Here is a 115343-nt window from a genome sequence, read left to right on the forward strand (position 1 = left end):
CTCGGATGGTATCCCTCCTTATGGAAGGGCTGATCCCTATCTCTGAAGGCGCAAGAGATTACATTAATAAAAAATTTCCTGGAAAAAACGTATATATTGGATTAGATGCTGCTATTGTAATTGGTAATCCAGCAAATATGGCTGTTGCTTTAATTATGGTTCCTATAACGATTCTTTTGGCCGTGATTCTTCCATACAATCAAATGTTACCATTTACAGATTTAGCGGTTCTGCCTTTTACCGTCATTTGGGCTGTAGCAGCAGCTAGAGGAAATATTGTTAGGGGATTAATTAATGCTATCATTACGATCATGATTGTTCTTTTTATAGCAACGAACTTAGCGGAATTGGCAACAACAATGGGAAGAGCAGTAGGTTTTGATTTTCCTGAGGGAGCTTCGTTGATTTCTGGTATTGATTTAGGATCTCATGTTATTCCTTGGATCATCGTTCGTTTACTGGACCCAACAAATCCTTATTTTATTGCTGCAATTATATGCGCAGTACTATATGGGTTGATTTGGTATTGGGTGAGAAATGATATCAAAAAGCAATTCGCAAAGGAAATGGGAATCTTGGAAGAGAATAATAAAAATATAGAATAGCAAAAAATATGAGGGAGGAATAAATTTGGCACAGAAAAAAATTTTAGTATGTTGCGGAACAGCTGTTGCCACTTCTACTGTAGTAGCCAAAAAGATTGAGGAAGTTTTAAAAAATAAAGGATTCAATGTAGCTGTTGAACAATGCAAGGCTGCAGAAGTGCCTGTAAAAGCTGAAAATGCTGATGTAATCGTTACGACAACACCAGTAAGTAATGTTGGGGATGTGCCAGTTATTCAGACTGTCTCTTTTTTAACGGGTGTTGGGATTGATGATGATATTAACAAAATTATTGAATATTTAAACAAGTAACATGTATCTGGAAAAAGAGTTAGATTTCAAATTCCTTAAAAAAGAAATCTAACTCTTCTTTCAATTCGGAGGTTGTTATGAAAAAGTATAGGTATAGTAAATGGATGGTTTGCAGTAAAAATTTTGTTCCTTTGATTTTAATGGTTGGTTTGTTTGGTTATGGGATATATGGCTATCTTATTGATGAACATAATGAATTATATAAACTATTAATCATTGTTATGCCTTTTTTAATATTATCCTCCGTTATTGGTTTACAATTTCCTTCTTCTATCACGGTAACGAAAGAAGGAATTTTATTTGAAGGATTTGGCAGACAGCATAAATATGATTGGAGTGAAGTTAAAAATGAAATGAAAATAAAAAAATATGATTTTGCTGGCCAAATATACATTCGCATAGGTAACCCGCGAATATTTGGCGGAAGATATTGGATTTCATATAAAATGGACGGTTACTCTGAATTATTAAGTGAATTAATAAATAGAGGTGCTCGCGTACTTTAGTGGAGGAGATCAATATGAAAGCTGCTGTCTTTTATGATAGGGAGGATATAAGGTATGAAGAAAGACCAATTCCTCAAATAGGTGAAAATGAAGTTCTATTAAAAATGAAGGTATGTGGTGTATGTGGAACTGATATTCATAAAGTAGTCGATAGAACTGTACCGCCTAATACAGTATTAGGGCATGAAGTATCAGGGGAAATTGTACAAGTTGGTAAAAATGTTACACAATTTGAAGAAGGAGATCGTGTTTTTGTTGCCCATCATGTACCATGCTTCACCTGTCATTATTGTAATAGAGGAAATTACAGTTTATGTACTCAGTTTAAAGCAACAAATCTAGATCCTGGTGGTTTTTCAGAATATATTCGAGTCTCTGCTGTTCATGTAAAACATACAATGGGAAAATTGCCATCTGATATGAGCTTTGAAACAGGAGCTTTTGTAGAACCAGTTGCTTGTTGTTTGCATGGATTTGAGTCCATTGCATTAAATCCTGGAGATACAGTTTTTATAATGGGGGCAGGTCAAATAGGGTGCATTCAAATTCAGTTGGCAAAATATTTCTTAGCTGACAGAGTAATCGTAAGTGATATTAACCCATTTCGGTTAAACAAATCATTAGAATTTGGTGCGGACTATATCATAAATAGCAAGAATGAACATGTGAGGGACAGAATAATGGAAATAACAGATGGTCAAGGGGCAGATGTAGTTATTATTTCAGCTGGTGTTAATCATCTGTTGACGGAAGCAATGGAATGTGTAGGCAAAGGTGGGACAATATTAGTATTTGCTCCGTTTAAGAGGGACCTTGTCCCATTACGGGCGGATAGGTTTTTTCAAGACGAAATTAAACTTGTTGGCTCCTATTCATCCAATCCATATAATTACGATAAAGCATTACAACTACTTAAGATGGGTGTTGTAGAAGCGGATAAGATGATCACACATCGTTTCCATTTATCACAGCTGAATGAAGCCATTCAATGTGCACACAGTACTAAAGAGAATGTCCTAAAAGTATTGATTAAATCGTAATAAATGGTGGTGAAAAATCCTTTGGAAATAAAGTTAAAAAATAAAGTTGCGATCGTGGTTGGAAGTAATTTTATTTTTGGGAAAGAGATATGTTTAGCACTTGCTTTATCTGGCGCTGAGGTATGGATTCATCATTTTAACGAGGAGGACAAAATTGAGCAAATTTCTAAAGAAATCTCCTCGCTCGGCGGAACAGCAAAGGTCATAACCGATGATTTAAGAAACCCGAAAGAGGTTCAAAATGTTATTTTAGAAATTGCAAAGAGTAGCGGCAAGATTGATATTTTGGTCAATAATATGCACGTTTTATCCAAGAAAACCATTGTGGATTTAGAACCACAGGATTGGATTGAAACATTGGAGTTCAACCTTGATATTCCGTTCTTATGCAGCAAGGAAGTGATTCCACACATGCTAAGAATTGGGGAGGGAAACATTATTAACATTTCAGCAACTGCGGCAGTCACCGGTGAAATCGGCCCCCATTATGCAGCGTCGAAAAGCGCATTAAATTCAATGACTAAAGGATTGTCTAGGGAATTCCGTGAATTTGGAATACGTGTAAATAGCATTTCTCCTGATATCGTTCAAACATCAACATCATTGTCTTCTCTCAGTAAAGCAGTTGCAAACACAGTTTTGTTTTTATGCTCTCCATATGCGACACATTTAAAAGGCGAAATAATTTTCCTTGGAGAGGAGGAAAATATTCATTGAATAGAGAGAATGTATTGGTAATTGGAGGAGCGGCGGGCATTGGAAAACAGATTGTTTTAGACTTTGCCGGAAGGGGAAAAAAAGTAGCAGTAGCTGATATTAATAAAAAAGCACTTGATCAACTAATCAATGAAAGCGGAAGACCAAATGACATTTTTAGTTTTGAAGTAGATGTATCGAACTGGGAAAGCGTTCAAAATATGATGACAAAAGTTAAAGAAACTTTAAATTCGATTGATATTTTTGTTTATTCTGCAGGGATTACGAAACAAGTTTCTTTTTTGAATATTGATTGGGCATCGTGGAAAAAAACAATAGCTGTAAATTTACATGGACTTTTTTTCAGTACAAAAGCAGTGTTGCCATTAATGAAAAATAAAAATGGGGGTAGTATTATAATCATTGGATCTGGTTCTGCCATAACCGGTTCAGGCGGAGGTATCCATTATGCTGCTTCAAAAGGTGGTGCTTTTGGATTTATGAGATCTTTAGTAGGAGAGCTAGGTAAAGAAGGAATTAACATAAATGTGATTGCTCCTCGTGTAATTGAATCGGACATGCTTGACCGCTTATATCCTTCAGAGGGATCCAAAAATACTCTAAAAAAAGAAATTCCGATAGGCCGACTAGGTAAACCTTCTGATATTTCAAATCTCACTAATTTTTTGTCTAATGAAGAATCAGCATATATTCATGGGCAAATCATTATTGCAGATGGCGGGAGAACATTTAAACCAAAAAGCGGTTAAGTTCACTTGATTAGTTTTGAACTTGATCATCTATTTCTTGAGCTTTACAAGAACCGTTTTTTCATCTTAAAAATAATGGTCAATATTGTATTGGGGCAACTTTATGTTCAAAAAACAATAGCTATATGTGTTTTTCGTTCATAATTGTTTTTGCTCACATAAAATTGAGCCACTTCGCTCATGAAAACGTGCACCACTCCATTTCCATCGAAAAACACCATCTTGATATGGAGTGAGAGGCATGATAGGCTTGTTGCCTATCGAAACACTTTGATGTGTCGCCTTTCGAGTGAAATCATGCCTCTGGAGGCTCCATGTCAAGACACTCCAGATTTACCATTTGCCAATTTCGAAGTGACTCACAAGGATGTAATCGGAGTGGCTCAAAATTCAATTATCAAATCAATAATAAAAAAGATTAATAAGAATTTATATGGAAACAAGGGGAATGATAGTCAAATAGTCTAGATGGTCCCAGTTCACCTTCGTTAAATTGTTGTTAAAACATGGCGGATTCTTTTTTGTGTTTGACCTTTTGATTAAAGAAATTGAATAAAGGAAAAGTCCTTTGTTTATTTCAATATAAAAGTGTGGAGAGGAATAAAGTGCTTATGCAGTGATATACACTGGGCTTTACATGGAGGAAGGCAATAAAAGTTTAACTGTTTTAACTGGTGATTGTTGGAAGAATTAAGCTGCAGCGGCTCCATGTCAAGCCTTTTATAACTGAATCGTTGAGTTATATTATTGCAAATTTTTAATGTTGACTCCACACTCTGCTTTTTTTCTTGCAGAAATAGTCCTTCTCAGCTCTGGCAACAACTTTCACCATTCCCCATTTTAGATCTTTCGTATGCTTTTCATTTAGGCTATCTAACTCAAGTGTAGAAACTTAAGGCCGTTAGTTTCTTGACGTGTTTGATGAATCAAATTGAACAACTCAGAAAATTCTTGCTTATTCATTTTACTTATTAGTTCATTTGTTGTGTTTTTTGTGTTATCCTTATCCATGGGAATTATCCTTATAATTAGAAATTCTAATTATAAGGATTTTTTATACTGATTAAAGACCATGTATTTTCCATATATTAAAAAATATTACAAAATTTTTTGAATATAACAACTTGAGGAATAAGATTAATTTAAGTCAAAGGTTAGTTAATATAAGTTATTTTTAACAATGCTGATGGTTAAATAAAGAGGTGAAGAAATGTTAACGTGGGAAGAAAGGAGACAACTTGTCAAGATAGCGACTTTATATTACACAGAAGGATGGACACAAGAGCAAATTGCCAAAAAGATTGGCGTGTCTAGACCGATTGTTTCGAAAATGATACAAAAGGCAAAAGAAGCAGGAATTATTGAAATATATATAAAAGATGAGAGTATCCATACAGTTGAATTGGAACAGAAGCTGGAAAAATATTTTAATTTAAAGGATGCAGTTGTTGTTCCTTCTGTAGGTTTAACTCCTGATTTGGTAAAGAGTGCAGTAGGACGAGCAGGTGCTTATTATCTTTCTAAAAATTTAAAAAACGTAAAACGTCTCGGAATTTCCTGGGGAACTACACTTGCCGAACTTGTAAAGGAATTTCCATATGTACGTAATGAAGATATACATATAGTTCCGCTCGAAGGTGGTATGGGAAGAAAATACGTTGAAATTCATGCAAATCAACTGGCATATGAACTGGCAAAAAAGTTAAATTGTACATGCTCTTATTTATACGCTCCTGCGATTGTAGAGACAGAAGAATTAAAAGAAAGATTATTAGCAATGCAGGATATAGAAGCAGTGCTTGAAGAAGGACGAAATGTCGATATAGCAGTCATCGGAATTGGTAACCCGCATAGGTCATCTACATTGCGGAAGTTAGGTTATTTGAGTGATGAAGATTTAAATTATTTACGCAAGCTCGGTGTAGTCGGAGATATCGGATTTCGTTTTTTTGATGATTTTGGAAATGTTATTATCGACTCTTTTACGAACAAAGTAATTGGCGTTACTTTAACAGAACTGAAAAAAATTAATCAAGTAATTGCTGTTGTTGAAGGGATACACAAACTTGAAAGTATAAAAGCTGCATTAAACGGTGGATTTATAAATGTTTTAATTATCGATGAACAGACTGCTGCAGCAATTGTTGAAAACTGGTAATACCCTGTTAATTCAATCCCATGGGCCGATTTATAGAAAAATTAAATAAAAATACTATGCTCCAACTCTCAAATCATTAAGTTTTGAAGTTGGAGTTTTTTTGATTTTGCTGAAATATTTTGCCGATTTAAAACGTCGACGCTTACTTAAAAAAATCACGCGTCTTTGTTTAGCATGGGGCATTTTGTAACGGATCATTACAAGGCAGTTATTCCACTAAAAAAGTGGGGTAAAAAATTTAAAAGCAAAGTTGAAAATGGTAATGGCGAAGGAACAGATAAAGAGCGGACAATAGGTTGAAGGAAAGCAAGGGAGGAGGGAAAAAGTTGAAAATTCAACGCATTGAAAGGCAAAGTCGGCGAAAAATTCTGAACTCGTTTTTAGAATAATCGTTGTTTATTGAGAACTCATAATGTAGGTTCGAAAGCCTTTCTATGTCCCGATTAAAAAAGAAAATGTCCGTAAGAGAAAATTGACACCATTAGTATTCAACGTGCGATGACTGTTCCCCTGATAAAGCCAACATAGCATTTATTTGTCCTAGCAATTTAAAAATGAGAAAAGTGGTCCAGCTCAATGATTTTTTCGTTTGTTTTTCGCCTCTAGCCAAGCTTAATCAGAATGAAACATATATCGATTGACAGGTCTTCCGATGCTGCCATACTGAACATGGATTGAGACTTTTTTGATTTTCGCCAGGTAGTCTAAATATCTTCGTGCAGTAACGCGTGCAATACCGATTCCTTCCGCAACTTCTTCAGCGGAAATCGGTTCTTTTTGATTTTGAAGGAAACGGATGATCTTATCAAGTGTTACTTGGTTCAACCCTTTAGGCAGGTCTGGATCCTCTGGCTTGTTCTTGAATTTATTGTTTAACAACATAGTGTCTACATCTTTTTGCGTTAATTTTTCTTTTTCCTTCAGCTGGCTATGATAAAGCAAATAGTTTTTTAATGATTGTTGAAGCCGTTCAAATTTAAACGGTTTCATAATGTAGTCAAAAGCGCCGTTTTGCAGGACACGGCGAACAGTTTCCATATCTCTCGCAGCGGTAATCGCAATGACATCTACGGAATGACCCTCTGACCGGATTTGCTTAAGCGTTTCTAATCCATCCTGATTAGGCATGTAAATATCTATAATAACTAGTTCAGGTTTCAATTCCCGAACAAGCTCTATGCCTTCTTTTCCGTTCCCTGCGATTCCAATCACAGTAAAGCCGTCGACTTTTTGGATAAATTGTTTATTCACCTCTTGAACCATGGGATCATCTTCAATCAACAATACACTAATTTTTTTGTTCAAATTTTTTGCCCCCTTTGTTTTTTACATATCAAATGTGATGATAAATGTAGTTCCCATACCTTTTTGCGACTCAACCTGAATGTGACCGTTTGCTTGATCAACAATTTGTTTGACCAGATATAAGCCTATTCCATGATTTTGCTTGTTTTTTGTGGAAAAACCCTTTTCAAAAATGTTCGGTAATACAGAATCGTCTATGCCAGGACCGTTATCTTCAACTAATATCGTGCAAATTTCTTTATTTTGATCGATGCTGACGAATATTTCTTTGTCAGGATCAGTCGACTCTTGAAAGGCATCAAAAGCATTTTCAATTAAATTCCCAATGATGATCACCAAGTCGTTATGATCGATATTTTTTGGAAATCGCTCCAAATGGCTGTTTCTGTCAATGACTACTTTAATTCCGAGCTCTTTGCCCCGGCTGATTTTGCTGAGTAAAAGGCCCGATATGCTTTCATCTTTAATATGTTCAGTTAAAAAGTTTGTCAGCTCTTCTTGCTCTTCCGTTATTTTGAATACATATTCTAACGCTTTTTCTTTATGTCCAAGCTGAATGAGACCTGCTATCGTGTGCAATTTGTTCATATGTTCATGATTTTGAACACGAAGCGCGTGGACAAAAGCTTTCACTCCGGTTAATTCTTCCGCAAGCTTTTTGATTTCAGTTCGATCCTGGAAAATGGCGACAGCTCCGACCGTTTCGTTATTCACTCTGATCGGGATGCGATTGCTTAAAATGCTTAGATTCCTTACCTGCAATTCTTTGTTATAAATAGGACGGTCAATTACTAATATTTCCGGGAGTCGGGTGTCGGAAATAACGTCGCGAATCGGCTTTCCGATCACATCTCCTTCAATGCCCATCATTTGTTTGGCACGGTCATTAAAAATAGTTATACGTTCATTTTTATCAATGGCAATGACTCCTTCGTGCATAGCTTTAAATGTTTCAGTCCGTTCAACTAGCATTTTAGCTATTTCAAAAGGCTCCAAGTGAAACATCTGCTTTTTTATATGTCTTGCCAGGAGCCAGGCCCCCAAACCGCCTAATAGTAAGACAAGAAAAGAAATCGAAAAAATTTGCGATTTTAAATTTGCAAGCAGCTCATATAAGCTTGGAAGCTTATAGGCTGCGATGACGACTCCAACTTGTTTATGTTCTTTATTCATGACAGGTACAAAGGCGCGGATAACAGTGCCGGTTTCTCCATTTGCTTTTGACGTATATGTGTGTTCGGCAAAGGCAGGACCTTCATCTTCTCCTTCCGATTTTGTTCCGATTAAAGATTTGACCGGATGGGAAAGGCGGGTACGATCCATATCGAGCACAACAATATATTCTGTTCCGTTAATGATTTGAAGACGTTCAATCATCGAAGGAATCAGCTGGCGATCTTTCAAGCTTCCATTGAGCCCGTTTCTGACTTCAGGCAGCGCCGCAACCGTCCTCGCAGCTAATATAGATTGCTGTTTAAGCTCTTCTTCTTTTTGGTTTAAATATTCGTTTACAATAAATAATCCTCCGAAAAAAAGCGATAAAAAGACAATAATAAAAATTAAACCTGTTATTTTCCATATAATTGGTAATCGCTTCATAAGGCAACCTCTTTTAGCTAAACGTTCATACTTGCTTTATTTTATCACAGATTTGCTTTCCTTTACTTTAGAGAAAGAGCATGCTTGGTATAATTTATGTTAAAATGATCAAAAACAAATGGTGTGATGAATCATGAAGAAAAAAATCGTGAGGTATTTGGCTATAGTATGTGCCGGGTTAGCCTTTGCGTTATTTTCCTATAATATCATTATACAATCTCAAAATGATCCACCGGTTTACGATGATGAGCAAGAGGGGCTAAAAGAGCAAATTAAAATCTATTTCAGCCATGTAGTGGCGGAGGATACGCCAAAAGGCTTGGCTGCACAAAGGTTTGCAGATTTGGTCGAGGAAAAGACGAAGGGCCGAGTAAAAGTGATTGTGTTTCCAAACGGTTCATTATATTCAGATAAAGATGAAATAGAAGCTTTAAGAAAAGGCAAAGTGCAAATGATTGCTCCTTCCTATTCAAACGTGGCAAAATTGGTTCCGGAATGGGAAGTGTTAGATTTACCGTTTATTTTTCAAAACGATGATAATGTTGAAAGGGTTTTAACAGGAAAAATTGGCGAAGAGCTGCTCAGTATGTTAGAACCGAAAGGATTTAAAGGACTGGCTTTTTGGGGAAATGGATTCAAACAAATGGTAAATAGTCAAATGTTTATGAAAAATCCGGATGATTTCAAAGACCAAAGATTTCGGATCATGCCTAATAAAGTCATAAAAAAACAATTTAACATGTTAGGAGCGGAACCGATTGCCCTCTCATTTGATCAAGTTTATGAATCATTAGAAGAGGAAGCATTTGACGGACAAGAAAACACAATTTCGAATATTTATTCAAAAAGATTTTATCAATTTCATCCGTATGTAACAATTAGCAATCACGGTTATTTAGGATATGTCGTAATGGTCAATGAAACATTTTGGAATCAGCTACCTAAAGACGTTCAAAAACAAATTATGAAAGCAATAGAAGAAACGACAGCTTGGAATATGAAGCAATCGAAACAGCAAAATATAAGACAGCTTGAAGAAATGAGGCAAAATCCAAATATACATATTCATACGTTAACGGAAAAAGAGCGAAAGAAATGGCAGGAACGATTTGTGCCGCTTTACCAAGAATATGAAGCGAAATATGGAAAGCTATTAAAAGAAATAAGAAATGCAGCAAGCTGAACTAGCCATTGTTTCAGCAAAAAATGGACTGTCCGCGAGGCGGCAGTCTTTTTTTATGGAATTTGAGAGAAAAAAAAGAGGTGTTATATTCGCCGCTCTCATCCATTTTTACGCATGATACACCACAAGAAATAGTCCAACGAGCATTCGGTGGAAAGATGTAAGATAAAGTACATGGACATCACAGCGGCTGAACTTTCTTTACAGGAATGGCTGAAATAAAACCTTTCAGCTTATCGGCAGTAACTATTTGAAACGAATGAATGATTCTAAGAAACTCGATCTCATGGTTTATCGCCCGTTGTGTTTTGATTTTTTTTTGGGTTACAAATGGACAATCGGTTATGAAAATGGTCATCGTTGGAGTTACGACTGAAGCATGAGAGTCGTTGGGCAGTAGTTAACCAGCTCTGTTAAGGAAGGAGAACAAGCCGTTTACGTTTCTTTGGAGTGACAAGCTCGTTAGACTTTAAGCGGGAGTAGTTGAAAAGCAAAAATGAATCTATTAAGAGTTTCTGCTTCTGTTTCCCAGAATGACTAGGGAGGTGCTGATCCTTTCTCATTTTTGGCCATTCAAATTAATTTTGAGACCAAAAAGAACAAAAAGATTAATAAAACCATAATATTAAAACTTTTTGAACATTCTATTAACATAAATGTACGGACGTTTGAAAACGTTATCAAAGGGGAAAGGAGAGAGATAGATGCGAATAAACTTTAAAAACCTGACTGTACAAGTTATTATCGGTATCATTTTAGGGATTACAGTTGGATTTTTATTCCCTGAGTTCGGGGCGAAATTAAAGATTTTGGCAGATATTTTTATTAAACTAGTGAAAATGGTGATTGCACCAATTGTATTTTTCACCGTTGTCATCGGCATCGGATCGATGGGTGATCTGAAAAAAGTAGGCAGGATCGGCGGGAAAGCTCTGATCTATTTTGAAATTGTTACGACGATTGCTCTTGCTATCGGGATCTTTGTTGTAAACATTATGAAGCCAGGTGAGGGCTTTAACACCGATAGTGTGCAAGGAAGCGATATTTCTCAATATACGAAACAAGCAGAGGAAACAAGTCACGGTGCTTTAGACTTTATCATGAGCATTGTGCCAGAAAATGCAGTGGGAGCGCTCGCAAACGGAGAACTCTTGCCGATTTTATTCTTCGCAGTCCTTTTCGGATTAGCAGCGGCAAGACTAGGGGAAAAAGCAAAACCTGTTATGAATTTGTTTGAACAATTGACAAATATCTTTTTTGGCATCGTAAATATGGTTATGAAAATTTCACCGATTGCAGCTTTTGGTGCAATGGCCTATACAATCGGAAATTTCGGTCTGGGATCGCTTGTGTCTTTAGGAAAATTAATGGCCTCTGTCTACATGACGATGTTCTTATTTATCGTGATCGTGTTGGGACTGATCACAAAATTTTACGGGTTCAGCATTTTAAAATTTATCGCATATATAAAGGAAGAAATATTGCTTGTGTTAGGAACTTCCTCCTCTGAATCCGCATTGCCAAAATTGATGGAAAAGCTTGAGAAGTACGGATGTTCTAAGTCTGTTGTTGGTCTTGTTGTTCCGACTGGGTATTCTTTTAACCTAGATGGAACGTCGATTTATTTGTCAATGGCGGCTATCTTTATTGCACAGGCATATGGGATCGATTTAACCATTTGGCAAGAACTGACTCTACTTGGAATTTTAATGCTGACTTCAAAGGGCGCTGCAGGTGTGACTGGTTCCGGATTTATTACATTAGCCGCTACTTTGGCTGCATTTCCAATGGTTCCGGTTGAAGGAATTGCACTTCTCATCGGTGTTGACCGATTTATGTCAGAAGCCCGTGCGATTACGAATTTAATTGGAAACGGTGTCGCAACAGTTGTTGTGTCAAAAATGGAAGGAGAGTTTCATCCGGAAAAAGCTTCTCAAGAAGAGCAGGTTTCCAGTCAGGCGACTGGCACTGTATATGCTAACGAACAGTGATTCGAAAATTTGATAACAAATCAAAAAGAAAAGGATGTTGATAGAATTCGGCATCCTTTTCTGTTTTGATATTGAAGGTTTCTCTTCAGCGAGCTCTGTATAAAAAATGAAAAAAGGTGAAAAAATTTCAAGAACTGCTTAATATAAATAATGGGGAAATTATTGCAGAAAGGGAGTGGAACAAGGTGGTGCAGTCTCCAATTTTTTTAAAGCCTGTTTTTAAAGATCGAATTTGGGGTGGAACAAACCTTCGCACTCATTTTCATTACAAAATTCCAACGGAGACAACAGGAGAATGCTGGGCGATTTCTGCCCATCCGCATGGTCAAAGCATTGTAGCAGAAGGAAAGTTTAAAGGAAAAACATTGGGTGAATTATGGGACAACCATCGAGAATTGTTCGGCGGAATAAAAGGGGATCGATTTCCTCTCTTAACGAAAATTCTTGATGCAAACAACGATTTGTCCGTGCAAGTGCATCCAGATGATGAATATGCAAAAAAGCACGAAAATGGTGAATTAGGAAAAACGGAGTGCTGGTATATCATTGACTGCTCAGAAAATGCGGAAATCATTTACGGTCATCATGCCAAAACGAAAGAAGAGCTCGTATCCATGATTCAAAGCGGAAAATGGGATCAATTGCTGAGAAGAGTAAAAATAAAACCGGGCGACTTCTTTTATGTTCCGAGCGGCACCATCCACGCCATCTGCAAAGGAACGCTCATCCTTGAAACGCAGCAAAGTTCTGATACGACTTACAGAGTGTATGATTACGACCGTGTAGATGCAAACGGAAATAAAAGAGAATTGCATTTGAAACAAGCGATAGAGGTGGCGACTGTTCCTCATAAAGATTACACGATTGAACGTTCTGTGGAAGTAAAGGAAGGAGCAACGATTACCACATTTATCAAAAACGAATTTTTTTCAGTTTACAAATGGGAGATTGACGGCGAAGGGAAGTTTGTTCAAAATCATCCGTTCCTTCTTGCAAGCGTGATTGAGGGAGACGGGGAGCTTACTCATGATGGCCGTTCATACACATTAAAAAAAGGGGCTCATTTTATTTTGCCGAACCAAACAGGCGATTTCGCAATAAAAGGAAAATGTGTTCTCATTGTATCTCATGTATAAAACATTTATCCCGACTCTTCTTCCTCCTTTTAAAGGGGAAAGAAGAGTCGGGGTTTTTTATTTGAAAAAGGTCATTCGGTTGAAGAAATACTTTCCCCAACTCAATTGTACCCCCATAGAAATTCGCCGATATACTTGTCCACTTTCGGATGCTCATGAAGACCGCTGTGTGTGGCAAGTTTATCTTTAACAATGATTTCATGATAATTTTCTAACGGAACAATATTTCTAGCGCTGAGAGCGCTCTGGATGGAGACAACTCCATCACTGTCTTTATACTCGGGATTGATCCCTGCGATATTGAGAACTTTCGTTTTTTTAGAAAATTGATCCCGGTTGTTCAATATTTCTAGTAAAGCATGAGAATCTGGTTTTAAATCAATGATTGCTTTACCTGTATTTAGCTTATGGTAAGATTCCTGTTCTATTCCTTGAAACGGGCTGCCTATGACCACCATTTTGCGGACAATCGGGTAATCCTTCAAGTTGTTCGTGTCCTCGACATATTTTGTCGAAACGAGTCCTCCCATCGAATGAGCCACAATGTATAGCTCGTCTACCGAATAGTTTTCTTTTAATAAGCGCATTGCCTTTTTCAGAGAATTTGCCGTTTCCTCAATACTTGTGCGGTTTTCCTCAAAAACAATTTGTATAAAAGGATTTTTTAAGTTTTGTGGGATTGTTCCGGAAATATGGACAATGCCCATGCGATCAACTCGAATGACCATTGATTTTGTTCCCCAGCGGTAATCATATTCAAAACGATGCAGCATATGTTGGAACGAGCGCATTGTTCCTTTATAGCCATGGACAAAGATGGTCGGAATTTGAGGTTCAATGCTTGCAAAAGAGTCGTTTGAATCGACATGCTTCGAGCGCCACGTAATAAAAAAAACGCTTAAAAGAAAAAATGTAAATAAAAAAATTGATGCCATTCGCCCCATCATCGATTTTTTTCTCACGATAAGTTCACCTCGTAATGATAATATTATACTAATTTTTTGGTTTTATCATGGAATTTTTTTCTTTTTTTACAAAAAAAGTTTAGAAATTTACCAAATTTTCTTGAAATTCGTGTATAATATACATCGAAAGAACTAGTAAAAAAGTCTAATGTCATGCAAGGATTGTCAAATAGTGAAGAAAAAGGGGTGAAAGAGTGGAGCAGGTCAAAAATTATATTTTAACTTGTGACACGCTAGCATTGCTTCCTTATTTTAATACGTATGGAGAATGTTGGACAATTGTTATTGAGAAGTATGAAAAGTATCTTGTGAAAGAGAGGCCGAAAGACCTTTTGGCAGAGAGCTGCAACTATTATGGTGTGTCTCTTAAAGGCATCATAGACGCAGCTAAGAAAATCCTGCCGCGCCAGCGCATGCTTCCTGTATGCATTCCTGCCCTTGATCTTTGTTTTTTCCCTACTAAATCAATGGAGCATTTAGACTGCCAATGGATTGCGCATTCGGCTATTCGACATGTCGTTTCAAAAGGAAAGCATTCAACAATCGTTTTAATCAATCATGAGAAAGTCGTTGTGGAGAAGCATATGAGTATCATTTACAACAAAATGAAAAGTGCGTCTCATATCAATGATACATATAAGAGAAGGATCAATGAGGGGAAGGAATACCATTCCTTTATTTTATATGAGAAGCCATCTTGTTATGATTGTAAACGAAAATCATAATGCTGCTGAATGATTCTCGGTTTGCGGGGATTTTTATTATAAGTGCGGCAGTTCTTATAAAAATGCGGTCGAATGGTGAACTGCCGCACTATTTTTTATTTTTCAGCGGTTTCCTTTTTTAATTCCAAATGTTTTTTCAGCTCGTTGGAAAGGGAAAGACGTTCATCTTCAGGCACAATATAGTAGTAAATGCCGTTAATTTTTTTTCCGCTCCCTTTTATTTGATGCTGAATGACATTTTTTCGGGCATCTTTGTAATTTTCTTGAATTGCCCACATTTCATCAAATGTAAGATTTGTTTTTACATTGTTTTCAATGACTTTAAACATTTCTCCAAATTTTGTAATGGATGTAATGCTTGCTCCCTTTTCAATAACCGCCTCAATAATTTGCCGCTGCCTTTCCTGGCGTCCGAAATCGCCCCTTGGATCATCATATCGCATTCTTGAATACGCAAGAGCTTTTTTGCCATCCAAGTGAATGGTTCCTTTTTCAAAATGGTAGCCCTCGTAAGTGAAATCTAAATCATTTTCAACCGTCACACCGCCGACTGCATCGACAATATCGCGAAAGCTTTCCATATTCACTTTGACAAAATAATCAACCGGCACATCTAAGAAATTTTCAACCGTTTTAATAGCCATTTCTGTTCCGCCGAAAGCGTAGGCGTGGTTAATTTTGTCTTGAATGCCTTTTCCGACAATTTCTGTTCTTGTATCGCGGGGAATGCTGACCATTTCCATTGACTGTTCTTTTGGATTGACTGTCATCAAAATGAGCGAATCAGACCGTCCTCGGTCTCCTTTTCTTTCATCAACACCCATCAGCAATATGGAAATAGGATCGCGATTTTTAAAGTTGACTTGCTGATCGCGTTTGTCTGATTTATCCCGCCCGATGTTTTCTTGAATGTTGGCAATGGTCGATTGTGCTTTGTTCCAAATGTAAAAGGCATAGGATCCCGTGGCAATAATGAAAACTCCAATGACTGATAACAAAATCCAGAGCCATTTTTTTCTCTTTTTTCTCTGTCTATCTGATCTCATAATTTCATCCCTCATTACTAATATTATCTAATCTGATTATAAGTTTCCAATTCTATTAAGACAATATATTTGTGAGGAAAATATTTTCGTATACACTTGTCAACACCGCTTGAAAAAATGAATTGACAGCATGGAACGGCAGGTCATTTTCCGCTATAATAAAGTGAGAAATTTGTCGTTTGGAGGATTATCTGTGAAAAAAAGGATTATTGTTAGTAATGTTGTCGTTTTATGTATAGCATCAATTATTGTCGGCCATTTTTACTGGAAACAAAAAATTTCAAAACCGACAGCTGCTTCTGTGGAATCGTCTGCAGAAAATATAAAGGAAGACAATAGTAAACAAAATGATACGCGAGAGGACTACGTCAAAAATTTACCGGAGGATGTTCAGGAAAAAATCAAAACAGCTTTAAAAGAAGAGAAACAATTGAACTTTGTAATTTGGGGATCTGAATCAGTTCCTTCCGATCAAAATGGGTGGCCGGAAAAACTGAAAAAGGAGCTTCTTTCTGCATATGGAGATGAGCTCTTTAACATCTCGATTGTTTCCGATGCCGAGGAGACAACGCATAGTGTATTGAATAAAAAATTATATAAAAAAATTGCAGACAAAAAGCCTGACATCCTCCTTTTCGAGCCGTTTATTTTGAATGATAACGGCGTTGTCGGCATTGACAATACTCTAAGCAACATTACGGACATCTTGCGGAAAATTCAAGAAGCAAATCCTGACGTATCGATTATGCTGCAGCCTGCACACCCGCTCTTTGGTGCAAAATTTTATCCTAAGGAAGTAGATGCGCTCAAACAATATGCCGAAGAAAACCATTTTGCATATTTAAACCATTGGGAAAATTGGCCGGATAAGGAAGACGAGCAATTGAAGCAATACGTTACAGAAGACCGATCCAAACCGAGCGAAAAAGGAAATCAGGTATGGGGAGAGTATTTAATCAACTATTTTGTTGCCGCGGATGAATGATAAATTTTTTTGGAAGGAAGTATATAATATAACATATTCCGGGAAATAGTGATTTTGTCGATTTTTTTGTTGAGAATGGTAGCTTAGACAAAGATCAACGTCAAGGCAAAATGTTGTCATTTTTTGGCTATTGTTTCCATAGTGTTGCTAGCTGTCGGTTCATAATATATGAAACAATAGTGAGGATTGTGCTAAATAAAAAAAGCTTCATCCCTGTCTACTGTCGATTTAGGCACATTTTTTTTGCGGCAACTAAGACATAGTCAAAAGAAATACTGCCAATTGCGATTGTTGAAAAGCATTCCATAGAAGCTGGCTGCCTTTGAATTCTTATCGCCATATGCAGAGAAAAACGAGAGGTTGGAGAACGTTTTTAAATTTGTATAGAAAAATATAGGATTTGCTCCAAATTGTGCGACAGATCCTAAGCTTCGCCAATGAGTCGAAAGGGTCGACTTTATGAATCAAATTTATGAATCAAAACATTTATCGGCAGCGAGATGTTCGCTATTCTGCTAGAGCATCACCGACTAACTTGGTTACCCTGAGGCAATTGTATCCTTTATTCTAAGCCGAGATGAACTAAAGGAGGACTTTTTGGAATATTCGATTAGAAAACGGAAATATTAGGTAAAAAATAAGGGGAATCTCAAGAAATTTACAAATCAGTTTTATTAAAAATGTTAAGATATATTATGTTCGAAAAAAATTTGTGAAGGTGATGTTCTTGAAAAAAATTAAAGTAATGACGATTTTTGGAACTAGACCTGAAGCAATAAAAATGTCTCCGTTAGTGCTGGAACTCAAAAAACATACAGACAAAATCGAGTCATTTGTAACCGTTACGGCACAACATCGCCAAATGCTTGATCAAGTATTGGATGTTTTCGGTATCGTTCCGGATTATGATTTGAATATTATGAGGGATCGGCAAACGTTAGTTGATATTACGACAAGAGGATTAGAAGGCTTAGATGGCATAATGAAAAAAGTAAAGCCTGACATTGTTCTTGTTCATGGAGATACCACGACAACATTTATTGCTAGTTTAGCTGCGTTTTATAACCAGATTGCCGTTGGCCATGTGGAGGCGGGGCTTCGCACTAATAATAAATTTTCTCCATTTCCAGAGGAAATGAACCGCCAATTAACAGGAATTTTGGCGGATTTGCATTTTGCTCCCACTAAGAAAGCATTTGAAAATTTAATAAAAGAGAATAAGCCGAAAGATTCGATTTTTATAACAGGCAATACGGCAATAGATGCTTTAAAAACAACAGTAACAGATGATTATCACCACGAAATTTTTGATAAAATTGGAAATGACCGAATGATACTGCTTACTGCACACCGACGCGAAAATTTAGGGCATCCGATGAGAAGTATGTTCCGGGCCATTAAAAGATTAGTAAAAGAATTTGCTGATATCCAGGTTGTTTACCCTGTTCACCTTAATCCGGCTGTTCGCGAGGTAGCAGATGAAATTCTCGGAAATGACAGCAGGATTCATTTAATTGAACCACTGGGAGTTTTGGACTTTCACAATTTTGCCGCCCGTTCTCACATTATCTTGACAGATTCCGGTGGCGTACAAGAAGAAGCTCCTTCTTTAGGCGTGCCTGTTTTGGTTCTCCGCGATACGACTGAACGACCTGAAGGAATTGAAGCAGGCACATTGAAACTAGCAGGCACTGATGAAGAGCAAATCTATCAATTAGCCAAACAGCTCCTAACAGACGAGAAGGTATACCGACAAATGTCACAAGCATCCAATCCTTACGGAGACGGCAAAGCATCAGAACGGATTGTGCAGGGGATTTTGTATCATTTTGGGGTAAGTTCAGTAAAACCAGTGTTGTTTAACCATAATACTTGAGCTGTTGAATTTTGACAGCTCTTGTTGACTTTTAATGGCTTTTGTCATATAAAAAGGTTGTATTTTTTAAAATCCTTTTACAAAAAAAATTTAGCCTATCTTCTTTAAGCAATATTCGATATAATAACTGATAGTGTGAATTCTGTCTGATTACAAAGGAGTTTTTAAGATTATGGAGAAAAAAATATGCGTTATTGGATTGGGTTATATTGGATTACCAACAGCTGTTATGTTTGCCAACCATGGATTAAGGGTTCATGGGGTGGATATAAATGAACATGCTGTCAAATCAATAAAAAATAAACAACTTCATATAGAAGAAAATGGATTACAGGAACGTCTAAACAAAGCAATCGATGATGGCAATTTTACAGTATCTACAAAACCTGAACAAGCTGACATTTTTATTATTGCTGTCCCTTCTCCGATCAACCAAGATAAGACTGCGAATCTTTCTTACGTCAGCCAAGCAACAGATTCAATCGTTCCGTACTTACAAAAAGGAAATTTAGTTATTTTAGAATCCACTGTTCCACCAAGGACTGTTGAAGACGTTATGTTGCCGATATTGCAAAAAAGCGGCTTGAAAATTGGTGAAGAATTATTTGTATCTCACTCTCCGGAACGTGTCATACCAGGTAAAGTATTCGAGGAATTAGTTCAAAATGATCGTATTGTAGGAGGAATTAATGAAAAATCTAGTCAATTGACAAAGGAATTATATCAAGTTTTTGTAAAAGGAACGATTCATACGACAGATGCAACAACTGCCGAAATGGTAAAAGTGATTGAAAATACGTATCGAGATGTAAATATTGCTTTTGCAAACGAATTGGCTAAAATTAGTGAAAATATTGGAGTCAATGTATGGGAGGCAATTAAGTTAGCAAATTTCCATCCTCGAGTCAATATTCATTTTCCTGGTCCCGGTGTTGGGGGACATTGTATAGCAGTTGATCCATGGTTTCTTGTTGAACTTCAGCCTGATGTTGCGAAAATGATTCATCTTGCTAGAACGATCAACGATGGTATGCCAGCATATACGGCAAATAAAGTTAAGAGATTATTCGAAGAAAAAGGAATTTCTCATGGTCGTGTTGCAGTGCTAGGTCTTGCGTTTAAAGGAAATATAGATGATATGAGAGAAAGTCCTTCTATTGAAGTGATCAATCACTTAGAAAAACTAAGTATTGATTACACAGCATATGACCCGCATATTAAAGAAAACAAGATTGAACGTCAAACACAAAGTCTATCTGAAGCTTTGGATCATTCCGATCTCATTTTGATTTTGACTGATCATAATGAATTCAAAGAATTAGATCCAAATAATATTGAGAGAATCCGATCTAAAATCATTTTCGATACAAAAAACTGCATAAATCGTTTAACATGGGAAAAGGCCGGTTTTACAGTGGTAACATTAGGGGATTCTAAAAACTTTCCTCGTATTTAAAGGTGATATTATGAAGGAAAAGATACTCGGGATTGATGTTTCTTCGTTAAATTATGAAGAATTAACATCATCATTAATACGAGATATCGAGGAAAAAAGAAAAGCTTTTATTGTTGCGATTAATCCAGAGAAAATTATGAAAGCACAAGTTGACGACCAATTAAAAGAATTGTTGAATAAGGCGACATACCAAATCCCCGATGGAATAGGTGTGATTATAGCGTCTAAAATAAGGGGAGGAAACATTCGCTCTCGTGTTACTGGGATTGATTTAATGTTAAAGATTTGTGAGGCAGCGGCAAAGCATAATAAAAAAATCTTTCTATATGGAGCAAAACCAGGAATTGCTGAAAAAGCAAAAGAAGAGCTTATCAAACAATTTCCAGGGTTGAACATTGTTGGTGTACTGCATGGCTATGAAAAAGATACCGACATTATTCGCAGGACAATTAACGAAGCTAAACCAGATATAATATTTGTCGCTTTAGGAAGCCCACGGCAGGAATATTGGATCATTGAAAATATGAACTCCCTTCACCCTTTTGTTTTTCAAGGAGTTGGAGGTTCTTTTGATGTCATTTCCGGAAATCTTAAAAGAGCTCCAGAAATTTTTCAAAAATTAGGGTTGGAATGGTTTTACAGATTAATAAAAGAACCTTGGAGATGGAAAAGGCAATTAATATTACCGAAGTTTTTGATTAAAGCACTAAAAAAATAACTGTTGTTTTATTTCAGTTTTTAGCAGATGCCTTTTCTCCAACAAAATATATTATTGTTGGGAAAAGGCATTTCTCATGAACTTATTCCATTTCAGTTAATTAAGATAGAAATAACTTTTGAACGGATCAAGCAACAGGAGGATGTGTAGTGAATAAGCGTTTATATTCATTTTCGTCAAAGTTTGAGTGGTTTTTGATATTTTTTATAATTTTACAGCCAGTTATCGATTTAATGACATCTTTTTCAATATTTATTTTTCATATCGATTTAACTTTCGGGGTATTCATTCGTTTTGGTGTGATGTTTCTCATTTTGTTATATATCTTGTGGGTTCCCCTGGATAAATCTAAGAAAAAAATATTATTTTATTTATTTCTGTTCGGGTTTGTTTTAATAATTGGTTTAATAAATAATATGTTGGTTAAAGACCCTTTTCATTTGTTCTCAGAGTTAAGAAATATTGCAAAAATTGCATATGTTCCCATTATTTTATTTGGTTACTTAATTGTTATAAAAAAGTTAAAAGAGCAAGAGAATATTCAAAAAACAATTCAAAGGAATATTTTTATTTCCATGAATATTGTATCTTTGGTAATGATAATAGCATCCATTACAAGTACTGGTATAAAAAGTTATGAGAGCGAAAAACTTGGACACCAAGGATGGTTTTTTGCAGGCAACGAAATTGGTGCTATTATGGCGATATGCTTTGCAGTGGTGGTGTATTACGCTGTTCAAAACACAAAATCGTGGAAAACTATTTATTACTGGATTCCTGTATGTATGTTGATATTTTCTCAGTTAGCAGTCGGAACAAAAGTTGGGTATGGTTCCGTCTTCATCATTTTAGTGATTGCATTTTTCATTTATTTGATTGAACGGATTAGATTTAGACATGATTCGGTTTTGGCAAAAAAATTTAGTGTAAATTTAGTGGTGAATTCTGTAGTATTAGTGTTATTTCTACTATTGACCCCATACACACCTGTTGCACATAATATGAATATCCACTTATCATGGGTTGGATTGGATCAACAACAAGCTGATTTTAATAATGATAATAAAACAGAAGAATCCAAAAACGAAATAGAAAAAGAAAGGGAAAAAGCAGTAGAAAATGTTTTATTAAGCGGGAGAGAGCACTTTTTAGCACAACATAAAAAATATTTTGCTGAAGCTCCATTATCTCAAAAGCTTTTCGGAATGGGATATGGTGGGAATTATCAAAAAGAAGGAAAAACAGTTGAAATGGACTTTTTTGATATATTTTTTTCTATAGGAATTATTGGATTTGCTTTGTACATTGCTCCATTTTTATATCTTGCTTATAAAATCGTTACATACTTTTTTAAAAATGTTAAAGAAAACTTTAATCATGAAGTGGTTTTATTTGGTTCTGCCGTTATTTTAGGTCTTGGCATCGCCTATACTGCGGGTCATGTTTTAACAGCACCGGCGGTGAGTATTTATTTAGGTGTGCTTATTGTATACTTATATTGTACTTTAGTTTTTAAAACTACATAATTACAGTTAACGGCCTCTTAAAAATTTTTACCTATCCCAAGTGGATAGGTTTTTTAAAAGAAGTATGAAATATTTTAGAATACATTGGAGAGGGTATTAAAAATAAGATATAATATCTTGGAATAATAGGTATTTGTTTTATCCTATTTATTTTGAAAGGAGTTTATTAAAATGAGCAAAGTCCTCATAATTATTCCTGCATATAATGAGGAAGACTCAATATATAATACAGTAAAAAAACTGGTTGAAACTTGTAAGTATGATTATGTGGTAATAAATGATGGATCAACTGATGGAACAAGGAGAATTTTAGAGGAAAATAATTTAAATTATATTGATTTGCCGATTAATCTTGGAATTGGTGGAGCGATGCAAACGGGTTATAAATATGCTCTTAAACACGGTTATGAATATGCAATCCAATTAGATGCAGATGGACAACATGATCCTGACGATCTTGAAAAATTAGTAGCGGAGATAGAACGATCGCAATATGATATGGTAATTGGTTCAAGATTTATTGAGAAAACTAACTATAAAGGATCTTTAATGAGAAGAATAGGGATATTGTATTTTTATTACTTATTACTTTTTATATCAAGAATAAAAATTACAGATCCAACATCAGGGTATAGAATTGTAAATAGGAAGATTATAAAAGAATTTTCAAAATATTATCCTGTTGACTATCCTGAAGTAGAGGTACTTGTAAAGTTGGCACAAAAAAAATATCGAATAAAAGAAATAAAAGTAGAAATGAAAAACCGCCAAGGAGGAAGATCATCGATCACACCCTTAAAATCATTATATTACATGACAAAAGTTACGTTTATTTCATTAATTCGTTCAGTTTTTTAGGGAGGGTAGTCATGGATATTGTCCAAGTTATAGCATTAATATTTGCTTTGCTTTTTTTTATGCAAGTTATATTCTTTACTAGCAGAAATAAACTTCAAGATAAACAAGCATTTTTGTGGATCGTTTTTGGTATTATTTCATTATTGATTGCGTTATTCCTTCCAAGTATTAATAAGTTTGCCCATTATATTGGAATATCTTATATGCCAGCATTGATTTTTATGGTTGCTTTTTTAGTAATTTTAAATTTACTTATTTATCAGACGACTGTCATTTCAAGTCAACAAGAAAAGTTAAAAAATGTTATTCAAGAACTAGCTTTTCTTAAAAAGCAAATAAAAGATTATATTAAAGATAAGGAAGATAAGAAATGACTTTGGTAAACTTCATATTGATATTAGGAAATACATTGATTTTAGTTACTGGTCAATTTTTATGGAAATACGGCATGGAAAATCAAACACTTAGCTTTTCTCTACTTTCCATTTTAAAGGTAATATTTTCCCCTTTTGTATTTTCTGGACTTGCAATGTATGGTATTGCAACAATATTATGGCTATATATATTATCGAAAGTTCCGCTCAGCGTTGCATATCCCTTTCAAAGTATCGCATATATACTTGCTGTTTTTGGTGCCCACTTTGTTTTTAATGAAACAATCACCTTCCAAAAAGTTTTAGGTTGTTTGTTAATTATGGCGGGAGTTTCGATAATAGGTTTGTCTCCCAACAGTAATACTTAAAATTAGGAGGATATTCTCTTGAGTATAAATAATCAATTACTTCAATTAGTTAGGAAACATTATTCAATAATTATTATATTGCTTTTGGCCTTAGTTTTAAGATTGTTTGCTCTTTATGAATATGGATTGAATCTAACATTAAATAGCGATGATGTAGGGTATACAAAAAGTGCAAGAGTTCTTATACAGACAGGGATGCTAACATACCATCAAATTGGAGAACCCACTGTTCATATTATGCCTGGTCAATCTTTTTTATTAGCATTAGTATTTTTAATTTTTGGATTTGAAGAGGTAGGTTTATATGCAGCGAGGGTTGTAATATCTTTGTTCGGCATAACCAGTATTTTATTTGTATATCTAATTGGTAAATATGTTTTTAATAAATGTACAGGACTTATAGCCGCTTTTTTACTTGCGATATTCGTTCCTCAAATTTTGACAGATAACCTTTTGTTAACCGAATCACCTTTTATGGCAGGAATGTATGTTTTATTATATTGTTCTCTTAAACTGGCTAATGAACGCAAATGGTCTTACTTCTTTGGAGTTATCTTTTCTTATTTATTTTGTCTCATGTTTAGACCAACAATTGCACTGTATCCCTTAGTTTTATTAATATACCTATTATTAAAAAAATACCCTTTAAAAATGATGTTAAAACAATTTCTTATTGCTTTAGTTTTGCTTCTCATTGTATTAGGACCTTGGTGGATTAGAAATTATATTCATTACCATGAATTTATACCACTTAGTGGTGGAACAGGAAATCCTCTCTTACTGGGAACTTATCAAGGGTCGGGATATAGATATGGCGAACCCTATGATGACGTAATTAAAAAAATTAACAAAGAACACCCAAACATTTCTGCATATGAAAACATGAACTTACAAAAAGAAGCAGCCATTGATAGAATTAAATTATGGTGGAAAAGTGATCCAAAATCATTTCTTAGAAGCTATACAATTGATAAAACAATTAAACAATGGAATACATCATTTTATTGGAAAGAAATTTTTGGGGTTAAAATTGAGTTAATGCAGAAAATTCATAAACTAACGATGGTACTTGCAACAATATCTATGACTTTATCCATATTTTTATACAAAAGATCTCTATCAGAAAATGTTCTTCTATTTGGAATACTCGCTTATTTTACTGTTCTTAATAATATATTTTTTGCATTTGATCGGTATAACCAACCGTTAATGTCAATCTGGTTTTTATTTATTGGATCTATTATCTCCTATTTTTCACAAAAAACTAAAAGTATATTCAGGCTTAGAAGTTAAAATAAAATATAGATATTCTATTAGCAGTTTACTAGCTAGGTATATTATTTTTGTAGTAAATAATTTAGTTGAAGGAGGAACAAATATATGTATAAAAGGTTAGGAGCACTTTTCTGCAGTTTAATAATCCTTCTTAGCGTTTTGCCAATAAATATCGGAAAAGCTGTAACGAAAGAATTTTATAGAGTAAGTATAACATCTGAAAAAGCCCCAGTATATTCATTAGATGATGAAAAAATTGTAGGATACTTATATGGAGGTTTTGAATTTTACTCAAATAAAATTGTGGACGATAAAATTATATTCAATATGAATAATAAACAGTTTTATATTAAATTAGAATCTGTAAATTATCAATTGGAAGAAAATGAAAATGTGTCAACGGTACCAGAAAATTTGGATTTACCTCAATACAAAGTACTAACTGATCAAACACCTGTTTTCTTAACAGAATCCTCTGGCAAACAAGTTGGTATTTTATCTAATGGTTTTATCATTCAACCCATTCAAGAAAATGATACACAAGTTATTTTTTCTATAGGAAATCAATTGGTACAGATTTCTAAAAATAATCTAGAGATTTTAGCAAATAATGTGGAGAGTCCACAAATAAACGAAAAAGAAAATTTAAACTCTGGTGAAAGTAGTGATATTCAAAAGGAAATAACCTCAGATGTTCAGATTAATTCTGAAAACAATCAACAAACCGCAATACAAAATTCTAACGAAAATTTACAAGTTGAAAATAACCCAATAATGGAAAAAAAATTATTAATGAATAGCAACTCACATAAATTTTTTAAAGTAAAATATGATAACACACCTGTTTATCAAAATAATAAAATAATTACATATTTAAAGAAAGATCAAGAATATCAAAGAGTGGCTGATTCGGGTAATTGGTACAAAGTAAAAATAGGATCAGGTTATGGATATGTTTGGAAAGAAGCTACTTTGCCAAGTACGGGGTCAACAATACAAAATCTTAATAAGTTGAAAATATCAAACAATTATATTATCACTTTAGATAATACAATTGTTTATGACACTTCTAGTGGAAAAAGGGTTCCTTTTGCTGAAATTTCTGCGAACACAAAATATCCGATAATAGGAGGGTATAATAAATATGCAAATTGGTATGAGGTAGACATACTCGGTAGAATTGGGTATATTATGAAGACCTCTGCTCGAGTAGATTTCTCTAATGATATGGAATATTTTAGAGTTAAATATGGGGGCACACCTATTTTTGTGAATCACGAAAATGGTTCTCAGGAAGTTGTACATTTGTATCAAGGTCAAGTTTTCAAAAGAGTCTCAGACTATGGAAATTGGCATATGGTAAAAGTGGCAGATGGATATGGATATGTTTGGGAGGCAGCAACTGAACCTGCGGACGACAGTTCCATTAAAAATAAAAATAATGGGTTAAAAATAAGTGAGAATAAATTTAAAGCTCTTGATGATTTAGTTGTTTACGATACATCTTCAGGAAAAAGAGTACCGTTTGCTACAATTAAGAAGGGTGCTATATATCCGATATTGGGTGACTATAAAAAATATGCCAATTGGTATCAAGTAGATATAGATGGAAGAATTGGCTTTGTTAATAAATCAAATACTGAACTTCAATTTAGTAATTCAACAAAATATTTTGAGGTCATTGCAGATAATTTGCCTGTATATGCACCGGGAACATCTAATGTGTTTGTTTATCTAAAAAAAGGTGAAAAATTTGAACGAGTTCAGGACTCTGGTAATTGGCATTTAGTCAAAGTAGGGGATAAATATGGTTATGTGTGGAAGCAATCCACAAAACCAACGACATCAACAAATATTACAAATTTGAATAATGGGCAAGTTTCAAACAGTAGAGCTTTTAAGGCGTTACAAGATGTTAAAGTTATAGATACCTCTACGAGCTCTCGGAAGACTTTTGCTGTCTTAAACAAAGGCGTAGTATATCCGGTTATACAAGAGTATGAAAATTGGTATAAAGTCGATGTTATGGGTAGAATAGGGTATGTAAATAAGAGTGGTACGCAAAGAACCTTTGCTAACTCAGACCGTTATTTTCAGGTAATAAGAGATAATGTTTATGCAGTAAGTTCAAATGGCACGGAAATTATTAAGCTCTCAAAAAATGAAATTTACCCACGAGTAAAAGATGATGGTAATTGGCACAAGGTAAAGATTAATAATGAGTATGCCTATGTTTGGAAAGATAGCACACAATCAATAATGAATCCAAATGTAAAAGATTTAAATAGTGTTTATAAAATTCCAAATAGAAAGTTTACTACAAATAATACTACACAAATCTTTGATAGCAACCGAAATGTAATTGGTGAACTAAAGGGCAATCAGGCGTACAATTTTATTGATATTGTTGGAAGATGGTTTAAGGTAGATGTTTTAGGTCGAATAGGTTATGTCTATATGCCAGCAACATCAAGCATTCTGTCGTACTATGACATGAGTTTAGATGAGATGTTGAATATACAAATGAGAGTTAGCCCGCAAACTCAAATTGTAAATCATGGATATGTACATGAAAATTATATTCATTTAATGAATAATGGAAATACAGGAATCGTAATCGCAAATGCATTGAATGTTCGAACAACACCATCCATCAATGGACAAAGCAATAGTTGCGGGCAACTGCAAAAAGGTGACACAATTGAAATCATTGGTAAAGTTGGGGAATGGTACAAAATTAAATATTCAAAATCCTGTGGAGGATGGAAAGATGCAGACAGAGAAGATGTATTGTATTTCTTAAATCCTGATAACTTTTTAAACTATAATGGATCCGAAATATTTCAGTTTTTAAAATTATCTCAATACACTGGGCTTACAGCTGATGAAATCAATAACAAAATTTTAAAAGGTAAAGGAATTTTAGAAGGTAAAGGACAGGCATTTGTTACTGCTGCACAAAAATACAATATAAATGAAATTTATTTAGTTGCTCATGCTTTACATGAGACTGGAAATGGAACATCCAGATTGGCAAATGGAGTACAAATTAATGGAAAAACAGTTTATAACATGTATGGAATAGGAGCAAAGGATTCCTGTCCAATAACGTGTGGTGCTGAATATGCTTTTCAAAAAGGTTGGACAGATCCTGAGAAAGCTATTATTGGTGGTGCTGCTTTTATTGGGGAAGGTTATATTCATAATGGCCAAGATACGTTATATAAAATGAGATGGAATCCAGACAATCCTGGAACTCATCAATATGCAACAGATATCCGTTGGGCTATATTGCAAGCAAATAGTTATATAGGAAAATATTATAGTTTACTTGACAAGTATATCTTGTATTTAGATATTCCAGTATTCAAATGAGTTTTAGATTAACCACCCTCCTTTTAAATAGAATAATACTTTACTTTTTATTGAAGTTTATTAGGATTTAGCGTTTGTGTTTGTAAATGTAATTGCTATAATTCTTTTAAAAAATGTCAGGTTAATATTATAAAATATTTGGATATGGTTGATATATTTATAAGCTTACAACAATTAAAATAATATTTTCATGGAAATCTCTTGACTTAAAATTGCGTAAAGAGTAATTTTAATCAAGAGATTTTTTCTTTTTTAAAAAAAGAACAGTCAAAAAGAAGATAATGTAGGCTGTCTGAATTGATAGGAGCCACTAGAAATAAATTTGAATTTATATTTGACGTGTTACAAATAGTTATACACAATGTCATGATTTATTTTTATTCTTTTTAGCGAAATATATCTGGAAGTTTAAGATCCTTTTGGGACAAAACCTTTAAGGATAATTTACTGATGAATAACTAAAGGAAGTGAAATAATGTCTAAATTTAAACTTGCTAGCATATTATTTTTTATTTCTACACTTTTTCTTAAATTTTCAAGTATGTTTCGCGATATCGTCATTGCCCATCAATTTGGGGCAGGCGATATTGTTGGAGCTTATAATGCAGCTATGACCATTCCTAATACATTTATTTTATTTATGCTATCTGGCATGAAGGATGCGTTTGTCCCTTCGTATTTGAAATATGATAAGCAAAATCAGGGGTTTTCACATTTAACGAATATCGTAAAAGGGACATTTTATATAGGATTATTGATTTCACTTGCAGGTGCGGCATTTTCGCCGTGGCTTATCCATTTATTGTTTCCCACATTTAGAGATGATATTGAACAATTGGCTATTTGGACATCCATTATGTATTTTTTTTCTATTTTTTTAGTTGGAATTAATGCAGTTTTTGAAGGATATTTTGATGCAAAGGGGAAATACTCGTTTTCAACTTTTTCGCAGACTGTCGTTGTTTTAAGCACCATTGGAAGTACGCTTTTTTTAAGCAAACTGATAGGCGGCTATTCGATTGCTTTAGGGTATTTAGTCGGTACAATTATTTCGTTTTTAATTAAGTTTTTTTACTTTGGTCCGCGAAAATTTATAAATTGGCGTCAAAAATTGAATATAAAAGAAGTGAACACTTTTTATCTTATCTTCATCCCAGTAGGAATAACAATAATGGTTGGACAAATAAATTTAAATATTAGCAACTTTTATGCAGGAATGTTTGGGGCGGATGCTATTTCATATTTAAATTATGCTTTTCGTTTAGTAAGTATTCCTCAAGCAATTTTTGGAGTAACGGTAGCGACGATTATTTATCCAATTATTGCAAAGGCACGCACGAATAATGATATGGAATTATTTAAGACTGGAATGGAAAAAGGCTTGTCTATCATGTTCCTTTTTTTGGCTCCTACTGTTTCGGGAATGATGTTAATGATGGAAGAGATCATACAGATTGTTTATCAACGAGGGGCATTTGATGGTGCAGCAACGGTAGCAACATCAGAGGTTGCTTACTATTATGTGGGTTCGGTTCTTTTTTACAGCATTCAGGTTATTATTGCAAAGGGGTTTTATACCCTTGATAAAGGGAATTTAATAATGAGGATTGGAATTTTGTCTATTTTGCTAAATATAGTGTTTAATTTTGTTTTTTCAAGTTGGATAGGCTATAAAGGATTAGCATTATCAACTTCAGTCGTTGGCTTTATTTATACCTTTATTGCATTTTTTATTTTAAATAAACACATTGGTTGGCTTTCCGTTAGAAAAATTGGTAAGGAATACGTTAAAATCATTTTTTCCTGCATTGTCATGATAGTTGTTTTATGGATAATTAAACATCTTTTTGAACAATTTCATGTATTTTTATATGTAACGACTTTAACAATTATTGGAGCGGGCATTTATTTTATTATGCTATGGGCATTAAAAACAACATCCTTATATGATATCGTTGCAATGAGGTCAAGTAATAAAAAACAATAATCTATAAAATGAAAATCAAAAGAATACTTTTCTTTTTATCAATAAAACGATATAATGATAAGGGTTTAAAAATTTCATACAGTTAGGAAATAGCTAATGTACTTTATTATTTCCCTTGTGAGGTGTAACTTGATGTCTCCTTACATGACAACATTCTTAATAACATTTATAGTTAGTACGATTTCGGTACCGTTTGTAATTAAATTTGCACGTAATATTGGAGCTGTAGATATACCTGATAATAGAAAAGTCCATAAGAAAGCTGTCCCAAGAATTGGCGGGATTTCAATTTATATTGCTTTTTTAACAGGTTTTATCTATATTTCGACTTTAATAGATTTGAACATTAGTATTATCGTTGCCGCAACAATAATCATGATAACTGGGTTTATTGATGATAAATTACAAATAAAACCTTGGCAAAAATTGGTTGGCCAAACATTGGCAGCAGTAATTGTTTTAGCAGACGGCCTTTCTATAAAATATCTAACTGTTCCTTTTTTAGATCAGAGTATACCAGTTAATATATGGGTAGCTCTAATTGTATCATTTATTTGGATGATTGGTGTTACAAATGCGGTTAACCTGATTGATGGTTTAGATGGTTTGGCTTCAGGTGTTTCAATTATTGCAGCTAGTGCCATTTTCGTTATGGCATTAATTATGAATGAAACAAATGTTGCTTTCTTATCAATTGCTCTAATCGGGTCAACCTTAGGATTCTTAATATTTAATTTTCATCCAGCCAAAATTTTTATGGGAGACACAGGGTCATTATTACTCGGTTTTTTATTATCGGTTCTTTCTATTATTGGGTTTAAGCAAGTGACGTTTGTTACTTTCATTATTCCGATGGTAATACTTGCTGTTCCTTTAACAGATACAACAATAGCCATAATTCGTAGGAAACTTCAAAATAAAAAAATTATGGATGCCGACAAAAATCATTTGCACCATCGATTGTTAGATGCTGGTTTTACTCATCGAAAGGCTGTTCTTTTTATATACTCTATTTCACTTTTTTTCGGAGTTTCAGCAATTCTTTTATATAAGGCAAATTTATTTGCTTCCATTATTATTTTTATTTTAATATTACTTATTATTGAATTATTAATTGAAGGTTTTGAATTAATAAGTAAAAATTATAAACCTTTACTAAGTTTATATAAAAAGTTAAATAGTAAGAAAATAGGCATTGAAAATGACAAAAACGCTTGATGAGAATTAAGCGTTTTTGTTTTATAACTCTATTATAAGTTTGTGAGGTCTGTTTTATGAGAATACATTTAATTGCCAATATGTATCCTAGTAAAATTGCTCCAAATTACGGTGTGTTTGTAAAAAATACTGAGGAAATTTTGGTGGGAGCAGGTTTTAATGTTGACAAAACAGTTTTATTAAAAGAAAAAAATAGACTAATAAAGCTAGTTAAGTATTTTTTTTATTTTTCAAAAATTATTTTAAAAGGTTTAACAAAAAAGTATGATATTACATATGTGCATTATGCTTCACATAATGCACTTCCAATTTTATTTCTAAAGCTATTTAAAAAAGACCTTGTTATTTTCACAAATGTTCATGGCAGTGACGTAGTACCTGAAGTGCCGTCTCAAAAAAAATACCAACCTTATGTAGATAAGCTGTTGAATATATCTAATATAGTGATAACACCAAGTAAGTACTATCAGGATTTAGTGAGAAGCAAATATAACTTGCGGAACCGGATTGAAGTGTTTCCCTCCGGAGGGGTGAACAGTAAAACTTTTTATAAGCGAGAGGATAAACAAACAGCACTAAAAGAACTTATGCTGGATATAGACACTCATTATATTGGATATGTTAGCAGATTAGATGTGGGAAAAGGTTGGGACATTTTATTAACATCGTTAAAGAAATTGAAAGATGAAAATTTTTTGTTAAAAAATAAAATTAAGGTCATTATGGTGGGGGATGGGAAGGATAAGGAACGGTTTGTAAAGATGGTGTCTGATTATGAATTAAATGATGTCATTATCCATTACCCTTTACTGCCTCAAGAGAAACTAAATGCAATATATAATGCGATAGATGTTTTCTGTTTTCCGACTACAAGAAAAGGAGAAAGCTTGGGACTTGTCGGTTTGGAAGCAATGGCTTGCGGAGCTCCTGTCATTGGTAGTGCCATTGGAGGATTGTTGGATTATATTATAGACGGTGAAAACGGCCTACTGTTTCAAGCTGGTTCGTCTGAAGATCTATATAAAAAGATTAAATTTTTTTATTCAATGCCAGAAAATGAAAGAAGAACGATGAGTTATAAAGCCATATTTAAAGCGAATGAATATAAGGTAGAAAATATTAAACATAAATTAATTAATATTTTTCTTTCTTTTAGAGGAGGCACCTTATATGAAGAAGGTTAAGAAAGCTGTAATCCCAGCAGCAGGTTTTGGTACGCGTTTTTTACCAGCTACAAAAGCCCAGCCAAAAGAAATGCTGCCAATTGTAGATAAACCGACTATTCAATATATAATTGAGGAAGCGATTGAGTCTGGAATTGAAGACATCATTATTGTTACAGGAAGAAATAAAAGGGCAATTGAAGACCACTTTGACTATTCAATTGAACTTGAAATGGAGCTGAAAGAAAAAGGAAAATTTGAACTATTAGAACAAGTGCAGAAGATTTCCAATATGGTTAACATTCATTATATTAGACAAAAGAAACCGTTAGGATTAGGTCATGCAGTAAATTGCGCAAGAAGTTTTATTGTAAATGAACCTTTTGCAGTCCTTCTAGGGGATGACATTGTTAAGAATGGAGTCCCTTGTTTGAAGCAGCTTTTAGATGTATATAATGAATTCCAATGTTCAGTCATTGGTACAAAAAAAGTGCCTGAGGAAGATTTGCACAAATACGGAGTAATTAAACCTAAAGATGTATATATAAGCGAAACCTTAGTGGAAGTGGAAGATATGGTAGAAAAACCAAGGGAAAATGCACCTTCTAATATTGCTGTAATGGGGAGATATGTATTTGAACCTGAGATTTTTGATTATCTTGAAAATTTAGATATTGGCTACGGAGGGGAAATTCAACTTACAGACGCGATAAAGAAATTGGCTCAGGAGAAAAAAGTTTTGGCATATGCATTTGAGGGAAAAAGATATGATGTTGGCGATAAATTTGGTTTTATAAAAGCCACAATAGATTTTGCACTTGAAAGAGAAGATTTAAGTGAACAGCTAAAACAATATTTAAGAATGCTTTACAACGAAGGAAAGTTGAACTAACGCGAAAGGAGCTGTCCCAAAGTCAGGAGAACTGACTTATGAGGCAGCTCTTTTTTTATAGTAATTATTTAATGAAATGGTCGACATGTTCTTTGAATGGCAAGTATTACTTTTGGAAAAAATAAAAACAAACTAATATTAGAGGTATTCACAATGGTATTGCTAATGAAGTTAATCTTAATATTTTTAATTTCAGTAATTTTGACTCCCTTTGTCATAAAATTTGCTTTTGCTATTGGGGCTGTGGACATTCCTAAATCAAGAAAAGTACATTCAAAAATTATGCCTCGATTGGGTGGATTGTCGATCGCTATTTCGGTTTATATCGGGATTTTTCTATTTACACCTGAAAGTGTTTATCTAAAGGGATTTTTAATTGGCTCTTTTTTTATAATGATTACAGGTGTTTTTGATGATCTTTTTGAATTAAATTGGAAGTGGAAGCTTTCAGGTCAAGTGGTGGCTGCATTATGTGTGGTCTTGAGCGGACTGCATTTAAAATTTATTCACATACCTTTTATTGGACAAGTAAATATAGGTTGGTGGGGGATTCCAATTTCTTTTTTGTGGATTTTAATTGTTACGAACTCAATAAATCTGATAGACGGATTGGACGGTTTAGCTGCGGGAGTTTCAATAATTGTATTATCAACAATTGTTTATTTAAGCATGCCCGGATTATCTTTTGTTGTTCAAATTGCTTTAATAACCATTTTTGCTACTTTAGGTTTTCTTGTTTTCAATTTTTATCCAGCGAAAATATTCATGGGAGATACTGGAGCTCTTTTTCTTGGTTTTGTGATTTCTTTATTGTCATTATTGGAATTTAAAAACGTCACTGTTTTTTCATTGCTAATTCCCGCCTTAATCCTTGGGGTGCCGTTATCTGACACTTTTTTCGCCATTGTGAGAAGAATAATGAACAAAAAATCAATTTCTATGGCAGATAAATCCCATTTGCATCATAGTATTTTAAAGTTTGGTTTCTCGCATCTTCAGACTGTTCTAATAATTTACTTAATCAGTTTCCTGTTTAGTCTGGCAGCAATAGTTTTTTCTAGAAGTGCCATGTGGCTGTCAATTTTTATTATTTTTCTTATGTTGTTTTTTATTGAAATTCTCGGAGAAATACTTGAACTACATGGAAGAAATTTTAAACCGCTAACAAATTTAATGAAAAAGATCACATATGCATTTAAACAGAAATAACCAGACTATATAGCTCATTAAAATGAGGATTATTGTGTAAAGCCTATTAGAGCCATGTAGTTTTCAAATTTTAAATGTTTTTCATTCGGTCATAAAGAAAACCCATGGCTCGTTTTTAGAAACTAACGCAATTTACTGCTGTTAATGGAAAAATCTCTTTTATATTCCAAATGATTTCTCAACTCCGTTGAAACTTCTTCCAAAGAATCCTCTTCCAGTTGGTAATAGTAAGTCCCATTGATTGGATTGTCATACCCGTCAATCGTTAAGGATTCAATGCTGCTGATGGAACCGGCGTATTTTTGCAACGCCAAGATATTGCCAATGCTGAAATTGGTTGTTAAGTTTTTCCCTAAAGAATCGATGATGTCGTCATATTTCGTTATGGCTGATAAAGAGGAGCTCTTTTCAATGATTGCTTTTATTACCTCTTGCTGCCGCTTGCCTCTTCCGATATCGCCTAATGGATCTTTTTTGCGCATTCGGACATATGCTAAAGCTTCTTCGCCATTTAACGTTTGTACACCTTTCTTAATATGAATGGCGTTCTTTCGCCCTTTGCTATCTTGCTCAGTAAATTCTCTGTCGCTGTTCACTTCAACTCCGCCAAGAGCATCTACAATATCAATAAAAGCGTTAAAATTTAATTCAACATAATAATCGACGGGAATATCAAGCAAATTTTCCACAGTCTCAACAGTTAAGTCTTTTCCGCCGAAGGCATGTGCATGTGTGATTTTGTCTCGGTTGTGACCGGGAATTTTCACTCTTGAATCTCTAGGGATGCTGACCATTTTGATTGATTTTTCATCTTTATTAAATGATGCCAGGATCAAGGCGTCAGAGCGGCTTTTCTTTTCCCCGGGACGCGCATCGACTCCGATGAACAATACCGAAAAATTATCTTTTTTCGGATCAACTGGTTGTTCTCTTAATTCAGATTTTCTTCCTCTCTCTAGATCTTCCTGTGCTAGAAAAGAAACATTAGCTAATTTGATCGATAGATAAACGGCGTAACCGCCAGCAATTAAAAACAGGATTAAAAATAAACAGCCAAAGGCTCTTAATTTTTTTTTCTTTTTCTTTTTTCTCGTTCTTCTATTCATGTCTAACTCCTTATTTTTTAAATTTAGTTTTGAACCTTCTCCTCCAAATATACTAAGTCGCCTTCTTTGATCACACATTTCCCATTGGTGAGATCGGTCATCCAGTCTTTGAAGCTTTGAACCTGGCCTTCTTCAACATATGTTTCAACTTCCACATGATCGGAATAATAGATGTCCTTCAGCTTATAGACAGACGAGCGCAATTCGTTTTCGATTTTGCCGAGAAAGCTGTAATCAAACGTAGTGCGAATAATTTTCATTAGCTTGCGTTCGATGATGCCAACGTGGTCAATGGCTTCTGAAACAGCTTTTCCGTATGCACGGATCAGCCCGCCGGCGCCGAGTTTAATCCCGCCGAAGTAACGGGTGACAACAACGACAGTGTCTTTTAGTTGTTTCTTTTTCAACACTTCAAGCATCGGCACTCCTGCTGTTCCGCTTGGCTCTCCGTCGTCGTTCGCTTTTTGAATTTGGTCATGCTCTCCAATTAAATATGCGGAGCAGTTATGTGTGGCATCCCAATGTTTTTTTTTGATTGTATCAATAAACTCTTGAGCTTCTTTCTCAGTTTTGGCACGATTAATATAGCAGATAAAACGTGATTTTTGAATCACGATTTCATGCTCTCCAAAGCCAGCTACGGTATAATAGGAGGAAAGCAATTGTGTATCACCTCCGAAGAAACAAAACGGCATAACTTTTTTTGACAAAAATCGACTTTTTTTATAAAAAAACACTCACATTAGAATATTATAAAACGACAAAATTTTTACTTCAATTATGAACTGATAAAGTTTTTGTAACAACTTTTTTATAATGGAGGAAAAGGCTGTGAACTCCAAAAAAATAGATTCTGCTGTAATAGACGATATTTTAAATAAAATGATCGAAACCGTCCAAGCAAGCAAAGATCAAATCTTTGAAATCGGTGAAAAATCCCGCACAGAGTATGAGAAAATAGTAGAAGAATTGGAAGAAGTGAAAGAGCAAGTAAGTGAGGTGATAGAGCAAACCGATAAGCTGACGATTCAATCGAAAATCGCACGGCAGCGCCTCGTGGAAGTCAGCCGCAACTTCAACAAGTTTTCAGAACAAGATATTTTGAATGCCTATGAAAAAGCGCAAAATATTCAAATTGAACTGGCCATGCTCCAAGAAAAAGAAAAACAATTAAGAAAACGGCGGGATGAATTGGATCGCCGGCTTTTATCATTAAAAGAAATGATCGAACGAGCAGAGGTCATAGTAGGTCAAATTACTGTTGTACTGCAATATTTAAACCAAGATTTGCGGCAGGTTGGCGATTTGTTGGAAGATGCAAAGAAAAAACAAGCCTTTGGCTTAAGAATTATAGAAGCGCAGGAAGAAGAACGGAAACGGGTGTCACGTGAAATACATGACGGACCAGCTCAAATGCTTGCAAATGTTTTGATGCGCTCTGATCTGATTGAACGAGTTTTTCGGGAAAAAGGGACTGCAGAAGGGTTTCAGGAAGTTCAAAATTTGAAAATAATGGTGAGAAATGCGTTATCTGAGGTTCGGCGCATTATATACGACTTAAGACCTATGGCTTTGGATGATTTAGGTCTCATTCCAACACTTAGAAAGTACCTTTCTACTATTCAAGAATATGAAAAAGACATAAAAATCAATTTTCAAAACATCAGTGATGTGGAAGAAAAACGGCTTCCGGCGAAATTTGAAGTGGCCTTGTTCCGGTTAGTTCAAGAATCTGTAACGAACGCTTTGAAGCATGCGGAAGCAAAGCAAATTGACGTTAAATTTGAAGTCCGTCCAAACCAAGTAAATGTTGCAATAAAAGACGACGGCAAAGGCTTTGATGTAAAGAAAGTGTTTAAAGAAAAAAAGGAGTCATTCGGTTTAATGGGAATGAAAGAACGAGTGGAGCTGTTGAATGGGAAAATGGCAGTCCATTCTGCACCCGGAAAAGGAACGTTCATTATTATTCAATTGCCTACTAATCTATGAAATAGAGAAATGGTCTGATTGACTTCATGCATACATCACTGAAAAAATAATAATGGGGAGGATTGTAAATGAATAATCAAGTTAAAATTGTCATAATAGATGACCATGCGCTGTTTCGAGAAGGTATAAAACGTATTCTTGATTTTGAGCCTAATTTTGAAGTGGTTGCGGAAGCTTATGACGGCAGTGAAGCTTTAACTGTTGTTGAAAGCTATATGCCGGATGTTGTCATTATGGATATTAATATGCCTGGTGTAAATGGCGTTGAAGCTACTAAGCAGCTGGTTAATTCATATCCAGATACGAAGGTTATTATATTATCGATCCACGATGATGAAAATTATGTGATACATGCTTTGAAGACCGGAGCGAGAGGATATTTATTGAAGGAAATGGATGCTGACACTTTAGTAGAAGCAGTTAAAATCGTGGCAGAGGGAGGAAGCTATTTACATCCAAAAGTAACTCACAATCTAGTCAATGAGTTCCGCCGTCTGTCATCAGCCAATAATGGACAAATTCCAGCTACAGTCCGGCGCCCTCTTCATATTTTAACACGACGTGAGTGTGAAGTTTTGCAAATGCTTGCTGATGGAAAAAGCAATAGAAGAATCGGTGAAACGCTGTTCATTAGCGAAAAAACGGTGAAAAACCATGTCAGCAACATTTTGCAAAAATTAAATTGCAACGATCGAACACAAGCAGTAGTTCTTGCCATTAAAAACGGCTGGGTGGAAGTTAAGTAAAGTTACATATTTTCCATGGCGATTAATTTTGAACGATTTGAATCGTCAAACCGTGAAAGTGAGATTGATTTCTAAATACCAATTTTGCTCGGTGTATCTATATTGTTTTTTCCGACTTGGCTGATTGTCCAGCGATGATAAATGAATTCAATTGCATTTCTTCATTACGGCTGGAAACATAATATCATTTGGCAACTTGTCAATCTATTCGGATCCTGACCAGAGAAATGTTTTGATCAGAAGCTACGAGAATGAATCATAGGAAGCATTACATTCAACGTTCCGGTTTTGTAGAATCAACTTAGGTGAAAATGTATCAACAGGAAGCATAACGGCCTCTTCAAATAACTACAGGCGCTGGGAAGAGGCCGGTTTGCTCAGAAACAAGAAAAAATGCAGCAAAATTGGTAACCGCAATTGGAATCCACATAAAAGCTCCGTTTAAGCTGCTCAAAAATCCTTTAAAAAGGTGTAGACCTCATAAGAATAACCTCAACGAAAATCGTAATGAGCCGATCGACAAAACGAAATCCGCATAAATGGCAGTATAAAGACTTTGAAACAGCTAAAAAATATTTTTCATCCTCTTGCAGTTTCATGGAAATCCGGCAAAGTTAATGATAAAAGCTTGCTTTTTTTATAAAATAGTTTTATAAAGGAGAGAATGAAATTATTAAAAGGAAAGGAAAAACATGATGCAAATTGCGATTGTAACAGATAGTACTGCTTACATTCCTGAAGAAGTTCGAAAGAGGCATGGCATACATATGATTCCTCTTAGCGTTATTTTTGGAGACGAGTCTTATCGTGAAGAGATAGATATGACAGCAGAGAGTTTTTGGGAAGAAATAAAGCGCCAGAAAGAGCTGCCTACGACTTCTCAGCCGCCAGTTGGTGAATTTGTCGAGTTGTTTGAAAGCTTATCGAAAGAATATGATGCAGTCATCAGCATTCATCTTTCAAGCGGTATCAGCGGCACTTACAATGGTGCTGTCACAGCAGGTCAAATGGTAGACGGCATTAAGGTATATCCTTACGATTCGGAAATAAGCTGTATGGCTCAGGGATTCTATGCAATTGAAGCAGCGAAAATGGCAAAGGAAGGGAAAAAACCGGAAGAGATCATCGCTCGCCTTGATGAAATTAAAAAATCAATGGATGCTTATTTTATGGTGGACGATCTTTCTCATCTTCAGCGCGGCGGACGATTAACCGGAGCTCAAGCTTTAATAGGGAACCTGCTGCAACTGAAGCCTCTTCTTCATTTTGTTGATAAAGTGATCGTGCCGTATGAAAAAATTCGTACGCGCAAAAAAGCAATCCAACGTATCTATCAATTATTTGACGAAGCTGCAAGCAAACATCCGGTGCGGGCGGCTGTCATTCATGCCAACAGGCCGGAGGATGCCAAAAAAATGAAAGAGGAGCTCGAAAGTAAATATCCAAATTCTGAATTTATTATCAGCTATTTTGGCGCTGTCATTGGAACTCATCTAGGAGAGGGAGCTATGGGTCTCTGCTGGTATAAAAAGTAATTGCAAGAAAACGTTAAACCCATTGTGAAAAATGGCTGTATCCATCCTCTTAAAAGAACTTCCCCTTCAAAACGAGAAAAGGTGCGATTCACCAAAAAATGGAACGGTGTCTGACCATCTGAAGGTGCAAAAAGCACCTTTTATTTTTTACAGAAATGAAGGATATAAATGATTCATCTAGCATCTTTCATTTGGACGAAAAGCAATAAGATCAATTGATTAAATATATTGATTTTCCAGAAATTATAAGGTAAAAATAATAGTAAGAAACAATATGGTATGTACAAGCGGAGGTTTTATATGCATGATCATGATCTCCAAAAACATCTTCTCGGAAGACATCTCCTTTCAAATGAGCTCCCGTTTTCAATGGATGCCGTTCAAAATGCCCCCTTCGTTGAAATAGAACAAGGTGTTGTGAAAAAATCCGGTATTTTTTATTGCAATCGATGTGGAAATGATCAACCCTTTTTATTTGCAGGCTTTGACTGTGCAAGGTGCAAAAAGTTTTGTCATTATTGCCGGAACTGTATCATGATGGGGCGAGTAAGTGAATGCTCAAAGCTTGTTAGTTTTCCAAGACGAGAGAAGGAGGAAAAACATTCGATCCAATCGGATCAAACAAACTTTTTGCAATGGGATGGTGAACTGTCTCCGGCGCAAAAAAGAGCATCTGACCGGATTGCGGAGTCCGTTTTGCAGCGTACAGACTGTCTCATTTGGGCAGTTTGCGGAGCAGGAAAAACAGAGGTGCTGTTTGCCGGCATAAACACAGCTTTGCAGAAAGGGCTATTTGTTTGCATTGCTGCACCGCGTACGGATGTTGTTTTGGAGCTTGGACCGCGTTTGAAAAACGTTTTTCCGAGCATCGATGTGGCAGTGCTTTACGGAGGAAGCGAAGATCGTTTGAAGCTGAGCCCAATTACCATTTCAACGACTCATCAGCTTCTTCGGTATAAAGAAGCCTTTGACGTGGTGATACTTGACGAAGTGGATGCTTTTCCATATTCTGTAGATCCTGCTTTGCAATTTGCGGTTGAAAAAGCACGCAAACGAAACAGTTCCCTTATTTATTTAACTGCGACTCCCTCCTCAGCAATTAAGCGGCATTTTAAGCCTTCCGAAATTGTGAAAATCCCTGCTCGATACCATGGTTATCCCCTACCTGTTCCTGAATTCAAATGGTGCGGCAATTGGAAAAAAAGATTGGAGAAAGGAAAGCTGCCGAAAAATATCATCACATGGGCAGCCGAACATTTGCAAAAGGAAAGACAAGCTTTTCTATTTGTACCGGAAATCAAAGTGCTTCATGATGTCGTTCCATTACTAAAAAAATTGAATTCAGCGGTTGAAGGAGTACATGCCGAAGATCCCCAAAGGAAAGAAAAGGTTCTGGCATTTCGAAATGGCCGGATTCCGATCATTGTCACAACTACCATTTTGGAAAGGGGTGTAACAGTTCCTGGAACTGATGCAGCTGTTTTAGGAGCAGAAGAAACCATTTTTACAGAAAGTGCCCTTGTTCAAATATCCGGCCGTGTTGGACGGAGCATGAACAATCCAACAGGCTCCATTATCTTTTTCCATTATGGCAAAACAAATGAAATGATTGCAGCGAAACACCATATTCTTGCTATGAATCGGGAAGCGGCAAAGGAAGATTTGTTAAAGTGTTAGTATTTAGAAAATAAAGGAAACGATACAGAATGTGTAAAGTTGGAAAGATCTTTTCAATTTTGGATGAAAAAAGAAATTTCTTTTTCCAGTATGATCCAATATAATACAGATTAGAGATCATATATTTGGGGTGAGGACATGATAGTAAACGCTCTGGAAAAAATTATGGAAGAATTGCTAGATGAATATATTGACCAATTTCATATGGAATGCACGTGCCCAACTTGCCGCAATGATGTTTTAGCTCTAGTGTTAAATAGAGTTCAGCCCCGTTATGTAACGAGTGAAGATAAAATTACATATGTAAGAGCGGAATTTTTTGATCGGTAGCAAATGACATCTCTTCTTGTCAGCCTGGCAGAATGCGCAAGAATTGTTTCAGAAAACCCACGATGTGATAATAGGAAGGCTTGATGCGAAATATGGGAAGATGTCTTTATTGTTTTAAAAGTATAGATGTCCGCTTGACTTGGAGACGGCTTTTTTTCCTCGAAAAAGATCCTGTTTTATGCGAAGAATGCTCCAGCAAGCTAAACGTTATATCAGGCCCCATTTGTCCAATGTGCGGGAGGCAAAGCGAAAAAGCCGAGTATTGTACTGATTGCGCGGCTTGGGAAAAACATCCTGACTATCATGGAGTGATAAAGAAAAACCGCTCTGTTTTTCAATATAATGAATTTATGAAAGAAGTGCTTGCTAGGTTTAAATTCCGCGGGGATGCGATATTGGTGCAGATGTTTTCCGAACCTTTTGTGAAAGCATTTCGCCATCACTTCGACAAATCGATGATTCTCGTTCCCATCCCATTAGGTGAAGAAAGGCTTTTGGAACGCGGGTTTAATCAAGCAAAATTATTGGCCCAGCTCCTTCAGCTTCCGATTATTGAGCCTTTGCGCAAAACAGATAAAGCAAAACAATCAAAAAAATCACGGATCGACCGAATGAAGACGAAAAATATGTTTACTGTAACAGATCCAAAACAAGTACATGGTCAACATATTGTTATCATCGATGACATTTACACAACAGGCGCAACGGTACGCCAAGCTGCAAAGCAGCTGATGAACGCTGGTGCGAAAAGTGTCGAATCATTTACGCTTGTCCGCAGCTAAATGACAAATCCGTTTTTCCGATATAAAATAATAATAATAGGAAGATTTTTGAAAGGTGGATTTTTATGGGGGAATTAGCAAACTGCCCAAAATGTGGTTCCTTGTTTGTCAAAACGCGGCTTCGTTCAATATGTGATGCTTGCTACCAAGAGGAAGAAAAGGCATTTGAAACAGTATATAACTTTTTGAGAAAAAAGGAAAACCGCAGATCGACCATTACTGAAGTTGTGGAAAAAACAGGAGTGGAAGAGGACTTAATACTGAAGTTTATTCATCAAGGACGCATTCAACTGGCGAACTTCCCGAACCTTGGTTATCCTTGTTCACGGTGCGGCACACTTATTCGCGAGGGAAAACTTTGTGTTTCTTGCAAAAAGGAAATACAGTCTCAAATTGAGCAAATGGAAAGAGAAGAGCAGTTTCAGGAGGAGAAAGAGAAGATGCAAACATACTACGCTATCCAACCGAAAAATAATGAAAAACGTTAACAAATCCCTCTATCGATCCGATAATGAATATAGAGATAGATTTCCAGCTGAAACAATCGTTCCATTAGAGCAGGAAAGGAGGCGGTGTCCATGAAGATTCACAGCTATCGGTCATCAAACGTTAATCCTTATCAAAAGCAAATGGATGCCAGCAAGCAGATGAAAGTGGAAGTCCAAAAAGATAGAGTGGAAATATCCAAGCAGGCAAAACAGCTTCAGCAGACGAGCGGTTTTGATCTTCAGCGCCAAGAAAAAGTGCAGGCGATAAAAAAAGAAATTGAAAGCGGGACTTACAAAATCGCCCCAGACCTGATCGCGAAAAGCATGATCCAATTTTATAAGAAAAAAAATGAAGAATAAATTGTGTCAATCCGTTTCGGTTTTTGATTTGGTTGCGTACGAAGCAGCCTGTTTCGATTTTTGATTTGGAACAGAATGAAAATGTGCTGGACAACTATATTGTACATTTCTGCATTTTTAGCATCTTCATCTTTACAACAATAAATTATTTTTCATGTCCGGCTTTGGATCACCTTGTCAATGTTCGGAACGAAGCACCGGTAAATATGATTGTATTGAATTTTGCGGGGAGGACGTTTTCGTGTCTCTTGCCAATTTAATTAACGTTTTAGAAAAGCAGTTAATCATTCATGAACAATTGTATAATTTGGCAGTAAAAAAAACGGATTTGCTGAAAAAAGATGATGTTAATCAATTAATGCAGCTTTTAAAGGAAGAGCAGAAATATGTGATGCAGCTTGAAAATGCTGAAAAGGAACGGATCAAAGCAGCGGCTTGCTTTTTAGAAAGAGAAGACGATTTAACGATTTCCGCCTGTATTGAAAAAGCAGAAAATGAGGATAAAGAACGGTTGAAAAATCTAAAAGAAAAATTGACAAACGTATTGGCTAATTTGAAAAACGCGAATTTTGTCAATCAACAACTGGCATTGCAAGCATTGCAGGTTGTGAATTTAACGCTTGATCTTTTCATGCCGGAGGAAGCATCGCCGAATTACACGAATCCGAATCAAGAATCGAAGCAATCGAAACGGCGTTCATGGTTTGATTCAAAAATTTAACGGGGGAATTCGCAATGGTATCAACATTTTTTGGACTGGAAGCGGCTAGAAGCGGATTGTATGCCGCACAAAGCGCTTTATATACAATTGGACATAATGTGGCAAATGCCGAGACACCTGGATATTCGCGGCAGAGGGTAAACCTTGTGCAAAAGCAAGCGTATCCGACACCAGGTCGTTTTCGAGCTGATATCCCTGGGCAGTTTGGAACAGGGGTGGATACACAAACAGTGCAGCGGATCCGCGACCGCTATCTTGATGTACAATATCGCGGCGAAAATTCTAAGCTTGGCTACTGGAGCTCTAGATTCAACGCATTATCGAGAATGGAAGATGTGATGAACGAGCTGAACGAGACAGGCTTGAACGAAACGATGGATAGCTTTTGGCAATCGCTGCAAGATTTGGCGGCCAACCCTTCCAACCTGGGTGCCCGCTCTGTTGTCCTTGAGCGCGGAAGAGCTGTTACAGAAACGTTCAATTATTTGGCGGAATCATTAAAGCATAATCAGAAAGATTTACGCAACGAACTCGATGTCGCAACAACGAAGATCAACTCTTTGCTTGAGCAAATCAACCAAATTAACAAACAAATCGGCGAAGTAGAACCGAATGGTTATTTGCCAAACGATTTGTATGATGAGCGCGATCGATTATTGGATGAGCTTTCTTCTTATATTGATATTAAAGTGACGCCGGTTGAAAGCGGAGGCAACGCTTTGAAAGTAGCCGAAGGAAAAGTAACTGTCGAGCTTGCTGGCTTCGAACCGCCAATCACCCTTGTCGACGGAAATAGATACAAAGTAAGACAATTTAGCCTCAATGAATCCAAGACGAACGGTCTTATCGAATCTATTTCTGTTGGTGGAAGAACGATAGGGGCAGACGATTTTGTTGAAAATTTAAACATCAATGGAAGTTTAAAAGGCTTAATCGAGGCGCACGGCTATACGAACATAGGCAGCACGATTGAACGCGGCATCTATCCTAGCATGATGTCAGATTTAGATCAAATGGCATATGATTTTGCGAACGCATTTAACACTGTCCACAGAAACGGATGGAGCCTTGAGGACATAAACAACGGCGTTCAAACACAGCGCGATTTCTTTGATCTCGGAGGTTTAAGCTCTCCTAAAGGCGCTGCGGCTGCCATTAAAGTATCGGATGATATGAATCGCGATCGAATTGCAGCTTCTGCTACAGGAGAAATCGGCGACGGCCAAAATGCGCTGAAGCTTGCTGAAGTAAAAAATACTTCATTTCAAAGTTATTTTGAAGCTGTTATCGGCGAAATGGCTGTTATGACACAAGAAGCGGAGCGGATGAAGGAAAATTCAGAAACCTTAGTTTCATCTGTTGAACAACGCCGCAAATCCGTCAGCTCCGTTTCATTAGACGAAGAAATGACAAACATGATCCAATTCCAGCATATGTACAACGCCGCAGCAAGAATGATCACTTTGCAGGATGAAATTTTAGACCGAATTATAAACGGCATGGGACTGGTCGGGAGATAAAGTAAAATTGACTGTTGAATAACCATAGTGGAAAATGAAAGCAAAAATTGTCGGGTTCAGAATGTATGAAATGAAATAAGGCGATGAAGTGCAAATCATATAAGAAATGTACTATTTGCACGTTATGAATTCATACAAAAAATTTATTTAATGAAAGAGAGGTGCAGCATATGCGTGTCACTCAATCGATGCTTGCGCAAAACTCACTCCGCCATTTAAGTAAAAGCTATGAGCTGCTGGGAAAATATCAAGATCAGATGTTGACAAGAAAAAAAATCACCCGCCCGTCCCAAGATCCCGTTGTAGCAATGAAAGGATTGTACTATCGGACAAACTTAAAGGAAGTTGAACAATATAAACGAAATTTATCAGAGGCTTACCTTTGGATCGAAAATTCTGAAGCGGGATTAGAACAGGCCAACCAAGGGCTGCAACGAATACGCGAGCTTTTGATTCGCGCAAAAAACGGTACAAATTCAGAAGACGAACGTGATGCGGTTGCCCGCGAATTGAAACAAATTAAAGACGACCTTGTTGCTGTCGCCAACACACAAGTGGCCGGCCGCTATATTTTTAATGGAACGAAAACAGACTCAGCGCCTGTCAGCGGCGACCCGCCTGTCGTTAATAACAACAATGAACCGTTTAAAATCGAGCTTTCAAAAAACATTCAAATCCAAGTGAATATAACGCCTGACAATGTCTTTAACCAAGCATTGTTTGATACAATTCAAGACATTCAAAATGCTTTGGAAAACAACGACACAACGAACTTGGACAGCCTGCTCGGCCAGCTTGATGGCCATATTGATGCTCTTAACGCTGAATGGGCTGAGCTTGGCGCTCGTTACAATCGGATCGAGCAGATGGAAAACCGCATCGGTCAACAGGAAGTAATCTCTACTAAAATTTTGTCGGATAATGAAGATGCCGACATCGAACGGGTCATTATCGACTTGAAAGAGCAAGAAAGCGCGCACAGAGCAGCGCTTGCTGTCAGCGCCCGCATCATTCAGCCGAACTTAGTTGATTTTTTGCGATAATGTGAGAGAAAGGACCTGCATAAAGGTCCTTTTTGTTCATCGTTATGACTTTGTTTTTGCCCCATGTTTTCCTGCTTCTAAAGGGTTCACAGTTTTTATCGAAGAAATTTCAATTCCCGGCTAATTAGATTTTGCATTGTTCTTAGTATATAGTTTGTTCCTATCATTGAGGAATTTTAATTGTATCGTAATAGTTGAAACCCAATAAAAATTGTTTGTTGGTTTGCACCAACGGAGTTAAGATGAGAATTTCTTTTCTGTTTAAAACTTATGTTGTCAGTCGAGGTGAGAGGAATGCTTCTGCCGCAAATTAGAATGGAAAGCCAAATGGCGAAAATTGCGATCAACACTACTCCTGGAAATCAGTCAATCAAACAGCCGAAAGCGGATATCGATTTACAGCCGGCGAAAGTAGCGATGGAAATCAACCGCACTCCTGGAAAATTGACAATCGATCAAACGAAAGCGTGGGAAGATCGAAATTTAGCTGACACGTTCCGTTTCATTGAAAAAATAGCTGAGGAAGGCTATCAAGCTTGGCTTGAAGGTATTGCCCGCCTCGCCGAGCAAGGAGATGAACTGATGAAAATTGAAAACGGCGGCAGCCCGCTGGCTGATCAAGCGAAAGAAAACAGCGAATCCCCGATGTATGAAGTGAATGTCGGCTGCATTCCATCATTGTTCAGTGTGAAATTTGATTACGAACCAAGCAAGCTTGATATTAATTGGCATTTGAAAAAAGCTGAATTTCGTGCCATTCCCAATAAGCCGATCATTCATTACGACCGTGGCAGAGTCGATATAAAAATCGCCCAATACCAAAAGTTAAAAATCGACTTTGCCAACCTCACCTTTAAAGGACCAAACTTTGAAATGAACATATAAAGGTTGTGAGAACATGAGACTTAAGACAAAATATCATGGTGAAATAGAAGCCGCAAGCGACAGCATCATCCAATTTCCATCGGGCATTCCGGGGTTTTTAGATGAAAAGGAATTTGTGCTTTTGCCATTTGGCGCCGAATCGCCATTTTTTATTTTGCAATCGGTCAACACAAAGGAACTTGCTTTTGTCATGACTATTCCTTTTTTATTTTTCAAAGACTATGCTATTGACTTAGACGATGCCACGATTGAGCAGCTGGAAATCGAGTCGGAACAAGATGTCGCTGTCTATGTAATTTTAACGTTAGAAGACCCGTTCGAAAACACAACCGCCAATCTGCTTGCACCAATCATCATCAACCAGAAAAACAAACGGGCCAAGCAAGTGATTTTAACAGGCACTACTTATAAAACGAAGCATCCACTTATGGAACAGAAGGAGGTGTGAAGCCGTGCTCATTTTAACAAGAAAGCTGAACGAATCCATCATTATCGGCGACAACATCGAAATAACCATCACCGCCATCGAAGGCGATCAAGTCAAACTCGGCATTAAAGCTCCAAAACAAATCGACATCCACCGAAAGGAAATATACGACACCATTCAAACAGAAAACAGCGCGGCTTCCCGCACCGACCTTGACCTGTTAAAACATTTTCAAGAAAAGCTCAACAAAAATAAACCTGAGGTTTGAGCTGGAAAACCGTAACCAAACAAGGATGTTCAACCATTTTATTTTTCTATTAAAAAAGTCCCGTTTTTTCTTTAAACCCTATTAAACATCAAAAAAACAATCCGATATAAAACATGAAAAGAGCAGCGGCGGCCGACGCGGCTCTTTTCATACCACATGGACGTGGAAAAATAACAATTCAAGGAGGAAAAAATCATGAGAATTAACCACAACATCTCGGCGTTAAACACTTACCGCCAACTTTCATTTAACAACACACAAACTGCGAAAAACCTTGAAAAGCTTTCTTCCGGCTACCGCATCAACCGCGCTGGCGACGATGCAGCAGGTCTTGCGATCTCTGAAAAAATGCGCGGCCAAATCCGCGGACTGGAAATGGCATCTAAAAACGCACAAGACGGTATTTCTTTAATTCAAACGGCTGAAGGAGCTTTAAACGAAACTCATTCCATCCTTCAACGTATGCGTGAATTAGCTGTGCAATCAGCAAACGATACAAATACAGATACAGACCGTGCCGAACTTCAAAAAGAAGTAGATCAATTAATTGAAGAAATTGATCGCATTGCTAAAACAACTCAATTCAACACTAAAAATTTGTTGGATGGTTCATTGTCAAATGCAGGTAGTGGACTGATTTTCCATATTGGTGCAAATTCTGGGCAAAATGTAGAACTAACAATTGCTAACATGAAAGCTAGTGGAATAGGGGTTAGCGGTTTAAAAATTAATACTCAATCTGGTGCAGATGCTGCAATCACCATTATTGATAATGCAATTAATACAGTTTCTTCAGAACGTGCAAAACTTGGTGCAATGCAAAACCGCTTAGAGCATACTATCAACAACTTAGGCGCTTCTGCTGAAAACTTAACTGCTGCTGAATCTCGTATTCGCGACGTAGATTATGCCTTAGCTGCCTAAGCAGTGACAGGCACAGTCGTCCTAGCTGGAAACGGCTAGGAGTATCACCGGGTGAATTGCTGGAAACCCCTTAGAGCCTTTGGCGCCACAACGTAGCTGGAAACGGCATGCGTGATGGCTTGAAAAGTCAAAGGATTGGGCAACCGAGCAGCCAAGCTCCTGTCTCGAAAGAGTGGAGAAGGTTCAACGACTAGGACATACCGCCTAAGGCGAATGCTATGGCGATGAAGTCCGTAGGATGTACAGGATTCTTCCATCGTCCTGTATCAATCCGAAGTGCCCGGCCCCTAACTAGCGTTAAGCTAGCGGGTGAAGAGATAGTCTAGTCATTTGTGAAAGCAAATGTTCGCACGATGGCGAAAGAAATGATGGAATTCACGAAGAACAACATCCTTTCTCAAGCAGCGCAAGCGATGCTGGCTCAAGCAAATCAACTTCCACAAGGCGTATTACAATTGCTTCGTTAATTTTCTATTACTTAAGAGAGGCTCTAGTTTTCTAGAGTCTCTTTTATATTCAGCGTACTCAGCTAAGCTGTTATCTGCTAGTTGGTGCAAGTCCAACCCGAATTCCAACGGTAAAAGACCGAGTTGTACAGATGGCAACGAAAATGGTCATGGAACCCATCTTTGAAGCAGACTTCCAAGACTGTTCATATGGGTTTAGACCGAAAAGAAATGCTCATCAAGCCATCGCAAGGATTCGAAAACTGTGTAGGAAGCAATACTGGGTAGTAGATGTGGATATTAAAAGGGTAATTTGACAACATCAATCAAGAAAAACTGATGAAGTTAGTGGAAATGAGAATCAGTGACCGCCGAGTGTTGAAACTGATTCGGAAATGGCTGAAAGCGGGGGTAATGGAAGATGGACAGTTTCATAACACCGAAAAGGGTACCCCGCAGGGCGGAGTCATTTCGCCTCTTTTAGCGAGCAGCTACCTGCATTATATGGACACGATATGAAAGAAGAAGTTCCTACACTTAGGAGAACTGGTGCGATACGCAGATGATTTCGTGATCATGTGTCGTACGAAAAACGAGGCGCTGGAGAGCATTCAAGTACTAAAAGCCATCATGAAGAAATTCGACCTTGAAATCAACACAGAGATCCAAACTGGTCAACCTATGGGACGACACAAACGGATTTGACTTTCTAGATCTACACCATCGGAAATTTCCTGTGATGAACAAGGGTGGCTCGAAAGTTTATGTCATGCCTCACATTCCAAGTAAGAAAGCCAAGAAGATGAAAATGAAGATTAAGGAATATACGAGTCCAAGGAACAAGCGATTTATGGACATCAAAGAACTGGTGAAAGGGCTCAATCGAATTTTACAAGGATTTAAGAATTACTACAGTATTTCGGCCATCGCCAAGAAGTGGCTAAATAAAGTGGACTGGAATGTATTAGAAAGACTTACTCTGTACTGGAATAAGAAGAAGACCCAAAGGAAGAAACATGCGAGAATGAAAGAAGTTATAAAATTAACGCAAGGCTTATTAGTGAAATTAGCAAGTTAGACAAGAACGAAAGCCAAAGGAAGAAGAACGTCGGAAAACCGTATGAGGGAAAACCTCACGTACGGTTTGATGAGGGGAAGCTGAGAGCAAAAGAGACAGCATAGGCTGTCCCTTTGAAAACAGTTTTCTATTCTACTTGTTGAATAAAGAAAACTGTGATTTAACATTTTCGGGAGTGGTTATGTGCTAGTCTATTGTGAATCTAAAAATGACAATGGGTTAGTAATCTTTGACGTATATTCATTGGATGATTTAAGGGAATGGTGGGAATCTCGTGGTTTTTCCGTTCCGTGGAATGAAGAAGATAGTCGAAGTTTAATAGAATTGGAAAATGTGAAATGGGTTAAGCAAAAATGTCCGAGAGAAGGAAAATGGTATGAACTACCTGAAGAATTTTGGGGAAATTTCAAATATGACTTAAAAAAATTTAACTTTCATTCTAAAGATAGATTCCTTTTATTTCGTATATCGGCGAAATACATAAGTGAACAAGAAGTGGATTTTGTACAATATAGGGTGTATAAAGAATGGAAGATTTGAAAGATTTTTTTTCACAAATTTCTTGGAGTGAAGAAGCTAAATTAATTGTATGGGATGTGGGACACGGAAATTGGAATGAGGTACGTGTTGGAAATAATAGGATATTTTTTGATATTGGAGCTGATAAATATTATAGATTATCAGATAAACAAAATTTAATTGAAAAGATTGCCATTAAGGAAGATGATGTGATTTTTATCATAATTAGTCATTGGGATGTAGACCATTATCAATCGTTACTGTTTTTTCAAAATGAAACTTGTCAAAAGATAGCGGGAATTATTGCGCCGGAGTTCATACCGCATACGAACACTGCCAGAATGGTGGTAAATTATATTGAGCAGCATCATATAAAATTTTTTCGTATTTCCGGTTTTCATAAATCAAGTAAAGAGGTAGAACTAAATTGTATTTACGATTCACAATATTTGAAATTATATAGATCTAGATCAAAGAAAATTTCATCACGAAACTTAGATAGTATTGTCCTATTTGTTAAAGGGAATAATGTAGATATTCTTTTTACTGGTGATCAACAATATCATAAGCTTTATCAATATATTTTATCAACAAATGTTCATGACAAAGAAAATAAAAAATTAATATTGATCGTTCCGCACCATGGTGGAAACAGTGGTAAACTTAAGCCAGATGATTGGGAAAAGTTTAATTATGAAAAAATTATTCTTTCTTATAGTGACCGAAATCATTATTGTCATCCGAAATCAGCAGTTATGGACAACTTAAAGCAAATAGATAAGCAAAATGGGGAAAATATTTGTGAAACGAATGGGAAAAATATTTGTGAGAATTTAAAAATTTTTTGATTTAGATAGTTTATGGAAAAAGATGATTTTTCGTGGAATCACAATCTCGGTCTTTATGCATTCCGATGATACAGCCTAATTTCGCCTCTGTCAAAACGGTTTCGTATCGATGACCTTTTCGTACAGACACCTCATCGAAACTTAAAACCAGTTCATCCTTATCTAAAGCTTCATGAATTTGTTTTTGATGAAGGGCAGCTTTTTCTTGAGCGACCGAGTAGTACATTCTCTCTAAGGTCGAATACGGAATCTTGTTTTCGACTTACATCTTGTATAGTTGTATCCTGACATAATTCAAACAAGTATTCACGATACTTATTCGTTTGGTGTTTATTAGGTTGAATCGACTCATAAGGCTCCGAGAATATCGATTGACAATTTTGGCATTGATATCGTTTGACCAGCACAAATAAATACACAGAATGATTGAGAATAGGAAGATTACGAACCTTTCTTGTCCTCCTGTCATGGACATAAGAAGTCATACATCTACAATAAGGACAACGTTCCTCATGACACTTTTTTTGAACATGAACAAAATATTGATTGGAGAAAGAAAGTTGTTTAATCACTTCAAATTCTGGCAATTCTAGTGATATAGAAAGCACTTACAAAACCTCCTTATGTTTGTGTGGTAGCTAAAATTATTGCCAGGTTTTTGTAAGTGTTTTCTTCTTTTTTGCCAAAATCACAAAAAGTGGTGATGAATCACAATTTAAAAGCGAATTTTTAACTAGATTTTTTTAGTTTGAGATAGAAAAGCATAGAAAAATTATTGTACTTATATTCCATCCAGTTTTGGATTTGACCAACTGCAAATATTTCCAATGTCTTGATTCAATCCTTATTTGATATGGTTTTTGTGGAGCATTTTCCAAAAATATATGAACATGCTGGCGGTAAAAGGATAAATAACCCTCCCTTGTTTCAATTATTTTATATAATTGAGGTAGCAAATTTAATTGTTTGTTAATTTCATCTGTAGGCCTTTTCAGATCAATGTTTTCGGTTAAATAAATAGTCGTTCTTTTTGCACCATTATGTTTATAAATAATAGGTATTTGGAGAATTTTTCTGTTCATTGATTGGTGGAGATAAGGATTTATTAGCTGTTGAAAATAAATAATTTGTGCTTGATCATACAATACGAGACGATTTTGCTTATCAAGAGAGAAAACGAGTGAAAATTTGTACTCCAGCAACTTGATCAACTGCTTGTTTTCTTCATTTCTAAAATTATCTGTTGAGAGAACTATCTTTCTAGGAATATGATTTTCTGTTTTTAAATAGCCGTCATCTTGATACCACCATGCGAGCGCTTCCTCATTTAAATACATATGCAAAAATGGAAAAGGAATCCGTTTGATCCGATTTTTATACCATATTTTTTCAAGTTCCGTAATTTTTTCTGCAGTTTTTGATTGAACAATGTAACATTCAGTGAAGCCCCTTTTGATTCTTTTATCTTTTACAAATTTATACTTTGGTTCATTTAACGGAATATATTCTTTTAGAGATTGAAAGCAATGCCAAGCCCATTGTTTATCATGGATATTATGGACAAATTGAAACCTAGGCTTTCGTCCCTCTTGTTTTGTAAGACAACCATCACCTAATAATTTTCCGCATAAACGAGATAAAAAGTTATTTTGTGAGCTCACTTTTAATCACCTTAAACAAAACATATGTTCGTATATATTGTAACATAAATTGATAATAGTTGCCAAAGTTTACTGCTAAGATTTTGAGAAATATATGCATAAATAACTGAGTTAAATTCTGCTTTTAAGCTTAATAAAAAATTTAGGGATTACATGGTTTATTCTTATTACGTATTGTATTCTATATTTATATTTTGTTGGATTTTGTCGATATAATATATAAGAAACCATCAGTTGAGGAGTAGCGCGATGAATATTATTTTTCAAGATAAAGTGTTAAAAATTAACGGAGATAATCTTGATGAGCTCGAAAAGTTTATGAAACACGTAAATGCAAGATTAAATGAAAACGGGCTTGTTTTTAGCCATTTTCTTGTTAACGGTACGCCATTTTATTCTGATATACAAGATTTAATAAATGAATACGGCAATCAGGAGGTTCCTGTTGAAATAGTTGGAATCACTGAACGTGAATGGATGTTAGAATTGAAACATGAAGGCTATCAATATATTGAAAGGGCAGAACAGGTTTTAATACAGCTGTCGGAAAAATTGTACGCAGGAGAAAACACGGGGGACATATGGCAGCAATTTGTCCATCTTTCCGAAGGACTTAATTATTTGTACCAAATTTTTTCCCAATCCAAATTGGGCGAAAAACATGAAAACATTGTCGCCGGAATAAGATCCGTATCTGAGCAGCTCCTTCAAGCAATGGAAAATCTAGATTTTACCCTTATAGCGGATTTTATTCAATTTGAACTTTTACCGTTATTTGCACAAATGAAAGAGATATTAAAAGCAGAGGACGATTCAAATGCTAATTGATAATCGAATCATTTTGCGGGAAAAAGCGAAAAATGTTTTAGAACGGTTAGATGAATTAAACGAATCAGAGAATGTAAAATTAATTGAGGCGAAAAACGGACAAAAAACGCTGCAAATCAAAACAAACAACCAAAAGCAATTTATTCACAGTGCTTATAATCCTGAAAAAGAAACAGCTGTTTTCGTTGAAAAAATAAAAACAAAATTAGAAGAGAGGGAGCCGATCATTTTTATCGGTTTTGGGCTTGGATATCATATTGAAGCTATAGCAGAAGCGTTTTCGCCTTCTTGGTTTTCTATTATTGAATTTAACCCTTCCATATTAAATAAATCACTTAATGTCATAAATTTAAAAAAGAAAAAAGTCTATTCAAATATCAAACATTTACATTTAATTGAAAAAGAAGAACACATTTTACCAGCGATATTACAAGATGTCAACGATGTAAACACCCCCCCGCAAATCATTGTGTTACCTAGCTATGAAAGAATTTTTAAAGAAGAAGTCAATCGATATTTCACTGCATTTCAACAATATTTAAAAGAGAAAAAAAATCGTTTTATCACGACGATCAGCTTCCAAAAACGCTGGACGTATAATAGTTTAAAAAATTTCCCGTATTTATTAAAAACGCCAAACATATTAACCGATTTTGATACATCTTTGTTTGAAAACAAACCTGCTATTTTAGTTTCTGCAGGACCGTCTTTAAATGAAGAAATTAACAACCTAAAAAAAATTAAAAAAGATCGTTCTGCTTATATTTTCTCTGTCGGCTCTGCGATCAATGCATTAATTGAACATGATATATATCCGGATGCAGCATTTACATACGACCCTACTGAAAAGAATCAGTTCGTTTTCCAAAAAATAAAAGAAAAAGGAATCACAGATATTCCGATCGTTTTCGGTTCCAGTGTTGGATTTGAAACATTGGAAAATTACCCGGGGAAAATGGTGCATTTTATTACAAGTCAAGATTATATTTCAGCACATATCATCAAACATAACGAATATGATCATATCGATATTGCAGTTGACTCTCCATCCATCGCAATTATTACTTTACAATTGCTAAATCATTTAAATTTTAATCCTATTATTTTAGTGGGGCAAAATTTTTCCTATCAGCAAAATAAACGTTATGCATCAGGAATTGAGTATGATTTTGTGAAAAATGAATTAAACGAAAAAGAAATAGAGAATGCATTTGAAATCGAATCAGTTGACGGAGGCAAAGTTCTCACAAATGACGGATTTGTCCGGATGAAAACAAGTATGGAACTTATTTTATCGGGGATGAAAGATAAGACAGTTTATAATACGACTAAAAATGGAGCAAAAATCAAGCATACGATTTATAAAGAATTAACATCCATTATCCAAGAACTGCCCCAAAATATTGTAATGAATCATTGGCTGTCAGATCAAAAACCTAATTACAATCTCAAATATATAAAAGAACAATGGCAGCAGTTGATTGCGGATGCGGAACAAATAGAAGGAAAAATAAAAGAAATTAATAGCTTCATAAATAAAATAGAAGAAATGGTCAATGCAAGAAAATTGAATAAGCTGCACCGTTTATTTAAAGAAGTGGATGAAAAAACAAATGAAGTGTTAAAAACATTATTTTACAAAGCATTTCTTCGGCCAATGACACAATTTGAATATGAATTGGCATCAAAGGAAATAACCGCTGTCCGAGACAGCTCTGATCTCATTCACAAATCAAACGTGATTGTGAAGGAATATAGACGCCTAATCGCTGAGTGGGTTGTATCGTATCGGTTGGTGGCGGTGGATATTTCTAAAATATATGAACAAATATTGGGGATAAAAGGAAATGGAGAGGAGGGGTAAAGTGGAAAAGATTTTAGTTACTGGTGCTGATGGTTTTATCGGTTCTCATTTAACGGAAGAATTGGTTCGGCAAGGCTATAATGTAAAAGCTTTTGTTTATTACAACTCTTTCAATTCATGGGGATGGTTAGATCATTCGCCATTAAAAAACGAGTTTGAAGTGTTTGCGGGAGATATACGTGATCCGCATGGTGTAAAAGAGGCGATGAAAGGATGCGATGTCGTCTTACATTTAGCTTCTTTAATTGCGATTCCTTATTCTTATCATTCACCTGATACATATATCGATACGAATATTAAGGGGACATTAAACGTCCTACAAGCAGCACGTGAATTAAATATTCAAAAAGTTGTTCATACATCCACAAGTGAAGTGTATGGGACGGCACAATATGTGCCAATTGATGAAAATCATCCGCTTCAAGGCCAGTCTCCGTATTCTGCTTCTAAAATTGGGGCAGACCAAATGGCAATCGCTTTTTACCGTTCGTTTGAAACGCCTGTTGCGATTGTTCGTCCTTTTAATACATATGGTCCAAGACAATCGGCAAGGGCGGTTATTCCGACGATTATTACACAACTTGCATCTGGTAAGCGGAAAATCAAACTTGGTTCGCTTCATCCGACACGTGATTTTAATTATATAAAAGATACAGTAGAAGGTTTTATTTCTGTGATGAAACAGGATCAGTCAATCGGTGAAGTCATCAATATCGGCAGTAACTTTGAAGTATCGATTGGTGACACTGCAAGGCTTATTGCTGAAATCATGGGTGTCGATATTGAAATTGAAACAGATGATGTTCGGATTCGCCCAGAAAAAAGTGAAGTAGAAAGATTGTGGGCAGACAATTCGAAGGCCAAAGCTTTACTGGGCTGGGAGCCCGTTTATGGTGGAAAAGAAGGATTTAAAAGAGGCTTAAAAGAAACAATTGAATGGTTTACAGACGAAAGAAACCTATCTCAATATAAGGCAGATGTGTATAACATATGAGCGATGTTTTATTAGAATTAGCTAAAAAAATTAAAAACATGTGTCCAGAGAAAGATTTTATACCGCTGCATAAACCAATGTTCATAGGAAATGAAAAAAAGTATGTAGCTGATTGTATTGAGACAGGCTGGGTATCTTCTGTAGGGAAATATGTAGACGAATTTGAACGATTATTAGCGGAGTTTACTGGTGTAAAAAGAGCGGTTGCTGTTGTGAACGGAACCGCCGCCCTTCATATTGCTTTAAAGATTGTTGGGATTCAGCCAAATGATGAAGTGTTAATTCCTTCGTTAACCTTTGTCGCAACTGGGAATGCAGTTGTTTATTGTGGGGCTATTCCGCATTTTGTGGATGTCTCAAAAACAACATTAGGTATTGATCCATTTAAGCTTGAAGATTATTTAAAAGATATAGCGATAGTAAAAAATAATGTTTGTGTAAATAAACAAACCGGTAAAATCATTCGAGCGGTTGTTCCGATGCATACATTTGGCCATCCTGTTGATTTAGATCCATTGTTAGATATATGTGAGCGATGGAATTTAATCATGGTTGAAGATGCCGCGGAATCGCTAGGTTCCTATTATAAAGGGATTCATACAGGAAATTTCGGAAAAGCTTCTGCCATGAGTTTTAATGGGAACAAAATTATTACAACCGGCGGTGGAGGAGCAATTTTGACGAATGATGAGAAACTGGCAGATTATGCGAAGCATCTTACTACTACTGCCAAACTCCCTCACCGCTGGAAATATGAACATGATGAGATAGGCTATAATTATCGTATGCCAAATATAAATGCAGCATTAGGATGTGCACAACTAGAACATTTAGAAGATTTTATTGAAAAGAAACGCCAACTTGTTAATAAATATGAGCAACTCATAGAAGGGCATCATGGAATTAAATTGTTTAAAGAGCCTGAGTTTGCGAAAAGCAATTACTGGCTGCAAACATTAATTTTTGATGAAAAAATTTATAACATAGATGAGGTTTTGGAAACGTTAAATAACCATAACGTGATGTCCAGGCCTGTATGGAAGCCGTTACACCTGCTGACACATTTTCAAAACTGTCCAAAAGCTGATTTATCGATTACAGAACAATTACAGTATCAAATTGTAAATGTTCCTAGTAGTCCATACTTAGGAGAAGATGCAGATGAATAAAAGAAAAATATGTGTTGTAACAGGTACAAGAGCAGAATACGGTCTTTTATATTGGTTAATGAAAGAAATACAGTCAGATCCTGATTTAGAACTGCAAATTATTGCGACAGGCATGCATTTATCTCCAGAGTTTGGATTGACCTATAAGCAAATTGAGGAAGACGGTTTTGTGATTAATGAAAAGGTCGAAATGCTGCTATCTAGCGATACACCGGTAGGAATTGCCAAATCCCTGGGGTTGGGGACAATTGGATTTGCAGATTCTCTAAATCGATTAAAACCTGATATTTTAGTCCTATTAGGGGACCGGTTTGAAATATTAGCAGCGGCTCAAGCGGCGATGATTGCCAGAATACCAATTGCCCATATTCATGGGGGAGAATTAACAGAAGGGTTAATTGATGACCCAATACGTCATTCTATAACAAAAATGTCTCATATCCATTTTACTGCAGCTGAGGAATATAGAAAAAGAGTTATACAAATGGGGGAGCAGCCTGAAAGGGTATTTAACTTTGGGGCTCCAGGAATTGATAATATTTTTAAATTGAATTTGCCTAGTAAAGAGCAATTAAAAAAAGATTTGCAAATAGATTTTGAACAAAAAGTTTTTTTAATCACCTATCATCCAACGACATTAGAAGAAGGAACAACAAAGCAGCAAGTTGAAGAATTATTATCGGCTCTTGATAGTTTTCCAGAGGTACAATTATTATTTACTAAATCGAATTCAGATACTGAAGGAAGGATTATTAATCAACTATTTGAGGAATATGTAAAAAAAAATAAACATCGTGCAAAAATATCTACAACATTGGGGCAAGTTAGATATTTAGCTAGTTTAAAGTATTGCTCATTAGTGATTGGAAATTCTTCAAGTGGGTTAATTGAAGCTCCTTTATTTAAGGTTCCAACCATTAATATTGGTGATCGGCAAAGAGGTCGGTTAAAAGCGAAATCTGTTATAGATTGTTCTCCATCTAAAGATGACATAATTAGAGCAATCAAACTATCACAAAGCAAAGATTTCCAAAACTCTTTAAAGGAAGTTACATCTTTATACGGAATTGGTGATACGGCAGTAAAGATTAAAGAAAAATTAAAAGAGATTGATTTAACGAATATATTGAAAAAATCTTTTTTTCACGTGGATGTGGAAGTATGAAGGTTTTATTTATCGGATGTGTAGAGTTTAGTTATCAATTATTAAAGACGGTTCATGAGCAGACTGAGGCTGAAATAGTAGGAATTGTATCGAAGGAACATTCTACGTTTAATGCCGACTTTAAATCCCTTATTCCTTTTGCAATAGAAAATAATATTCCTTATTTGAATTTCTTGAACAATGAACAATTAAGTGAATGGTTATCTTGTTTAGAATATGATGTAATTTATTGTTTCGGTTGGTCTCATTTACTACCTTTGAATATTATAAAAACAGCAAAACTAGGAGCGATAGGTTATCATCCTGCGTTATTGCCTGAAAATCGAGGAAGACACCCTATTATTTGGGCTTTAGCTTTAGGATTAGAGAAAACTGGCTCAACTTTTTTCTTTATGGATGAAGGTGCGGATAGCGGGGATATAGTTAGTCAAGTTAAGGTACGAATAGAAAAACATGATACAGCAATGGATCTTTATAAAAAGCTAATGGATGTAGCAAAAAAACAAGTGATTCAATTTACAAAGGAACTTATGCAAGGTAGTTTAACACCGATACCTCAAGACCATCAAAAAGCAAATTATTGGAGAAAAAGAACAAAACAAGATGGTTTGATTGATTGGAGAATGACAAGTGAGTCTATTTATAACTTAGTACGGGCATTATCTGAACCGTATGTTGGAGCTCATTGTTGTTATAATGACCATGATTATAAAATATGGAAAGTATCGATTGAGGACATGAACAAATTTAATGTTAAACAAAATATTGAACCAGGAAAGGTTATTAAAGTGTTTCAGAATAAAAATAGTTTTATAGTAAAAACAGGTGACGGGATTATCGAAGTATTACAACATGAATTTAAGAACCTTCCGAAAGAAGGAGAGTATTTAATATGAAGGTTATAATTATCACTCCACATCCTGATGATGAAACTCTTGGGTGTGGAGGTACAATACTACGTCATAAAAAAGAAGGCGATCAAGTTTGTTGGTTAATTGTGACGAAAATGGGCGATGAATTTGAACTTAGCAGACGTACGAAGAGAAATGAAGAAATTGAACGAGTAAAAGAAATGTATGGTTTTGATGAAGTTTTTCAATTGAATTTTGATACGGGTGCTTTAGATCGTATTCCATTAGGAAATATCATTAATGAAATTAGCCAATGTTTTAACAGATTCCAACCAAATATAGTATATTTGCCTTATAGAAGTGATATTCATAGTGACCACAAAGTTGTTTTTGATGCTACAGTAGCTTGTACAAAATGGTTTCGCTACCCATTTGTCAATAAAGTTCTAGTTTATGAAACATTATCGGAAACGGATTTTACTATCAATCCCGATTCAAATCATTTCCACCCTAATGTTTTTGTAGACATCGCACCGTACTTAGAAAAGAAAATCGAAATTATGAAAGTATATGAATCAGAACTTAGTGAACACCCATTTCCTCGTAGTGTAAAAGCAATAAAATCATTAGCATATTTACGAGGAGCGGCAGCTGGCTACGAGGCAGCAGAGGCTTTTATGCTTTTAAAAGAGAGGTTATAGGTATGTCGAAAACACTTATAATTGCTGAAGCGGGAGTTAATCACAACGGTTCCTTAACCTTGGCATTTCAACTCGTTGATGCCGCAGAAAAAGCCGGTGCGAATGCGATTAAGTTTCAAACTTTTAAAACTGAACATTTGGTCACAAAATCAGCGCAGCAGGCAGAATATCAAAAAAAGAATATTGGAAAATCCTTATCACAATATGAAATGCTGAAAAAACTGGAGTTAAGCTATGAGAACTTTAAAAAGCTAAAGCAATATTGTGATGAAAAAGGTATTATGTTTTTATCTACACCTTTCGATTTAGAAAGTGTAGATTTTTTAATTCAAGAATTGAAATTGAATATTATAAAAATACCATCTGGCGAAATTACAAATGCTCCATATTTACATAAAATTGCATTGCATGGTGTCGATGTGATTTTATCGACAGGAATGGCTACAAAGGAAGAAATTCATCATGCACTAGCGTTTTTAGCTTACGGCTTTGCGAAAAAAACGGATGTTTCATTTGATAAAGTAAAACGTTTTTATCAAACAGATGAAGCCAAAATGATACTGCAAGAAAAAGTAAGCATTTTACATTGTACAACTGAATATCCGACACCATACGAAGATGTACATTTGAATGCAATGGATGATATGGAAAAAGAATTTCATCTTTCGATTGGATTATCGGATCATACAGAAGGAATTGTCGTTCCGATTGCCGCAGTTGCAAAAGGAGCAAAAATCATTGAAAAACATTTTACATTAGATAAGAGATTGCCAGGCCCTGATCATAAAGCATCATTAGACCCATATGAATTAAAAGAAATGATTCAATCGATCCGAATCATTGAAAAAGCTCTTGGTGAAAAGCAAAAAAAACCGACACAGACAGAGCTGAAAAATAAAGAAGTGACTAGAAAAAGTTTAGTTGCGGCTAAATCAATTAAAAAAGGAGAACTATTTACCTTTGATAATCTAACGGTGAAGCGGCCTGGAACTGGAATTGAACCATACTATTATTGGGATTGCATAGGACAAAAAGCAGGGCAAGATTATGAAGAAGATGAGGTTATAAAGTAATGGGCTTAAAACCGGTGATTATTATTGGAAATGGTGGACATGCGAGAGTATTGGTTGACATTCTATTACTGCAGAAAAGAGAGATAATAGGTTATACAGCACCTAACGAGGAAAATAATCCTTACAGTATTACTTATTTAGGTGGAGACGAGGAAATATTAAAATATGATCCGCAAGAAATTGAATTGGTTAATGCTCTCGGTTCTATATCTGATACAAAACCTAGAGCAAACATTTTCAACATCTTTAAATCAAAAGGTTATAAGTTTTCTACGATCATTCATCCTTCTGCTGTGATTTCTGAAACAGCTACATTAGGTGAAGGCGTGCAAATAATGGCAGGTGTCGTTATTCAACCATTTGTTAAAATTGACGATAATACTATTGTAAACACCTCAACTAGTATAGACCACGACTGTTGTATAGGTAAACATTGTCATATTGCGCCGGGATGTGTTTTATCTGGCGGAGTTTTTGTTGGAGAGGGAACTCATATAGGTACAGGAACAAAAATTATTCAAAATGTCACAATCGGAAAAAATGTGTTAATAGGTGCAGGATCCTTAATTTTAAGAAGTATTGGCGATAATAAGAAAGTTTATGGTAGTCCTGCTAAGGAAGTGAGTAAATGAGAGACTGGAAAGAATTGTTAGTATCTCCTTTTACATCTATTATCGAAACGATGAAAAATATTGACCAAACCGCTGCACAAATTGCTTTAGTAGTGGATGATGATTTCCGACTTTTAGGTACAGTGACAGATGGAGATATAAGAAGAGGGATTTTAAAAGGTATTTCACTTGATGACCGAGTATCAAAAGTTATGAATAGAAATCCGATTACAATGAGAAAGGGAGCATCGAAGCAGGCAATTAAAAGGTTGTTTCAAGAAAAAAAACTACGTCAGCTTCCAATTTTGAATCAAAACAATCAAGTAGTAGATGTCATTTTCTCGGATGTATTATTGGATTCAGTTTCTTTTGATAATTGGGTTGTCTTAATGGCAGGGGGATTAGGAACCCGCCTTCGTCCTTTGACAGAAACCATACCAAAGCCGATGTTAATAGTCGGCACAAAGCCGATTTTGCAAACGATATTAGAAAGTTTTATTGAACATGGATTTCATCGGTTTTACTTTTCCGTCAATTATAAGCGTGAAGTAATTAAAGAATATTTTGGTTATGGTTTGGAATGGGGAGTAAGCATCCAGTACCTTGATGAAGATCAAAGACTAGGTACTGCTGGCGCGCTTTCTCTTTTTACTGAGAAGCCGACAAAGCCTATTATTGTTATGAATGGAGATATTTTGACAAAAGTAAATTTTCAGCAGCTTCTACAATTCCATGAAGAAAATGATTCTATCGCAACAATGTGTGTAAGAGAGTATCAGCATCAAGTACCTTATGGAGTAGTGCGAACTGAAGGAACAAGGCTTTGTTCGATTGAAGAAAAACCGATTGAACGCTATTTTGTTAATGCGGGAATATACATACTGAACCCTGAAGTATTGGATTTAATACCCAAAAATGAATATTTTGATATGCCTTCTTTGTTTGAATTACTAATAAAACTCCAAAAGAAAGTAAATGTCTTTCCTGTTCGAGAATATTGGTTAGATATTGGAAAAATGCCGGATTTTGAAAAAGCTAACCTGGAGTTTGCGGAGGTCTTTAAATGATTAATGGTAAAAAAATTTTGGCTATTATCCCTGCACGGGGTGGTTCAAAAGGAATTCCGAAAAAAAATATCAAACCTCTTAAAGGAAAACCGTTAATTGCGTGGACAATAGGTGAAGCAAAAAAGTCTCGCTTTTTAGATAAAATGATTGTTTCCACTGACGATGAAGAAATTATGAATGTTGCAAAAGAATGGGAAGCCGAAGTTCCGTTTTTAAGGCCTTCAGAATTGGCTAAAGATGAAACACCTGGGATCGCTCCGGTGCTGCATGCATTAGAATATTTTTCAGATTATGAATATGTTGTCGTCTTGCAGCCAACATCGCCATTAAGAATAGCAGAAGATATTGATCAAGCTATTTATTTATGCGAAAAAAATAAAAGTAATTTTTGTGTGTCTGTTGCTGAAAGTAAAATTATACCAGATTGGATGTTTCGTATAAATAATCGAGGAATATTAGAACCTTTAAATAGTAATAGAGAAATTCCTTATCAAAGACAAAAAACTAAAAAAACTTATGTTCTTAATGGAGCAGTATATGTGGGAAGAACAGAGACATTGATAAAAACACATTCCTTTTTAACACCAGAAACTATCCCATATATAATGCCTAGCAACCGTTCTATAGATATAGATGATATGGATGATTTTTTGTATTGCGAGTATTTATTAGAAAAACGTTAAAGTAAATAATAATCCTATTAATATAATGAATGTATTATTTTCTTGAAAACCCTCGCTCACTGGCAAGGGTTTTCTCTAAAGTTTGACAAAGAGGATCACTCGGATTTTACATCGCAATATACAAGCTATTCCATTCAATCTCGCAGTATTTCAATCTCATTGCCCCCAATGTCTATCCTTTTGATTAAGCCCGTATCGAGTTATTTCACATCATTTAAAGATAGAAGAAGTAAATCATATGAAATATCTAGATACCACTCTGCCTTAATAAATTTGCAATTCTTCAAAGGAAAATAGACTTTCTTGTAGAATATACAAAGTGACTTCCTCCTTGTGGATTTTTGTGGTTTGGTCACTTCAAAATTCTACAAATAAGGGGTGAAGTCCTTTTTTATGCTTTAGAAAACCTTATGGCTCTTGGGTTGAAAAATGTACAAAATGCTCATCTAAAAAAAGCTGCGGATTAGTTGCTGGTAATGAGTTGCAAACTTTTTTTAAGAACTGTTGACAGACAAAAAGCTCGGCATATGCTGAGCTTTTTGTCATCAATTCACTAAAAAATTTTTTTAAATACCGATTTCCCGTTTCAAAAAGGGAACTATTTTCAATCAAAACCCAGAAAGTGCTGCGAGTATTATGAGAGCTTTACAACCGTTCTGCCGCGCAGTTTGCCTTTTAGAATGTTCGATAATGCGTCAGGAAGCTGATCGAGTGTGATTTCTTGCGCAATAGATTCTAGTAATTTATCAGGTTTTAAATCAGCGGCCATTCGCTCCCAAATTTGTTTTCGCAATTCCATTTGGCAATAGACCGAATCGATGCCAAGCAGGTTGACTCCGCGTAGAATAAATGGGAAGACAGTCGTTGGAACGTCGCTGCCTCCAGTTAGCCCACTGACTGCTACAGAGCCGTTGTATTGAATTCTGCTAAGGATTGCGGCAAGGGTTTTCCCGCCTACAGGGTCAACGGCTGCTGCCCAATATTGTTTATCTAACGGACGGATCTGTTCTGGACAAACTTCTTCGCGAGAAAGGATTTCTTTTGCGCCAAGCTCGCGTAAATATTCATGTTCTGTTTCTTTGCCTGTACTTGCGACAACATGATAGTTTCGTTTTGCCAACATGGAAACTGCGATGCTTCCGACTCCGCCGGTTGCTCCTGTAACGAGTACTTTTCCTTTGTCAGGAGTTAATCCATTTTCTTCTAAACGATGGACAGACAATGCCGCCGTAAATCCAGCTGTTCCTAAAGCCATAGCATCTTTTAGTGTCAATCCTTTTGGAAGAGGGACAATCCAATCTGCAGGAATGCGGGCGTATTCGCTGTAGCCGCCGTAATGTGTCACGCCGATTTCATAGCTTGTTGCAATAACTTCGTCTCCCTCTTTAAAGCGCGGATCTTTAGAAGAAACAACAGTGCCGGCTAGATCGATACCTGGTACGAACGGATACGATTTTACAATTTTCCCATTCGGAATGGAAGCTAATCCATCTTTATAATTGACACTGGAATAAGCAACTTTTATGACGACATCTCCTTCTGGAAGGTCATTCATGGAAACGGTTTGTACTTTCACTGAAAAATCTGTCTCCGTTTTGTTCACTACTAACGCTTTGAAGTGGTCCACTCGACATCCCCCTTATTGTTTTTCATATTCTTGCTTTTACGATCATTAGCATTGCATAAATATAGTTAGAATTTTCTGTTAATTAATTTTTGTGAATTTGTGCCAAAAAGACAAAACCTAAAGAAAGGTGGCACTGCCCATTTGGTAAATATATACAGTTAAACCAGAGCGACAACGACAAAAGGGAGATTATGGACTGGCTCGCCCATCAAATTTTCGCAACCAAACATAAGCTGGTTTCCACAGAGCTCTCTTTAACCAACGAGTAATTCGAAGTAGGGATTTCTTACTTTTCATCTCCAATTGAATGAGAACATGTAAGCAATACGTGATCAGGGCTAAGAAAATTTGATTTTGAATAGCTGTTTCACTCATTCCATAAAAGTGCTTAATTTCTACGTGTTGCTTGAGCCATTTGAAAAAGAGTTCAATAGCCCAGCGAGATCGGTAAATATCACTTATCTCTTCTGGTTTTAAATCAAATCGGTTGGTGATGAAACGAAGTAAGTTCCCTTTTGTGTCCATAACTTCTAGTAGACGAAAGACATTTTCAGTACGATTTTGTGTGGTACCAATGTAGACCATTTTATCGGATAGAACGTGACAATCATCAGGAAGTGAAAATGTATAGACTTCACGAATGACTGCGTTTTTCTTCAGTCTTGAAACGAAGAAATAGCCATCATCTGTCATCCGATCAAAACGTTCATAGTCCACATAACCGCGGTCAAACACATACATGGCTTCTTGATCATCCACTAGGACTTCGAGTTGATTTCGGTCATGTTCTTTTGCTGTCGTAATCACTGCTTTTTCAGGATAGACGGTGTCTTTATCCATGAAAACGAGCCGTAAGTGTAGCTTTACACCAGCTTTTGTTTTCCGGAATTTTGCCCATTTATAATGGGTCAAATTCAACGGGAGTGTACTTGAATCAATGATTTTCAGTGGCATATTCTTTCCGTTTTTATAATGGTACCGTTGAATTTTCCAAACAAGATCCAAGAACAAATTTGCAAGAATTAGTGGGTGGATCTGATTGTTTTTTCGGGATAGCTGAGAGGCACTTATCGATTCAAATCCGAGTGCTTTTTGAAGATCTTCGTCTACAAGTGCATCACTCATTTCCTCTAAGCTCGTAAATTCGAGCAGCTGGGCTACCAATAAAAGTTTAATATAGGCTTCTGTTGTCAGCTTTTTTGTGTAATAGTCCTGTTTCAATTCTTTGACTTGTTCGCTAAGTTTTTGAATATTTATGGGTGAAACCCATTTACCAAATGATGAAATTAGTGTATTCTTGTCCATAACAGTTATCCTTTACGATTGGATTTGGACAGGAACCACCTGTACTTCCATTGTAAAGGATTTTTTTGTTTCGAAATCAATAAAAAATTGAACATTCTTAGTATTTTGAATCATCAGATTTAATTACTGCAATGCTAGTGGACAATCAATTAAAATATAATGTCAATAAGGTCATTGCATATGGACATTCACACGGGGCTTATTTAGCTTATCTGTGTAATCGTATGGCGCCAAATGAATTTACTTTCATTCAGTAGCATTGCATTAAGTTAATTTTAATTTGTCAAGCCCAATTTTATGTTAAATTTCATCTTTTTGGATATAAAAAAACTCCTTATAATTAGGATTGGCAGTCCTATCCAAATCCTAAGAATAAGGAGAAACCATTATGGATAAGAATACCACAGAATCCACAATAAATGAACTATTTAAAGAGATCGATCCAATAACTTTTTCAAAACTAATTAATGTGATTGACGTTGACAAATACATTAAAAAATTAACGGCGTATAAGTTTTTACAACTTTGTATCATCGCTCAGTTAAACGAATTGGAAAGCTTAACAAAATTGGCCAAACATTTGAAAGACAAGGAAGAGTTGCAGACATATCTGGAATTTGATGCAATTAGTACTTCGCAACTTTCTCGCAAATTAGGCCAATTATCCCCTCAACTGTTTGAAAAAGTATTTAAATATCTGGTCTTAAAGATCCAAGGGCAAATGAAAAATGCCCCGATCATCCGAAACATTGGTCGTCTTCTGGTCATTGATTCTACCACGATGAGCATGAGTTTGAGCCAATATCCATGGGCAACTTTTCGTAAGACAAAGGCTGGTGTTCGACTCCATTTAAAGGTTGTTGTAACGAAGGATATCACTGTTCCGGATCAAGGGATTATCTTACCCGCGAAACATGCCGATCGCACACAGATGGACGAACTCATTGAAATCGATCCAAATGCGATTTACTTGTTTGATCGAGGGTATGTCGATTACAAACAGTTCGACCGCTTATGCCGAGAAGGGGTGCGATTCATTACCCGGCTTAAAAAGAACGCAGAGATTGAAGTTTTATCGGAACGGATTCCCAATCCAGAACGTTTGATTTATAGGGATCAGATTGTCATTTTAGGAAATGACCGTAATCATACCAAAATGACTCATCCTCTCCGATTGATCGAAACGGTCGACAGCGAAGGGAATCCCGTGATCATCATAACCAATTGCTTTGATCTTTCTGCGGAAGAGATTGCAGATTTATACCGATATCGCTGGAAGATAGAGACCTTCTTTAAATGGATGAAACAGCACCTTAAGATAAAAAGATTTTATGGAAAAAGTCAAAATGCCGTTTACAATCAAATTTGGATCGCCCTAATCACCTATTGCTTACAGGCCATGCTCCAATTAAAAGTGAATCACGATGGTCCTTTATTAGAGATCAAGCGAACTTTACAGAATCTGCTTTTTAAAGGTTTTGACTGTTTTGTTCGCTCCCTTTTTAAAAAGCCAATTCGAACGTCCAACGGTCGGAAAAAATACCATTGGGAAAAAGATTTTGAAACCATCGTGTACCAATTTGAAGAAGGGGAGGTGGAACACCTAGACGATTTAGTTTATGATCCAATGTTTCTGTAATATATTACCAAATTGTGGAAATGGACTGCCGATTAAGACGTCATTGTCCTTTTAAGCTTGCTTAGAAAGATTGTATGTCTGAATATTCAGTTACATGAAATAACTGGAATTTTTATTGAGCTTGACAAACATTAAATTTTTTTATGCAACGCTACTGGATTTACATGAACCCTTGTCATGAGATCATCCCCTTGCCGGATGGATATGCCTGTCATCCATTGTCATTTTATCCTTCGGCCTATTCTATTATTTCGAAAAAAGGCAAAAAAATCCTTCCGTTCCACCCGCCATTTCCGTTCTCACGGATGATCCCAAGGAACATGTCTTGCGAAACGACAAGTCCTGCACTCCGGGGGCGAATTTCATGAATGATCTTCATCAATCGTTCCCCTGCTTCCGCATGAAAACCTTGTGTTAAAATCATATTGTAGAACAGCCGCGAAAGGGGGATATTCCGATTCGACTCCAAGATAAAATAAGGAAACTCCCATCCTCCCCCGGAGTTTATTTGATGAAAGATGCCATCGGCCATATCATTTACGTGGGAAAATCGAAAAATTTGAGAAACAGGGTCCGGTCCTATTTTCAAAACGGCAAAACCCGCTCGCGAAAATTGGAAAACCTGGTCAAAAACGCGAAGGATCTGGATTATATCGAGACCGACACGGAATTTGAGGCGTTGCTGTTGGAAAATCAGCTCATTAAGAAACTGGATCCGAGATACAATAAAAAACTGAAAAATCCCCGGTCCTATACCTATATCGCGATCCGTACGGGCGCAGACCGGCCCGGGATCCGGACGGCCGCCGCAAAAGAAAATGACGGCAGCCTGTATTTCGGCCCCTTTCTCAACCGGACGACCGTGGAAAAAGCGATACGGGGATTGAAAGAATTTTTGCGAATCGACTGCACGAATCCATCAAGTTCCGGACATCCCTGTCTGAACTATTCCCTCGGACTTTGCTTCGGCATCTGCCTCGGCGGGGAAGCCGCGATCCGATATCGCCAAATCCTGAGCCAAATCGCCCTGTTGCTGTCGGCGAAAGATGCGGCCATCCTGAAGGAAATGCGGGAAAAAATGAAAGAGGCGGCCGCCCGTTATGATTTTGAAACCGCCGCGAGATACCGGGACTATTGGATTTCCGTCCGTTCCTTAATCCAAAAGGAACAGGCGATCCGTTTTGCCGAAAAACGCCGCAACATCGCCTTGCTCGAAAGATTGAACGAAGAAACGTGCAAACTTTTTCTCATCAAAGGGAATCAAATCCTCTCCGCGGAACGGCTCCGGCTGGACAATCGGGGGCGCGACGGGCTGAAGCAGCGGATCAAATCCCGCATCGTATCGGTCTTTGGCCAAGCGGACGCATCCCCGCAGGAAATGCATAAGGAAAACGTCGATGAAGCGGAAATCATCTATCAATATTTGCGGAAATCCGGCCGCCCTTTTCTCGTCGTCCCGAAAAAATGGCTGCAAGATCATGGGGGCGGCAAATTGGACGAGGGCATCGACCGCTTGCTGGCAATTTTGCGGGCTTGAACCGGGAGCATGACCGAAATCGGGCGGTCGGCGGCGGCTCATCCCCCTTCCCCGCATCGCCCGGCATGGGGGTCGGGAAGGGGGCATTTTATGCGCAAGGAAGCACGTTGAGTTTTCTTTTTAGGAAAATTCGGTTGATTTTCAAATCCGTTTTCAAGAAAAAGCGCCGCACCCCGCAAGAAAAAAATTCCGTAATTTACCATCTTTTGTGTTTTTTCAACGGGAGATCGTCTTTGCATATGGCAATTGTCATTCCTCAGCCAAACGGTCCGCCAGCGACAGGATCCGTTCCCGCCTTTCGGACGGAAGCTTTTCCAAAAAAGTTTTTAACGAGAAACGCAAGGTCTTTTCCGCTTCGGATACCTCCACGGCTTGAACGTCCGAGTGAAACGGATGCCTTTTGATCAGGGCGGCGATTTCCATGTCTCCGAGGGAATCGAAAAGCAAAAGGATCTCTTTGACGCTCAGACGCGCGTCGAGCAATACGTCTTCCAGATCATCGAAAGCTTTCACTTTTTCCCGTATCAGGGCAAGCTTATCCGTTGAAAAGCGGCACACCAGCAACTCGGCAATCATTTCCCTGTACGCTTCATCGGCCATTTTCGCATTGGAGAAAAATCGGATGCTTGGCTTTCGTTCCGGGTGCAGCGGGGGAACGAAGGTTTTATCGAGCGTGTTCGTCCTGACGGCATGGAGAATATTCGCCGTGATCTTCGGCAGGCTTTTTTCGATATAGTCGCGGAGGGAAGGCCTTGTTAAATTCTCCAGTTCCGACAAATCGCCCGCTGCCTTCCGGATTTTGCAGGCAATGGCCCGATCTTCATCCCCCGACAGTTCCTCCTGGAGAGCGCGGACTTCTTCCGGGTTAATTTCCAACTTCCGGACATTCCCTCCCGCCAACAAACAGCCGATCGCCCCCGTCAGCACCTGTTCAAAAATATTGATCAGCAAATGTTGATAATTTTCATCATAGCCGCTGAGCAAATGATGGATGTCTTCCGCGGCAAAATGCCGGCAAAATTCATTTTCCAGGTAAACATTCTCGAGATATTTTTGGATAAACTCGACCCCGGCCAAGTCCGTAACGGGACGGCAAAGCTGATAATCGATGGAAGCCGGAATTTCGTGGGCTTCAAAATCCGGATTGTAGGTGTTGAAAAAGATCCCGATGCCGCTTTTGCCGAGGGTTGCGTTATACGCCTCATTGACGGTGACGATTTTGTTCTTTAAAACCAGATGATAAAAATGTTTTGCGGTATGAAGTTTTGCGCCGAGGATTTTCCGCCCTTTTTGATACATGTCCTTGACCGTTGCCGTTTTCAGTTCCTGCACCGCAGCTTCCGGATCGGGCAATGTCTTCAGATACAAGCCGATGGTGTACAAGTTGGATTTCATGATGCTTTCCGCTCTTTCCGTCCGGATCGAGCTGCTTTTGCCGCGGCTCCATTCGTCCGCTTTAGCCGCCAATAACTCAAGGCACTGCCGTTGGATCTTTTCCAAATCGGAATCGGTCAAAAACCCATAATGATGCCCCGCTTGCAAAAGGGAAAGGAAGTAGGTTTCGCCGCTCAAGTTTGTCCTGTCCATGATGCGGCGTTTTTCAATATCCGTCATCGTCAACCCCCATCTCATCTTCCGGACGATCCGGATCCGTACCGTCCCGCATCCGCCGGGCAAAGGAATCAAGGGCATCGGCAAGCAAAGCGGGGGACCCGTGGCATTTGCCGTCAAATTGTTCCTTCATGAATGCGATCAAATTATCATCGCTTATGAGATCCATCGTTTCATTTTTGAAGTAATAAAACAGTTCGGTAAGCTCCCGGAGGGTTTCGATCCAACCGTCCTTCGTGAGATACGGGGAATCGCAGAATTCCGCGATGATTTTCGGGATGACGCCTCCGCCGAATTCGATGCGGCCGTTGCTTTTTAATGCCCGGTCTCCCGTTTCCAGCAAATCAACGGCATCCCGCTCGGTGAGAACGAGTCCGTACCGTACGGTCATGGAATTGCAGCTGAGGATCTCCTCCACCGGCTTTTTTTGGATCAACGGGGAAAAAATATTCAGGATTTCCAACGGCATGGAAAGGATCACCTCCAATAATTTTCGAAAAATGTATTGACAAAAACGAAAGAATGTGTTATGGTATAATGGGTGTATTTAAACATATTTAACATTTATATTTTAACATCGCTGATCCGAAAAAGCAATCCGTTCGGGTTGGAGTCTTTTGTCCAAATTCGGGTGCCATTGGATTTTGCCTCCAACAGTCAAAACCGAAGGTTTGTGGAAAATTCGGCGTCCGGATGGGCGAATGCGGATCTTCGTTAAAGGAAAGCGTGCCCCCTTCTTTTTTCGCAACTTTTGGGAATCCGTCCCTTTCGGACAAAAAAGGTTCCGGTGCCACTCATCCGCATCCGTAAGGGCCGCACCAGGAAACCTCCGAATAAAAAAACCCTCCCTTATGCCCGGAAGATCCGCCTATTCCGAATCGGTTCCATCAAACGTTCTCCCGTTTTCTTGGCCGGTCAGGAGGGCCGGATAAATTTCATTCATCAACCGCCGTTTTTCCGCGCTTTCTTTGGCCATACGGCCGTCTTTCCCGCCGAAGAACGGATAACCTTGCAATAATCCTAGCCCGATTTTCTCTTTTTCGGCTTCGGCTCCGGCAGTTCGTCATACGTCGCTTTGGCCGCCGTTTCCAAAAGTTCTCTGTCGTCGATTTCATCGATTTTGAAATAGGGTTTCGCGCCTTCGTACGGCGGTTCCTCGATGACGGCGCCGAGCACCTTTTTGCCCCCTTCGGTCGGTTTGAGAAAAAATTGATTGTCGCATACCAATCCGATGATTTTTCCGTTGCAATAAATGCCATACTCTCCGAACATTTTTTTATAGGTGATGTTTCCCGCGCCCCACATCTGATCACAAACATATTGGACAAATTCCGGATTTGAAGCCATTCCCATTTTCCCTCCGCAATATGATCTTTTTTCGAGTGGCCGGCTCACCACTTACATAGCAATATCCTTCCCGCAATATTCTTCTTCAAACCCCTATTCTCTTATGATCCCGGAACTGGATCCGTACATGACCACCTTCCCGTATTGGTTCCGGTATTCCGCTTTCATTTCGATCGTTTTGTATCCCTCCTTTTGTTCGACCTTTTCAATGATGACTTCACAAGTAATGGTGTCGCCGGTAAAAACGGGGCGGATAAATTCGCTCTTCAATTCCCGGGCGATATAATTCAAATCGCCGCCGATTTTTGTCCCGATGCTGGCCGTCAGCAGCCCGTGTACCATCAAACGGCCTTGATCGTCCGGCCGGACATGGTGGATTCCTTGGTCGCCCGTCAATTCGCCGAACCGCAGGACGTCTTCCGCCGTGAAGGTCCTCGACCAGGAAAACTTGTCCCCCGTTTGAATATTCATTCCTCTCCCCTCTTTCACGTAATCTTTTTCTTCTATTATAGCATTGAATGACCATTCACTCTTCGTCTTTCACAGGAAAACTTTTGCATTTTTTTTGCCAAATCATGAAAGAAATTTGCGGAAATGGATAAGCGGATGCAAGCGTTGGAAGACCGATTGGAAAGCAGAATCGATCGGCTGGAAAATGAAATGAACGAACGATTCGATCGCCTGGAAACCAAAATCAACAACATCCGCATGGAACTTATCGAAACGCAAGAAACCGTCGATTTCCATTCGGTCAAGATCGCCCAACATGACCGGAAAATCCGCAACCTTTCCCAGCAGCAATAACCTCGGCTGGATCGCATCTCATCGATTTTCTCCACAGAAAATGAATCGAAATGCCGATTGCCTGAATTTTCCCTTCTTCTTTAAGCCTTTTCAATGCACCGGCCGCTTCATCCTTTGGCGTATCCTGGTTAGGATAACGGATATAGAGCAGACGAATATAATCGGTCCGCAGGCGCTTTAAACTTTTTTCAACTTCTTTACGCAAAAAGGAAGGGGAGTTATCGTTCACCACCCGGCGACACCTTTGTCGCAATCACTAAAACTCCCCGATTTCCGCTTTCTTTTCCTACTTTGCCGATGATCTCTTCCGAACGTCCAAAGCCATATAAAAAGGCCGTATCGATAAAATTGATCCCGTTTTCAATGATTCGAACCACTTGTCTGCCCGCTTCTTCATCGGAATTTGGAAATAAATTGTAACCCGCGACGGCGTTCGTATCTAAACAGATTGGATTGACATATAAATCCGTTTTGCCAAGCCGCACTTGATTGTTCCTATCAATCCCCTTCTTTCGTTCCCATATTTCCTTCCCCCGCAATTTCAGCAACCATCCATTACATGGATTGTTAGACAGATGCCAATTCGGATCCGCACCGGAGAAGACGCAATCCATCTTTCCATAAAAATCGGAACAGCCATCGGTTGGAGATCGGAAATCCATGATACTCGATCCCTGCGGGCGTCATCTGATCACAACCGGATGGCGGGGAAAATGATGTTTCCAAATGATCTCGCCATTGACTGAATCACGATTGTGCGGACCTTGAAAAAACCAAAGCCAAGTCTTCGTGAAAATTTTGCGTCCCGCCAGGCGGAATCATCCTTAGGCAAAGATCCGCTTCTTTTTCCGCCATTTCTTGGACTTCTTCCTAAGAAACCCGATGATTATTTTGTCAAGTCAATGACGACCTTGACCGTATCTTTTGCGGCAATGGCCGTCTCGAAAGCGGTTTGCAACTCGTCCAAACCAAAAACATGGGTAACAATATTGGAAATGGGCGTCTTTCGTGCTGGAAGACGATGCCTGCCAATAAAGCATTCCACATCGCCCGGACCGGATACTCGTCCCTTCCTTTTCCCCGTTCTTTTTCGAGCTTTTTCATGAATGCTTCATCCGGCATATTTTCGAGGACCAGACGGAGCCGTTCCAAATCTCCCAATTCTTCAATTTCATTCCACGAAAATAAGCTGAGTTGTGGTATAATAGCCATATGGATCCCTTCTTTGGGTGTTTAGTGATTTTGTGATAATTTCATTTTACACCAAAGGGGATCCATTTTTTATGCCCTTTTCGCCTGGGGGGAATTTTTTTAGCTGCTCCGTTCAAAGCATGATTTCCTCTATTTTTACATCGAAAAATGGGGGAAATTTTTTTTGACAGGTCTCGCAAAGTTTTGCGGGACAAGTTATTGCGGACAGCGCAATTAGCTCGTAATGAAAGATAGATAGGGTATCTCTGAATGGATTTAGAATGGATAAGGAGTCGGTTTCCTCCGCACAGGAGACAGAATATTCTGTCTCCTGTGCGGAAAGGGAGCATCCCCTTACTTTGTTATTTACAGTATTTGGTTAATTGTAACGTTCTTCAAACATTCGCTGGAGGGCTTCCTGCGCTTCGGCAAATCCTCGCAACTTTCGCTCTGCCCATTTCTCATTAAAATCTTGAATGGTCAAATACACGATTTTTTCCGCGGCTTCTAAACTGCTCAAACTGTTCATCGGTTTTAGACGTTTCCGAATCTCCTTGATCGTTCGTTCGATGGCATTTGTCGTGTAAATTACACTTCGAATACTGTTCGGATAGTCCATAAATGTGAGGAGAACATCCAACTCATTGGCCCACGATTGGACTTCCCTTGGGTATTTGTGAGACCATTTGGATTGAAACTGTTGAAACATCTCCAATGCGATTTCTTTATTCGGAGAACGATAAATGAGTTTCAGGTCCTCCGCCATTTCGAATTGATCTTTTTTCCGAACACGGCTGAGGGTGTTGCGGACTTTGTGCACGACACAGCGCTGCACATCGGCTTTCGGATACACCGCCTTAAAGGCTTCCTCCAACCCCGGAAGGCCATCGAAGACGCCAAGAAGCACTTCCTTGACGCCTCTTTTGTAGAGCTGTTGGAGAATCTCCTGCCATACATAGGCGCTTTCTTGTCCGCCTACGAAGAAATCAAGAATTTCACGATACCCTTCTTCGTTCACCCCCAATACCACATAAATAACTTCTTTCTCTACCGTATCCCGGCGAAGTTTCACGTACAAGCCGTCCAAATATAAGACCGAATAACGCTGGTGTAGTGGACGAGCGTGCCATTTCTCGATGTCTTCCTTCACGACATCGGTAATCCGGCTGATCGTCGCAGGAGAATAGGTGCTTCCTAGAATTCGTTCGATAAACTTGCCAATTTCCCGTGTACTCATGCCACTTTGATACATCCTAATGATTGCTTCCTCCAGCCAGCCGGTGTGCCGTTGGTATGGGGCAAACAACTGTGTTTGAAATTCCCCGTTTCGGTCTCTTGGAACCAAAAGACCCTCAATCCGGCCATATTGCGTATCTAGATTTCGCTGATAGTAGCCGTTTCTCATATTCGGTGTTCCAGCCTGTTCGATTTCGAGGAAATTTTTCATTTCTTCCCGCATAATCAGCTCTAATTTTTCTTTCACAAATTGACGAATAACACTTTCCAGTTGATTTGCCCAGTCGACATTCGGTATACTTCTTTTAGACATAGGTAGGGTACTCCTTTCTCTGGAATGTGTTATGGCTAAATCAGAGAATACCCTACCTTTTTTCTTTTGGTCTAGCAAAATGCTTTACACAAACTTTTATACATCATCGCGGTCGCCAATACCGAGTCTCCCACAACTTCTCCCCATTCCCCAAAGCTTTTGTTGGAGGTGAGGATAATCGGGGCATGTTCATACCGACGGGCGATGACCTGAAATAAGTAATGGGCGCTGTTTGGGTCCAGTTTTAAGTACCCCATTTCATCAATAATGAGAACGGTTGGCTTCACAAACATGCGAAGCTTTTTTTCCAGCTTTCCTTCCTGGTCGGCTTTTCTTAACTGAGTGACCAAATCATGGGCGGTAATAAAATACGTTTTATACCCTCTTGCGATCGCCTCCATTCCAATCGAAATCGCCAGATGTGTCTTTCCAATCCCCGGCGGACCGAGAAAAAGGATAGTGTGAGTAAAATGTTTGTGGGAGAAATTCTTAGAATTCCCCGATGAGGGGGTTGGGAACGTAGGTTCGCAATCCCCCTCATCGGGGCCACCAAGCAAAGCGCGGTAGGATCCCAAGCAGGAAACATGAAAAAAGGACTCTCTCCCTGGTAAGATGATCATTGTTCACACCATCAAACAGGAGGAGAGAGTCGCATGAATATTCAACAACATCTTACCACAAATTCGTTGACATGGAAAGAGATCGAACTTGATTTCAAGTCTATCGGTATTAAAGCTGGCCATGAACACCGCTGAACAAAATGGGAAAAACATTGCAGAAATGCTGAAAGGATCACAGCCTGCCGTCTCTCTTGAGCTTCATCTTGGAAACACTGTTGACTTGAAAGGATAAAAAGATTTGAGATCTTCTTCCTTTGAAAAAGCAGCTGCAACCTGAATTTCTTTCTGAGTTGCAGCTGTTTTTTCTTTTTAAGGAATTACGAGTCGCTGATTGCTGGCAGCAGCTGTCTGAACGACAACATCCAAAAAAAGATTATTAAGGATTCAGCAGCCTTCATTAAGAAAGGAAAAAAGTTTAAAAAAACAGTAATAGAAACAACGAAGATAAAGGTGTGGTGCAAAGATGGCGATGCAGCATTGTCCGAAGATGGAACAAATTTTACTACCGCTGATAAAAAGTTGATAAGAGCTTATGTCGAGTGCCTCCCTTTTTTCTGCCAGATGTATAGAAGGAGAATATTTTTATGTGGTTTGCGCAAGGCCTGAGGCTCATTGAAAGTATAAAGAGGAAATGCTCATATCAGGAAGAGTAAAAGAATCTTACAAGGGAAAAAGGAGAATAACAAGCAAAAAAATGACTTTAAAGTTCATGAACAAATTTTCCGAACAACAGATTGAAGCCATCAGGCAGGCTGTTGAATTAGCACCTAAAAACAAATCATAAAAAAACACTTGCTATTATGGAATTGCCGCTCTTTTGTACGTTCAAGAGTGTTTTTCCGAAGCAGGGTCTCGCGTGAGATGTAAAAGTTAATTTTTCATGAGATCGATTATAAATGACAAGCATCTTGTCAATATTAAAGACAAATCCTCATAAAATTTTTTTGATGGGCATACATACAAACGAACAGGAGGGATACTCTCATGAAAACAAAAGCGGCAGTGATTCATACCAAAGGGGAAGACTTTAAAATCGAAGAAGTGGAGCTATCCGAATTAAAGGCGAATGAGGTATTAGTTAAAGTGGTGGCTTCCGGAGTTTGTCATACGGATGCAGTTGCGAGAGATATGGGGTTGACACCGTTTCCCGTTGTTTTAGGACATGAAGGCAGCGGAATTGTAGAAAAAGTCGGATCAGGTGTAAAAACTGTGGAGCCGGGAGATCATGTTGTCATTTCTTATGCTTCCTGCGGCCATTGTGAAAACTGTTTAACCGGTCATCCTTCGACATGCGTCAATTTTAATGATTTGAATTTCGGCGGAACGGATGAAGACGGAAATCATCGGATTCATCAGGATAGCAAAGGAATATCAACGTTTTTCGGCCAATCTTCTTTTTCCGCATATGCGATTGCAAATGAGAGAAACGTTGTGAAAGTGGATCAAGAGGTCGACATCTCTCTATTAGGACCGTTGGGCTGCGGAATTCAAACGGGGGCTGGCACGGTTTTAAATAAATTGAAGCCGGAGTTCGGTTCTTCCATTGCCGTCTATGGCTGTGGGGCTGTAGGGTTAAGCGCGATTATGGCAGCCAAAATCGTCGGATGCAAACATATCATCGCTATTGATATTCATGCGAATCGTTTGGAGATGGCGAAAGAATTAGGAGCTACTGCTGCATTAAATAGCAAAGAAGTCGATATTGTGAAAAACATTAAAGAGATTACGAATGGCGGCACTCATTATGCCGTTGAAACGACCGGTGTACCTGTTGTTGTCCGCCAATCGCTTCAAGCATTGCGTCCGCTTGGACAAGTTGCCATTGTAGGTGTTACACCTGAAATGACCCTCGATGTCCACAATGATCTGATGGCAGAAGGGAAAACGATGATGGGTGTGATTGAGGGAGATGCAGTACCGCAAGTGTTCATCCCTGAATTGGTTGATTATTATAAAAAAGGCCTGTTCCCGTTTGATAAATTAGTCCGTTTTTACAATTTTGACGATATTAACAAAGCCTTTGAAGATTCCAAGAATGGGTTCACCATCAAACCAATCTTAATAATCGCACAATAGTTGCTTCTACAAGCACTTCTTTGAAGTTTAAAGATCAAATCTAATATATAATCCCGCAGAAATACTTTAAGAATTCTGTGGGATTTTGGTATGTGAGCATTTTGCAAAATTAGATTTTTATTAAAAAGAGTTTTAAAAGAAACCCAAATAAATTGGGGTATTTTGTATCTTTGGTTTACAAATATTCTGTTTGTCCTTTTTTGGGCGTACTTGCAGAATTTTTCGCTTTAAAAATTTTTTAAGCGGTTTGTTGCTTTTACTCTCTTTTGCCATTGCGAGAGCTGAAACCAGTAATACGATGGCGTTCAAGTAAATATGAGTTTTTACTTTATCGATTCCCCACACATGCAGGGAGTTCGCTGTAAGATAACTTTTCATTCTTGAATTGCACCGTTCTACACTGGTTCGCTCATTGTAAAGTTCTTTCCAACGTTTGGAATCGCGGTGTGGATTAGAGTACCGGCGAAGATCCTTATTCACGTTAATTTTTACTACCATTCCATAGTTGGAGGATGAACAGGCTGCCATTCCTAATGGGCAATCCACTTTTCCGGTTGCGTGTGGACATCTGAATTTGAGCTGGTCCTTATTGGCTCCCCAATAAGTCATTTCGTACCCCATAGAACAGCGTGGGGTTCCATTGGAGGCAATTCCTTCGGGAGGCTCCTTTTCATTACGCAAATTGAGTGGAATAATAGCTTGAGCCCCAATGTTCTTGGCGGATTCGTAGTTTTTAAGCTGGTCGTACCCACCATCCATTATCAGGAAATCAATTTTAGAGTTTGTACAACTCTTTACTTGTTCAATTAATTGTGGTGCGACATCCCCATCGTTGATATGAGCAGGGGTTACTTCAATCGCCATTGGTAATTCACATTTGGTGTCAACGGAAAGATGCATCTTATAGCCAAACCAAGTAATTTTATTACCGAAGGAATCAAACTTTGCCCCCCAATTGGCGTTGCCTGTTTGTTCACTTCGCTTCTTAGGCTGCTTCTTTTCGTAAGCATCAATGGCGGCACTGTCGATACCTGATGTTTTCCATCAATTACTCCTTCCTCTTGAGCTAACTGGACGAGATCTTGAAAGATTCTTTTCACGAGTCCAGTTTTGGTTAGTGAAGAAAATACTCGGCTAAGAGTAGAGATGGATGGTGCAGGCCTGCTAATATCTAAACCACATTGGTAACGAAAACGCAGGTCATTTTTCAATCGATTGTGAAGAGAAGTAAAAGTATCAATACCTTCTAATGGGGCAGCGATAAGAGCCCTTAATATCCCTTCTTTGGAATGTCCTTCAGCCCCTTGGGGTGAAGAACTTTTCAATTGTTTAGCATAAGGACGCAAATCTAGAGCACTAAAAAAGATCGGTAATTTCTCTTTTGACTCTAAAATTTGCAATTCTTCAAAGGAAAATAGACTTTCTTGTAGAATATACAAAGTGACTTCCTCCTTGTGGATTTTTGTGTTTTAGTCACTTCAAAATTCTACAAATAAGGGGTGAAGTCCTTTTTTTTTGCTTTAGAAAACCTTATGGCTCTTGGGTTGAAAAATGTGCAAAATGCTCATATAAAAAATATAGTTTTGATGGGCTGGCTTTTTTTTGCCGAATATAAAAAAATACTGAGACCGAACTAAAAGAAATAATTTATCTAAAAAAAGCTGCGGATTAGTTGCTGGTAATGAGTTACAAACTTTTTTAAGAACTGTTGACAGACAAAAAGCTCGGCATATGCTGAGCTTTTTGTCATCAATTCACTAAAAAATTTTTTTAAATACCGATTTCCCGTTTCAAAAAGGGAACTATTTTCAATCAAAACCCAGAAAAAGCTGCGAGTATTATGAGAGCTTTACAACCGTTCTGCCGCGCAGCTTGCCTTTTAGAATGTTCGATAATGCGTCAGGAAGCTGATCGAGTGTGATTTCTTGCGCAATAGATTCTAGTAATTTATCAGGTTTTAAATCAGCGGCCATTCGCTCCCAAATTTGTTTTCGCAATTCCATTTGGCAATAGACCGAATCGATGCCAAGCAGGTTGACTCCGCGTAGAATAAATGGGAAGACAGTCGTTGGAACGTCGCTGCCTCCAGTTAGCCCACTGACTGCTACAGAGCCGTTGTATTGAATTCTGCTAAGGATTGCGGCAAGGGTTTTCCCGCCTACAGGGTCAACGGCTGCTGCCCAATATTGTTTATCTAACGGACGGATCTGTTCTGGACAAACTTCTTCGCGAGAAAGGATTTCTTTTGCGCCAAGCTCGCGTAAATATTCATGTTCTGTTTCTTTGCCTGTACTTGCGACAACATGATAGTTTCGTTTTGCCAACATGGAAACTGCGATGCTTCCGACTCCGCCGGTTGCTCCTGTAACGAGTACTTTTCCTTTGTCAGGAGTTAATCCATTTTCTTCTAAACGATGGACAGACAATGCCGCCGTAAATCCAGCTGTTCCTAAAGCCATAGCATCTTTTAGTGTCAATCCTTTTGGAAGAGGGACAATCCAATCTGCAGGAATGCGGGCGTATTCGCTGTAGCCGCCGTAATGTGTCACGCCGATTTCATAGCTTGTTGCAATAACTTCGTCTCCCTCTTTAAAGCGCGGATCTTTAGAAGAAACAACAGTGCCGGCTAGATCGATACCTGGTACGAACGGATACGATTTTACAATTTTCCCATTCGGAATGGAAGCTAATCCATCTTTATAATTGACACTGGAATAAGCAACTTTTATGACGACATCTCCTTCTGGAAGGTCATTCATGGAAATGGTTTGTACTTTCACTGAAAAATCTGTCTCCGTTTTGTTCACTACTAACGCTTTGAAGTGGTCCACTCGACATCCCCCTTATTGTTTTTCATATTCTTGCTTTTACGATAACAAAATTATTCTGACCGGTCAAAATATTTTTATCGTCAAAAATTCATGTATAATATCGTTATGACCGAAGTTCGAGGGGTGTTTTTATGAAGAAAAAAGCAGAAGAAAGGCGAGAACAAATTTTAAGGGCTGCTTTTCAAGCTGTTTCAGATAAAGGGTACGAAACGGTAACATTGCAGGATATTGCTGATTATGCAGGTGTAAGCAAAGGGGTTACGAATTATTACTTTGAAAATAAAGAGGATGTTTTTTTAAGCTTGCTGGAATGGGTGACGGATCGCATTTATCAACAAGAGTATAAAGCGGTTAGTAAGCAGACAGCAGCGATAAATAAATTAGAGGCTTATATCCATTCTGTTTTTATCGATCCAAAAAAGAATAAAAAATTTTACAAAGTGTACCTTGATTTTATGGCACAAGCGAGCCGAAATCCACAATATCGGCTTATAAATCTCAAGTTTTATGAAAACTGCTGGAAAATCGGCCGCGACATTGTTGCTCTTGGTCAAGAGGAAGGAACGTTTTCAGCTGACATTGATGTCGATACAGCTTCCAAAATGATTCGCTCGATCATCGATGGATGTCTCATTCAGTGGTTAATGCGTGATGAAGATCATCTTCATGAGTTTTATAAGAAAACTTGCTATGAGCTAATTTTAAAATATTTAAAATAAGGAAAGTCTTTTGGGTATGATCTCCTGAAAATAGACATATTCCAGCGCTCAGCACCTGAATGTACTTGAGACAAACTGGGACTGTAACGAATGTTAAAATTATCGAATCATTTGTAGAAAGCGGCTGATTGGAAGCGGTTTGACGGCTAAAGGTGCATTTTGGTTGTTGAAATTTTAAAAGATGTACCTGATGGATTTTTTGCAGGCGATGATTTACGATATTGAAAAGACATTGTTGCAAGGAGTCGAAGTCTTTTGGATAATCGCTTAACCTACGAAGACATGTTGAAAATCTGTGAAACAATTAATATACATTATATTCCGGATGAGCAGCTGTTTTATGACACGATTGATCATATTTTAGAAAACTCAGAAAACGAAAGTGCTTCCGAAATTATTCTAGAAACATTTACAGCACTTTTAAAATTAATAGATTCCCAAATTAAAGAAATTGAAACAAAAGTGAATATACAACCTTCCTGTTTTAAAGGCTGTGCTTATTGTTGTTATTTTCCGATTATTACCACGCGCTTGGAAGCCAAATTAATTTTGCAATATATTCAAAGCCTGCCAGAAGAACAAAAACAGGATATTCTTGGACATTTGTTCAATTATTTTGAATCGAACAAGGAGCAACTGGAAAAAGTATGCTCCATCGATTTTCATGAAGATCCTCAATTTAAATTCAAGTACATTTCTGAACAAGTGAGCTGTCCATTTTTAGATCGGTCGTCCAATACTTGCAAAGTTTACGAGGTCAGACCGACTCCGTGCCGCACGTATTTAAATTATTGCCATCCGAATGTGTGTGCGCAATCTTTAATGCCTCGGGAAACCTTCAGCTACGAATTTTTGCATGAATTTTATATGACGGCATTAAATGAGGTGCTTCAAGAGTTTTTATATGAAGATGAAGACTTAGGAATCACCTTTCCAGATGATGTATTTCATATCGATTATTTACCGAAGCTGTTAAAAGAAGAGCTGTGCAATAAGTCTTGAAAAAAAGAAGTCAGATTTTGGACAAATTCAGCTTAGAGAATTTTCTTCATGCTTTGGTGAAAAAATGAAATAGAATTTAGTAAATATGGTAAAAAAACAGAAGGAGCTGTCTTAGAAAGTCAAATCCCTATTGAAAACAAAAAATCATAAACATCGATGATATATCAACGTTTCTAAAACATAAAAGGGGGCCGTCAATAAGCCGAAAAAACGCTTATTAGACAGCCCCATTCTTGAAGAAATATTTTTCTTGATTTTTTCACACTTGCTGTGAATATAAAATAAAAATATTCATATAAACATAAAGAAGGTGATTCGATGCCCACGTAAATTTCGTGAGGAAGAAAAGGAAACGATACGTCAAACATTATTAGAAGCAGCCAAAGCAATGTTTCGTCAATACGGGATACAAAAAACAACTGTTGCGGCTTTGACTGAAGCTGCTGGCATTTCACAAGGAGCGTTTTATTTATTTTTCCCCTCCAAAGAAGCGTTGTTTTATGAAGTGTTTCAAATGGAGGAACGAAAATTAAGAGAAATGCTTCTAGTTGAGTGGACAGAGAAGCCATTAACGCAAGAACGATTGGCAGATTTGTTAGTACAAGCTGTAAAGTTGATCGAACAAGAACCGATTTTGCGCTTGATGATTGATCGAAAAGAATATGAACTTTTAATGCGGAAGTTACCGCCGGAATATGCTGACCATCATACGACAGAGGATGAAGATGCACTTGTGCCTCTTATTGAAAAATGGCAAGACGAAGGAGTTATGGTAAAAGAAAACCCACGTACAATCGTCGCGGTCATACGCAGCTTCTTTTTGCAGCTTTTGTACCGCGATGAGATAGGGGAGAAGTTTGCCGAAGCGTTAGTGCTTCAAGCGAAATGGCTGGCGAAAGGATTGGTGGAGGAATGATTGAGATCAAACAATTAACCTACACATACCCAAAACAAGCGAAAACGGCATTAAAGGGATTTAACTTTGAAGTCAAGGAAGGGGAAATCGGCCTTTTGAAATAGACATGAATCTCCTAGCAAAAATGGAGGTTCATGTCTTTCGTTATTTTACCAGAGATATCCATGATGATGGCACTGAGTCGGTTGGTCTGAGCACCGTCTCCTTGTTTTTCTAGAATGGTGTATAACGATTGGTTTTCGAGATTTTATGACATATAGATCGGTTTGGATAAAGATCGACTGTCCAATCAATGTAGATCAAGAATGATAAGCTATCAATTCATGTCTGAAAATCCCTCCATATATAACACGACCAATTTATTTGAGGACTGGATGAAATAGCAGTGAAGTGAGGTTTAAGCGAAAATATGGCAAGGCTTATATTTTGCCTGAGCAATCAGAAGAGAAGGAATTATGCACTGGTGTAACAGTAACTGAAGTGAAAAATTCCTAAATATTAGTATGAAATTTTACATTTTTTTCTTCTTTGAAAAGCAACTGTTATCTATTTAATATCTTTTTGCAAAGCTATTGTTACATAAAATTGCTATGATGTCGTCGTAGGGAAAAGGAGGGATTTTTCATCATGAAAAAAACAATCATTGCTTTTACAGCTGCAGTAGCGACTTCGCTTCCATTTGTAGGTCAAGCTTCTGCTGAAACATATAAGGTAAAACAAGGTGATTCTCTTTGGGAAATCTCTAAAGAATATAATGTATCAGTGGCAGATATAAAAGAATGGAACGGCTTAACGACTGAAACGATTTATCCAAATCAAGAATTAGTCGTAAGTGAAAAAATAAAATATACAATCAAATCTGGAGATACGTTAAGCAGTATTGCCGATCAATTCGGTGTGACCGTTTCGTCACTAAAATCTGCGAATAACTTAACATCCGATTTAATTTTTGCTGGTGATGTTTTAATAATTGATCAAGCAGCGAAAGAGGAACGTACAGTAGAAAAGAAAGTGAACAAACCAGTCGTACAGCAAGAAACAACGACGAATGATAAAAACACAGCATCTGCAAATAAAACCAGTACATATGCTGCGAATGAAAAGAGTTTAAAAAAAGTAGAAGCAACGTCTTCTTCACCTAAAGAGGAAAACAGCTCTAATCAAACTGTCAGCAAGCAAGAAGTTCAAGCGAGAGAAACTGCAACGAAAGCTCAAGAAGATAACGGAGCGAAAGATGCTGGCGAAACGATTACAATGGAAGCCACCGCATATTCTTTAGTAGGAAATAAAACAGCAAATGGAACTGTATTAACAAAAGACTCAAAAGTTGTATCTGTAGATCCAAGTGTTATACCGTTAGGAAGCAAAGTATATATAGAAGGATACGGGACATATACTGCTGCTGATACGGGCAGTGCAATCCGCGGCAAAAAAATTGATATCCATATGCCTACTGAACAAGATGCGATCCAATTCGGACGTAAACAAGTAAAAGTAACAATTAAATAACTAGATAATACGGGTGCCGAAAGCTTCTTTTTGGCGCCCTTTTTATTTTTTGATTATTACGTTTTGTCAAAAAGGCTAAAGATGCAGAAACTGAAGGTGAAAAGGAAAGGAAAAAATATTGCAGCGATTTTTGGAAGATGAGAACTTAAGCTATAATTGTCTAAGCTTTTTTTCATGCTTCAATGTTTTGCTGGACACGAAGTCGAGGGTTTCTTGTGCGTCTGTTAATTCAGCGCGAATCCCTTCCAATTTTTTCTCTAAGCGTGTAAAGCGTTCATCCACGTTTTTTCTAAAAGATTGCAAATCGTTTTCCAGTTTATCCATTCTTGATTCCAGCTTGTCCATTCTAGATTCCATTTTATCCATTCTAGATTCCAGTTTGTCCATTCTTGCCTCTAAGCCATCCATTCTTTTTTCAAGATGATCAAATCTTGAATCAATGTGCTCAGAATGCTCTTTCAGCGCCTGCAAAATTGTTTTTAATGCAACGTCTTCCATACGAAAAGGGCTGCCTCCTTTCTTTTCACTATATTTTTTATTATAAAAGATTATAGGTAAAAATGTAAGTTGGAATAATTCTGGAAAATACTCAAATCGGGTATTTGTCAAAAAGAGTTGATTACAGCAAATTTCAGCTGCACGTAACCGTCAGCCGTACAGGGCAAACGCGTTTGAAGCTTGCAGTGAAACGCTGGGCAAAAAGAACAAACATGCTGAAATATTAGGCTTGTTGCAAGGACAAAAAAGGAGAGCAGCAAGCAAAAGTAAAATGAAAAAAAAAAGGAACCGCAAAAGCTTTCCTAACGAGTGAAAAGAAGAACCGGCACTAGATGATTCTGAAATAAAAATTGCGCCGGTTCTACAAATTTTTAAATACCCGAAATTTTTGCAAGCAGCTTTCTTTTTTTAGCTCTCCTTCAATCTTTTGAAGAAAGAATGCCAAAGATTCGTAAAATTTGAATGAACAGGTTGATGAAGTCTAAATATAGATTTAGGGCTATTAACGGCACTTCTTCTGGATGAACACCGTAATGCTTCATTCGATTAAAGTCATATAATACGTAGCCGCTGAAAATTAATACTCCTATGAAGGAAAATGCGAGCATGCCGCCTGAGTTCAACGGCCAAAAAAGATTAAGAACATAAATGATCAGAAAAGCGAGCAGGGCAGAAAATAACATTCCGCCAAGAAATGAGAAATCTCGTTTTGTTGCAGTTGCATATACAGCTAATCCAGTAAAAACAGCGGTTGTGGCGGCTAGTGCCATAATGACCGCGTGCGCGCCGATTGTTGAAACATAATGCGAGATCATTGGATAGGCTGTAATCCCTGAAATAAACGTAAAACTATATAGAAATGTATAAGAAATAGCTTTTTTTCTGCGCAAAAAGAATGCAAAAATAATCATGCCAAGTTCAATTATGGCAAGAGGCAAAAACAGTGATGGCGGCACATATATTCCCGCTGCCATTCCTAGCATGGCGATAGCCAAAGAAACGGCAAACGACTTTAAAACACTGGGCATTTGTCTTCTATTCGTAGCGTGCGTATACATTGTTTCCCCCCGCAAATTTGATCTTCGATATAACGGTTAATGTTTTATTCTTTTGATATAATTTACGATTAACTTTATGCAAGGATTCATTTTTTTTAATTCAAGTCTTTGCAAATTCGATTTTGTTTAAACAATGTTCATTTTTTTGCATCCTTTAGAAGCGGGAAGTTAGAAATCAACTATTCTACTGGACTCGACCTTTCTCGAAGAAAAGCATTGTGAGCTTGCAAATGTCAATATTGGAAAATGGAATCGAGCCATTCACACGATTTAGCGGCAAGTTTCTGCTGATGCTTTTCGAATCAAGGAAAGGTTCTAATATTTTAAGAAACTGTTTTGATCTGTGTAATTGAACAAAAGGCTGATTTCTGCTTTTGCCTTTTGTTCAGCCTTCCTGTCATGATCTGTTGAATTGCATAAAAGCGTGCACCAATTAAACCTGCACGTTTTTTAATTTTTTATCTAGAAACTTAAGCTGCGGAAACTTTTTCGAAACGCTGGCCCCAGCGATTAGCCCTCGAAACCAAACCGTTGCCGCAGCGGCAAAAAACGCCTTTATGCTAGAAGTTGGAAGGTGCTTGCGCTTTTTGCTAAGTCAGAAAACAACCAATCATTTTTCTAATCGTTTATACTAAAACTAATCAATGTAAACAGTTGCAAAGTGGCATTAGGAGGGAATTTTATGACTAGCTTTCGTCCCGATATGTCGGTTGAGGAAGCGATTTCAATTTTTCCTATTGGCGTTAATGAAGTGGAAGTATTTAACGAATCCGGTGAATTTGCAGGCTATTTAACACTTGAGTCGCTATTTGGAGCCGTTCAGCAAGGAGAATTAACAAAACCGATTCGTCATTTTATTTTAACGAATGCTCCTGTACAAAGTCTTGAGCAGCATTCGATCTCTTACTCTCAATTCCAATCTTTTTTTCAGAGCAAATTGTGCCGGATCGTTCTTAACTCATTATATGACGGTGTCTATATAACAGACGGTTCAGGGATTACGCTGTTTATCAATAAAGCTTATGAACGGATTACCGGGATCAAAGAAGAAGAAGTGAAAGGGAAGCATATGAGCCATTTGGTTGAACAAGGGATTATTTCCAAATCTGCATCTTTAGAAACGATTCGAACGAAAAAGCCGGTCACTCTTATACAGACCATTCGCAATGAGAGGAAAATTATTGTATCTGCAACACCTGTTTTTTCTTCTTCCAATGAAGTGATGTATGTCGTCAACAGTGTAAGAGATATAACAGAACTGATTCGTTTGAAGCATGAATTGGACAGTCAAAAGCTTTCGTATCAAAAAATTTCGCAAAACTCGCTTTTTCCTGAACAAACGGGTTTTCAAAATCTTGTTATCGGTCCTTCTACTTTTCCAATTTTCCAGCTTGCGAACAAAGTCGCCAAAACTGACGCAAAAATTTTGCTGCAGGGAGAAACCGGCGTAGGAAAAAGCTTAATTGCGAAATATATTCATTCGAGAAGCTCCCGAAGCAATAAAATTTTTATGGAATTAAACTGCGGCGCCATTCCTGAACATTTAGTAGAAGCTGAACTTTTTGGCTATGAACCCGGTTCTTTCACAGGGGCCTTGAGAGAAGGGAAAATAGGCATTTTTGAAAAGGCTAACGGCGGGACGTTATTTTTAGATGAAATTGGAGACTTGCCGTTAGAATTACAAGTTAAGCTGCTAAAGGTTGTAGAAGAAAACCGGTTTATGAGAGTAGGATCTACTGAAATGAGAGAAGTCGATGTACGACTCATAACAGCAACTCATAGAGATCTTGCATCTCTAGTAAGGGAAGGGGCGTTCCGTGAGGATTTATATTATCGACTGAATATTGTCACCTTTGATGTCCCGCCTTTACGGGAGCGGAAGGAAGAGATTGTTCCTTTATTAGAAATGTATTTGAAGGAATTTAATAAAAAATATAATGAAAATAAAAAAATGACCCCGGAATGCATTGAGTGGCTGACAAACTATTCATGGCCTGGGAACATAAGGGAGCTTGCGAATTTAGTTGAGAGACTGGTTGTGACTACCTTTCACGACACAATTGATGTAGGCGACCTTCCTCCTTTCATACAACAGATTTTCCCGGCTTCAAAGCCTAAAACTTTAAAGGAAGCTGTGGCGGAGCTTGAACGCTCCCTTATTATCGATGCACTTAAAAAGCATGGTACGACTAGAGCCGCAGCGAAATTTTTAGGAATTAGCCAAAGTGCCATTGTACAAAAAATGAAAAAATTTCACATACGATTAGAAAACTAATCAAAAAATCTAGATATGATTTGTTTTATAATCAATTTTTCCTGATTTACATCAGCAAATGAATAAAAAACGATCTAAAAAACATTGAAGATTTTGTTACAAATATTCGCGGCTATTAAAAAATTTATAAAAAATACACAAATCATTTTCGAGTTGGCACGAAATTTGCACAGATATTTGAGTGACACCAGGAAAATCAATTCATTTCTCGCTAGTTTGAAAGGAGAGGAAGAAAAAAATGAATATATCTACATTTTCAATGGCGAACAAATTAATTACAGGAACTGATTCTCTCAATCAACTCCCTGAAGAAGTGAAGCGGCTTGGGATAAAAAATCCACTTATCGTGACAGATAAGATACTTATCCAAGCGGGAGTAGTAAAACAGGTTCAAAATTTATTGCCGATGGAGCCGGGAGTATTCTCGGATGTAAATCCGGAACCGGAAATTGAAATTGTCGAACAATGTCTTCAAGCGATAAAAGTAGGAAATCATGACGGGCTGATCGCTGTCGGCGGTGGAAGCGCTATCGATATTGCCAAAGCGGCTTCTGTCATGGCGACGAATAAGGGGAGAATTGAAGAATACTTTGGAATTAATTTAGTGGAATCACCAGGGCTGCCTTTAATAGCCATTCCGACAACTGCCGGAACAGGTTCCGAAGTTACGAATATTTCAATCTTGTCGGATACGAAAGAGCAGGTGAAAAAAGGGATAGTCAGTCCGTACTTATTACCTGATGTCGCAATTGTTTCGCCGATCATGACCATTACGTGCCCTCCTAGCGTGACAGCAGCAAGCGGAGTGGATGCATTGGTTCATGCTGTGGAAGCTTATATTTCGAAGTTTGCTTCTCCGATTACGGATGCACTGGCAATTGGTGCTATGAAACTTATTTCCACCCATTTACCGAAAGCGTATTCAAACCCGGAAAACATCGAATCACGTGAGGCGATGATTACAGCGAGTCTCATGGCGGGATTGGCTTTTGGTAATGCAGGCGTTGGAGCAGTGCACGCTCTCGCTTATCCTCTTGGAGGACGTTTTCATATAGCACACGGTGTAAGCAACTCCTTGCTGCTTCCATACGTCATGAAATGGAACAAAATAGCTTGTTTAGAAAGATTCCGTGATATCGCAGAAGCGTTAGGAGAAAAAGTAGATCATCTAAACGATGATCAAGCGGCTGATGCAGCGATTGAAGCGATGATCCGGATATGCCGCTATGTGGAAATTCCACAATCTTTGCGTGAATTTAATATTCCGGAATCTGCGATTTCTGAAATGGCTGAGGAAGCTTTAAAGCAAACGCGGCTTCTGCGCAATAACCCTCGAAAATTAAGCAAAAAAGATATTGAACAAATATACCGTGCTGCCTATTGATAGGAGGGAAAATCATGATCATGAAATGGAAAAATCGTCCGCACGGCGCTGAAACGCCATATATCCCTGCAGGTCCCTTTAAAATACGGCTGCCGTTTATTCATTATCGGTTTGAATGGCCCGATTATGTGCAGGGTTTGCTCATGTGTGCGGTAGACCTTGGGGCTATTACTCTTTTAGCGGATCATTTAGGGATGCCGTTTGAAGTGGCTCTCGCTGTTGTTGTATTGAATGGACTTTTATATTTACTGCATCATCTGCTTGGTGACCCGGTCATTCCAGGTTGGGTCACTCCCGCGATTCCATTGATTGTTTTGTTTGTTAAACAATTTCCAGAAGGTGAGGACCGAATATATGCACTCATTGCATTTCAGTTGACTCTTGGAATTTTATCCATCATTTTAGGAGTAACGGGACTTGCCAGCAAAGTGGTGCGTTTAGTGCCTGACGCCATTAAATCAGGTATTATACTGGGTGCCGGAATTGGAGCTGTCGTATCGATTTTTGAAGCCGGAGGAAAGTTTGAATTATTCCCGATTACGATCACAATTTGCATTGGCTTTGCGTTTTATCTAATATTCTCTAAACATTTCGAAAAATTAAAGCAAAAAAACAAAGGCTGGGCTTTGTTGGGGAATTTAGGGATTTTACCTGCTATTTTGCTAGCTGTTTTTGTAGCGCCTCTTGTTGGAGAAGCGAAATGGCCGGACATTCAATGGGGTTTCAGTAAACCAGATTTCGCCACACTTTGGGCGGAATATACGGTATTTGGCCTGGGCTTCCCTGCGTTATCGTTTTTCGTGAAGGCAGTCCCTGCTGTTTTTGCAACGTATTTAGTTGTGTTTGGAGATGTGCTGAAAACGAAAGCTCTCCTTTCTGAATCTGATGTCATACGTACGGATGAAAAAGTTGATTACAATCCGAACCGCGCCCACTTAATATTTGGTGGCCGAAACATTCTGATGAGCATGATCGGCCCTGATATTACGATGTGCGGTCCGATGTGGGCTGCTATGCAAGTGGTCGTGATTGAGCGGTTTAAAAAAGGTAAAGAAGCGATGCATTCGTTTTTCGGCGGAGCAGGATCGTTCCGTTGGGGTACAAATACTGGATTATTTTTGCTGCCTATAGTAAGTTTAGTACAACCGATACTTGGGGTAGCTTTAGCATTGACATTGTTGGTACAAGGTTATGTAAGCGTTCGTATCGGTGTCATGCAGTCCCGCAGCCAGCGTGATCTTGGAATTGCGGGGATTGTTGGTGCAATCCTCGTCATAAAAGGAGCAACAATGGCTTTTGCTGCCGGCATCCTTTTATGCATCCTGCTGTATGGGAAAGATTTTCTGCGCTGAGAAAACGACCGCATATTTACGCACCACTCGAATGAAGAAAAAGAAAGAGAGGAGATTCAAGCAGTATGAAAGAACAACCATTGACAAAAGGGCTGTATCTTAACGGAGAATTTGTTCAGTTGGATGACAATTTTGCCGTTCAAAACCCTGCCACTTTTGAAACAGTTGGTTATGTGCCGAACGGAACCGCCAAGGAAGCAAAGCTGGCTGTCGATGCAGCTCACGAAGCTTTTAAAACTTGGTCAAAAACGACAGCCTATGAACGAGCAGAATTGCTGGAAAAATGGTATAAGCTCATAAATGATCGGCTGGAAGTGTTGGCATCGACGATGACAATCGAGCAGGGAAAACCGCTCGCCGAGGCGAAAGGCGAAATACAATATGCAAACAGCTTTGTGAAATGGTTTGCAGAAGAAGCGAAACGGATTTATGGCGAAACGATTCCGGCATCTGTTCATTCGAAGAGAATTATCGTTCAAAAACAACCTGTTGGAGTCGTTGCTGCCATAACTCCTTGGAACTTTCCGGCGGCGATGATCACACGGAAAGTCGCCCCTGCCCTTGCAGCTGGATGCACAGTTGTCATAAAACCGGCTGAACAAACACCGCTTACAGCACTTTTATTAGCAGAATGTGCTCATGAAGCAGGTTTTCCAGCAGGTGTCATCAATGTTATAACGACTGAAAAACCAGCTGAAGTCGTTGATGTTTGGATGGAAGATTCACGCGTTAAGAAGGTTACTTTTACAGGGTCTACTCCAGTTGGAAAGCTGTTAATGAGAAAAGCAGCGGATACTGTAAAAAAAGTATCGCTTGAACTTGGAGGCTTGGCACCTTTTATCATAACAGAAGATGCAAATATTCAAGAAGCTGTAAAGGGCGTTGTGCAATCAAAATTCAGAAATGCCGGTCAAACGTGCGTATGCGCCAACCGGATTTATGTCCATGAGTCAATTAAGGAGCCGTTTTTAAAAGCATTTCATGAAGCTGTTTTAACGCTGCAAGTAGGGAATGGCCTTGACGAGAAGGTAGACATTGGACCGCTTATTGACGAAAATGCAGTCAAAAAAGTTCAACATCAATTAGAAGATGCAGTCGAAAAAGGCGCGAAACTCCATGAAGGACCTGCCGTGAATATGGACAAAGGATATTTTATGAAGCCGATTGTAATCTCTGATGTAACAGATGATATGTTGTGCATGCAGGAAGAAACATTTGGTCCATTGGCACCGGTCAGCACATATTCAGATGATGAAGAAGTTATCCAACGTGCAAACGGTACACCATTTGGTTTGGCTGCGTATGTTTACACCCAATCTCTCAAAAAGGCTGTTTGGTTTTCTGAAAATCTAGAATACGGCATTGTCGGAATCAATGACGGCCTTCCGTCTGTCGCCCAAGCACCTTTTGGCGGAATGAAAGAGAGCGGCCTTGGAAGAGAAGGAAGCCACTACGGGCTGGACGAATTCCTAGAAATTAAGTTCGTTTCTCTTCAATTAATATAATTTTGGATATCCAAAAAAGTGTGGAAAGAGGGTAAAAACACCCTCTTCCATGCTTTTAGCTACAATAGAAAAATCGTAATCTAACACTTTTTCATAAACTCATTCATTGACTAATCTATTCTAACTGACAGCCTTCCGAATTTTCTATCAGGTTTTGTTTGCTGACTTAACAATATGAATTTTAGCTATCACAATTGACAGTTTATAAGGGTTCCACATATCAATTGTTACAAGTTTTATATATCAAGCAAGATTTGAAAGAAATCGAACAATTTCATATTGTTCGATTGTATTTTCGATGACTATTTTCATTGCTTCCACCTTGCTATTTTTGATTATTTGAAAAGCTCCTGCTTGCTGCACCAGCTTCTTTTACCTTCATTGTCACTTATTACATCTCTGCGTTAGCAACTATAAGGTGTTACGCAACGTAAAAGTCAATAGAAAAAGATGTTATTTTCTGGAACTTTTTAAAGATGAAGGTTGCCATATTTTTATTTTGAAAAGTGGCATTTTTTGAGGGATTTTACGTGAAATGAGCAGTGTAAAACAGTGGACAGTTTACAGGAATTCCATGCAATTTTCTGCTTATGACATGCTGAACCATCTCTAATTTTTATGGGAATTTTGCACGATAATCCGAACACCATAAATTTTTTCTTAAAAAAACGCTCAGCTCTTCCGACAGGCTAAGCGTTTTTTTCTGCACTAATCTATTATACTTTCTGACGGTTAAAGACGTTTCTCAGCATACCGAATAAAAGGTAAGCTTGATAGCAATAAAGCTGTGATAAACAAGATGACTCCCGCCCAATGGAAATGAATCCAAAAATAGCCCCCAAATGTACCAACTAAGCTTGATCCCAAATAATAGAATAAAAGATATAAAGAAGATGCTTGAGCTTTATTCTTATCCGCCCGTTCTCCAATCCAAGCGCTGGCAATGGAATGACAGCCGAAAAAACCATATGTAAATAGTGAAATGCCGATAATTTTCACCAATACTGGCGGAAAAAGAGTCAATATGGCTCCGGAAATAGTCAAAGCGACGGCAAAAATTAGCGTGGCTGAATGGCCGTGTTCATCAGCTTTTTTGCCTAAAAATACAGAGCTGAAGCTTCCGAAAATGTAGACGATGAAAAGGAAGCCAAGCAATGATTGGCTGAATGAATAAGGAGGCTCGCTCAGTAAATAGCCGATATAATTGTATAATGTCACAAAGCTTCCCATAAATAAAAAGCCCAAAAAAATGAGAGATAAAAGCGGCTTATTTTTTAAGTGTACAGTATATGCTTTTATAACAGCTTCTATATTAAACGGCTTTTTTTCGCTATTCTTTGGTGTCGGTAGAATAATAGCAAAGACGATGCTTAAAATAAGAGCTAGCGCTCCGATGGAAAATAAAGCGGTCCTCCATGAAAAAAAATCTGTCAACAAGCCAGTGATTATTCGGCCGGCCATTCCGCCGATGCTTGTTCCGCTTATATACAATCCCATCACTTTGCCAATTGCAGTTGGATGAAACTCTTCTGCTACATACGCCATAGCGAGAGAGGGGATGCCTGCTGAAGAAATTCCAAGCAGTGTTCGGAATACAACAAGCAAAGGAAAATTTGGGCTCAAAGCAATAAACATAGAGAGCATGGAAGTAAGCAGCATCGAGATGATCATGATTTTCTTTTTTCCAAGAACATCTGACAAACTAGCAGCTACCAGCATCATAAAAGCCAGTGTTCCGGTTGAAGCCGATACGGTTAAACTGGCTGATGCGGCAGAGATATGAAATTCTTTTGAGAAAACAGGCAGTAAAGGCTGTGTTGTATACAAAATGGAAAAGGTGACAAACCCGCCGAAAAAAAGAGCTATGCTGGCCTTTACATATTCTGGACTGTTCATTTTTATGTATACCAATTGGACTCGCCTCTTTCCATTATTTCCAAATATACTATACATCTAATAAGCTAAACTGTCTAATGCAACGAATGAAGTAGAGGCGAATGACAATGAACGATAATCTGTACGAAATCACTTTTAAGGGCCGACTAGTCGAAAAAAACACAAAAATTCAATCATAAACAAAAATTTAAATCTAGCAACATTCCTCTTTTTCAAAAACTTGCAAATGTCAAAGCCTACATTCCCTCGGCAACCGAGTGACTTGCCGTATTTGCTGCTGAAGGAATTTGAGCACCGATTCCCTTATGTGTTCACACAACCAAGGGAAAACATTTATACGATTGTTCCAATTGGTCCGGTGGCAAAAATATTGCAAGTACAAACAAACATCTTCAAACATAAAAAGTTGGCAGGCGGTCAATGTTCTGGTGACGGTGGCAGCAGCGGTTTGAATTCTTGTGGAGGAAGCTGCTGAAAAGTTATATGGACGATGTGTGAAAATGTGGTAAAATATAAAAAAGCGTTTTCAAAATCAAAAAATATTAATGTAAAATCAAAAGAATTTCAAAAATAATTGACAAGATTATGTTTTTTCAAAATTGATCTGGAGGGGATTTAGAAATTGAAAAAAACTCGTTGGGGAATAATAAGCACAGCACAAATCGCTAAAAAGCAGTTGATTCCTGCGATTCAAAGATCTAAAAATGCTGTTGTGGCGGCGATAGCAAGCCGATCCGATAAAGTGATCGGGGTGGCTGATGAACTAAATATTCCGAAAGCCTATAAAAGTTATGAAGACTTGCTAAAGGATCCAGATATCGATGTTGTATACATACCGCTGCCTAACCATTTGCACAAAGAATGGATTGTGAAGGCAGCTGAAGCAGGAAAACATGTATTATGTGAAAAGCCGGCAACGCTGACAGCTGAGGAAGCGAAAGAAGCGGCAGCCGTTTGTGAAAAAAACAATGTGAAGTTTATGGAAGCGTTTATGTACCAATTTCACCCACAGCACCAAAGAGTTCGAGACATCATCGCATCAGGTGAAATTGGCGATGTGAAATTAATGAGAGCCAACTTTTCGTTTTATTTGGATCCTGCCTCGCAAAATATTCGTTTAAATTCTGATATGGGCGGCGGCAGTATTTATGATATTGGCTGCTATTGTATTCATTCGATTCGAAATATTATTCAAGCCGAACCGGCTGAAGTGAGAGTAGATGCTGAAATAGATCCTGTTCATCGCGTTGATACGACGGCTGTCGGATATATGGAGCTTGACAATGGAGTCAAAGCCGTTTTTGACTGCAGTTTTCACGCGAGTTTTTCAAATGTTTATGAAGTGGTCGGAACGAAAGGTTCTATTCACGTTCCAAGAGCCTATCGACCTGACCGCCAAGGAGGAGAAGGCTTAATCATTGTTGAAAAAGAAAATGAGCAGAGAATCGAAAGCATTGTAGCGGATCAATACGCTCTTCAAGTTGAGCATTTTTCAGATGCGGTGCTGCATGGAAAAAATCCTTCCTACACAAACGAAAATATGATCCAAAATATGACTGTAATCGAAGCTTGCTATGAATCGATCAAACATGGAAAAAAGATTTCGCTCAAATAAAATGACAAAACGGCGGGGCATGTGTTCTCGCCGTTATTTTTTATCATTTTGACCAATAGAAAGCGTACTGGACAGAAGTGAATTCACCTCCCCTTATCGTCGGGCTGTACCCAACGCATGATGGCGGACTCTTACTATGAAAAAAAACGAAAATCTGCTTTAGCAATCGAATTTTTGTATTGACAAATCCTAATAAATCGTAAATTCTCTTAATTAAGGACTTCTTTCATAAATAATATCGAGTGCATTTTGCAATATATAGGTATAATAGCATCAAACCAAAGGCAGGGGGTACGCGTGAAAATCGCAAAAGTGATTAATAATAACGTGATCAGCGTTATACAAGATGATCAAGAGCTGGTCATCATGGGACGAGGGATTGCCTTTAAGAAAAGACCTGGCGATGAGGTTGATGAAGACAGAATTGAAAAGATTTTTAAATTGGAAAATCAGGATATGGCCAGTAAATTTAAATCGCTATTGTACGAGGTTCCGATGGAATATGTAAAAGTAACGGAGGAAATGATACAATACGCGAAAAATAAACTTGGCAAAAAACTGAATGATATTATTTATATATCGCTGACAGACCATATTAATTTCGCCATAGAACGGCAAAAACAAGGGATAAAGATTGTGAATCCATTACTTTGGGAAATCAAGCGGATATATAAAGATGAATTTCAAATCGCTTTGGAAGCACTGAAAATGATTAAAGACAAATTGGCGATTGAACTGCCTGAAGATGAAGCCGGTTTCATTGCGATGCATTTCGTCAATGCTGAGCTGAATGAAGAAATGACGGATGTCGCCAATATGACAAAGATTATTCAAGATATACTGAATATTGTAAAATACCATTTTAAAATTGAGCTTGACGAGGATTCATTAAATTATTTCCGTTTCCTTACCCACTTGAAATTTTTCGCGCAACGGCTCATAAACAACATGCTGCTGAAGAGCGACGATGATGAATTGTATGAAATCGTAAAAAATAAGCATCCGGAAGCTTATGCCTGCACGAAAAAAATAAAAGATTATATTCAAAAGGTGCATGGCCATGAAATAACTTCGGAAGAAAAACTATATTTGACAATTCATATTGATCGAGTCGTGAATCGTAATTAAACAAAATCTCAGCTTCTCGTAAAAATTTTTAAATGAACTGTTGACAGGAAATGAAAGCGTATGCTAATTTGTAAATAACAACCGAATAGAAACCATTTCATTTAGGATTGTTACTGGTCATGCAGGCAAAACCTAAATTGTTTCGTCATTTTTATGGCGGGCAATTTAGGTTTTTTTATTTTCTTGATCGTATAAGCGCTTTGCGACAGGATAAAGTTGGAAATTTTTTTAATAATAACGAGAGGGTGAATGAACAATGGGCCATTTCGAAGCGAAATTCCCGGAAAACTTTCTCTGGGGCGGCGCAACTGCTGCCAACCAATTAGAAGGTGCTTTTGATGCAGATGGAAAAGGTCTTTCTACTGCCGATATGGTGGCTTATGTACCAAAAGAAAAACGTGGTAAAAACGGACATTCATTAGATGTGACAAGTGCAGAAATCGAGGAAATCTTAAGCGGAGCAGCATCAGATAAAATTTTCCCGAAACGTTTCGGAATCGATTTTTATCATCGCTATAAGGAAGACATCGCCTTATTTGCAGAAATGGGGTTTAAAGTATTCCGTTTATCCATTTCTTGGCCGCGTATCTTCCCGAATGGGGATGAGACCGAACCAAATGAAGCAGGATTAGCCTTTTATGACAAAGTGTTTGACGAACTGGCGAAATATAATATTGAGCCGCTTGTTACACTTTCCCACTACGAAATGCCGCTCGGGCTTGTGCAAAAGTACGGCGGCTGGACGAATCGCAAGGTGATAGATTTCTTTGTTCACTACGCTGAAACCGTATTTAAACGGTATAAAAACAAGGTGAAATATTGGCTGACATTTAATGAAATCAATATGATTACTTTCAGTCCGTACACCGGCGGCGGCATTTTAACCGATCGGGTTGAAAATGTAAAACAAGCTGCCTTCCAAGGGGTACACCACCAATTTGTAGCAAGTGCACTAGCTGTTAAAGCATGCCACGAAATCATTCCGGATGCAAAAATCGGCTGTATGCTGGCTAGATTGGAAGTATATCCGGAAACATGCAACCCGGACGATGTACTTAAAGCATTAAAAGAAGATCAGCTGAACTTATTTTTCACAGATGTTCAAGTTCGCGGCGCATACCCAAGTTATATGAAACGCTATTTTGCAGAAAATAATATTCACATTGAAAAACTTCCAGGCGATGATGCCATTTTAAAACAATATACAGTGGATTTCCTTTCGTTCAGCTACTATATGACACTTGTAGCCAGCACGAAGGATGATGCTGAAGAAGTTTCAGGCAATTTAATCGGCGGTGTGAAAAACCCTTATCTTGAATCATCTGATTGGGGTTGGCAAATTGATCCGGTCGGCTTGCGGATTACGTTAAATAAATTGTATGACCGCTATCAAGTTCCTTTATTTATAGTGGAAAACGGATTAGGGGCCTACGACAAGGTTGAGGAAGACGGCAGCATCCATGACGATTACCGAATCGACTATTTGCGCAAACATATTGAGCAAATGAAAGAAGCGATTGGCGACGGTGTTGAATTAATGGGGTATACAACTTGGGGGCCTATTGACTTAGTAAGCGCATCTACCTCAGAAATGAGCAAACGGTATGGTTTTATTTATGTCGATCAAGATGACTTCGGCAACGGAACATTGAAACGCCTCCGGAAGGACAGCTTCTATTGGTATAAAAAAGTAATCGAAACGAATGGAGAAGAATTGTAAAAACGATTGCGATGTCGAAATCACTCTGTTTAAAAATGAAATGGGAGGTAGTAAGCATGAAACACGAGCGGCGCAAGCCTTTTCCAAACGATTTTTTTTGGGGAGGTTCCACATCAGCCTATCAAGTGGAAGGCGCATGGAATGAAGACGGAAAGGGACCTTCCGTTATCGATATGGCCAAATACCCCGAAGGCACAACTGATTTTAAAGTAGCCAGCGATCATTACCACCGTTACAAAGAAGATATTGCTCTGTTTGCTGAAATGGGCTTTAAAGCATATCGTTTTTCCATTGCCTGGACACGCATTTATCCTAATGGCGACGGAGAGGTAAATCGAAAAGGGATAGAGTTCTACGATCAACTTATCAATGAAATCAGAAAGCATGGAATTGAACCGATTGTGACGATTTATCATTTTGATTTGCCTTATGCATTACAGGAAAAAGGCGGCTGGTCCAATCGTGCAACGATTGATGCATATGAAAATTATTGCAAAACATTATTCGAGCATTTTGGCGATCGGGTAAAATATTGGCTGACGATTAATGAACAAAATATGATGATCCTTCATGGCGAAGCGATCGGGACCGTTGATCCGAACTTAAAAAATCCAAAAAAAGAATTGTATCAACAAAATCATCATATGTTTGTCGCTCAGGCGAAGGCAATGGCGTTATGCCATCAAATGCTGCCTGATGCAAAAATCGGACCGGCGCCGAATATTGTGACGATTTATCCGGCAAGCTCAAAACCTGAAGATGTTTTAGCTGCCAATAATTACGCAGCCATCCGCAATTGGCTGTATTTGGATATGGCTGTATATGGGCGCTATAACAATATTGCCTGGGCTTACTTGGAGGAAAAGGGATATACTCCAACAATTCTTGAAGGCGATATGGAAATTTTACAAAATGCCAAGCCGGATTTTATTGCTTTTAACTATTATACTTCGCAAACAGTAGCAGCAAGCGAAGGAAATGAAGAAGATGTGAACCAAACAGGAGATCAGCATATTACGGTTGGGGAACCGGGAGTTTATAAAGGAGCCTCCAATCCGCATTTAAAGAAAAATGAATTTGGCTGGGAAATTGATCCAGTCGGGTTTCGGACAACATTAAGAGAAATATATGACCGCTATCATTTGCCATTGATTGTTACGGAAAATGGATTAGGCGCCATCGATCAATTGGAAGAAGGCGATGTTATAAACGACACATACCGAATTGAATTTTTAAGAAACCATATCGAACAAATGCAATTAGCGATTAGTGACGGTGTTGAAGTGTTCGGTTTTTGTCCTTGGTCAGCTATTGATCTCGTCAGCACGCATCAAGGTATAAGCAAACGCTACGGTTTTATTTACGTTAACCGTGATGAGTTTGATTTAAAAGATTTGCGCCGAATTCGAAAACAAAGCTTTTATTGGTATAAGCAAGTCATCTCATCGAATGGAGCCAATTTAGATTAGAAAGAGTAAATTCGACAATTGCATAATTTTTTCGGGAAGCTGTCAAAAATCAGGAAGGAATGTTACCATCCGGGCATAACCTGAACTGATTTGAACAATACAGTGCGTTTATTCGTGCGCGTTCAAATTGGTTCAGGTTTTTTATATATCAAATATATTTTTGGGAGGGTCAATCATGAAATATGAGCAATTGGCTAAAGACATTATCGAAAATGTCGGCGGTAAAGAAAACGTTATAAGTGTTGTTCACTGTATTACAAGATTGCGCTTTCAATTAAAGGACGAAGGGAAAGCGAACACAGAAGTGTTAAAAAACATGGACGGAGTCGTCACCGTTATGAAAAGCGGCGGACAATATCAAGTTGTCATCGGCAATCATGTGCCTGATGTATATAAGGCGGTCGTTGCTATTGGCGGGTTTGAAGCTGCAAAGCCTGTCGATACGGAAGCGGGAAAAAAGGATAAAAATTTATTCAACCGCTTTATTGACATTATTTCGGGAATTTTTGCACCAACTCTCGGCGTTCTAGCTGCAACAGGAATGATTAAAGGTTTTGCCGCTCTTTTCGCATCACTAGGCTGGATAACAGATAAATCAGGAACTTATCAAATTTTATATGCAATTGGCGATTCGTTATTTTACTTCTTCCCGATCTTTCTTGGTTATACGGCCAGCAAAAAATTCGGCGGCAACACATTCATCGGTATGGCGATCGGGGCGTCATTGGTTTATCCGACACTATCTAATCTTACTAGCGGAAAAGCGCTTTACACTTTGTTTTCAGGCACGATGTTTGAGTCGCCTATTTATATTACATTTCTTGGCATTCCGGTCATTTTAATGACGTATTCATCTTCCGTTATTCCGATTATTTTGGCTGCTTATTTTAGTGCAAAGGTGGAAAATTGGTTTAAGAAAGTTATTCCTGATGTCGTGAAAACATTTTTAGTTCCTTTTTTTACACTGATTATCATAGTTCCTTTAACATTTTTATTGATTGGACCAATTGCAACTTGGGCAGGAAAGCTTCTAGGTCAACTAACAGTTGCCATCAATGATTTATCGCCAATTATCGCAGGGCTGCTTCTTGGCGGGTTCTGGCAAGTATTTGTTATTTTCGGTCTTCATTGGGGGCTTGTATCGATTGCCATCAACAATATGAGCACAATGGGAGCGGATCCTATTTTAGCGATGGCATTTGCTCCTTCTTTTGCACAAATAGGTGCTGTACTTGCCGTAATGGTGAAAACGAAACAGCAAAAATTGAAAACGCTTAGTGTTCCTGCATTTATTTCCGGAGTTTTCGGGGTTACAGAACCGGCGATTTATGGTGTTACGCTTCCGCTCAAAAAACCGTTTATTATCAGCTGTATTGCTGCGGCAATTGGCGGAGGACTCATAGGAGTATTTGATTCAAAAATGTATATGCTGGGAGGTCTCGGAATTTTTGGTATTCCATCCTTTATCAGTCCGACTGAAGGCATTACGTTTGGTTTATGGGGCACTTTAATTGCCATTACCGTTGCCTTTATCCTTGGTTTTATCCTCACTTTCCTTTTTGGATTCAGTCAAAAATCGGCAGCAGAAGCAGATCGGCAATCCCAACAAGCAACAGCTGAGGCTGACGCGGAAGAAGAATTATTAGGTAAAAAAGAAATTATTTTCAGCCCGTTTAACGGCGAAGTAAAGCCGTTATCAGACATCAAGGATGCAGCATTTTCATCCGGGGCCCTCGGCGCGGGCGTAGCCATTGAGCCTTCGGAAGGAAAATTAGTAGCGCCTGTATCCGGCACAGTAACGACTCTTTTTCCTACGAAACATGCAATTGGAATAACATCTGATCAAGGTGCGGAAATTTTGATTCATATTGGCATGAATACCGTTCAATTGGAAGGGAAATTTTTCACTGCTCATACAACTCAAGGCGCCCGTGTAGAGAAAGGACAGCTGCTCATTGAATTTGACATAAATGGAATTCAGTCGGCGGGCTTTGATTTGGCGACACCGGTTGTTATAACCAACACTAGTCACTACAAAGAAATAAATGAAACGAAAGAAAAACAAATCAAAATTGGCGAACCTTTATTGACGCTTATAAATGACTCGGAATGATTTTCACAAGAAAAAAGCATCTGCTGATTAAGGGCAGATGCTTTTTTTAAGAAGATTTTGAACGTTTTGCAGCTTTTCATGCTGTTTTTTTGAAAAAATATAATTCTTTTATGTAATAATAGTTTCCGTAATATGCGAATATTTCGAGAAATTATGTTAGAAAATATTACATATTTATTGCAGATATAGTCATATAAACTATAATTCTTAATAAATAAAAAATCCCCCTAAAGAGTTTGTAGTGATCTCTCATTCTCTGTCAACCGGAAAAAGAAGGTGAAAAGCTGAGATTTGCCAGCGTATCTTGGAATGATGAAAAGTGAATATCGTTCCCCGAAATAAGTGGGAAATCAAAGCTGTCTAGGGTTCCGTTGCTGGCAGGCTGTATCACCGCCGGTAAGTCTGGTCCGAGAGAGAGCGTATAGAAGCTGCGTTTGATTGCAACTTCTATATACACGGAAGGATAAAAGCCTGGGAGATCTATTCTCTCTGGCTTTTATTTTTTTAAAGCTGAAAATTTAAAAATCTGGGGAGGGGGATATAACAGAATTTCTTTAAGCACTATTTTGAAATACCTAAATTCAAAAAGAGATGAAAAATATAAAGCCGAGGTGAAAGACATGAAGAAAAAGAAGTTTCCACTACTTGTTCTTTCTATCATTTTTTGCTTGTTGTTGTCTGCTTGCGGAAGTAAATCTGCAAATGAAACTTCTGACGGCAATAAAAGCAAGAAAGAACCGATTAAGATTGGTTTCAGCGCCTTGCCGAGCTGGTATTTATGGCATCTCGTAGAAAAAAAGGGTTTTTTCGAAAAACATGGAGTGGATGTCGAATTGGTTTGGCTTCCAGTATATGCTGATTCCCTTTCTGCATTAAATACGGGAGAAATTGATGGAAACAGCCAAGCTTTGCTTGATTCGATCTCCCCTTTAGAAAAAGGAATTGATTTAAAAGCGGTATTTATTACAGACAATTCACTTGGCGGCGATGGGCTTGTTGCTTCAAATGATATTCGCTCGGTTAAAGACTTAAAAGGGAAGAAAGTTGGTACGGAAATAGGTACGATTGAACACTTTTTTCTGCTCACGGCATTGCATGAAGCGGGATTAAAGGAGTCCGATGTGAAATTTACAAACTTATCTGTTCAAGATGCGGGAAATTCATTTATAGCTGGAAAATTGGATGCAGCCGGTTTGTGGGAGCCTTTTTTAAGCATGGCAGTGAATAAGGGAAAAGGACATAAGTTGGTGACATCCGCTGATTTTCCGGGCTTGATTTCCGACTTATTCGTTGTAAGGGGAGATGTTGCGAAAGAGAGGAAAGAGGACGTGCAAAAAATCGTAGCAGCATGGTTTGATGCGGTTGACTATCTTTCGCAAAATTACGATCAATCGATTCAACTAATAGCGGACGAGGCGGGAATTTCAAAAGAAGAGCTGGATGTAGGAATGAAAGGATTCAAGCTGTTTTCTCCTGAAGAAAGCTTGAACGCTTTTAAAGAGGGAGATAACTATCAATCTTTTTATTACACAGCTGAAAAAAATGCTGAATTTTTAAAAGAGTTAGGGTTTATTAAAGACATTCCTGATTTTAGCAGCTTCGTTGACACCTCATTTATAAAAGCGGAAATTGAACGGGCAAAGTAAGGAGGATTAATGGATGGAGCTTCAAAAAGGAAAAAGGCATCAATGGACATTATTCAAAATACGCGAGGATATTCCGAAAAAATGGTATTTTACTGGGGTATCAGCTGCTTTTATCTTGTTATTGCTCATTTGGATTTTGCTGAGCAATTTAAAACTTGTGGATGAAGTATTTCTTCCGACTCCCGCAGCTGTTGTGGGCTCTTTCTTTGCTGCCCTTTCAAGTCCGGAGTATTGGGGAGAAATCGGGATTAGCGTCTACAGAGTTTTTATGGGGTTTTTACTGGCATGTCTGTTAGGGATTCCGCTCGGAATATTGGCTGGCACTTTTAAGCTTGCAGAATCGGTTATTTTGCCCGTCTCTGAGTTTATCAGGTATATGCCGGCAGCCGCTTTTATTCCACTTATTATGGTTTGGGCAGGAATTGGGGAGACAGCAAAAATTTTAGTGATTTTTATCGGAAGCTTTTTTCAGCTCGTTTTAATGGTGGCAGATGACACAAACCGGATTCATAAAGACCTACTTTATGCCTCCTATACTCTTGGAGCAAACCGCTGGCAAGTCATCTCAAAGGTTATCATCCCTGCAATGCTTCCGAAATTAATGACAACTATGCGGCTGATTATGGGATGGGCTTGGACGTATTTAGTTGTAGCAGAGCTGGTGGCGGCAAACAACGGTCTTGGATATTCGATTATGAAAGCGCAGCGTTTCATGGATACCGAGTCCATCTTTGTCGGAATCATTGTTATCGGGCTGTTGGGACTTATTATTGACAGATGCTTTGCCTACATTAATAAAAAATTATTTCCATGGGCGGAAGGAGGAAATTAAATGTTGAATGCTATCAAAGCTGAAAAAAATCTTCGTCAAGAGAAGATTGAAATAAACATTCAAAATTTGTCGAAAGTGTATAAAACGAATAATGGCTCCTTTCAAGCGCTGGAGAATGTTTCTTTGTACGTAAAAAATGAAGAATTTGTTTCCATTCTTGGACCGTCGGGATGCGGTAAGTCGACCATTTTGAGAATTTTGGCAGGTTTGGAGGAGCCGACATCAGGCAGTGTGCAAGTATCCGGTGAAGAAGTGAAAGGACCAAGTGCGAAACGAGGTATGGTCTTTCAGTCTTATACGTTGTTTCCTTGGTTGACAGTAAGAGAAAACATAGAGTTTGGCCTCAAGCTAAAAGGAATGAAACAAAAAGAGCGTAAAGAAATTTCCGATCGATATTTAGAGCTGGTAGGACTGGAAAGATTTGCGGATTCCTACGGCAAAGAATTGTCCGGCGGCATGAAACAACGTGTGGCTATTGCAAGATCGTTGGCCAATAATCCGGAAGTGTTATTAATGGATGAACCTTTTGGAGCGCTTGATGCACAAACAAAGCAATCCATGCAGCAATTATTGTTGGATATTTGGAAGAAGGAAAAAACAACCATTGTGTTTATAACGCACGACATTGATGAAGCCTTATTCTTATCCCAGCGAATATATGTCATGGAAGCAAGACCGGGGAGAATTCTCGAAGAGATTGATGCGGATTTGCAATTATTTCAAGATGGGGAGCTTGTGGATGTAGAGAAATTTATGAATGTAAAAAAACATATCATTTCTTTATTAAAGCATTAGTAAAAAAAATACAGAAGGATCGGAAGGGCTGTTGATGATGAAGATACGAAACAAACTGCTCCTTAGCTTTGGAACCGTTTTGCTAATTGTCCTGCTCGCCTTTCTTATTGTTTACTCTACTTTGCAGGACGTTTCCAAATCCTATTTTAATTTAGCAAATACCGATATGAAAAAATTGCAGCTTGCCCACCAGATTCAATTTGAAGACCTTGCGTTAACAGATGCGGTCAGAGGGGTGATTATCGAACCGGATAATACGGCCGAAAGGGAAAAGTACAATCAGTTTGCAAAGCAAATTGATCAACATATTAAAGAAGTGACTCCGATGCTGGATGATTCCAGGACGAAAAAAATTTTCCACGATCTAAATATAAATAATCAAAAATTAGTTGAATTAGAAACGCAGATGATGGAATTGGCCGGGGAAGACCGCCAAAAAACGCTTGCTATTTTTCATGGTGAATATGCGGATATTCGCGCTATTTTTAGTTCCAAACTGGAAGAATTCAAACAAATTGAGACAGAACGGATAACCAAGAAAATAGCGGAAGATGAAAAATTAATAAGAAAAAAAATCATGGCGGGTGCAGCGGTATTTATCACAGCACTGTTCGCAGGAATTTTAATTGCAATATTTATTTCTAAAAGAACCACCCGGCCATTGTGGAAAATTGCAAATAAATTAGAGGAATTGGCGCGAAATAAAGGAGATTTAACAGCTAGAATCCATATCACGAATAAAGATGAAATTGGAAAGCTGGCGACGGCATTTAATAGAATGCTGGAGAACCTGCAAAAAATGATGCTAAAAATAAAGGAAACGACAGATGAAGTTTCCGCTTCAGCACTCGAGCTTTCTGAAGGTACTAAAAACTTTGCGGAAAGTACAGAACAGATCACGATGGCAGTTCAAGACATTGCTTCCGGAGCCGGTGATCAAGGGGACATGGCGGATGAAAGCTCACATGCGGTGAATAATATTGCCAATGAAGTTCAAAAAATTGCATCGTCATCTTCTTTCGCAGCAGAATCGGCCTTGACCACATCGAAAATCGCAGAAGAAGGAAACAAATCAATTGTCAAAGCAGTCAAGCAGATGGAATTTTTACAAAAATCCGTTGATGAAGCGTTTATTAAGATTGAGGAACTTGGCAAGCTTACCGACGAGATAAAAAAAATATCAGATGTCATGGCAAATATAGCGGAGCAGACGAATTTATTGGCTCTAAATGCTGCCATTGAGGCGGCGCGTGCAGGGGAACAAGGCAAGGGTTTTGCTGTTGTAGCAACGGAAGTTCGAAACTTGGCGGAAGAGTCAAAACAATCTGCGATTCAAATAAATGAAATGATACAGCATGTTCTCTCCATTGCTGCTGCCGCCGTGGAGAATATCGATAAAGGAAGGAGCGATCTAAAAGAGGGTAAAAGGGTTGTTGATGATGCTGGGCGCGCTTTCCATAAAATTTTAACATCAGTTGAGAAAGTAACATGTCAAATACAAGAGGTTTCCTCATCTGTCCAGCAAATGTCAACAGGAGCTGATCAAGTTGCTGTTTCTATCGGACAATTGGCTGACATCGCCAAAAAATCATCAGCTCATTCACAAAATGTGGCAGCCTCAACGGAAGAACAACTGGCTGCAATTGAAGAATTTACAGCAACGGCAGAAAATCTCTCAAATGTAGCAAAAAAACTGAGAAACATGATCGGGGAATTTAATGTTTAACATTGTTTTTATCTATTTCCAGCATTCATTGTAAGTTTCATGTTATATTATCTAACAAAATCATTGAACAATGCTGCACTCCTTTCTATATTAATCTTAAATAAAAATTTCATAAAGGTTCCTGATCGATAGGAACAAAAAAGCTGTCTAGGGTTCCGCTGCTGCTTAAGTTTGCAGCAGGTCTGGTCCGAGAGAGAGCGTATAGAAAGCATCAAAAGATGTCTTTCTATAAACACGGAAGGATAAAAGCCTGGGAGATTTCCCTAGGCTTTTATTTTTTTACAACGATCATTAAGAAAAGTCTCAAGGGAGGTATTTTGGATGACTAAAATTTTCAGCAAAACGATCGTACCTGGAGGAAAATGGTCAGGAAAAATCGGAAAAGGAAAGCTTATTCGTTTTACAGCCTTGGAGGCTGGAGCCAATCTTTCACTTATGATGTATCATGCACATGATCTTTCAGAGCGTTATAACATGCCAGATACATTAAAAGCCCAGCACACATTTCACTTGACAAAGGGAAACGTATTGATGAGCGATAACGGCCGAGTATTGGCCAGCATCACTAGCGACAGCCTTGGCTGGCACGACACTGTTTCAGGCTATACCACAAGGGAAGGAACAGATGAGAAATATGGAAAAACAAGCTATCAAGAATTAAGAAATGACTGGCTCAGAAGCGGAGAAGAGAACTTTGCCATGGAACTTGTAAGAAACGGGCTCAGCCTGCGCGACATGGCTCCTGTCGTCAATCTGTTTTCAAAAGTGAAAACCGACGACAAAGGCAACCTTACCTATTGTTTGGATCATTGCAAAAAAAATGACACAGTAACATTAAGAACAGAAATGGATATTTTGCTGATTGTATCTAATACACCAAACCCGCTTGATCCAAGAACCAACTATCCGTCCGTTCCGGTGGCAATGGAAGTGCTTCCGGCAGAGCCTGTCGATTTGAACGATTATTGTGTAAATTATCGTCCTGAAAACCGCCGGGCATTTGAAAATACTTGGGAATATTATGCGCTTTTGTAGCATCGGGCAGGAAATTGTTTGAGTACCCAGGCTGATGCCTTTAAAGATCAACATTATAGAAAATACCGATTTAAAAATACGATATGAGGAGGAAAGGAACATGGAAAATATTAAAAAAGTAGAAAGTCCTCGAAAAGAAGAAAATGCAATCTATAACAAAATCATCCCTGCCGGGGAAGGCTGGATGCATGAACTAAATTCAGGGCAAGTTCTAAGAATTGTCGACTTGGAAGGAAACCAAGCAGTAGATACATTGTTTTACGATGCAGATAATCCGGAGGATCATTACAGTGTAACAGCCACCATTACAGGACAGAAAAATATTTACTTAACAACAGGTTCGGTGCTTCGTTCTGAATCAGGAAATGAATTGCTGAAGATTGTAGCGGATACATGCGGGCGCCACGATACATTAGGCGGTGCTTGCTCAGCACAAAGCAATACCGTCCGATATGCACATGATAAATTGCATATGCACAATTGCCGCGACACGTTTATGCTGCAGTTGTCGAAATATGGGGAGCGTTTTACAAAAAGGGACCTGGCTCCAAATATTAACTTCTTCATGAATGTTCCGGTTACAGAAGATGGTCATTTAGAATTTGCTGATGGAATCTCTTATGCCGGAAGTTATGTGGAATTATTATCCCTTCGGCGGACATTGGTGCTGATCAGCAACTGCCCGCAATTAAACAATCCTTGCAATGCTTACAATCCAACAAAAATACAAGTGCTGATTTGGGATAAATAAACAGAATCAACTAGGATACGGATGCGTCAGGGGGGAGTACAAAATGTTTAAAAAAATTCTGATTGCCAATCGCGGGGCAATAGCCGTCCGGATTGAACGGACGCTTCGCAAGCTTGGAATTCTATCGGTTGCTATATATACAAAGGCGGATCAAGACAGTTTACATGTAGACGAAGCAGATGAAGCTATTTTAATAGGAGAAGGCCCGGTCAAAGACAGCTATTTGAATGGAAATTTAATCATAAAAGCTGCCATTGAGTCAGGAGCCGATGCCATTCATCCCGGATATGGATTTTTAAGTGAAAACGCAGATTTTGCCCGCTTGTGCGTACAAAATGGAATTACGTTTATCGGACCTTCACCTGAACAGATGGAGATATTCGGATTAAAGCATTCTGCCAGAGAAATTGCAAAAAAAGCCAATGTTCCTTTATTGCCGGGAACGGACCTCATCACCGATTTGGATGAGGCGGTAAAACAAGCTGAACATATTGGTTATCCAATTATTTTAAAAAGCACGGCAGGAGGCGGAGGCATCGGAATGCGCGTTTGCGAAAATGAACAGCATTTGCGCTCGGCATTTGAGGCGGTACGTCGTCTTGCTGAAACAAATTTTAAAAATAAAGGAGTTTTCCTGGAGAAATATATCGCTAGAGCACGCCATATAGAAGTTCAAATTTTTGGAAATCGATTTGGTGAAGTGGTAGCTTTAGGCGAACGAGACTGCTCTATTCAGCGCCGCAATCAAAAAGTTGTGGAAGAAAGTCCGGCCCCTCTTTTGTCCCAGGAAGTCAGAAAAGAAATGTTCGCAGCCGCCATCCGATTGGCGGAAGAAGTTGGATACCGGAGTGCAGGCACCGTTGAGTTTTTATATGATCCTGAAACAAGCTCCTTTTACTTTCTTGAAGTGAATACAAGACTTCAAGTGGAGCATGGTGTAACAGAAGAGGTCTTTGGCATCGATCTTGTTGAATGGATGATACGTGAAGCAGCAGATGATCTGCATGAATTGCATTCCTTAGTAAAAGAGCCGAAAGGGCATAGCATTCAAGCGCGTATTTATGCGGAAGATTGTTTGCATGAGTTTCGGCCGAGCGCCGGACAGATTGATGAGGCAAAATTTCCTAAAACAGCTCGAACGGAAACGTGGGTAAGAAACGGAATCACGGTTACGACTCTTTATGATCCAATGCTGGCGAAAGTGATTGTTCGTGGAAAAAACAGGGAAGAGGCGATCGGAAAACTCATACAAGCGCTAAACGAAACGAAATTGTACGGTATTACAACCAATCTCCACTACTTGAAAGCTTTATTGAAGGAAAAGGATTTTATAAAAGGAAATGTATACACCCGTTTATTAAACCATTTTCAACCTAGAGAACATGCACTGGAAGTATTGGACGGAGGAATTCAAACAACTGTTCAGGATTGGCCCGGACGCATTAAATATTGGAGCGTAGGTGTGCCGCCTTCCGGTCCAATGGACCAGCTCTCGTTCCGGATTGGAAATAAACTTCTCGGGAACAGAGAAGGCGCCCCTGGTCTTGAAATGACATTGCGCGGGGGATCTTATCGTTTTCGAGATGATATATGGTTTTGTATTACAGGTGCCGATATGCAGGCTAAGCTTGACGATCAGCCCGTGCCGATGTATGAACCTGTTTTGGCAAAAAAGAACCAAGTATTATCATTTGGTGAAGCGAAAAGGGGAATGCGGACTTATTTATTAGTAGCAGGCGGTTTTGACATGCCTGAAGTTTTAGGAAGCTCCTCCACATTTACGCTCGGCGGATTCGGCGGCCATGGCGGACGCGCCTTGCGCACTGGCGATGTGCTTTTGGTCAACCGGGGGGCTGTTGTCAAAAAAACGAAGGGGCTTCCAGCTGAATATAGACCGATCATGACGAATAAATGGACGATAGGCGTCATTCCGGGCCCTCATTGTACAAGCGAATTTTTGCAGCCGGATTATTTGCAGCAATTAACTGAAACAGAATGGGAAGTGCATTTTAACAGTTCGCGCACAGGCGTCCGGTTAATGGGCCCAGCGCCGAAATGGGCAAGAGAAGACGGCGGAGATGCAGGTTTGCATCCATCAAATATTCATGATAACGCTTATGCAGTGGGATCGCTTGATCTAACAGGCGATATGCCGATTTTACTGGGACCTGATGGACCTAGTTTAGGAGGATTTGTCTGCCCAGTTACGACGGCTTCAGCTGAGTTTTGGAAAATTGGGCAATTGCATCCGGGCGATATCGTCAAGTTTCATTTGTTGTCATTGGAAGAAGCGGCGGAACTTCGAAAAAAACAAGAAATGTTTATGCAAAAAATTGAAAATGGCAGTTTGTACGGATTTCAACCTTCTCAACTTCCTGCCATTAATCCAAAAATTACAGCCGACGATTCAATTTTGGCTCAAGAACAAACATCTCGAAACATTCCAATTACGATTCGTTCAAGCGGCGACGAAAATTTGCTGATTGAGTACGGTTCAATGGATTTAGACCTGCTGTATCGGTTTCAAGTACATGCTTTAATGCAAGCGATACAACAAAAAGGCAACATCCCTTTCCTTGATTTAACGC

At 37.9% G+C, this 115343-nt stretch carries 104 protein-coding genes, 4 pseudogenes and 2 riboswitches (2 of these 110 only partly in view); of the genes and pseudogenes, 82 read left to right on the forward strand and 26 right to left on the reverse strand.

The features are described 5' to 3' along the window. The 7 genes from NSS70_RS03075 to NSS70_RS03105 form a co-directional block, all read left to right on the forward strand. A protein-coding gene (locus tag NSS70_RS03075; protein ID WP_066246919.1) for a PTS galactitol transporter subunit IIC crosses the window boundary here: on the forward strand, positions 1 to 605 show its 3' end. It extends 781 nt beyond the left edge of the window; the window shows 605 of its 1386 coding nt (coding positions 782–1386); the start codon falls outside the window, past its left edge; it ends in the stop codon at positions 603 to 605. Between the two features lie 25 nt (positions 606 to 630). Then, the gene (locus tag NSS70_RS03080) at positions 631 to 915 is read left to right on the forward strand and encodes a PTS sugar transporter subunit IIB (protein WP_066246917.1); all 285 of its coding nucleotides are present in this window, start codon (positions 631 to 633) and stop codon (positions 913 to 915) included. Between the two features lie 77 nt (positions 916 to 992). Next, positions 993 to 1421 (forward strand): hypothetical protein, encoded by a 429-nt coding sequence (locus NSS70_RS03085; RefSeq protein WP_130157757.1) that lies wholly within the window; start codon positions 993 to 995, stop codon positions 1419 to 1421. 14 nt (positions 1422 to 1435) lie between these two features. Further along, positions 1436 to 2461 carry a zinc-dependent dehydrogenase gene (locus tag NSS70_RS03090; protein ID WP_340880913.1) on the forward strand — a complete coding sequence of 342 codons (1026 nt, stop codon included), beginning with the start codon at positions 1436 to 1438 and terminating at the stop codon, positions 2459 to 2461. Between the two features lie 21 nt (positions 2462 to 2482). Next, positions 2483 to 3178: an SDR family NAD(P)-dependent oxidoreductase gene (locus NSS70_RS03095; RefSeq protein WP_158640165.1), complete on the forward strand. Its 696-nt coding sequence runs from the start codon at positions 2483 to 2485 to the stop codon at positions 3176 to 3178. Then, positions 3175 to 3927 carry an SDR family NAD(P)-dependent oxidoreductase gene (locus NSS70_RS03100; RefSeq protein ID WP_242513816.1) on the forward strand — a complete coding sequence of 251 codons (753 nt, stop codon included), beginning with the start codon at positions 3175 to 3177 and terminating at the stop codon, positions 3925 to 3927. Before NSS70_RS03095 ends, NSS70_RS03100 begins: the two co-directional genes overlap by 4 nt. 1210 nt (positions 3928 to 5137) lie before the next feature. Next, positions 5138 to 6085, forward strand: coding sequence for a sugar-binding transcriptional regulator (locus tag NSS70_RS03105; RefSeq protein ID WP_066246910.1), 948 nt, complete (start codon positions 5138 to 5140; stop codon positions 6083 to 6085). Positions 6086 to 6697: 612 nt separating this feature from the next. On the opposite strand, the gene NSS70_RS03110 is transcribed toward NSS70_RS03105, so the two are convergent. Next, positions 6698 to 7390 carry a response regulator gene (locus NSS70_RS03110; protein ID WP_257790166.1) on the reverse strand — a complete coding sequence of 231 codons (693 nt, stop codon included), beginning with the start codon at positions 7388 to 7390 and terminating at the stop codon, positions 6698 to 6700. Positions 7391 to 7411: 21 nt separating this feature from the next. Further along, on the reverse strand, positions 7412 to 8989 hold the full coding sequence (locus NSS70_RS03115) for a sensor histidine kinase (protein WP_340880916.1): 1578 nt from the start codon (positions 8987 to 8989) through the stop codon (positions 7412 to 7414). Between the two features lie 133 nt (positions 8990 to 9122). Between NSS70_RS03115 and NSS70_RS03120 the strand changes: the two genes are divergently transcribed. The 3 genes from NSS70_RS03120 (at position 9123) to manA (ending at position 13299) form a co-directional block, all read left to right on the forward strand. Next, the gene (locus tag NSS70_RS03120) at positions 9123 to 10172 is read left to right on the forward strand and encodes a DctP family TRAP transporter solute-binding subunit (RefSeq protein ID WP_339198676.1); all 1050 of its coding nucleotides are present in this window, start codon (positions 9123 to 9125) and stop codon (positions 10170 to 10172) included. Positions 10173 to 10876: 704 nt separating this feature from the next. After that, positions 10877 to 12163, forward strand: a complete 1287-nt coding sequence (locus NSS70_RS03125) for a dicarboxylate/amino acid:cation symporter (RefSeq protein ID WP_063386324.1) — start codon at positions 10877 to 10879, stop codon at positions 12161 to 12163. A gap of 185 nt (positions 12164 to 12348) precedes the next feature. After that, the gene (manA, locus tag NSS70_RS03130; RefSeq protein ID WP_066247027.1) at positions 12349 to 13299 is read left to right on the forward strand and encodes a mannose-6-phosphate isomerase, class I; all 951 of its coding nucleotides are present in this window, start codon (positions 12349 to 12351) and stop codon (positions 13297 to 13299) included. A 101-nt stretch (positions 13300 to 13400) separates the two neighbouring features. Here manA and NSS70_RS03135 read toward each other — a convergent pair whose 3' ends face one another. Further along, complete coding sequence (locus tag NSS70_RS03135) at positions 13401 to 14261, reverse strand: alpha/beta hydrolase (RefSeq protein WP_339198678.1); 861 nt, start codon at positions 14259 to 14261, stop codon at positions 13401 to 13403. Between the two features lie 197 nt (positions 14262 to 14458). Between NSS70_RS03135 and NSS70_RS03140 the strand changes: the two genes are divergently transcribed. Continuing rightward, positions 14459 to 14989 carry a competence protein ComK gene (locus tag NSS70_RS03140; protein ID WP_339198680.1) on the forward strand — a complete coding sequence of 177 codons (531 nt, stop codon included), beginning with the start codon at positions 14459 to 14461 and terminating at the stop codon, positions 14987 to 14989. 95 nt (positions 14990 to 15084) lie between these two features. Here NSS70_RS03140 and tagU read toward each other — a convergent pair whose 3' ends face one another. Continuing rightward, positions 15085 to 16035 carry a polyisoprenyl-teichoic acid--peptidoglycan teichoic acid transferase TagU gene (gene tagU / locus NSS70_RS03145; RefSeq protein ID WP_144597217.1) on the reverse strand — a complete coding sequence of 317 codons (951 nt, stop codon included), beginning with the start codon at positions 16033 to 16035 and terminating at the stop codon, positions 15085 to 15087. 193 nt (positions 16036 to 16228) lie between these two features. On the opposite strand from tagU, the gene NSS70_RS03150 reads away from it, so the two are divergent. The 15 genes from NSS70_RS03150 (at position 16229) to NSS70_RS03220 (ending at position 35315) form a co-directional block, all read left to right on the forward strand. Next, on the forward strand, positions 16229 to 17020 hold the full coding sequence (locus tag NSS70_RS03150; RefSeq protein ID WP_339198682.1) for an SGNH/GDSL hydrolase family protein: 792 nt from the start codon (positions 16229 to 16231) through the stop codon (positions 17018 to 17020). 745 nt (positions 17021 to 17765) lie between these two features. Continuing rightward, positions 17766 to 18896 carry a non-hydrolyzing UDP-N-acetylglucosamine 2-epimerase gene (gene wecB / locus NSS70_RS03155; RefSeq protein ID WP_445206630.1) on the forward strand — a complete coding sequence of 377 codons (1131 nt, stop codon included), beginning with the start codon at positions 17766 to 17768 and terminating at the stop codon, positions 18894 to 18896. A gap of 172 nt (positions 18897 to 19068) precedes the next feature. Further along, positions 19069 to 20352 (forward strand): nucleotide sugar dehydrogenase, encoded by a 1284-nt coding sequence (locus NSS70_RS03160; protein WP_094245076.1) that lies wholly within the window; start codon positions 19069 to 19071, stop codon positions 20350 to 20352. 10 nt (positions 20353 to 20362) lie between these two features. Continuing rightward, positions 20363 to 21070, forward strand: a complete 708-nt coding sequence (locus NSS70_RS03165; protein ID WP_094245077.1) for a WecB/TagA/CpsF family glycosyltransferase — start codon at positions 20363 to 20365, stop codon at positions 21068 to 21070. 149 nt (positions 21071 to 21219) lie between these two features. Further along, positions 21220 to 22596: an O-antigen ligase family protein gene (locus NSS70_RS03170; RefSeq protein ID WP_339198687.1), complete on the forward strand. Its 1377-nt coding sequence runs from the start codon at positions 21220 to 21222 to the stop codon at positions 22594 to 22596. Positions 22597 to 22767: 171 nt separating this feature from the next. Further along, positions 22768 to 23454 carry a glycosyltransferase family 2 protein gene (locus NSS70_RS03175; RefSeq protein ID WP_094245079.1) on the forward strand — a complete coding sequence of 229 codons (687 nt, stop codon included), beginning with the start codon at positions 22768 to 22770 and terminating at the stop codon, positions 23452 to 23454. A gap of 11 nt (positions 23455 to 23465) precedes the next feature. Then, the gene (locus tag NSS70_RS03180) at positions 23466 to 23828 is read left to right on the forward strand and encodes a DUF2304 domain-containing protein (protein ID WP_094245080.1); all 363 of its coding nucleotides are present in this window, start codon (positions 23466 to 23468) and stop codon (positions 23826 to 23828) included. Continuing rightward, a complete protein-coding gene (locus NSS70_RS03185; RefSeq protein WP_094245081.1) occupies positions 23825 to 24196 on the forward strand; it encodes an EamA family transporter in 372 nt (123 codons plus the stop codon). Before NSS70_RS03180 ends, NSS70_RS03185 begins: the two co-directional genes overlap by 4 nt. A gap of 18 nt (positions 24197 to 24214) precedes the next feature. After that, entirely contained in the window at positions 24215 to 25489 is a 1275-nt protein-coding gene (locus NSS70_RS03190; RefSeq protein WP_339198690.1) for an ArnT family glycosyltransferase, read from the forward strand. A gap of 87 nt (positions 25490 to 25576) precedes the next feature. Further along, the gene (locus NSS70_RS03195) at positions 25577 to 28846 is read left to right on the forward strand and encodes an N-acetylglucosaminidase (RefSeq protein ID WP_339198692.1); all 3270 of its coding nucleotides are present in this window, start codon (positions 25577 to 25579) and stop codon (positions 28844 to 28846) included. Between the two features lie 475 nt (positions 28847 to 29321). After that, positions 29322 to 30833: a murein biosynthesis integral membrane protein MurJ gene (gene murJ, locus NSS70_RS03200; RefSeq protein ID WP_339198695.1), complete on the forward strand. Its 1512-nt coding sequence runs from the start codon at positions 29322 to 29324 to the stop codon at positions 30831 to 30833. 132 nt (positions 30834 to 30965) lie between these two features. Further along, positions 30966 to 32051: a glycosyltransferase family 4 protein gene (locus tag NSS70_RS03205; RefSeq protein ID WP_339198698.1), complete on the forward strand. Its 1086-nt coding sequence runs from the start codon at positions 30966 to 30968 to the stop codon at positions 32049 to 32051. 56 nt (positions 32052 to 32107) lie between these two features. Further along, entirely contained in the window at positions 32108 to 33235 is a 1128-nt protein-coding gene (locus NSS70_RS03210) for a glycosyltransferase family 4 protein (protein WP_339198701.1), read from the forward strand. Further along, the gene (gene galU, locus NSS70_RS03215; protein WP_339198703.1) at positions 33222 to 34106 is read left to right on the forward strand and encodes a UTP--glucose-1-phosphate uridylyltransferase GalU; all 885 of its coding nucleotides are present in this window, start codon (positions 33222 to 33224) and stop codon (positions 34104 to 34106) included. The genes NSS70_RS03210 and galU overlap by 14 nt, the downstream gene beginning before the upstream one ends. Positions 34107 to 34202: 96 nt before the next feature. Further along, a complete protein-coding gene (locus NSS70_RS03220) occupies positions 34203 to 35315 on the forward strand; it encodes a glycosyltransferase family 4 protein (protein WP_339198706.1) in 1113 nt (370 codons plus the stop codon). A gap of 122 nt (positions 35316 to 35437) precedes the next feature. Here the strand turns inward: NSS70_RS03220 and NSS70_RS03225 are convergent, their stop codons facing one another. After that, positions 35438 to 36421: an LCP family protein gene (locus tag NSS70_RS03225; protein ID WP_339198709.1), complete on the reverse strand. Its 984-nt coding sequence runs from the start codon at positions 36419 to 36421 to the stop codon at positions 35438 to 35440. 23 nt (positions 36422 to 36444) lie between these two features. Then, positions 36445 to 37083 carry a YigZ family protein gene (locus tag NSS70_RS03230; RefSeq protein ID WP_339198711.1) on the reverse strand — a complete coding sequence of 213 codons (639 nt, stop codon included), beginning with the start codon at positions 37081 to 37083 and terminating at the stop codon, positions 36445 to 36447. A 169-nt stretch (positions 37084 to 37252) separates the two neighbouring features. Here NSS70_RS03230 and NSS70_RS03235 point away from each other — a divergent pair, with 169 nt between their 5' ends. The 20 genes from NSS70_RS03235 to NSS70_RS03330 all read left to right on the forward strand — a co-directional run bounded on the left by NSS70_RS03235 (position 37253) and on the right by NSS70_RS03330 (position 53007). Then, positions 37253 to 38410, forward strand: a complete 1158-nt coding sequence (locus NSS70_RS03235) for a sensor histidine kinase (protein WP_340880919.1) — start codon at positions 37253 to 37255, stop codon at positions 38408 to 38410. 68 nt (positions 38411 to 38478) lie between these two features. Continuing rightward, positions 38479 to 39156, forward strand: coding sequence for a response regulator (locus tag NSS70_RS03240; RefSeq protein ID WP_063386301.1), 678 nt, complete (start codon positions 38479 to 38481; stop codon positions 39154 to 39156). Between the two features lie 695 nt (positions 39157 to 39851). Next, the gene (locus NSS70_RS03245) at positions 39852 to 40691 is read left to right on the forward strand and encodes a DegV family protein (protein ID WP_063386367.1); all 840 of its coding nucleotides are present in this window, start codon (positions 39852 to 39854) and stop codon (positions 40689 to 40691) included. A gap of 300 nt (positions 40692 to 40991) precedes the next feature. Further along, positions 40992 to 42368, forward strand: a complete 1377-nt coding sequence (locus tag NSS70_RS03250; RefSeq protein ID WP_339198718.1) for a DEAD/DEAH box helicase — start codon at positions 40992 to 40994, stop codon at positions 42366 to 42368. 138 nt (positions 42369 to 42506) lie between these two features. Further along, entirely contained in the window at positions 42507 to 42698 is a 192-nt protein-coding gene (locus tag NSS70_RS03255; RefSeq protein WP_445206696.1) for a late competence development ComFB family protein, read from the forward strand. An 83-nt stretch (positions 42699 to 42781) separates the two neighbouring features. Next, positions 42782 to 43480 (forward strand): ComF family protein, encoded by a 699-nt coding sequence (locus NSS70_RS03260; RefSeq protein ID WP_340880920.1) that lies wholly within the window; start codon positions 42782 to 42784, stop codon positions 43478 to 43480. A 65-nt stretch (positions 43481 to 43545) separates the two neighbouring features. Further along, the gene (locus tag NSS70_RS03265; RefSeq protein ID WP_094245094.1) at positions 43546 to 43968 is read left to right on the forward strand and encodes a TIGR03826 family flagellar region protein; all 423 of its coding nucleotides are present in this window, start codon (positions 43546 to 43548) and stop codon (positions 43966 to 43968) included. A 90-nt stretch (positions 43969 to 44058) separates the two neighbouring features. Continuing rightward, positions 44059 to 44328, forward strand: coding sequence for a flagellar biosynthesis anti-sigma factor FlgM (flgM, locus tag NSS70_RS03270; RefSeq protein ID WP_063386297.1), 270 nt, complete (start codon positions 44059 to 44061; stop codon positions 44326 to 44328). Between the two features lie 241 nt (positions 44329 to 44569). Continuing rightward, positions 44570 to 45049 carry a flagellar protein FlgN gene (locus NSS70_RS03275; protein WP_158640168.1) on the forward strand — a complete coding sequence of 160 codons (480 nt, stop codon included), beginning with the start codon at positions 44570 to 44572 and terminating at the stop codon, positions 45047 to 45049. A gap of 14 nt (positions 45050 to 45063) precedes the next feature. Then, positions 45064 to 46569, forward strand: coding sequence for a flagellar hook-associated protein FlgK (gene flgK / locus NSS70_RS03280; RefSeq protein WP_339198723.1), 1506 nt, complete (start codon positions 45064 to 45066; stop codon positions 46567 to 46569). Between the two features lie 170 nt (positions 46570 to 46739). Beyond that, positions 46740 to 47612, forward strand: a complete 873-nt coding sequence (flgL, locus tag NSS70_RS03285) for a flagellar hook-associated protein FlgL (RefSeq protein WP_339198726.1) — start codon at positions 46740 to 46742, stop codon at positions 47610 to 47612. Positions 47613 to 47906: 294 nt separating this feature from the next. Continuing rightward, the gene (locus tag NSS70_RS03290; protein ID WP_339198728.1) at positions 47907 to 48497 is read left to right on the forward strand and encodes a DUF6470 family protein; all 591 of its coding nucleotides are present in this window, start codon (positions 47907 to 47909) and stop codon (positions 48495 to 48497) included. 13 nt (positions 48498 to 48510) lie between these two features. Then, positions 48511 to 48945, forward strand: a complete 435-nt coding sequence (gene fliW, locus NSS70_RS03295) for a flagellar assembly protein FliW (protein WP_339194229.1) — start codon at positions 48511 to 48513, stop codon at positions 48943 to 48945. 4 nt (positions 48946 to 48949) lie between these two features. Next, the gene (gene csrA / locus NSS70_RS03300; protein WP_339198730.1) at positions 48950 to 49192 is read left to right on the forward strand and encodes a carbon storage regulator CsrA; all 243 of its coding nucleotides are present in this window, start codon (positions 48950 to 48952) and stop codon (positions 49190 to 49192) included. A gap of 195 nt (positions 49193 to 49387) precedes the next feature. Then, positions 49388 to 50116: a flagellin N-terminal helical domain-containing protein gene (locus NSS70_RS03305; protein ID WP_339198732.1), complete on the forward strand. Its 729-nt coding sequence runs from the start codon at positions 49388 to 49390 to the stop codon at positions 50114 to 50116. 332 nt (positions 50117 to 50448) lie between these two features. Further along, positions 50449 to 50583, forward strand: a complete 135-nt coding sequence (locus tag NSS70_RS03310) for a flagellin (RefSeq protein WP_395994365.1) — start codon at positions 50449 to 50451, stop codon at positions 50581 to 50583. A 333-nt stretch (positions 50584 to 50916) separates the two neighbouring features. Beyond that, positions 50917 to 51081 carry a hypothetical protein gene (locus NSS70_RS03315; RefSeq protein ID WP_339198734.1) on the forward strand — a complete coding sequence of 55 codons (165 nt, stop codon included), beginning with the start codon at positions 50917 to 50919 and terminating at the stop codon, positions 51079 to 51081. 331 nt (positions 51082 to 51412) lie between these two features. Next, positions 51413 to 51640: a group II intron maturase-specific domain-containing protein gene (locus tag NSS70_RS03320; protein ID WP_327847939.1), complete on the forward strand. Its 228-nt coding sequence runs from the start codon at positions 51413 to 51415 to the stop codon at positions 51638 to 51640. Between the two features lie 183 nt (positions 51641 to 51823). Next, positions 51824 to 52180, forward strand: a complete 357-nt coding sequence (locus tag NSS70_RS03325; RefSeq protein WP_327847940.1) for a hypothetical protein — start codon at positions 51824 to 51826, stop codon at positions 52178 to 52180. After that, complete coding sequence (locus NSS70_RS03330) at positions 52168 to 53007, forward strand: hypothetical protein (RefSeq protein ID WP_327847941.1); 840 nt, start codon at positions 52168 to 52170, stop codon at positions 53005 to 53007. Before NSS70_RS03325 ends, NSS70_RS03330 begins: the two co-directional genes overlap by 13 nt. 31 nt (positions 53008 to 53038) lie before the next feature. Here NSS70_RS03330 and NSS70_RS20755 read toward each other — a convergent pair. Further along, a pseudogene (locus tag NSS70_RS20755) lies at positions 53039 to 53615 on the reverse strand (transposase family protein); the annotation flags it as partial. 135 nt (positions 53616 to 53750) lie between these two features. Continuing rightward, on the reverse strand, positions 53751 to 54668 hold the full coding sequence (locus NSS70_RS03340; protein WP_327847943.1) for an endonuclease: 918 nt from the start codon (positions 54666 to 54668) through the stop codon (positions 53751 to 53753). 249 nt (positions 54669 to 54917) lie between these two features. On the opposite strand from NSS70_RS03340, the gene NSS70_RS03345 reads away from it, so the two are divergent. Genes NSS70_RS03345 through NSS70_RS03395 form a run of 11 tightly spaced genes read left to right on the forward strand, consistent with a single transcriptional unit; the run spans position 54918 to position 65674 of the window. Further along, entirely contained in the window at positions 54918 to 55496 is a 579-nt protein-coding gene (locus NSS70_RS03345; RefSeq protein WP_339198737.1) for a hypothetical protein, read from the forward strand. Beyond that, positions 55486 to 57360, forward strand: a complete 1875-nt coding sequence (locus tag NSS70_RS03350) for a motility associated factor glycosyltransferase family protein (RefSeq protein WP_339198739.1) — start codon at positions 55486 to 55488, stop codon at positions 57358 to 57360. Before NSS70_RS03345 ends, NSS70_RS03350 begins: the two co-directional genes overlap by 11 nt. Then, entirely contained in the window at positions 57344 to 58354 is a 1011-nt protein-coding gene (locus tag NSS70_RS03355) for an NAD-dependent 4,6-dehydratase LegB (RefSeq protein ID WP_340880921.1), read from the forward strand. Before NSS70_RS03350 ends, NSS70_RS03355 begins: the two co-directional genes overlap by 17 nt. Further along, positions 58351 to 59523 carry a LegC family aminotransferase gene (locus tag NSS70_RS03360; RefSeq protein WP_340880922.1) on the forward strand — a complete coding sequence of 391 codons (1173 nt, stop codon included), beginning with the start codon at positions 58351 to 58353 and terminating at the stop codon, positions 59521 to 59523. The genes NSS70_RS03355 and NSS70_RS03360 overlap by 4 nt, the downstream gene beginning before the upstream one ends. Further along, the gene (gene neuC, locus NSS70_RS03365) at positions 59516 to 60688 is read left to right on the forward strand and encodes a UDP-N-acetylglucosamine 2-epimerase (RefSeq protein WP_340880923.1); all 1173 of its coding nucleotides are present in this window, start codon (positions 59516 to 59518) and stop codon (positions 60686 to 60688) included. Before NSS70_RS03360 ends, neuC begins: the two co-directional genes overlap by 8 nt. Then, positions 60685 to 61584 carry a formyltransferase family protein gene (locus NSS70_RS03370; RefSeq protein WP_340880924.1) on the forward strand — a complete coding sequence of 300 codons (900 nt, stop codon included), beginning with the start codon at positions 60685 to 60687 and terminating at the stop codon, positions 61582 to 61584. The genes neuC and NSS70_RS03370 overlap by 4 nt, the downstream gene beginning before the upstream one ends. Continuing rightward, positions 61581 to 62240: a PIG-L deacetylase family protein gene (locus tag NSS70_RS03375; RefSeq protein WP_340880925.1), complete on the forward strand. Its 660-nt coding sequence runs from the start codon at positions 61581 to 61583 to the stop codon at positions 62238 to 62240. Before NSS70_RS03370 ends, NSS70_RS03375 begins: the two co-directional genes overlap by 4 nt. Before the next feature lie 2 nt (positions 62241 to 62242). Next, positions 62243 to 63313: an N-acetylneuraminate synthase gene (gene neuB, locus NSS70_RS03380; RefSeq protein WP_340880926.1), complete on the forward strand. Its 1071-nt coding sequence runs from the start codon at positions 62243 to 62245 to the stop codon at positions 63311 to 63313. Continuing rightward, positions 63313 to 63945, forward strand: a complete 633-nt coding sequence (locus NSS70_RS03385) for an acetyltransferase (protein WP_340880927.1) — start codon at positions 63313 to 63315, stop codon at positions 63943 to 63945. Before neuB ends, NSS70_RS03385 begins: the two co-directional genes overlap by 1 nt. Next, entirely contained in the window at positions 63942 to 64991 is a 1050-nt protein-coding gene (locus NSS70_RS03390) for a nucleotidyltransferase family protein (protein WP_339198763.1), read from the forward strand. The genes NSS70_RS03385 and NSS70_RS03390 overlap by 4 nt, the downstream gene beginning before the upstream one ends. Continuing rightward, positions 64988 to 65674 carry an acylneuraminate cytidylyltransferase family protein gene (locus tag NSS70_RS03395; RefSeq protein WP_339198766.1) on the forward strand — a complete coding sequence of 229 codons (687 nt, stop codon included), beginning with the start codon at positions 64988 to 64990 and terminating at the stop codon, positions 65672 to 65674. The genes NSS70_RS03390 and NSS70_RS03395 overlap by 4 nt, the downstream gene beginning before the upstream one ends. 634 nt (positions 65675 to 66308) lie before the next feature. Here NSS70_RS03395 and NSS70_RS03400 read toward each other — a convergent pair. Further along, complete coding sequence (locus tag NSS70_RS03400; protein WP_340880928.1) at positions 66309 to 67301, reverse strand: NADPH:quinone oxidoreductase family protein; 993 nt, start codon at positions 67299 to 67301, stop codon at positions 66309 to 66311. A 189-nt stretch (positions 67302 to 67490) separates the two neighbouring features. Continuing rightward, on the reverse strand, positions 67491 to 68606 hold the full coding sequence (locus NSS70_RS03405; protein ID WP_340880929.1) for an IS4 family transposase: 1116 nt from the start codon (positions 68604 to 68606) through the stop codon (positions 67491 to 67493). Between the two features lie 388 nt (positions 68607 to 68994). On the opposite strand from NSS70_RS03405, the gene NSS70_RS03410 reads away from it, so the two are divergent. Then, complete coding sequence (locus tag NSS70_RS03410; protein WP_339192832.1) at positions 68995 to 70245, forward strand: IS4 family transposase; 1251 nt, start codon at positions 68995 to 68997, stop codon at positions 70243 to 70245. Between the two features lie 238 nt (positions 70246 to 70483). Here NSS70_RS03410 and NSS70_RS03415 read toward each other — a convergent pair whose 3' ends face one another. Then, on the reverse strand, positions 70484 to 70624 hold the full coding sequence (locus NSS70_RS03415) for a hypothetical protein (protein WP_340880930.1): 141 nt from the start codon (positions 70622 to 70624) through the stop codon (positions 70484 to 70486). 129 nt (positions 70625 to 70753) lie between these two features. On the opposite strand from NSS70_RS03415, the gene NSS70_RS03420 reads away from it, so the two are divergent. After that, positions 70754 to 71782, forward strand: a complete 1029-nt coding sequence (locus NSS70_RS03420) for a GIY-YIG nuclease family protein (protein ID WP_340880931.1) — start codon at positions 70754 to 70756, stop codon at positions 71780 to 71782. A gap of 249 nt (positions 71783 to 72031) precedes the next feature. On the opposite strand, the gene NSS70_RS03425 is transcribed toward NSS70_RS03420, so the two are convergent. From NSS70_RS03425 to NSS70_RS03470, 10 genes and pseudogenes are all read right to left on the reverse strand, one after another. Further along, a complete protein-coding gene (locus NSS70_RS03425) occupies positions 72032 to 73396 on the reverse strand; it encodes a DUF6179 domain-containing protein (RefSeq protein ID WP_340880932.1) in 1365 nt (454 codons plus the stop codon). After that, positions 73383 to 73862 carry a DUF6323 family protein gene (locus tag NSS70_RS03430; protein WP_340880933.1) on the reverse strand — a complete coding sequence of 160 codons (480 nt, stop codon included), beginning with the start codon at positions 73860 to 73862 and terminating at the stop codon, positions 73383 to 73385. Before NSS70_RS03430 ends, NSS70_RS03425 begins: the two co-directional genes overlap by 14 nt. Before the next feature lie 399 nt (positions 73863 to 74261). Further along, complete coding sequence (locus NSS70_RS03435) at positions 74262 to 74408, reverse strand: hypothetical protein (protein ID WP_340880934.1); 147 nt, start codon at positions 74406 to 74408, stop codon at positions 74262 to 74264. Between the two features lie 5 nt (positions 74409 to 74413). Then, positions 74414 to 74740, reverse strand: a complete 327-nt coding sequence (locus NSS70_RS03440) for a TfoX/Sxy family protein (RefSeq protein WP_340880935.1) — start codon at positions 74738 to 74740, stop codon at positions 74414 to 74416. Positions 74741 to 74833: 93 nt separating this feature from the next. Then, positions 74834 to 75211 carry an FAS1-like dehydratase domain-containing protein gene (locus NSS70_RS03445; protein WP_340880936.1) on the reverse strand — a complete coding sequence of 126 codons (378 nt, stop codon included), beginning with the start codon at positions 75209 to 75211 and terminating at the stop codon, positions 74834 to 74836. Positions 75212 to 75313: 102 nt separating this feature from the next. Then, complete coding sequence (locus NSS70_RS03450; RefSeq protein ID WP_340882597.1) at positions 75314 to 75508, reverse strand: hypothetical protein; 195 nt, start codon at positions 75506 to 75508, stop codon at positions 75314 to 75316. A gap of 53 nt (positions 75509 to 75561) precedes the next feature. Next, positions 75562 to 76047 (reverse strand): annotated as a pseudogene (locus tag NSS70_RS03455) (aldo/keto reductase); the annotation flags it as partial. Between the two features lie 391 nt (positions 76048 to 76438). Further along, positions 76439 to 76756 carry a hypothetical protein gene (locus tag NSS70_RS20760; RefSeq protein ID WP_445290577.1) on the reverse strand — a complete coding sequence of 106 codons (318 nt, stop codon included), beginning with the start codon at positions 76754 to 76756 and terminating at the stop codon, positions 76439 to 76441. A 358-nt stretch (positions 76757 to 77114) separates the two neighbouring features. Beyond that, on the reverse strand, positions 77115 to 78284 hold the full coding sequence (locus NSS70_RS03465) for an IS256 family transposase (RefSeq protein WP_340880937.1): 1170 nt from the start codon (positions 78282 to 78284) through the stop codon (positions 77115 to 77117). Positions 78285 to 78373: 89 nt separating this feature from the next. After that, positions 78374 to 78742 (reverse strand): annotated as a pseudogene (locus NSS70_RS03470) (ATP-binding protein); the annotation flags it as partial. A 250-nt stretch (positions 78743 to 78992) separates the two neighbouring features. Between NSS70_RS03470 and NSS70_RS03475 the strand changes: the two are divergent. Both NSS70_RS03475 and NSS70_RS03480 read left to right on the forward strand, forming a co-directional pair. Next, positions 78993 to 79136 carry a YjfB family protein gene (locus NSS70_RS03475; RefSeq protein WP_340880938.1) on the forward strand — a complete coding sequence of 48 codons (144 nt, stop codon included), beginning with the start codon at positions 78993 to 78995 and terminating at the stop codon, positions 79134 to 79136. A gap of 752 nt (positions 79137 to 79888) precedes the next feature. Further along, positions 79889 to 80980: an NAD(P)-dependent alcohol dehydrogenase gene (locus tag NSS70_RS03480; protein WP_340880939.1), complete on the forward strand. Its 1092-nt coding sequence runs from the start codon at positions 79889 to 79891 to the stop codon at positions 80978 to 80980. Positions 80981 to 81232: 252 nt separating this feature from the next. Here the strand turns inward: NSS70_RS03480 and NSS70_RS03485 are convergent. Together NSS70_RS03485 and NSS70_RS03490 are read right to left on the reverse strand one after the other, a co-directional pair. Further along, a pseudogene (locus NSS70_RS03485) lies at positions 81233 to 82419 on the reverse strand (transposase); the annotation flags it as partial. Positions 82420 to 82818: 399 nt separating this feature from the next. Beyond that, complete coding sequence (locus tag NSS70_RS03490; protein ID WP_340789611.1) at positions 82819 to 83811, reverse strand: NADPH:quinone oxidoreductase family protein; 993 nt, start codon at positions 83809 to 83811, stop codon at positions 82819 to 82821. A 131-nt stretch (positions 83812 to 83942) separates the two neighbouring features. Between NSS70_RS03490 and NSS70_RS03495 the strand changes: the two genes are divergently transcribed. The 4 genes from NSS70_RS03495 (at position 83943) to NSS70_RS03510 (ending at position 87957) form a co-directional block, all read left to right on the forward strand. Further along, entirely contained in the window at positions 83943 to 84530 is a 588-nt protein-coding gene (locus NSS70_RS03495) for a TetR/AcrR family transcriptional regulator (RefSeq protein WP_339194251.1), read from the forward strand. Between the two features lie 255 nt (positions 84531 to 84785). Then, positions 84786 to 85532, forward strand: coding sequence for a YkgJ family cysteine cluster protein (locus NSS70_RS03500; RefSeq protein WP_242009327.1), 747 nt, complete (start codon positions 84786 to 84788; stop codon positions 85530 to 85532). A gap of 310 nt (positions 85533 to 85842) precedes the next feature. After that, a complete protein-coding gene (locus NSS70_RS03505; RefSeq protein WP_082829347.1) occupies positions 85843 to 86448 on the forward strand; it encodes a TetR/AcrR family transcriptional regulator in 606 nt (201 codons plus the stop codon). A gap of 627 nt (positions 86449 to 87075) precedes the next feature. Next, positions 87076 to 87957 carry a LysM peptidoglycan-binding domain-containing protein gene (locus NSS70_RS03510; protein ID WP_340880940.1) on the forward strand — a complete coding sequence of 294 codons (882 nt, stop codon included), beginning with the start codon at positions 87076 to 87078 and terminating at the stop codon, positions 87955 to 87957. Positions 87958 to 88107: 150 nt separating this feature from the next. Here the strand turns inward: NSS70_RS03510 and NSS70_RS03515 are convergent, their stop codons facing one another. Both NSS70_RS03515 and NSS70_RS03520 read right to left on the reverse strand, forming a co-directional pair. Beyond that, positions 88108 to 88455, reverse strand: a complete 348-nt coding sequence (locus tag NSS70_RS03515; RefSeq protein ID WP_327856578.1) for a hypothetical protein — start codon at positions 88453 to 88455, stop codon at positions 88108 to 88110. A 419-nt stretch (positions 88456 to 88874) separates the two neighbouring features. Beyond that, complete coding sequence (locus tag NSS70_RS03520; protein WP_311066873.1) at positions 88875 to 89513, reverse strand: Bax inhibitor-1/YccA family protein; 639 nt, start codon at positions 89511 to 89513, stop codon at positions 88875 to 88877. 682 nt (positions 89514 to 90195) lie between these two features. On the opposite strand from NSS70_RS03520, the gene NSS70_RS03525 reads away from it, so the two are divergent. The 4 genes from NSS70_RS03525 to NSS70_RS03540 all read left to right on the forward strand — a co-directional run bounded on the left by NSS70_RS03525 (position 90196) and on the right by NSS70_RS03540 (position 96029). Beyond that, positions 90196 to 91788 carry a sigma-54 interaction domain-containing protein gene (locus NSS70_RS03525; RefSeq protein ID WP_063389275.1) on the forward strand — a complete coding sequence of 531 codons (1593 nt, stop codon included), beginning with the start codon at positions 90196 to 90198 and terminating at the stop codon, positions 91786 to 91788. A 238-nt stretch (positions 91789 to 92026) separates the two neighbouring features. After that, positions 92027 to 93172 (forward strand): iron-containing alcohol dehydrogenase, encoded by a 1146-nt coding sequence (locus tag NSS70_RS03530; protein WP_130158339.1) that lies wholly within the window; start codon positions 92027 to 92029, stop codon positions 93170 to 93172. 20 nt (positions 93173 to 93192) lie between these two features. After that, on the forward strand, positions 93193 to 94524 hold the full coding sequence (locus NSS70_RS03535) for a hypothetical protein (protein ID WP_340882463.1): 1332 nt from the start codon (positions 93193 to 93195) through the stop codon (positions 94522 to 94524). A 65-nt stretch (positions 94525 to 94589) separates the two neighbouring features. Further along, positions 94590 to 96029, forward strand: a complete 1440-nt coding sequence (locus NSS70_RS03540; RefSeq protein WP_094245122.1) for an NAD-dependent succinate-semialdehyde dehydrogenase — start codon at positions 94590 to 94592, stop codon at positions 96027 to 96029. A 732-nt stretch (positions 96030 to 96761) separates the two neighbouring features. Here NSS70_RS03540 and NSS70_RS03545 read toward each other — a convergent pair. After that, positions 96762 to 97940, reverse strand: coding sequence for an MFS transporter (locus NSS70_RS03545; RefSeq protein WP_340880942.1), 1179 nt, complete (start codon positions 97938 to 97940; stop codon positions 96762 to 96764). Between the two features lie 211 nt (positions 97941 to 98151). On the opposite strand from NSS70_RS03545, the gene NSS70_RS03550 reads away from it, so the two are divergent. From NSS70_RS03550 to uca, 13 genes are all read left to right on the forward strand, one after another. Further along, positions 98152 to 98400 (forward strand): hypothetical protein, encoded by a 249-nt coding sequence (locus tag NSS70_RS03550; RefSeq protein ID WP_144598072.1) that lies wholly within the window; start codon positions 98152 to 98154, stop codon positions 98398 to 98400. Positions 98401 to 98547: 147 nt separating this feature from the next. Further along, a complete protein-coding gene (locus NSS70_RS03555; protein ID WP_340880943.1) occupies positions 98548 to 99540 on the forward strand; it encodes a Gfo/Idh/MocA family protein in 993 nt (330 codons plus the stop codon). Positions 99541 to 99837: 297 nt separating this feature from the next. Next, positions 99838 to 100668, forward strand: coding sequence for a BglG family transcription antiterminator LicT (licT, locus tag NSS70_RS03560; protein ID WP_063389270.1), 831 nt, complete (start codon positions 99838 to 99840; stop codon positions 100666 to 100668). Positions 100669 to 100924: 256 nt separating this feature from the next. Then, positions 100925 to 102388 carry a glycoside hydrolase family 1 protein gene (locus NSS70_RS03565; RefSeq protein WP_063389269.1) on the forward strand — a complete coding sequence of 488 codons (1464 nt, stop codon included), beginning with the start codon at positions 100925 to 100927 and terminating at the stop codon, positions 102386 to 102388. Positions 102389 to 102444: 56 nt separating this feature from the next. Continuing rightward, positions 102445 to 103857 (forward strand): glycoside hydrolase family 1 protein, encoded by a 1413-nt coding sequence (locus NSS70_RS03570; protein ID WP_144598069.1) that lies wholly within the window; start codon positions 102445 to 102447, stop codon positions 103855 to 103857. A gap of 175 nt (positions 103858 to 104032) precedes the next feature. Next, the gene (locus tag NSS70_RS03575) at positions 104033 to 105970 is read left to right on the forward strand and encodes a beta-glucoside-specific PTS transporter subunit IIABC (protein ID WP_327847968.1); all 1938 of its coding nucleotides are present in this window, start codon (positions 104033 to 104035) and stop codon (positions 105968 to 105970) included. A 349-nt stretch (positions 105971 to 106319) separates the two neighbouring features. Further along, a riboswitch (guanidine-I (ykkC/yxkD leader) is annotated at positions 106320 to 106450 on the forward strand. 140 nt (positions 106451 to 106590) lie between these two features. Next, the gene (locus tag NSS70_RS03580) at positions 106591 to 107616 is read left to right on the forward strand and encodes an ABC transporter substrate-binding protein (RefSeq protein WP_340880944.1); all 1026 of its coding nucleotides are present in this window, start codon (positions 106591 to 106593) and stop codon (positions 107614 to 107616) included. 13 nt (positions 107617 to 107629) lie between these two features. After that, positions 107630 to 108448, forward strand: coding sequence for an ABC transporter permease (locus NSS70_RS03585; protein ID WP_063389266.1), 819 nt, complete (start codon positions 107630 to 107632; stop codon positions 108446 to 108448). Beyond that, a complete protein-coding gene (locus NSS70_RS03590) occupies positions 108449 to 109243 on the forward strand; it encodes an ABC transporter ATP-binding protein (RefSeq protein WP_186439255.1) in 795 nt (264 codons plus the stop codon). 34 nt (positions 109244 to 109277) lie between these two features. Further along, positions 109278 to 110969: a methyl-accepting chemotaxis protein gene (locus NSS70_RS03595; protein ID WP_327848450.1), complete on the forward strand. Its 1692-nt coding sequence runs from the start codon at positions 109278 to 109280 to the stop codon at positions 110967 to 110969. Between the two features lie 136 nt (positions 110970 to 111105). Continuing rightward, a riboswitch (guanidine-I (ykkC/yxkD leader) is annotated at positions 111106 to 111228 on the forward strand. A 62-nt stretch (positions 111229 to 111290) separates the two neighbouring features. Then, a complete protein-coding gene (locus NSS70_RS03600) occupies positions 111291 to 112004 on the forward strand; it encodes an urea amidolyase associated protein UAAP1 (protein WP_327848451.1) in 714 nt (237 codons plus the stop codon). A gap of 100 nt (positions 112005 to 112104) precedes the next feature. After that, the gene (locus tag NSS70_RS03605; protein ID WP_340880945.1) at positions 112105 to 112755 is read left to right on the forward strand and encodes an urea amidolyase associated protein UAAP2; all 651 of its coding nucleotides are present in this window, start codon (positions 112105 to 112107) and stop codon (positions 112753 to 112755) included. 43 nt (positions 112756 to 112798) lie between these two features. Next, positions 112799 to 115343, forward strand: partial view of an urea carboxylase gene (uca, locus tag NSS70_RS03610; RefSeq protein WP_340880946.1) — the 5' portion only. 1094 nt of this gene lie beyond the right edge of the window; 2545 of the gene's 3639 nt are visible here — the first part of the coding sequence; its start codon is at positions 112799 to 112801; the stop codon falls past the right edge of the window.

This window comes from Aeribacillus sp. FSL K6-2848 (assembly GCF_038004325.1).
GTDB lineage: Bacteria > Bacillota > Bacilli > Bacillales > Aeribacillaceae > Aeribacillus > Aeribacillus composti.

Excerpts from the sequence above, each read along its gene's own strand:
- NSS70_RS03575 (WP_327847968.1), top strand. The coding sequence starts at position 104,033 with ATGAAATATGAGCAATTGGCTAAAGACATTATCGAAAATGTCGGCGGT.
- NSS70_RS03105 (WP_066246910.1), top strand. The coding sequence starts at position 5,138 with ATGTTAACGTGGGAAGAAAGGAGACAACTTGTCAAGATAGCGACTTTA.
- galU (WP_339198703.1), top strand. The coding sequence starts at position 33,222 with ATGAAGAAGGTTAAGAAAGCTGTAATCCCAGCAGCAGGTTTTGGTACG.
- NSS70_RS03180 (WP_094245080.1), top strand. The coding sequence starts at position 23,466 with ATGGATATTGTCCAAGTTATAGCATTAATATTTGCTTTGCTTTTTTTT.
- NSS70_RS03345 (WP_339198737.1), top strand. The coding sequence starts at position 54,918 with ATGAATATTATTTTTCAAGATAAAGTGTTAAAAATTAACGGAGATAAT.
- NSS70_RS03510 (WP_340880940.1), top strand. The coding sequence starts at position 87,076 with ATGAAAAAAACAATCATTGCTTTTACAGCTGCAGTAGCGACTTCGCTT.
- NSS70_RS03605 (WP_340880945.1), top strand. The coding sequence starts at position 112,105 with ATGGAAAATATTAAAAAAGTAGAAAGTCCTCGAAAAGAAGAAAATGCA.
- NSS70_RS03225 (WP_339198709.1), bottom strand. The coding sequence starts at position 36,421 with ATGAATAGAAGAACGAGAAAAAAGAAAAAGAAAAAAAAATTAAGAGCC.
- NSS70_RS03585 (WP_063389266.1), top strand. The coding sequence starts at position 107,630 with ATGGAGCTTCAAAAAGGAAAAAGGCATCAATGGACATTATTCAAAATA.
- NSS70_RS03320 (WP_327847939.1), top strand. The coding sequence starts at position 51,413 with ATGGACATCAAAGAACTGGTGAAAGGGCTCAATCGAATTTTACAAGGA.
- NSS70_RS03360 (WP_340880922.1), top strand. The coding sequence starts at position 58,351 with ATGAGCGATGTTTTATTAGAATTAGCTAAAAAAATTAAAAACATGTGT.
- NSS70_RS03220 (WP_339198706.1), top strand. The coding sequence starts at position 34,203 with ATGGCAAGTATTACTTTTGGAAAAAATAAAAACAAACTAATATTAGAG.
- NSS70_RS03410 (WP_339192832.1), top strand. The coding sequence starts at position 68,995 with ATGGATAAGAATACCACAGAATCCACAATAAATGAACTATTTAAAGAG.
- NSS70_RS03160 (WP_094245076.1), top strand. The coding sequence starts at position 19,069 with ATGGAGAAAAAAATATGCGTTATTGGATTGGGTTATATTGGATTACCA.
- NSS70_RS03210 (WP_339198701.1), top strand. The coding sequence starts at position 32,108 with ATGAGAATACATTTAATTGCCAATATGTATCCTAGTAAAATTGCTCCA.
- murJ (WP_339198695.1), top strand. The coding sequence starts at position 29,322 with ATGTCTAAATTTAAACTTGCTAGCATATTATTTTTTATTTCTACACTT.
- NSS70_RS03415 (WP_340880930.1), bottom strand. The coding sequence starts at position 70,624 with ATGAAGATCATTCATGAAATTCGCCCCCGGAGTGCAGGACTTGTCGTT.
- NSS70_RS03405 (WP_340880929.1), bottom strand. The coding sequence starts at position 68,606 with ATGGACAAGAATACACTAATTTCATCATTTGGTAAATGGGTTTCACCC.
- NSS70_RS03390 (WP_339198763.1), top strand. The coding sequence starts at position 63,942 with ATGAGAGACTGGAAAGAATTGTTAGTATCTCCTTTTACATCTATTATC.
- NSS70_RS03175 (WP_094245079.1), top strand. The coding sequence starts at position 22,768 with ATGAGCAAAGTCCTCATAATTATTCCTGCATATAATGAGGAAGACTCA.
- NSS70_RS03600 (WP_327848451.1), top strand. The coding sequence starts at position 111,291 with ATGACTAAAATTTTCAGCAAAACGATCGTACCTGGAGGAAAATGGTCA.
- NSS70_RS03355 (WP_340880921.1), top strand. The coding sequence starts at position 57,344 with ATGGAGAGGAGGGGTAAAGTGGAAAAGATTTTAGTTACTGGTGCTGAT.
- NSS70_RS03535 (WP_340882463.1), top strand. The coding sequence starts at position 93,193 with ATGAAATGGAAAAATCGTCCGCACGGCGCTGAAACGCCATATATCCCT.
- NSS70_RS03430 (WP_340880933.1), bottom strand. The coding sequence starts at position 73,862 with ATGCCGTTGGAAATCCTGAATATTTTTTCCCCGTTGATCCAAAAAAAG.
- NSS70_RS03250 (WP_339198718.1), top strand. The coding sequence starts at position 40,992 with ATGCATGATCATGATCTCCAAAAACATCTTCTCGGAAGACATCTCCTT.
- NSS70_RS03205 (WP_339198698.1), top strand. The coding sequence starts at position 30,966 with ATGTCTCCTTACATGACAACATTCTTAATAACATTTATAGTTAGTACG.
- NSS70_RS03395 (WP_339198766.1), top strand. The coding sequence starts at position 64,988 with ATGATTAATGGTAAAAAAATTTTGGCTATTATCCCTGCACGGGGTGGT.
- NSS70_RS03450 (WP_340882597.1), bottom strand. The coding sequence starts at position 75,508 with ATGTTGGGCGATCTTGACCGAATGGAAATCGACGGTTTCTTGCGTTTC.
- flgL (WP_339198726.1), top strand. The coding sequence starts at position 46,740 with ATGCGTGTCACTCAATCGATGCTTGCGCAAAACTCACTCCGCCATTTA.
- tagU (WP_144597217.1), bottom strand. The coding sequence starts at position 16,035 with ATGAGATCAGATAGACAGAGAAAAAAGAGAAAAAAATGGCTCTGGATT.
- NSS70_RS03125 (WP_063386324.1), top strand. The coding sequence starts at position 10,877 with ATGCGAATAAACTTTAAAAACCTGACTGTACAAGTTATTATCGGTATC.
- NSS70_RS03425 (WP_340880932.1), bottom strand. The coding sequence starts at position 73,396 with ATGACGGATATTGAAAAACGCCGCATCATGGACAGGACAAACTTGAGC.
- NSS70_RS03595 (WP_327848450.1), top strand. The coding sequence starts at position 109,278 with ATGATGAAGATACGAAACAAACTGCTCCTTAGCTTTGGAACCGTTTTG.
- NSS70_RS03480 (WP_340880939.1), top strand. The coding sequence starts at position 79,889 with ATGAAAACAAAAGCGGCAGTGATTCATACCAAAGGGGAAGACTTTAAA.
- wecB (WP_445206630.1), top strand. The coding sequence starts at position 17,766 with ATGACGATTTTTGGAACTAGACCTGAAGCAATAAAAATGTCTCCGTTA.
- NSS70_RS03590 (WP_186439255.1), top strand. The coding sequence starts at position 108,449 with ATGTTGAATGCTATCAAAGCTGAAAAAAATCTTCGTCAAGAGAAGATT.
- NSS70_RS03305 (WP_339198732.1), top strand. The coding sequence starts at position 49,388 with ATGAGAATTAACCACAACATCTCGGCGTTAAACACTTACCGCCAACTT.
- NSS70_RS03495 (WP_339194251.1), top strand. The coding sequence starts at position 83,943 with ATGAAGAAAAAAGCAGAAGAAAGGCGAGAACAAATTTTAAGGGCTGCT.
- NSS70_RS03290 (WP_339198728.1), top strand. The coding sequence starts at position 47,907 with ATGCTTCTGCCGCAAATTAGAATGGAAAGCCAAATGGCGAAAATTGCG.
- NSS70_RS03330 (WP_327847941.1), top strand. The coding sequence starts at position 52,168 with ATGGAAGATTTGAAAGATTTTTTTTCACAAATTTCTTGGAGTGAAGAA.
- NSS70_RS03375 (WP_340880925.1), top strand. The coding sequence starts at position 61,581 with ATGAAGGTTATAATTATCACTCCACATCCTGATGATGAAACTCTTGGG.
- NSS70_RS03465 (WP_340880937.1), bottom strand. The coding sequence starts at position 78,284 with ATGTCTAAAAGAAGTATACCGAATGTCGACTGGGCAAATCAACTGGAA.
- NSS70_RS03385 (WP_340880927.1), top strand. The coding sequence starts at position 63,313 with ATGGGCTTAAAACCGGTGATTATTATTGGAAATGGTGGACATGCGAGA.
- NSS70_RS03115 (WP_340880916.1), bottom strand. The coding sequence starts at position 8,989 with ATGAAGCGATTACCAATTATATGGAAAATAACAGGTTTAATTTTTATT.
- NSS70_RS03550 (WP_144598072.1), top strand. The coding sequence starts at position 98,152 with ATGTCAAAGCCTACATTCCCTCGGCAACCGAGTGACTTGCCGTATTTG.
- NSS70_RS03245 (WP_063386367.1), top strand. The coding sequence starts at position 39,852 with ATGCAAATTGCGATTGTAACAGATAGTACTGCTTACATTCCTGAAGAA.
- NSS70_RS03085 (WP_130157757.1), top strand. The coding sequence starts at position 993 with ATGAAAAAGTATAGGTATAGTAAATGGATGGTTTGCAGTAAAAATTTT.
- NSS70_RS03580 (WP_340880944.1), top strand. The coding sequence starts at position 106,591 with ATGAAGAAAAAGAAGTTTCCACTACTTGTTCTTTCTATCATTTTTTGC.
- NSS70_RS03570 (WP_144598069.1), top strand. The coding sequence starts at position 102,445 with ATGAAACACGAGCGGCGCAAGCCTTTTCCAAACGATTTTTTTTGGGGA.
- NSS70_RS03255 (WP_445206696.1), top strand. The coding sequence starts at position 42,507 with ATGATAGTAAACGCTCTGGAAAAAATTATGGAAGAATTGCTAGATGAA.
- NSS70_RS20760 (WP_445290577.1), bottom strand. The coding sequence starts at position 76,756 with ATGGCTATTATACCACAACTCAGCTTATTTTCGTGGAATGAAATTGAA.
- fliW (WP_339194229.1), top strand. The coding sequence starts at position 48,511 with ATGAGACTTAAGACAAAATATCATGGTGAAATAGAAGCCGCAAGCGAC.
- NSS70_RS03240 (WP_063386301.1), top strand. The coding sequence starts at position 38,479 with ATGAATAATCAAGTTAAAATTGTCATAATAGATGACCATGCGCTGTTT.
- NSS70_RS03525 (WP_063389275.1), top strand. The coding sequence starts at position 90,196 with ATGACTAGCTTTCGTCCCGATATGTCGGTTGAGGAAGCGATTTCAATT.
- NSS70_RS03565 (WP_063389269.1), top strand. The coding sequence starts at position 100,925 with ATGGGCCATTTCGAAGCGAAATTCCCGGAAAACTTTCTCTGGGGCGGC.
- NSS70_RS03445 (WP_340880936.1), bottom strand. The coding sequence starts at position 75,211 with ATGAATATTCAAACGGGGGACAAGTTTTCCTGGTCGAGGACCTTCACG.
- neuB (WP_340880926.1), top strand. The coding sequence starts at position 62,243 with ATGTCGAAAACACTTATAATTGCTGAAGCGGGAGTTAATCACAACGGT.
- NSS70_RS03350 (WP_339198739.1), top strand. The coding sequence starts at position 55,486 with ATGCTAATTGATAATCGAATCATTTTGCGGGAAAAAGCGAAAAATGTT.
- NSS70_RS03185 (WP_094245081.1), top strand. The coding sequence starts at position 23,825 with ATGACTTTGGTAAACTTCATATTGATATTAGGAAATACATTGATTTTA.
- flgK (WP_339198723.1), top strand. The coding sequence starts at position 45,064 with ATGGTATCAACATTTTTTGGACTGGAAGCGGCTAGAAGCGGATTGTAT.
- NSS70_RS03530 (WP_130158339.1), top strand. The coding sequence starts at position 92,027 with ATGAATATATCTACATTTTCAATGGCGAACAAATTAATTACAGGAACT.
- NSS70_RS03090 (WP_340880913.1), top strand. The coding sequence starts at position 1,436 with ATGAAAGCTGCTGTCTTTTATGATAGGGAGGATATAAGGTATGAAGAA.
- NSS70_RS03120 (WP_339198676.1), top strand. The coding sequence starts at position 9,123 with ATGAAGAAAAAAATCGTGAGGTATTTGGCTATAGTATGTGCCGGGTTA.
- NSS70_RS03195 (WP_339198692.1), top strand. The coding sequence starts at position 25,577 with ATGTATAAAAGGTTAGGAGCACTTTTCTGCAGTTTAATAATCCTTCTT.
- NSS70_RS03515 (WP_327856578.1), bottom strand. The coding sequence starts at position 88,455 with ATGGAAGACGTTGCATTAAAAACAATTTTGCAGGCGCTGAAAGAGCAT.
- NSS70_RS03315 (WP_339198734.1), top strand. The coding sequence starts at position 50,917 with ATGAGAATCAGTGACCGCCGAGTGTTGAAACTGATTCGGAAATGGCTG.
- NSS70_RS03370 (WP_340880924.1), top strand. The coding sequence starts at position 60,685 with ATGAAGGTTTTATTTATCGGATGTGTAGAGTTTAGTTATCAATTATTA.
- NSS70_RS03520 (WP_311066873.1), bottom strand. The coding sequence starts at position 89,513 with ATGTATACGCACGCTACGAATAGAAGACAAATGCCCAGTGTTTTAAAG.
- NSS70_RS03265 (WP_094245094.1), top strand. The coding sequence starts at position 43,546 with ATGGGGGAATTAGCAAACTGCCCAAAATGTGGTTCCTTGTTTGTCAAA.
- NSS70_RS03165 (WP_094245077.1), top strand. The coding sequence starts at position 20,363 with ATGAAGGAAAAGATACTCGGGATTGATGTTTCTTCGTTAAATTATGAA.
- neuC (WP_340880923.1), top strand. The coding sequence starts at position 59,516 with ATGAATAAAAGAAAAATATGTGTTGTAACAGGTACAAGAGCAGAATAC.
- NSS70_RS03260 (WP_340880920.1), top strand. The coding sequence starts at position 42,782 with ATGCGAAATATGGGAAGATGTCTTTATTGTTTTAAAAGTATAGATGTC.
- flgM (WP_063386297.1), top strand. The coding sequence starts at position 44,059 with ATGAAGATTCACAGCTATCGGTCATCAAACGTTAATCCTTATCAAAAG.
- NSS70_RS03540 (WP_094245122.1), top strand. The coding sequence starts at position 94,590 with ATGAAAGAACAACCATTGACAAAAGGGCTGTATCTTAACGGAGAATTT.
- NSS70_RS03440 (WP_340880935.1), bottom strand. The coding sequence starts at position 74,740 with ATGGCTTCAAATCCGGAATTTGTCCAATATGTTTGTGATCAGATGTGG.